The organism is Bacillus methanolicus, assembly GCF_028888695.1.
In the GTDB taxonomy this organism is placed as follows: Bacteria; Bacillota; Bacilli; order Bacillales; family Cytobacillaceae; genus Bacillus_Z; species Bacillus_Z methanolicus_B.
Window position 1 is genome coordinate 168705 of record NZ_PNFF01000001.1, and the last position, 86296, is coordinate 255000.

Sequence of the window (86296 nt, forward strand, 5' to 3'; positions counted from 1 at the left end):
TCCTGTAGAAAAAAATCATGTTATAATCTAATTTGTCCACAATATCCACAATGTTTATAGACTACGATATTAGAAGAAAAATATGAAAGGAAGCTTTTATATAATGGGTGATAAAGTGATATTGAACTTTGATGAGTCTGGAAATATGGGAACAAAAGGAAAATATTTCACAATTGCTTGTATAGAATCAAAAAATATAAAACCATTATCAAATGTAATGAAAAAAACAGTTTTAAAAACTAAAAAGACCTTTGCTGAATACCAAAATTGCAGGGAAATTAAGGCTAAAGATTCTTATCCAGCGATCAAAGACTATTTTCTAAGAAAAATCGCTTCTAAAGATATAAACATTAGATATATTGTTGCAGATCTTGAGCATGTAAAACAAGAATTAAAAGATGATGAAAATCTTTTGTATAATTACATGTTACAATTTTTAATTGTTCCAGTTGCAAAACAATCATCTGTTTCCAGCTTGGTAATTAATCTAGACAAAAGAACTATAAAAGTTAAATCAACAAACTCGTTTGCTGACTATATAAAAATAAAGCTTAATTATGAGCTGGGTTGCAATGTTAGTGTTGAGGTAAATTACATAGAATCGCATAACTCATATGCAATACAAGCAGCAGATTTTGTGGCAAATGCAATTAATACTAAATATGAGTTTGGAAAAAATTATTACTATGATTTAATAAGTAATAAAGTCGTTCAGAGAGAGTTATTTCCTTACAAGAATTTTGGTCAGAATAAAGTAGTGAGTTTTTAAAGCATTTGCAAATTATGGATATATATAAATTTTATTAAAAATGTTTACATCTAAAAAAAACTGTTGTATTATTTCAGTAGTTAAAGTTATCGGCGCAAGTAAACCCTAAAATAACGTGTGATTGTTTGAACACATAAACTGCCTATTTGTGGTAGTCGTTGTTTAGGTTTTGCGCTTTATCACCCATTATATATAAAAATTTTGTGGACCATGTATAAATGGTCTTGTTTTTTTAATAATATTTAATAATGTAGAGTAAGCCCTATATAACGTGTGATAGTAAATTACACATAAGCGGTCTGTTAAGGCAGCCGTTATATAGGCATCTACTATTATATACAGGGAAGAATCCCCTTCTTTTATGCAGAGGGGGGATTTTTTCTTTTTTTGTAGGGTTTTGGAACCAAATGATGTATTAACAATTTTAAATATCCTTTTTTTAAATAGAAAAGCCCTTCTCATTCGAGAGGGGCTTCTTAAAAAATCTTTTCCAGCACAACAGCATCTTTTATAACAATTTCATTATCATCTAAGCCGTCGTCTTTATTTGTTAATTCGTTCCCCCCGATTATGTAGCAGTGCCATGTAGCAAATGGCCCTTCAAAATCTTTGTAAGTTTCAAGGTTCCAAGCTGATGTTCCATCCAGCAATGGTAGTGATTCATATTCTTCTGTTCCGTATTCGGGAAATTCTCTTTCATCTTCTCGATCGAGGTTGTGTCTGCTCGGCTCACATATCTCGCCGATCTCTCTTTCTTTATCCTCAAACCGAATTCCTAAGTACCAGTACTGATCTTCAAATTTTTTTAACGCTTCCCTACATTGCTTTTCGATGTTCATTTCTCATTCTCCTTTCCTTAACCTCAATTATATTATACAATTATATAATTGTATAGTTAATAGTCAATTTAAAAATTCTTTTAATTTGTCCAAATCTTCTTTCCAAAAAAGCTGGACTTTTCCTTTTCCTGATCCGGATTCTTTGACTGGCTTAATATTGCCTTGTCGTAAATGGTGCTGAAAAGCCACATTGGATAGTCCGACATAGCTTTCTGCCTCGCGTCTCGTCATAAGCTGCTCTAAAAATTCTTCTTTAGTCATCTTCATTGTTGCTATCCTCCAATATGGGCTTAAAGTATTTTTTTTCGGCTTCTATTCTTGCTTTTATAGCATCTTCTTTGCTATCAAAGTATCCAAGTGTGATCTGTTCTCCTTTAAAACCGATGTAAGCGCGCCATTTTTGGCGACTCTCCATCCAACTTACGCCTTTATGCCCACTTTTATTATGTTTGTGTAGTTTAGCTTTTAACGCTGTTTTTCTTGTCCCGTTCAAACGATCTTGATTTATATGACGTTTAACCCCAACATCTCTTTTACTAGCTCGTTTACAACCGCAACTCTTGTAATGACCTGCCCGTAGCGACGCCCCTGTTACAAAAATTGTGTTCCCACAAGCGCACCGACACTCCCATAAGAGTGTGTTATTGTTGCCGCGTTTATCACTTAATCTAACGACAACAAGATCACCAAATTGTTGTCCTGTTAGATCAATCCTTTTTGAGTCGACTCGTTTAACCACGGTACACCTCAAATACATACAGATTTCGGCGCCCAAAACTTATTTACAATATCAATTTTTACCGCCAAAATGTTTGACGCCGTTCCGAGCAATCTTCCAAGCGTTGTTCATAACAGACTTCTTTGTTAATTTCATTTCTCATTTCCCCTTTCCTTATTCTAATGACATTATACATTTATATAATTATATAGTCAAGAGTTGATTTTATTTTTCACGATATAAAATAATCCCTTCTTAACCGAGAGGGGCTTCAAATATAAAAACACACCCACTCTCTATGAGTGGGCTCCTTTATACCTTTGGTTCTCCATATACTTCTTTCATGGCCACATCCGATACAATCCATGTTCCTTCTGACTTCCGTGCAAGTTTTTGTTCAGCATATTTCACGAGAGGCCCATATTTGCAAGAATGACGGATTGTTCCTGGTTTCAAATCCCATCTTTTTTCCGCCTCACGAGCTGTCATCCAAGTGAAGGCAGTTGCTGTTTTCCCCGAGTGAACAAACGCTCCATAGAAAGAATATCCTCCGTTGATGTGAAAGTATTTTTCTTCCGTATCGACTTTTTCGACTTCTTCGGAGTATGCGGACATGAATTTTTGAACAAGCATCTCTGGAACATCTTGCGCAAAACGTTGAAACAACATGAGAACGCTGAATCCGTTTTTCCAATTTGGTCCGTATAGTTTGTCAAGAGCCGGTTTTTCGAAAGCTGATCCTTTCTCAAAATCATGAACACGCAAGATCACACCGAGCCAAAACAAACACTTCCGAGTATCCGTATAGCCTGCTGCTTCAAAGTGATGATTGGCTACTATGTCGAAGCCTTCGTAGTATTTCATGCTGTCACATCTCCTTTCCAATTGCTCGTAATTTGACCGTTCTCAATACGAGCAAACAAATATCCATCGTCTGAAAGATTGTCACGGATATAACCGTTCAATGTTCCGGCTTGCAGTAACACTGTATACGGCGGATTTGCTGCATAATAAATATCAACAGTTGAACCTTCTACAACAAATGCCGGCATTTCAAAATAGAAACCCACGTCATTCAAAGCTCTGACAACATCATCGATGACATCTTGACGCGCGTATACAGCGACATATCGACCTTCTACGTACTCATTTCCCCAAGATAATTCTTCGGCAACACGTACATAGACATTTCCGTTTTCAGCAACAGTTTGAGCGCCAGGAACAAATCTCTCAAGTGTACCATGTGCAACAGTGTCATATGTTCCTGCAACGTATGGGAAACCATCATTTTTCGGAACACCTTCAAAGGATTTCCGGTATAGAGAACCTGCAAACGAAAACACCTTCACGTCATCCTCGAATTTCTCAACAACTGCTCGAACATCAGAAATTTTCCATCTTTTCATTTTTCATTCCCCTTTTCATATTTTTTAGATCGCCTCCCCTTTTCGGTTCATCGGCGCTGATAATCACTCGACTTCTACATCTACAACAATCTTGTCATCTGATGTTTTGTCATTCATCCCGTAGTAGCGAACAAACACATTTTGAATGTCGCCCTCATCAACATATTTGTTGGATAGGCGAAGTTCGACGACTTCAATTCCACCCATTTCGCTTCGGTTTTTCTCTTCGATGTCTGTCCAACCGTCCACTTCATAGAGTTTCTCTGTGACTACATCCATGTAGTCAACGACATCACGTAACTCAGCAGCAGTAATTTCAAAGGTTTTTAGTGTTTTCATTTCCGATTCCTCCTTAAAATTTTGGTGCATAAGCCATCATTTTTAATTCACGGATAATTGCACTTGCGCGTACTTTGTCTGCACATTCTTCGATATACTTAACCCAATCGGCGTCGAAAACTCGGTCGCCGATTTTTTGAAGAAGCACCACGATATAGTCTGCTTGTTTTTCAGACACATTCCCGCGGCGAACGAAGTTGATTTCGCGTGCTTCTTTGCCGCTCAAATGGTCGATGTTACGTTTTGCCCAAGCCCAAGCAATTTTCATTGCGTGAGCCAAATACTCAGATACTTTACCACCAAATTTGCGTTGACCGTTTCTAGCTAATTTCCAAGCCCTTTTCATCACTTCCTTCAAAATCCGTTTTTTCATTTTCTTTCATCTCCTCTTAATCTCGTATTCGGTATCCTTAATTTAATTATATATCGTTTTCAGTATCTGTAATTATATTATATACCGAATTCGGTATTTGTAAACACCTTATTTAAAAATTTTTTGATTTTTTCTCAAAAAAATAACCCTTCCTTGCGGAAGAGCTTGCGTCAAGTTGTGACAAGTAGATGTCAAGCTAAAAAATATCTATGTCCGGGATAGGTGCCTCGTCTATTGCCTGAACCTTCTCCGTGATATCCTGGTCGCCGTTATAAATTACTTTTTCAATAATGGTTTTTCTGTACCCTGTTTCCTTTTTAATTGCGCGGATCCATTCGTGAGCTACGTGAGGAATATCCTCAACCATCCTGACTGAAAAGGATCCGGTCCGCAAAAGTTTATTGCCTTCAATATTAATATGGACCGTTAATTTGAACTTCATTTACATTCCTCCTTACATTCAATTATACAAACAAATGTTCGAAAATCTACTAGAAATAGAACTAATGTTCTTATATAATGAAAAAAAGGAGGTCTGAGCGATGAACGGCTTATTAAAAAGGTCTTTGGAATCGGGAGAAATATTGGAAATGATTTATCTGTCTGATAAAAACCAATTGAGCCAGCGGAAAATCAAAGTAGTTGATATTTCATCAAACACCTTTCGAGCATATTGTTTTTCAAGGCGTCAACCAAGAATCTTCAAAATAAGCAACGTTTTATCGATCGGACCTGTACGAAGAAGAAAAATGAATCAGGGGGCATAAAAATGTATTACTTAGAGGAAAAAAGAATAACTATGGCAGAAAAGATTCAAAAACGCGAAGAGGAAATTTTGAACATAATTAAGGAGTACTGGGCGAAACACAAATATTCTCCTACAATTCGAGAAATCGTAAAAAAATCTAATATTAACTCTACTAGTACAGTCATGAGATATCTTTATCGTTTAAAAGAAAAAAGATTAATCGATTGGCATCCGAAAATGCCCCGAACATTACATATTAAAGAAAAGACCCCTTGTTAGGGGTCTTATTGTTGAATTAATACACTTGTCACATCCAAAAATCATGGTATTCAATATTAAAACCCATTTTCTTAAGACCTTTTTGTAGTTTTGCAAATGTGGAGAATTTTGGTTTGTATTCTTTATCACTCGCCATGTTTGAAATCGTCGTTCGCCCCAATCCTGACTTATTCGCCACCTCATTTTGTTGAATTCCCCTTCGATCTAACCATTTCCCGAATTTACTCCGCGGTTTACTAAAACCAAACATTTTCACACCTCATTCTTTTTTGTTACCAGTCTTGTCCAGAAATCCCGTTTTTAAACCTGATGCAAAATTCGGGAATAGTGGACAAGCAGCAAAGAATACTCTTTATCAGGACGTCTTAGGACACTGATGAATGGAGGGAAAGGCATGAACATAAAAGAAGGACGTCAATCAGACGTCAAACACGATAGAAGGGGGGCGTCACATGTATAGGCCGACTGTACGTTATGCAGATGTTTATAAACAGTATGTGGATAATTTGTTCCATGCAACTTCACTGGATCGCAATCAGATCATACGTGCTGCTCTGTTTACGGCTGCTTACTCCCAGGAGTTTTTAAAAATCATCAGTGTTTATAAGAAGAAAGACGTCACTCTTCCCTCCCCGCCATGGCAGCTGGAACAAACGGAACTGTGGATGGAACAAAACCCAACAACAAGAGAGGAGAGGGGCGTCAATGTTGACAGCCAAAGAAGAACAAAAGTTAAAAAGGATCCTGGAATTATTGGACGAGAAAGAAGTGAGGACCAGAAAGATAGACGTCTCGGGCAGACTACGGGACGAGAAGGGGAGGTTCCGACGATCATCCGAACGTCAGGCGGGGGAATCAAAATACGAATCGGCTAGAGAGATTAAACTTGTTAAAGTGAAGGGGAGTTACGGAACGTATTTGGTTAAAACAAAATGGTTATCGGATGGGGAAATGGATTTATTATTAATCGGGGCATTTATAATCGTAATGGCACTTATTTTTTAAAATATCCACAATTTATCCTCGTTTCTAACATTAGCTTCTTAATAGGATCGCTTCTCCTGATACAATTCCAATGTAGCGCTCAATTTCCTTGCCCTGCAAAGTTGGGGTTGTTGTAAGAATCATTTTTTATCCTCCTTAATCATTATGACATTTCTTACGTTTTAAGCAGCAGCTTAGTTTCATTCATGTCGTAAATTTATTAAAAAGAATGCAGTGTTACTATTTTAATATACAAAAAATTCAAAAAATATTGATTGACAGGACAATCCGGGTGAAAATAGAATAAACTTTAAGAAGATTTTTTTCAGAATGGATGATTGTTATGAGGCATCGTAAAAATTACTTTCAAATAAATAATATCAAAGCAAAAGAGGCTGTTCTTTAAGAACAGCCTCTTTCTTTATTCTGATAAAGTGGTAGAGGGTGAATCTAATGGTTATTTTAACAGGGAAGGATTTGACTTTAAATGATATAAAAAGAGTCATTTTACAACGGGAAAGGGCCGCTGCTTCCTCCGAAAGTTTGGCAAAGACAGAGAAAAGCCATCTTGCAGTAAACAAAATTGTTCAACAAGGAAAAATTGTCTACGGAATAAACACTGGATTTGGAAAATTCAGCGATGTGTTGATTAATGATTCCGATGTAAAAGAATTGCAGTTAAACTTAATCAGATCTCATGCCTGCGGAGTAGGGGAGCCGTTTCCTGAAAATGTTTCAAGAGCTATGTTGCTTCTGCGTGCAAATGCTCTGTTAAAAGGTTATTCGGGAATCAGACCGGCAATTGTGAACCGGTTATTGGAATTTATCGATAAAGAAATCCATCCGGTTATTCCCCAGCAAGGATCTTTAGGGGCGAGCGGTGATCTGGCACCGCTGTCGCACCTTGCACTTCCCATCATTGGGGAAGGAGAAGTATTTTATAAGGGAAAAAGAATGGAGGCAAGCGAAGCGCTGGCAAACGAAGGATTAGAACCGATGATCCTGGAAGCGAAAGAAGGACTGGCGCTAATTAATGGTACGCAAGCGATGACAGCTATGGGAGTAATTGCTTATTTAGAGGCTGAACAGCTTGCCCGTTTAAGCGAAATGATTGCTTCGATGACCATAGAAGGCCTAAATGGCATTATAGATGCTTTTGAAGAAGAAATTCATCTTGCACGCGGATATCAGCAGCAAATTGAAACCGCAAGAAGAATAAGGACTTATTTAAGAGGAAGCATGTTGACAACGAAACAGGGAGATCTTCGTGTCCAGGATGCTTACTCTCTACGATGCATCCCCCAGGTTCACGGAGCTTCATGGCAAGCGTTGGATTATGTAAAAGAAAAACTTGAAATCGAAATAAACGCGGCAACCGATAATCCGCTAATATTTAATGACGGAGATAAAGTAATTTCCGGGGGGAATTTCCACGGACAGCCAATTGCACTTGCGATGGATTTTATGAAAATTGCTGTCGCTGAACTGGCAAATATTTCAGAACGGCGAATCGAAAGGCTGGTCAATCCGCAGTTGAATGACTTGCCGCCATTTCTTAGCCCGAAGCCGGGGCTGCAATCAGGAGCGATGATTATGCAATATTGTGCAGCTTCTCTAGTGTCTGAAAATAAAATACTCGCACATCCGGCCAGTGTTGATTCCATTCCATCTTCTGCAAACCAGGAGGACCATGTCAGTATGGGAACTATCGCTGCCAGACATGCATACCAAATCGTGCAAAACGTCAGAAGAGTGCTTGCCATCGAATTGATTTGTGCAATGGAGGCAGTGAAGCATAGAGGAATTGAAAAAATGGCGGAGTTTACGAAGCAGTTTTATCAGCAAGCTAGACAAATTGTTCCTGCCATTGAAAAAGACCGAATCTTTTCAAATGACATTGAACGTGCATCTAAATGGCTTAGTGAGCTTACTTTGTAAGACAAGGGTCTGACCCTTTGCTTTTGAGTCAGCCCCCCATATTATTAGTCGCTTTCAACCCGATTTTTAAATGCTTCCTGGGTAACGATTAGTTCTTCATCTTCTATTCGTTCTTTCGTGTGTTTTTTCGCAATGCTGTTTTCAGGAAAATTTCCGGGATGACCTTTTTTCTTATGATTAAATTCATTTCCTCTTGCCATTTTGTCCACTCCTTTCCTTTTCAAATTTATCATTCCCGGTATTTTAAGAAATATTTCATACTGCTTGGAAAGGGTGCCTGACTGTTCAAGAAAGTATATAATAATGAAACAAATACAACGTTTGAACGAGGAGGAGACGGAGTGGATTTTTCATATCTTTTGTCAGAAGACAGAATCCGTAAAGCTTATGAGAATGGCGAATTTGATAACTTGCCCGGATACGGAAAACCCCTAAAGCTTGATGATTTATCGTCAGTACCCGAAGAATTGCGGATGGCTTATCGGCTTCTTAAAAATGCAGGCTATTCTCCAGAGGAAAACCGCTTAAAACAAGAAATGATGACAATCGAAGACTTGTTGAAAAGCTGTGATGACCAAGTGGAAAAAGAAAGGCTTCAAAAGAAGCTAAATGAAAAAATGCTTCGCTTCAACAGCTTAATGTCAAAACGGGGAGTAAAAACCAATTCAAGCATCTTTAAAAATTACGGCAGTAAAATTAATAGCAAATTCAGCTAATCATCAAAAACATCCGAACAGCCGGATGTTTTTGATTTTTATATATGTACAAACTAAATAAACGGAAAAAATTGTCGAAATAAAAAGGGAAGCATATTTTATAGGTACAATTAGCAAAAAGCTTGTTGATTGCTATCAATTAAAAAGGCAAATATGATAGATTCATAAAGTACGAGATAAGACAGGTGAACTACATGGATAAAACTACATTAATCGGATTGATATTAGGTATTGCAGCAGTTGGAGTTGGGATCGTTTTAAAAGGTGTAAGCCCTAATTCTCTTATTAATCCAGCAGCAATTTTGATTATCATTGGCGGAACGGCTGGGGCTGTAACGATCGCTTTTCCCAGCAGTGAGATAAAAAGAGTGCCGAAATTGTTTGGCGTTCTTTTTAAAGAGCAACAGTATATGCAGCCATCCGAGCTGATCAAGCTGTTTTCTGACTGGGCCCAAATTGCCCGGAAAGAAGGGCTGCTTGCTTTAGAGGTAAAGACGAATGAAATCGAAGATCCATTTTTAAGAAATGGTCTTTCACTTGCAGTGGACGGGCAAAGCGCAGACTACATTCGGGATGTGCTTACGGAAGAAATTGAGGCAATGGAAGAAAGGCACCTTACCGGCGCAGCCATTTTTACACAGGCGGGGACGTATGCTCCTACACTTGGGGTGTTAGGGGCAGTTGTCGGGCTGATTGCAGCTTTAAGCAATATGGAAAATACGAACGAATTGGGACATGCGATCAGTGGTGCTTTCGTCGCCACCCTTTTAGGAATTTTTACAGGATACGTTTTATGGCATCCTTTTGCTAATAAGCTGAAACGAAAATCAAAGCAGGAAGCAAAAATAAAATACATGATGATTGAAGGTATTTTGTCCATTCTAGAAGGCGAGTCGCCAAGAGTTATTGAACAAAAACTTGCATCTTACCTTCCGGCTGGAGAACGAAAGGCATTTCTCGAGGAAAGCAGTGTGAAGAAAGATGAGTAAGCGCAAAAAGAAGCATGATCATGAAGATCACATCGATGAAACCTGGCTCATTCCTTATTCCGATCTCCTTACATTGTTATTGGCTTTGTTTATCGTATTGTTTTCAATGAGCTCTGTCGATGCCCAAAAATTTCAGATATTATCAAAGGCTTTCAATGATATTTTTACCGGCGGTACGGGAGTTACCGAGTTTCAGAGCCCTATGCCTGAAGGGCAAATGGAATCACCTGATGAACGAAAAAAAGACCAGGAGAAAGTTGAGAATCAAAGTGCACAAAATGTAGATAAACAGGAACTGAAAAAAATTGAAAATAAAATAACTGCTTATGTTAAGGAAACCCATCTAACGAACAAGCTCAATACTTCACTAAACGATGAAGGACTGCTTGTAACAATTCGTGACAATGTCTTATTTGATTCAGGAAGTGCCGAGGTCAGACCGGAAGATGTGAAAATAGCAAAAGAAATCGCCGAACTTCTTGTCATTGACCCGCCGCGGAATATTATTATCAGCGGTCATACTGACAATGTTCCGATTCATACAGCCAATTTTGAATCAAACTGGGAATTGAGCGTGATGCGCGCTGTCAATTTTATGAAGATTATGCTGGAAAATGATAAGCTCGATCCCCGTTGGATCAGTGCAAAAGGTTACGGAGAATATAAGCCGGTTGCTTCGAATAAAACAGAAGAAGGAAGAGCGAAAAACAGGCGTGTGGAAATTTTAATATTGCCGCGAACCGGAGGTTAAGCTTCTTATGCTTAGCCTTTTTTGCAATTGTAGAAATAACAAAAATTCAAAGAAAGTCAGCTGCTTTGTATAAATTGTCGAAGCATGCGGAATAGAAATCGATTTTTCCGCGGCAGGTTTTTGCTGTCTTTAAAGGATTCTTATCATTTTAGTCCAACTTTTATTTGTTTCATCCGCCATTACCCGGGAAATTTCGCTACAGTGAAGAAGTTTAATAATTTTGTCATAAATATGTATTTTCGTTAACAATCATTGTTATTTCTTCTATACTTTCGCCAATTTTTCTGTAAAAAGCTAAGGGCCATTCTCAAAAACATGAATAACAGCTAAAATAAGAACCAATATGAATTTGAGGACGGCCACTCAAATTCTTTGAAAAACGTTTCTTCCAACGATAATATAATGAAGATGGAAGAAATATTATCGATAATGATTATTACCTTTGAAAGGCAGGATACTGGATGATTGTCTTAAAATCACCGCGGGAAATCGAAATGATGAAAAAGTCGGGAGAAATTCTCGCAGCTTGTCATAAAGAATTGGCAAAAATGATAAAACCGGGAATAACCACATGGGAAATTGAAAATTTTGTTGATCAGTTTTTAAAAGAAAATGGTGCCGTACCGGAACAAAAAGGATATAAAGGATACCAATTTGCAACATGCGCAAGCATTAACGATGAGGTTTGCCATGGATTTCCCCGAAAAGATCCTTTAAAGGAAGGGGATATTGTGACCATTGATATGGTTGTAAACTATAATGGAGCCTTGGCTGATTCAGCATGGACGTATGCTGTAGGGAACGTTTCACCGAAAACAGAAAAGCTTTTGGAAGTTACGAAAGAAGCTCTTTATAAAGGAATAGAACAAGCACAAATTGGGAACCGGATTGGTGATATCGGCCACGCTATTCAAACATATGTAGAAAGTGAAGGTTTTTCTGTTGTCCGTGATTTTATTGGTCATGGTATAGGAGCGGTTATTCATGAAAAACCTGATGTTCCTCATTTTGGATTGCCGGGAAAAGGACCGCGCATTAAAGAAGGGATGGTTTTCACAATCGAACCGATGGTGAATGAAGGCACCTATCATACACAAATGGATGGAAACGGCTGGACAGCACGAACAACAGACGGAAAAAACTCTGCACAATACGAACACACGATAGCGATTACAAAAGATGGGCCGATCATTTTAACAGACCAAGACTCGATTTCATAAACCTGATGAAAATTTTTCTTGATAACCAAATAAGAAATGTCCGCTGTCATATGGAAGACAGCGGATTCCAGTTTTTTTATTTTTTTCTCAAACTTCCTAATTCCTCAGCAAGCGCCTGCATCTCACTCGGGCTAAAAGTGTTTTTTTTCATGACCATTTCGTAAATTTCTTTTAATTCTTCATACATTTCTTCATTAAAATGAGTTGGTTTAATTGCACCAAAATTTAATACTTTTAATTTTTCCTTTATTCTTTCAATCATATATTCGACGTTTTCAGCTGATTTTTGCGAAAGGTCCACTCCGTTCATCCTCTCAGTTTTTTTCTCTCATCTTTTCATGTATTGAGTAAATTGTCAATTGAGTTTTAGTTGCAGTATGAATGATTAAAACCAAACCTCTTGCATGAAAGCGCGAATATGAAAGAAAATGAAGGAGAACTGTTTTGAATCCTTCATGGGAGGGAAATAAATACAAAGCATGGGATGTAGGAAGGAGAAGAATTTATGGGAAATTCTAAATTTTTTTGGAAAAGCGTTTTATTCGGTGCAATTGCCGGGGGAGCTTTAAGTCTGCTAAATAGAGAAACGCGCCATGCGGTAATGAATGATTGCAAAAAAACAGCAAAAAATATTTCTTATATAGTAAAACATCCAGACGAAGTGGTTGATCAATTAAAACAAGTTTCAAGCAAGGTCCGCGCTACTGTAAAGGAAGTTAGCGAGGACGTTTCTTACATAACTGAAAAAGTTGCAGAACTTCGCGAAGTAACTCCGCAAGTAGCCGAAATGGTGAAGGATACGAAAGAAGCATTCAATAAAAATGGACAATCTTAACGATCAGTTGTCAATCCATCTGAAGCGGAAAGTATTTGAGGTGCGGAATGGGACAAAAAAATTCGGCATTTATTAGACAATTATGGATGAGAATTCAAGGAAATGATGTTCCAGGGCTGGCTGCACAGCTGGCTTATTTTTTCTTGCTCTCTTTATTTCCGCTATTGATTTTCTTTGTAACCCTTTTGCCGTATTTGCCAATCACCGAGGACGATTTGCTAAGGTTTGTAGAAGATTTTGCTCCCCCACAAACGATGGCGTTAATTGAATCAAATATTAATCAAATCATGAGCAAGAATGGAAAGCTTCTTTCTTTTGGAATTATTGCCGCTTTCTGGTCCGCATCCAATGGACTGGATGCCATCGTCAAAGCTTTCAATAATGCATATGAAGTTAAGGAAAGCCGGCCGTTTGTAGTTGCTAGAGGAATGGCCATCTTATTGACAGTAGGAATGATCATAGTTATTATTGTTGCATTACTTTTGCCGGTGTTTGGCAGACAAATCGGTTTATTCTTATTCTCTGAATTTGGTTTATCAAGCGAGTTCCTTGTAACATGGAATGCGATTCGCTGGTTCATCAGCTCTATCATCCTTTTTGTAATTTTTACCGTGCTATATTGGATTGCCCCTAACAAAAAATTAACGTGCATTAGTGCGGTTCCCGGTGCGTTGTTTGCAACTGTCGGCTGGGTATTGACATCGCTTGCTTTTTCATATTATGTAAGCAATTTCGGGAATTACTCTTCTACTTATGGAAGCATTGGAGCGGTCATTGTCTTAATGATTTGGTTTTATTTAACGGGCTTTATTATCATCATTGGCGGAGAGATTAATGCCATATTCAGCAGGAAAAAAGAAGGATGTTAGCAAACGAATTTTGCCTTAAGTTTCCTTACTGAAATGCAGAGAATTGCCCACAATAAATGACGGGGGGATTAATGCAAGATAAGGAGGCTTTCAAATGGCAAAGCAATCAAAGAAAGACGGCGGAACTAAACAAAAAGGAAAAAACAAACCGAAGCATAAAACGTCCGGATCAGCTAACGGACAAAACGGCTATCATTAACATAAAGAAAAGAAGGATCGGTACTCCGATCCTTCTTCTTATTTTAATAATCGTAAGCTGTTTAAAATGACTAATATCGTACTTCCTTCATGGCCGATTACACCGAAAGGAAGATCGACAAGCTGCAAAAAGTTAGACGCAATTAAAAGCATAATGACACTAATTGAGAACACAACATTTTGTTTCACAATACGGTTCATCCTATGGGAAAGGTTTATAGCTTCTGCGATTCTTGGGAGATCGTTTTTCATTAATACAATATCGGCTGTTTCAAGCGCTACATCTGTTCCTTCTCCCATCGCAATTCCGACGTTAGCTGTTGCAAGTGCAGGAGCGTCATTGATACCATCTCCCACCATAGCAACATTGCCAAACTGTTTCTTTAATTTTTTGAGTTCTTCAACCTTTTTTTCCGGCAAACATTCCGCAACAAAGTCATTAACATGGCATTCTTTTGCTATTGCATTTGCTGTTTTTTTACTGTCTCCCGTCAGCATAATCGTATAAATTCCTTTTGTTTTTAAGCTTTCAATTGCTGATTTTGTTTCCTCCCTGACTACGTCTTTGAGGGCAATCATGGCGACAATTTCTTTGCCTCTTTGAACAAACACAATTGTTTTTCCTTCATCAGCAAGTAAATTGGCAGCTCCATCAGCAAACTGTTCTGCAAAACCTTTCCCCACAAATTCTGCTTTCCCGACTTTCCATTCCTCGTCATTAATAAACGCCTTAATTCCCCATCCCGGCACGTCTTCAATTTTTTCAGGTTCTGGGAGTTTCTCGTCAAGCTGGTCATTTACATAGTTTACAATTGCATGGGCGAGGGGATGGTTGGAATGCTTTTCAATAGCCCCGACTGCTAATAAAATCTCATTCCTGCTTATGCCTTCTTTCGTTATCACGTTTGTTACTTCCGGTTTTCCTTTTGTTAAAGTTCCGGTTTTATCAAATGCGATTGCTTTTAAATGGCTTAAGTTTTCAAGATGGACCCCGCCTTTAAACAAAATTCCGTGCCTTGCACCGTTTGAAATCGCAGATAAAGTGGCAGGCATGATCGAAGCAACGAGTGCACAAGGTGAGGCCACGACAAGAAGGATCATGGCGCGATAAAATGTTTCGTTCCAGCTCCATCCCAATACATAATAGGGCAAAAACATCATTAAGACAACGACAGCTAACACAATTTTTACATACGTTCCTTCAAACTTTTCAATAAAAAGCTGGGAAGGAGATTTTTCACTTTGGGCATTTTGAACAAGCTGTATGATTTTTTGAAACAGAGTTTCGCTGTTCGGCTTTGTGATTTCAATTGTAATCGATCCGTTTAAATTGACCGTTCCTGCAAAAACATCGTCGCCTTCTGTTTTTGCAACCGGAATGGATTCTCCGGTAATCGCAGCTTCATCAATTGTTGTCTGTCCTTTTGAAATTCGCCCGTCTGAAGGCACTCTTTCACCAGGTTTGACAAGGATGATATCGCCGATTTTTAACTGTGAGACATGGACTCTTTCTTCCATCCCGTTATTGAGCCTTAAAGCTTCTTCGGGCTGAAGCTCCATTAAGGAGGAAATTTCTTTCCGGCTTTTATTAAGAGTATATGTTTCAAGGGCACCGCTCACCGCAAAGATAAAAATTAGAATCGCTCCCTCAGTCCAATAACCAATAATCGCAGAACCGATAGCGGCAAAAATCATTAACATTTCCACATTTAATTCTTTATTTTCAATGGTTTCCTCAATTCCCTCTTTAGCTTTGGCAAATCCGCCGATAAGAAAAGCTAGCAAAAATGCCGCAACAGAAGCGCTTTCCATACCGATTTTTTCAAACGTCCACCCTGCTGCAATCAAAAACCCGCTAAATATGGCTGCAATTAACTCGGCATGGGGTTTTATTTTTTTAATGAAATTTTCATTATGTTCTGTTTGTCTGGTTGCTAGTATTTTTGCTTCAGCATTCATTGTTTCTCCTCCTAATCCTCTTTTAGAAAGCCGCCTTTCATTCTTAATGAGAAAAATAATCAGATTCAATACCCCATTAAATGACGAAAGCTGCCATCTTAGCGATGACAGCGAAAAGCTTCGAAATTTATGATACATATTTTATTTTTAATTATATTACCATACAGCATATGAATGTGAAAAGAATTATGCCTCTAATATTTACAAAAACTGAAATCAAGGTAAAAATAAACATAATTAATAAAATTTACCCGGCCAAACTTAGGCAGACCGGGTTTTCCCTTGCACGGCATCTTTTGGCTGATAGACAGCCAGCGCAATGAATATCATAAGAAGCATGGAGCTAATGACATAAAAAAAGCTTGCTCCTTTCAAGTACTCGATGGCAAGGCCGCCAATAAACGGACCGCTGATGCTTCCAAAGCTGAAGAAGATTCCGCACATTAGATTTCCTGCAGGCAAAAGCTGTTTTGGTATAAGATCGGCCATATAACTAATTCCGAGAGAAAAAGTTGAACCAACAAGCATGCCTGCAATAAAAAAACATACTGCAATGCCAATAGCTGATTCTTTGAAAAGTCCGGCTGCCGTAAAGCAAATAAACCCTGCCAGCATTACGAAAATTAATATATTTTTTCTTCCGTATTTGTCACTTAACATTCCCAGAGGCAATTGAAATACAATACCCCCAATAGCAAAAGCAGGCAAAATAAAGGATACAGCATTTATATCAATTCCTGTTCTAAGTGCATAAACAGGGAAATTTCCGTTTAGCGAAGCTTCAAGAAATCCATACCCGAATGGGGGAAGTAGAGAAACCCAGGCATATTTCCATACTTGGCCAAAGCGCTTCATCGTTCCGAAAAAAGAACTCGTTTCTAAATCTTGTTCAGGGTATTCATTTTTTAAAAGTAAAATGGTAAACCAAGCAGCTAAACTAATAACGGTTGAAATGATAAAAGGGAGGGATTCATTTATTTCGACAAATCTTGTCATAACCGGTCCGGATGCAAATCCAAGCCCGAAAAATAAGCCGTATAGGGAAATATTCCGTCCGCGCTTATTTTCTGGCGAAAAGGTCGTTATCCACGTTTGCGTTCCAAAATGAAGCATATGATCGCCTATCCCGATTAACAGTCTCAGGATAAACCAGAACCAAAAAGACTTCCAAACAGGAAACAGTCCTAAGGAAACAGTAACAGCAAGCCCTCCAAATAAAATGATTGGCTTAAAGCCAAATTTTCTTAGCGGCGCTTCCATTAAAGGCGAGGCTAAAAGAATACCGATATAAAGGGCGGTAGCATGGAGGCCGTTGACGGAAGAAGAGATGCCGTCCTTTTCAAAAATGATCGCAATGAGAGGAAGCAGCATTCCTTGTGAAAACCCGGAGATGGCTACAATTCCTATTAAAATCCAAAACCGCAAATTTTGTGAATATTTCATGTGCACATTCTCCCTGAAAATATGATCCCAAAATGATGGTAACGGGAAAGAAATGGTTTTGCAAGAAAAAGAAATGTTTTTTCTTGTTTTATTAAGGGGAAAAATATTGTAATCTCTAAATAGAAAAAACTATGGGGTTAACTCGGAAAAATTGTTCCACGGTGCAATCTGTAAAAAGGGTTAATGCCGCTTGAGAAATGTTAGAATTTTTTTCCATAGGAACAAAATTGATAAATGGAGGAGTTTATATGACAAATAAGATTTTTATGGTTCTTGCCTTTGCGGGGGTTCCGTTATCTGTAGTTGGAAGCTTTCTGCATTGGCCAAGCACACTAATGTTCGCTATTTTTTGTATAACGATTATTGCGCTGGCCAGTTATATGGGAAGGGCGACTGAAAGCCTGGCAATTGTTGCAGGCCCGAGGATCGGCGGGTTATTAAATGCCACTTTTGGAAATGCCGTAGAATTAATTATTTCAATTTTTGCATTAAAAGCTGGCTTGATCGAAGTGGTTCTTGCTTCGTTGACAGGTTCTGTTCTTGGAAACCTTTTGCTAGTTGCCGGGTTATCTTTTTTTGTTGGCGGGATAAAGTTCAAAAGGCAGAAATTCAACGAGTTTGATGCAAGGCACAATTCAGGACTTTTAATGTTCGCTATTATTGTTGCATTTGTCATTCCTGAAGTTTTTTCGATGACAATGAATGAAACAAAAACATTATCCCTTAGTGTCGGGATTGCCATCATTTTAATTGCTCTTTATTTAGCTGCTCTATTTTTCAAGCTCGTTACCCATCGCGGGGTATATCAGCCCGGGAATGAAGGTGAAAGCCATGATGAAGAAATACCTGAGTGGGGAAAAAATAAGGCAATATTCATTTTGGCGATTGCAACTGCAGCTGTTGCTTACGTATCGGAGAAATTGGTACATACTTTCGAAACAGTTGCTGAATCATTTGGATGGAGCGAATTGTTTATCGGGGTCATTATCGTCGCGATTGTCGGAAATGCGGCGGAGCACGCTTCTGCTATTATAATGGCTTATAAAAATAAGATGGATATTGCCGTTGAAATTGCAGTTGGTTCTACTCTGCAAGTTGCGATGTTCGTAGCGCCTGTGCTTGTGTTAGTTTCACTTTGCTTTCCTGTATCTATGCCGCTTGTCTTTTCACTTCCTGAGTTGATTGCAATGGCATCTGCGGTGCTTTTAATGATCATCCTTTCAAACGACGGGGAAACAAACTGGTTCGAAGGCTTAACATTGCTTGCTGCCTATTTCATCATGGGCATTGGATTTTATTTGTTGTAAAGCCAAAAAGACTCTGTGATTTGCGCAGAGTCTTTTTTATAATGTATAGTCCAGTTCATTCATTATAGGGTTGCTAACCATTCGCTTTTTCTATCCATCATCACCAACTTTCATGAATGTCTTAGCACCGTTGACAAACTTTTGGCGGGTGTAATTGCCTTGTTTTGTAAAGCAGTATGGATAATATTTGCGAACTCCGAAAAAACTATAAACAAACCAAAATATGTTGGATGATCTGAAAGGAGTTCGAACCATGAAGAAATGGTTATCTTTTGGTATTATCAGTCTAGTCTTTTTGTTTCTTTTTTTACCTTCTGCCTTTGCAAAACAAGGGATTGAAAAGGATAACAATCCTAAATCTTCCAATCAATATAAAGTGCCAAGTTCTGTTCTGAACATAACAAAAGAAAATACATATCCGAACCCGGTACAGGACATGCCGCTTTTGCAGCCAAGCGAGCTGACAAAGCAGCTAATTAATTCATCCAGGATAAAAATTGAAAATCCGGATTTAATTCGCATGCTAAATGAAACAAGTATCAACAGTACACCTTTTGCATTTGGGTACAGGGCGATTATTTACTTAGGACAATGGCCGTTAAGTTATGATTCAACAGAAACATCTCCTAATTGGGAGTATCAAAAGATAAATACGAATTATTTTGATAATCGCGGAGGAAACTCACCTTATAAAATTCACTATGTTCAAGAAGCGCAAAAACAAGTCCGCGGCGGTTTAACTGCAAAAATTCCGAATGCGGAAGATGTGAAAAAAATGATGCTGCAGAAAGCGATGGAAAAAACAAAGCTGCCCCTGTCGTTTGAAACGATTATCGGAGGAGGAACGAAGAAAGACCAGTTTTACAACATTCCGCCAAAAAGGCTCGGATATTTATATGCATATGCACCTGCTGTTAATGAAAAAGGAAAGGTAACATATGGGGAAGTTTACATTATGCTAAAAGGGAACAAAAAAATGATCGTGATCAAAAATGTTACTTCCCAAGGAATCGGTGCATGGATCCCTGTTCAGGATCATGTTTCCTTCGGTTTTGTTGCTGCCGAAAGGCCGCGTTAATTAATTTAAAATAGGGTCCGACTCCCTCCAACAATGACAATATATAGAGTGGTTTTTATTGGAGGGGTCTAACCCCATAGATGGAAGTTTCACTTTATGTTTGCTTTACGGGTTTTAAAGTCTGCATCTTTATAATAGCTGTTTTTTACGAGAACATTTGGCCCCAGACAGCGTACTTCAGGACAATGGCAGTTCAACGAGGAAGCCAGCTCCGTATTCATCCATGTCTGATAAACATCCTCTAACCGATCTGTTTTGATATTTCCGAGCGGAGGAGTATCTCCGAAATCTGTGACAATAACATCCCCTGTAAAAATATTCACATTAAGCCTTGAGCGGCCATCAGGATCATTGCGGACCGTTACATTTTTTTCAGAATAAAGCCGTTTCAAAAGTTCTAAATCTTCAGGTTTGTTGCTGCAAGCATAGAACGGCAAAGTTCCGAACAGCATCCATACATCTTTATTGCGGATATCAAGCAGACGATGGATTGCAGATCTAATTTCATCTAAAGATAATGTTTCAAGGAATGAAGCAAAATCAGAAGGATACATCGGGTGGACTTCATGTCTTTTGCACTTCATTTCTTCTGTAATCTGTTTGTGTATTTTTTCAATATGCGGCAATGTGCGTTTATTCAGCATGGTTTCCGCGGATACGAGCACACCGCTTTCAGCAAGAACACGGCTGTTTTCAATTATTCTCTCAAACATTGCTTCCCTTTGCTTTGCGCTTGGTTTTCGATCCATCATAGCAAAGCCGCCTTCAACAAAATCTTCAGGTGTCCCCCAGTTATGGGAAATATGCAAGACATCCAAGTAAGGGATGATTTTTTCATAACGGCTTATGTCAAGGGTTAAATTTGAATTTAACTGGGTGCGAACTCCTCTTTCGTGGGCATATTTTAAAAGAGGCAGTACATAATTCTCAACAGATGTTTTTGACAGCATAGGCTCCCCGCCGGTAATGCTCAATGACCTCAAGGAAGTAATTTCATCGAGCCTTTTAAGGAGAAGGTCAATCGGGAGAGCATCAGGGTCCTTTGTTTGAAGAGTGAATCCGACTGCGCAATGCTCACAGCGCATATTGCAAAGCGTTGTTGTTGTAAATTCAATATTGGATAAAACAAGCTTTCCGTATTGGTCAACATCCAAATAAGCTTCCCATGGGTCATAATTGGGCGTAATTTCCAAGCTTTTTTCGGTAATCATAACATATTAGCTCCTTCTTATCGAATCATAAGTCATTATTAAAGGAAGAATCAAAAATGTCAATTCCTTTGTTCTTGGAAGATTAAAATGAAAGTGGTATAAATTGCAGGCATATTGCAAAACGGGAGTTTATCCATATCCTATTAAAAACAACTGCTGAATATGTTCCTAAACCCTTTAACACTTTAAAGTGCAGAGGTGATATACCTCTTTCATTCACATCGTTTAAAGAATATAATAAGGAGAGTCAAATAATTTTAAAATTTATAAATGATGTGACGAAAAATAGGCAGCTAAGGGAAAGGGGCAACAAAAGTGAACATTGAAAAGTTTCAGGAGAGTATGTACAAGCTGATTGTTGAAACTTCAACAAAACTTCCAAAAGATGTTCGCCGTGCAATAAAGGAAGCGAAAGAACGTGAAAACGCCGGAACACGTGCGGCCATGAGCCTTGCAACGATTACCAGCAATATTAAAATGGCAGATGAAAACGCTTCACCTATCTGCCAAGATACAGGTTTGCCGACTTTTAAAATTAAAACTCCTGTCGGGGCTAATCAAATTGCAATGAAAAAAGCAATTCAAAATGCAATTGCCCTTGCTACAAAAGACGGAAAACTTCGGCCAAATTCGGTTGATTCATTAACCGGAGACAACAGCGGGGATAATCTTGGGGAAGGTACACCCGTCATTAAATTTGAACAATGGGAAAAAGATTATATAGATGTTCGGCTGATTTTAAAAGGGGGCGGCTGTGAAAACAAAAATATCCAGTACAGCCTGCCATGTGAATTGGAAGGATTGGGCCGTGCCGGCCGTGATCTTGATGGAATTCGCAAATGCATTCTTCACTCTGTTTATCAGGCGCAAGGTCAGGGGTGCAGTGCCGGCTTCATCGGTGTAGGAATTGGCGGAGACCGTTCTTCCGGCTACGACCTTGCAAAAGAACAGCTTTTCCGTTCTGTTGATGACGTGAATCCTAATGAAGATCTGCGCAAACTTGAAGAATACATTATGGAAAATGCCAACAAGCTTGGAATCGGTACAATGGGATTTGGCGGAGAAACAACTCTACTTGGCTGTAAAATCGGTGTCATGAACAGGATTCCTGCCAGTTTCTTTGTGTCTGTAGCTTATAATTGCTGGGCGTTCCGTCGCCTTGGTGTTATTGTTGATCCTCAAACGGGAGAGATTAAAGAATGGATGTATCAAGATGGTGAAATGGTGGATTTTGCAGAGTCTCCTGCCGCTCAGGAAACTGCCGCAGCTATAGAAACCGCTCCTGAAGTCATCACTTTACAGGCGCCGATCACTGAGGAACAAATCCGCTCCCTTAAAGTTGGAGATGTCGTCCGGATTGACGGAATGATTTACACTGGCCGTGATGCCATTCACAAATATTTAATGGACCATGATGCACCGGTCGATCTTGACGGACAAATTATTTACCACTGCGGCCCGGTTATGTTAAAAGATAAAGAAGGCAAATGGCATGTAAAAGCTGCAGGCCCGACAACAAGTATCCGTGAGGAGCCTTACCAAGGTGACATCATGAAAAAGTTCGGCATTCGTGCCGTCATCGGGAAAGGCGGAATGGGTTCGAAAACACTTGCAGCATTGAAAGAACACGGAGGAGTGTACCTAAATGCCATCGGTGGTGCAGCACAATATTATGCAGACTGTATTAAATCGGTAGAAGGCGTAGACCTATTGGAATTCGGAATTCCGGAAGCAATGTGGCATTTAAAAGTAGAGGGCTTTACAGCAGTTGTAACGATGGACTCGCACGGAAACAGCCTTCATCAAGATATAGAAAAATCCTCATTAGAAAAACTGGCTCAATTTAAAGAACCTGTTTTTAAGTAATTATAATTGGGGCCAGTGAGGGTCAGGCCCGCTCCGCTTTAAAGTATTAACGCATTAATGTATCGCGGGCCAGACCCTCACTGCTTTAAAGCGTTAATGGATCGAGGGTCAGGCCCGCTCTACTAGTGTTAAAGCCTACAATATTTGATATTTAGTTATATGTACTACAATGATTAGAGGATATTATGTTCAGTATAAGAACATATATCCTCTTTTTTCATACATAATGGTTTCATTATTTAAATATTGGAAATATGGTCTACTTTGTATACAATGAACGAAACATATGCTTGTTTTTTGAAAAGAAGGAGGACCCTAACTTCAAAGAATAATTTCAAAATTATTAGTATTCAGCCAAAAATATTCGGTTTGAAGTGAAAAGTCCAACTGTCAACTTGGAAATCAAGTATGTGTGGTATCACAAGTTGTTTTGGGTTGAATGGACTTTCACAAGTGCGTTTAGTCCTTATATCACAAATAGTTCTAATATTAAAAACAGTCTATAATACAGTTAGAATAATTTTATTTACGAGGGGATTTTTATGGAACTAATTACAAGTAAAGTAATGATCATCTCTTCATTTTTAGTAGTAATAACAATGGTTGAGACTTTAGCCTATTCAACGAGGATTTCAGGGGCAAGAGTAAAGTTAATCGCAACTGCAATATCTTTGTTTAGTACATTAGTGGTCGTTTCAAGATTATCTACAACAATTCAACAACCTTTAACAGCAAAACTTATTGCAGAAGCTCCAGATTTAAATAAGTTAAGTTTTATAGAGGAGCAGTATAGAATTTTAATTGGAGTAACATCAATTGGAGTTTTACTGGGAATTTTGCTTTTTCCGACATTTATCAACGTCTTCTCAAGGGCCATCGTTCAATTGTCAAATGCACGAGGATCGATGATAACTTTATTTTTTAAGTTCTTTAATATAGAAGGTTTTAAAAAAGTTCTAAAATGTTTTAGATTACCGAGATTTACCTACCTAAAAGGGATTACCTTAAAAACAATACCTAAACGTCTTTTTATGATTAATATCATTATTTCTGCTATATTTACTACTGGTGTACTCTCTTCAATATATGCTTCATTGTTAGTTCCGAAAGATTATTCACAGGCTGCATTAATGTCATCTGGGATTATAAATGGAATAGCAACAATTTTGTTAACTTTGTTTATTGATCCAAAAGCCTCCGTATTAGCAGATAGAGTAATGAAAAATCAAATTGATTATATTTATTTAAAAAGTTACTCTTTGACAATGGTTAGTTCAAAATTTTTAGGTACAATCGTGGCTCAATTTTTGTTTATTCCCGCTGCCTACTATGTCGCTTGGTTTGCCAAGTGGATTTAATGAAGATTTTATTCCACTAACAGGGGCATTAATTTAAAAAGAAAGGACATTACATTTTAGTCATATAAAATATGTAATGTCCTTTAATTTATTTATATTTTTTAAAATATGGTCTTGATTAAAATTTATCTATCCTTTTTTTGCTTTTTTATTGAAGGAATGATTTTTCCTGTCTTACAAAAACTAAGGGAAATGCGTGACAAAAGGAGGAGCAGCCGATGAAAAAATCCTGCCGTGTTCTGATCACTTTCATTTCCCTGTTTTTGTTTTTAGCGGGAAATGCTTACGGAAGTCCCTCTAACTCGGCCATCCATTGGGGATTTAAGAAAGGCGGAAATGGAAAGCCAGCCGAGGCTGGGAAAACATTAGATGATCTGCTTGAAAAGTATGGAGCTGTTTATAAAGGGGATCCAAATAAAAAGGATATTTACTTAACATTTGATAATGGTTATGAAAACGGCTATACGGCAAAAGTATTAGATGTTTTAAAAAAAGAGCAAGTGCCAGCCGCCTTTTTTATTACAGGACATTATTTAGAAAGTGAACCTGAACTTGTTAAGCGGATGGCTAAAGAAGGCCATATTATCGGGAACCATTCATGGTTTCATCCCGATTTAACGCAAGTAAGCGATGAAAGGCTTAAGAGCGAATTGGAAAAAGTCCGGGCCGAAACCGAGAAACTAACCGGTCAAAAGCAAATGGCCTATCTTCGTCCGCCAAGAGGGATTTTCAGTGAAAGGACACTTGAACTTGCGAAACAACAAGGTTATACACACGTATTTTGGTCGCTTGCTTTTATTGACTGGCATGTTGATCAGCAAAAAGGATGGAAATATTCTTATGATTCGATCATGAAGCAAATTCATCCGGGAGCCATTCTCCTTCTCCATACTGTCTCAAAGGACAATGCTGAAGCACTTGAAAAAGTCATTAAAGATCTAAAAAAACAGGGATACCAATTTAAGAGCTTGGATGATCTCATGATGGACAACGCGTTAGGCGAAAGAATGCTATATTAAAATGCCAACCCGAATTCTAAATGAATTTGGGTTTTTATTTTTGGGGCTAGGCCCGTACTACTTTAAGGCATTAACGCTGTACTGCTGAGCGGGCCTGACCCTCACCCCTTTAAAGCGTTAACGCTGTAGTGTTGAGCGGGCCTGACCCGCTCTCGTTTAAAGCGTTAATGTAGTGAAGGGAGTGTTGTTATTTTTGTAAGTGTAATTGTTGCTAAATGGATCTAGAATAATGCTATAATACGGGAAAAATGATAAAGGACGGATGGCGTCTTGAAAAAGCTTCAAATTAAAGGCCCTTACAATTTTGATCTAGTGTTGGACAGGCTTTCGCTTGATCCTCTGAATGCAGTAGACAAGCCGAATCGCAGTGTGAAAGTGCCTATATTAATTGACGGGCAGCCATTTGTAGCAGAGGTAACGGCCACCGGAACGACAGAGAAGCCGGAATTTAAAATATCCGGATTAGATGATCCATTCAAGGAAAAAGCCATAAAAAGACTGACTCATATATTCCAATGGCATATACCTCTTGAGAATATCCATGCTCATTTTCAAAACACCGCATTAAAAAAGATATTTGAAGAAAATTACGGGACACCGCTTGTCCTCGATTTTGACCCGTTTAACTGTTTATTGAAAAGCATCATCCATCAGCAATTAAATCTTGCCTTTGCACATACTTTAACAGAACGCTTTGTGAAGACTTACGGTTTCCAGAAAGAAGGGGTTTGGTTTTACCCTCTTCCTGAAAAAGTAGCTGAATTAACTGTAGAACAGCTTCGTGAATTGCAATTCAGCGGACGAAAGAGCGAGTATGTGATCGGGATTGCTAAAGAAACCACAGAAGGAAGGATTCGATTTGACGACCTGGAAATGAAATCAGATGAGGAAATAATGGAGCAATTTATCAAACTCCGCGGTGTCGGGCCGTGGACTGTCCAAAACTTTTTAATTTTTGGGCTGGGTCGTCCAAACCTTTTTCCAACGGCTGATATTGGAATCCAAAATGCCTTAAAGAAGCTGTATAATTTAGAAAGAAAACCGACTTTAGAAGAGATGAATGAATATAAAAAAAGCTGGGCTCCCTATTTAAGCTACGCATCGCTGTATTTATGGAGAAGCATTGAATGAGAACCAAAACAGAGATCGGCTTTTTTTCAAAAACTTTATTAATGCCCGGAGCCGGCTGCTATAGATGGAGTGAAACACCATGAAAAATGAGCAAACATTGAAAATAAATTTGAAACAAACGTTTCCCTTGACAATTAAGAGGCTTGGCATAAACGGTGAAGGGGTAGGATACTTCAAAAAGCAAGTAGTATTTGTACCCGGAGCCTTGCCTGGAGAAGAAATTGTTGCAGAAGTTACAAAAGTTCATCCTAAATATGCTGAAGCCAAAATCAAGAAAATCCGCAAAAAATCTGAGTATCGCGTGAAGCCTCAATGTCCGATTTATGAAGAGTGCGGCGGATGCCAGCTTCAGCATTTGCGCTACGACCAGCAGCTAAAAGAAAAACGGGATATCATCATCCAATCATTAGAACGCCACACAAAACTGCAAGTGGAGAAAATTGAAATTAGAGAGACAATTGGGATGGAGAATCCGTGGGGGTACCGGAACAAAAGCCAATTTCAGCTTGGAACGAAGGATGGAAAAGTGCTGGCCGGTTTGTACGGGTTAAATTCCCACCGCTTGATTAATATCGAACAATGTGCCGTTCAGCACCCTTTAACAAGCAAGGCAACGGAGACGGTGAAAAATATTTTACAAGATCTAAACATTCCTATTTATAATGAGAGATCAAGAAAAGGAATTGTAAGAACGATTGTTGCGAGGGCAGGAGTCACTACAGGCGAACTGCAAATTGTTTTGATAACGTCTGTCAAAGAACTGCCGAAAAAAGACCTGATTATTCAGGAAATCAAAAAGCGCTTGCCTGAAGTCAAATCGATCGTCCAAAACATCAATGGCCAAAAAACATCGCTAATCTTTGGAAAAGAAACAGAAACACTTGAAGGAAAAGATTTTATCCAGGAAACACTGGGCGACCTTTCCTTTGAATTATCAGCACGAACATTTTTTCAATTAAACCCTGAGCAAACAGTCAAACTTTACAACCAAGTAAAGAAAGCAGCTGCTTTAACCGGTAAGGAAAAAGTCGTTGATGCTTATTGCGGTGTCGGAACGATCGGGTTGTGGCTAGCAGACGGAGCTTCAGAGATTCGCGGCATGGACGTGATTGAAGAATCGATTGTCGATGCGAAGAAAAATGCTGCCCGTCACGATGTGAACCATGCAACATACGTGACAGGAAAAGCAGAAGAATGGCTTCCAAAATGGCTGAAAAAAGGCTGGAAACCGGACGTCATTATCGTCGACCCGCCGAGAACAGGCTGTGATGACCGATTCTTGCAAACCGTGTTAAAAGTTGAACCGAAAACTTTTGTATATGTCTCTTGCAACCCGTCAACATTGGCGAAAGACATCCAAACTCTAAGCAATAAATATCATGTTGAATATATCCAGCCGGTTGATATGTTCCCGCAAACGGCACATGTGGAGTGCGTTTCACGGCTAGTGTTAAAAAATGATTGAGCGTGTTTAAACTTTTACACACTCAATCGGTGCAAATTTGTAGTGAATTTTAACATTTTGGTTGTTATCTACTTCTATCCGTTCAATAAACCGTAAAACCATTTCAGTAGTAAGCGTTTTGAAGGATAGAAATTCATCTAATTGCTTTCTGATGGTTGATAAGTCGGTGGTGGACTGACTGTCAACCATCGCTTTTTTTATTGTTGACTTTTCCATCTCTAGCTGTTGTAACTTATCTTGCACCATGGAAACAAAATCGTGGTAATCTTCCTTTGAAATATCTCCGCTGATGAATTTTTGTAGGGCATTTCTTTTCAAGTCCATTTGTTTTTGTATTTGCTTTTCAATGGTTTGTAGTCGAACTGCGTTCTTTTTCTGCAACTCATGGACTTTGTTTTTTATTTGATTTTCAGTATCAAGACGTTCGAAACTTTCGTAGATGCTTTTGAGGTATGTTAGGATAGTTTCAATTAGTTGCTGTTCTTTAATGGCGTGATGACTACAAGCTATATTTCCGTGTTTGGCATAGTTACCGCAAATATATCCTTTGCGGTTATGTCTGTACCACATGCTTGCCCCACAATCAGCACAGTAAAGAATATTTGTGAAAAGATGTTTTGGAGCTTTTGTTCTCCCTTTACCTCTTCGCGCTTTGCTTTCAAGTAGCTTTTGGGCTTGTTCAAATACTTCCTTTGAAATAATCGGTTCATGGGTGTTAGGTACAATAATCCATTCGTTTTGGGTGTTTACTTTTCGTTTCTTGTTCGTGATGTTGGTTGAGGTTTCTCTGTTTTGAACAAGGTCGCCCACATAGTGGGGGTTAGAAAGTATTTTTTTAATAGTTGTACCTTGCCAATAAAGCCCTGCGTTACTTTTCCCCGCAACCTGTGCTGGGGTAGGAACTTGCTTTTTAGTCAGATACCTTGCTATTTTGTCATGTCCCCAACCTTCTAAATACTTGTTGAAAATCTCCCTAACTACCTCTACAGTGTAGTCATCTCTGATGATTAGTTTCCCATCTTGTAACTTATAACCGTATGGTGCAATGCTACCCAAAAACTTTCCGCTTTTGTACTTCATGTGAAATACAGACTTTATTCTGTCGCTAATGCGCTGGCTTTCACTTTCATACACCCAAGCGTATAAGCCAAACATAGTTTGCTTAGAAAGGTCTTGTGTATCTACTCTGCCATCTAAAGTAATTAATCGAACACCTTTCGTTTCCGCAATTCGCTTTAGTTGGTACAACAATTCGACATTACGCCCTAGTCTGCTTAACTCTTTAGCCACTATTATGTCAAATTGTTTGTTTTCAGCATCATTGATTAATCTTTTTAACCCTTCACGGTTATCAGTAGTACCTGTTTGAACATCTATATAGAAGTCATACAGATCATAGTGGTTTTCTGTTATGAAGTTTAAAATCAGCTGTTTTTGATTTTCCGGTGACTCCTTTTGTCCTTCTTTGTTAGTAGAAACTCTTATATATCCTGCTACTTTCATTCTTTGTCGCCCCCATTTTTAGCGGCGACTATATCTACTTGTGTATTATTGTAAGCGGCGTTTACCATTTTCTCAATTTCTTTTTCTAATAGTTGAGCCATTAATGACATAAAATTTGCTGTTCCTTTAAATACTCTTTCAATTGTCATGGTTGTTTCCTCCTTCCACCCTAGTAATCGTTTTATAGGTAGAAAGAGTTGCGATGATTTTTCATGGAAAAAAGATGTTGGAAATGTAAAATAAGTTAATTAGAGTTTATATTGGTATACGTACATAGGAAGGAGAGAGGTTTTATGCAAGGACAAGTTACAACAAAAACAGTAAAAGCGGGAAAGCCACAAAAAGACAGATTAGGTTCGGCTATAGCATCTATGATATTAGGAATTTTTGCGTCCATATTTACTCTTTTCGCAATTATAACTTCGGTAAACGAAAGTTATATGGGGTATACTTCAGATATAGGTGCAACATATATGTAAGCGCCAAATATCCCACACCTTCTAACCATTTTGATGTTTTGTGATAATTAGATCAACATCAAAAGTTAGGAGGTTTTTATTTTTATGTCCCCAGATGAACGAAAACAATTGTGGCAACAACGAATCGAATCTTATCGATCTAGTGGAGAGTCAAGTATAAAAGCTTGGTGCAAACAAAATCAAGTAAGTCATCAAAGTATGTATAAATGGATGAAAAGACTAGAGTTAGAGACAACTGAAACTTCACGGACTTCCCCTCAATGGCTAACTGTTGAAGTATCCCATCCGTTGGATGAAAAAAACTCCCCGCTCATCGTTAACATTGGGGAATTTTCCATCGAAGTAAAAGAAGGTTTCAATCCACTCCTTTTCAACGAAGTGGTTCAGGTGCTGAAAACACATGTTAAGTAAAACATCCATTCAACATGTTTATTTAGCAGCGGGGGCAACGGATTTACGCAAGTCGATTGATGGATTAGCAGCCATTGTTCAAATGAGCTTTCAGTTAAATCCTTTCTCTTCTAATCTCTTTGTTTTCTGTAATCGGAAACGAGATAAATTGAAAATTCTCCATTGGGATCACAATGGGTTTTGGTTGTACTATCGTCGTTTAGAGAAAGGGGTCTTTCAATGGCCTGATGAAAGAACTCCCGGCCCTTTGTGCATCACTCCCCGCCAATTCAGTTGGTTGCTCGATGGTCTTTCATTTGAACAAAAACAAGCACATGAACAAGTATCAGCTAAAATCATGGTTTAAAAGGAATTTGACATTGACCTGTCAATTCCTTTCCTTTATTCTTTAACTTATGAACAAACACAAACAAACCAATGAATCAACAATTGAAGAACTGCAAGCGAGAAATGCGGAACTCAAAAAACAAAATGAAGCCTTACAGGCTAAAATCAAATGGTTGGAAGAACAATTCCGCCTTAGCCAACATAAAAAATTTGGGGCTTCCAGTGAAAAAACGAATCCGGATCAACTCGAACTTCCTCTTTTTAATGAAGCTGAAATCACAGCGGATACAGAAGTGGAAGAACCTACACTTGAAACCATTACTTATAAACGGAAGAAGTCTGTAGGACAACGCGATGCGAAACTAGAGAACTTGCCGACGGAAACGATTCACTATCGTTTAGCCGAAGAAGAGCAGGTTTGTTTGTGTTGCGGTGGAACCGTACACGAAATGAGTACGGAAATACGAAGAGAAATCAAGATTATTCCTGCTCAAGTAAAAGTCGTTGAGCATGTTCAACATATTTACAGTTGCCGTCAATGTGAACGGGAAGGAATCGAGACACCGATTGTCACGGCCAAAATGCCAACACCAATTTACCCAAAAAGTTTGGCATCTGCATCGGCTATGGCCTATATCATGAACCAAAAATACGTGGAAGGAATGCCTCTTTATCGTCAAGAAAAGCAGTTGGAACGATTCGGTGTGTATTTATCACGCCAAACGCTCGCCAACTGGATGATTTATGGTGCAACCAATTGGCTTTCCATTTTACATAAACGGATGCATGAGCTATTACTCGAAAACGATATTCTACATGCGGATGAAACTACACTTCAAGTTCTAGCAGAACCTGGACGAAAAGCGAATTCGAAGTCCTATATGTGGATGTATCGAACAGGACGAGACGTACCGCCGATCATCTTATATGATTATCAAACGACTCGTCACAGTAAACATCCGAAGGCTTTTCTAAAAGGATTTAAGGGATATCTGCATGTAGATGGATATGCAGGATATCATGAATTAAAGGATGTCGAACTGGTAGGGTGTTGGGCACATGCAAGGCGAAAATTCGATGAAGCACTGAAGGCATTACCAGCCAATGTGGATAAAACATCATCAACCGCTGCAGAAGGAATTCAATTCTGTAATCAATTATTCCAGATTGAAAGACAAATCAGTGAAAAATTTGAGAACTGTACTCCCAAACAGCGCAAAGAATACCGTCTTGAACACAGTAAACCTGTGTTAGACGCTTTTTTGGCATGGCTAAAAACAAAACGCCCTTATGTTCCCCCAAAAAGCAAATTGGGAGAGGCAATTACATATTGTATAAATCAATGGAGTAAGCTCATAGTGTTTTTAGAAGATGGTCGACTTGAAATCGATAATAATCGTGCAGAACGATCGATTAAACCATTCGTGATGGGCCGGAAGGCATGGCTATTTGCACAATCGATGAAAGGTGCATCAGCCAGCGCTATTATTTATAGCATTGTCGAAACAGCTAAAGAGAATCAATTAAATCCATTGAACTACTTAACCTATCTTTTCGAACAATTACCATTGATAGATCACAATGATGTAGAAGCCATCGATCAACTCCTTCCTTGGTCGAAGACAATTCCAGAAGAATGTCGCATACCAAATAAAACTAAATAGAGCATATAATAAACGCCCACGAAAAAACACGTGGGCGTTATTTTACGCTTACACATATATGATAATTGCAGGTGTTTTTTCCCTAGTAGGTTTTCCTATGGGGTTACGGGCTAGGAAGTCAACTAGAGGTAGAGGTATGGCTATTGCAGGAATAATCCTAACGTTTTTTCCGTTTATGTTTTTGATATTAGCTTTAATAGCTTTTTTACTGCTCCTCTTTTAAGAAGATTTTATGTAAGAAGATTTTATGTTTTGAATGGTTAGGGAGGGGTATAAACTAGGAAACATTTTAGAAGGCTATAAAGGACGTTTCTGTGCGTTTAGTGAGGTTTTACGTTCCCCCGCCGTTGAAAAGGTTGCAAACGGCAAGCGGGTGGGCGGAACATACAAAACTAAAAAGTAAATTTACTTTGACTATTAAACTCCCTAAACTCTTTACCCTCCCTCTATGTCCCATAAAGAAAGAGAGAGTCAAGCGTTCGCCAGCGGCGGACGCTGTTTATTCTCTCTCTTGATTTTTTAATGAAAGAAAAGATATGTTTATTAAATGATTATTATTAGTGCGACTATGAGTCTGTTCGCAATAGTTTTAACAGACTTTCTGTCGTTTCGCAATAGTTTCAACAGACTTTATGTCATTTCAACAGACTTTCACGTTTATTAGTGTCTTGAACCGACTTTAAGTCTGTTGAGCATGAAGTTTGTTTAAACTTTTCTTCAAACTCTTTTTGCATAAAGGTGATGTTAGACTAAAAAGTAGACACAGATTATTATTGTAATAATAGACTGAAAAATGAGGTGTCTACATGACAAAAAATCAAAGGCGGTACGAGGAAGACTTTAAGCGTCAAACTGTTCGTTATATTTTGGAGGAAGCGAAATCCGTTGCACAAGTTGCCCGTGAGCTCAAAATAAACGAAAATACTCTTCACGGCTGGGTGAAAAAATATAAGCAAGAACCTGAAATATCAGAAACCCAAACTTTTCGATCTGAAGACCACGAAGTTCGTGAATTGAAGAAACGTATTCGGGATCTGGAGGAGGAAAACTCCATATTAAAAAAGGCGATGCACTTCTTCGCGAAAGACCATCGGTAAAATATTCATTTATCCATGAACATCGCTTCGATTACCGATTGGAGAAGATGTGCGAGGTATTGAAAGTTTCTCGAAGCGGTTATTATAAATGGCGTGATCGTCCCAAAAGTGCTAGACAAGAACGTCGAGAAGAATTGACGCAGGAAGTGCGTCGTGTGTATATTGAATCCCGCCAACTGTATGGGAGTCCAAAGGTTACCAAAAAGCTCAATCATGAAGGATGAATCGGCTACACTTAACTGGACAAAAAAATTAAGGTCAGGTAGACTAACCATCCAATCTGGGTATACTGCTAATCAAGCATAAGAGATCCCATACCAGCAACTTTACTAGGAGAGGCGGGTATGCTAGCCTGTTTGGCAAGCCAGATGTTTTCATCATCTGGTTTCCTGGCTGGGAAAGCATGCCCGTAGAGGCTCCTTGTCAAGTTGCGGTGTTTACCCTCTAAATTTGGAAGTCTACTTCATCTCATTCAGTTAATGGAGGTACGCCGATATGACGAGAGCTAGAAGAACATTTACTCCCGAATTTAAAGCTCAAATGGTCAAACTATATGAAAGTGGTAAGCCTAGAAAAGACATTATAAGTGAATACAATTTAACGCCTTCGGCATTAGACAAATGGGTGAAACAGAGCCAAACATCTGGTTCATTTAAAGAGAAGGACAACCGAACACCTGAAAAAGAAGAACTGATCAAGCTTCGTAAAGAAAATCAGCGTTTACTGATGGAGAATGATATTTTAAAGCAAGCTGCGCTGATACTAGGACGAAAGTAAATGTGATTAAAAATAATCGTCACAAATACTCGATATCAGCAATGTGCGACGTCCTACAACTCCCAAGAAGTACCTATTATTATGAAGCAAAAGAGCAATCTAAATCAGATGATGAACTTACTGTTACCATAATCGATATTTTTCATAAAAGCCGCCAGAACTATGGCACTCGTAAGATAAAACATGAGTTGAAAAAACTCGGTAAAATTGCATCCAGAAGACGTATTGGCCGAATCATGAAAGAAAATGGGCTAGTATCAAAATATACAGTTGCCCAGTTTAAGCCACATGTGGATAAATGTAATGAATCTAAAGTTGAAAATGTGTTGAATAGGGAATTTGATCAACAAAAGGAATTAACGGTTGTAGTCAGTGATTTAACATACGTAAGGGTCCAAAAAAATTGGCATTACATATGTCTATTTGTTGATCTTTACAATAGAGAAATTGTTGGACATAGTGCCGGTCCTAATAAAGATGCTGGACTAGTCTACCAAGCCTTATCAACGATTAAAGCTGATTTAAGACAAATTCAACTATTTCACACAGACCGAGGAAACGAGTTTAAAAACAAGACAATCGATGAAGCTTTAGATACATTCGAGATTAAACGGTCGTTAAGCATGAAAGGTTGCCCATATGATAACGCAGTAGCCGAAGCCACATTTAAAATTATCAAGACAGAATTTGTAAAAGGTAAATATTTTGAAAGTTTAGAACAGTTAAAGTTGGAATTAGACGATTATGTTCATTGGTTTAATCATATAAGAATTCACGGATCACTGGGGTATTTAAGCCCAATTGAATACAAAATAGAACACCTTAAAAAAATTGTCTAGTCTAGTGTTGACATACCAGGAATTAAGGTTTCACAGAAGACGGTTTCCCGCATAATGAAAGAAGAGGGAATGAAGTCTCGTACCGTGAAAAAGCATAAGGCAACCACTAACTCAAAACATAACCATCCGGTCCATGAAAATGTCTTAAACCAAAATTTTACTGTTACAAAACCAAATGAGGTGTGGGTAGTGATATCACATATGTTCCAACGGATGAAGGTTGGCTTTATCTAGCTAGTATTATGGATTTGTATTCAAGGAAAATAGTCGGCTGGCATATAGACTGTTCAATGAAAAAGGAGCTAGTGTTGAGCGCTTTAAAGCAAGCATATCAGCGTCAACAACCACAAGGATCTATCCTCCATCACTCTGATCGAGGGAGTCAATATGCTTCAAATGACTATCAAGCTAAGCTAATTGAATACGGTATGAAATGTAGCATGAGTCGCAAAGGAAATTGTTATGACAACGCTTGTATTGAATCATTTCATGGGATCATAAAAAAAGAACTAATCTATCAGACTCGTTATAAAACAAGGGAAGAAGCAAAAAAGAGCATATTTGAGTATATAGAAATATTTTACAATAATAAACGTATTCACTCAGCAACAGAGTATTTTTCACCATCCGAATACGAACGTATGTACTATAAAAAGGGAGCTTAATGAGCATATTAATAGAAAAGTGAGACCCGAAAATTTACCTTTTAAAAATAATTAGGACAACGTCGTAATTATTTTTAAAAGGCCACCAAGCGATAGCGCGGTAGCTGCTAAAAATTTATAAATTTTTGTGTCTACTTTATTGACCTAATATCAAAAGCACATTTTTACTTTCGAGGAACCTCGAAGTCTGAAAAGCCTTGGACACCTACTAATGTCCAAGGCTTTTTTACATAATGACCAAATAAATGGCAGATGCTAAAATGATTCGATAAATGGCAAAAGGAACAAGTTTTACTTTATTGATCAATTTTAAAAAGAAACGAATGGAAATCAGGGCAAATACAAATGCACTGATAAATCCCGCAATGAAAAAGGGAACAGCGTCTAACGTGAAGTATTGCCAGTTCTTAATCAATGAAAGGCCACTCGCTCCCAGCATGACCGGTACGGCCATAATAAACGTAAAATCGGATGCTGCACGATGGCTTAGACCTAAGAGAACGCCTCCGGAAATGGTAGAGCCGGATCGAGAAAAACCCGGCCACAAAGCAATACATTGGAATAAGCCGATCGCTAGTGCCTGCTTATATGTAATTTGGTCTACGCTTTCTACTTTTGGCTGAGCTGGTCTAAACCAATCAGCCACCAACATTAAAATCGCCCCTACGACTAATCCGATGAGCACTGTATTTATAGAAAATAAATGTTCATCGATATAGTCTTCAAATAATAAACCAAGTATAGCTGCCGGCAATAGGCCAATTATTACTTGTTTCAATTCTAATTTATGCTCATGCTCTTGGTTTTCCGTTGGATCTTTCTTTAATCCAAGTAAACTCATAAACCGATCTTTAAATATAATGACAACGGCTAAGATGGAACCTAATTGAATCACCACTTTAAATGTATTTGCCACTTCTGGTGAAAATAATTCTTTAGATTTAAACATGATGTCATCCACGATAATCATGTGACCAGTTGATGATACAGGTGCAAATTCTGTTAGTCCTTCAACGATTCCTAAGATAATGGCGACAAAAATTTCCCACAAATTCATTTTTTCTCCTTTACAGACAGCCAAATAAGATGTATAAATCTCGGATTGCTGTTTTCTCTTTTTCTCTCAAATAAACGTAACCGTAAAATAGTTCCCACCTATTAACCTAGATGACACTTTGAGATAATCTCTTCAAATCAATATTTGAGGAGGTTTTTTGATGTCTCGAGCAGAATTGCGAAAAGAATGGGAACTTCGGATCGCTGAGTTTAGGGCAAGTGGACAAACCCAATCCAAATGGTGTGCTAACAATAATGTGAAGCTCCATCAATTAAAATATTGGCTTAAGAAAATTGAAAACACAAATCGGATCTCAGCACCATCACCTAAATGGGTCTCGGTCACAATGGATGAACAATATGCCGAATCAAAAGACACTTCATTATCCTTACAGATTAAAATAGGTCAAGCATCCATAGAGGTTAAACCAGGTTTCGACCCATCTTTCCTTGCGGAAGTCGTCAGGACGTTAAGATCGCTATGTTAAACGAAACAATGATCGCGAATGTTTACCTCGCCCGAGGGAGTACAGATTTGCGCAAATCCATTGATGGATTGGCTGCGTTGGTGAAAGAAGGGTTTGATCTAGACCCCTTTTCGCCTAGCTACTTTGTCTTTTGTAATCGTAATCGGGATAAACTGAAAATCCTTCATTGGGAGCACAATGGCTTTTGGCTCTATTATAGACGTTTAGAGCGCGGAAAATTTCAATGGCCAACGGAAGAAAGTGATGTACCGCTAAAATTAAGCCGCCGCCAGTTCCGTTGGTTACTTGATGGACTTCCACTTGAACAGCGCCAGGCTCATCCTGAAGTTACCGCGAGGACAGTCATATAAAATCATATTTTTTTTATTTACACACCAATTTTTAAAAGGGATTGATCATAATTTGTCGAATAGATAAAGTATGAAAAAGACAACGAAAACACCCACCCAACCAACTGAAAATCTTCAAAAACGATGTGAATCCCTTGAAAAGCAAGTCGCTGAACTGACTGTAAAACTAAAATGGTATGAGGAACAGTTTCGCCTCAGCCAAAAAAGACGATTCGGCTCTTCAAGTGAAAAAACACATTCCGATCAACTAGAGCTTTCGCTCTTTAATGAAGCAGAGGTAGAAGCAGCCTCCAATTTAGAGGAGCCTGCTTCTGAAACCATTACCTACCGTCGTCGTAAAAAACGTGGTCAACGTGAAACGATGCTAGAAGACCTGCCTACGGAAACGGTTGAATACCGCCTTTCCGCAGAAGATCAGGTCTGTTCGTGCTGCGGTGGATCTTTACATGAAATGAGCACGGAAGTGCGTCAAGAAATCAAAGTCATTCCAGCTGAAGTAAAAGTGGTTAAGCATGTCCGTTATGTCTACGCCTGTCGCCGTTGTGAACGTGAGGAGATCCATACACCGATTGTCACAGCGTCTATGCCGGCACCTGTCTATCCGGGCAGTTTAGCTTCTCCTTCAAGTATGGCGTATGTGATGAGTCAAAAATATGTGGAAGGGCTGCCTCTTTATCGCCAGGAAAAGCAGTTTGAGCGATTTGGGTTTACATTATCCCGGCAGACGATGGCGAACTGGATGATCTATGGCGCAGATCAGTGGTTACGTTTAATTTATGATCGGATGAAGGATCATTTACTTAAACAGGAGATTCTCCATGCGGATGAAACCACTTTGCAGGTGCTCCATGAACCAGGTCGAAAGGCAACATCCACTTCTTATATGTGGCTTTATCGCACTGGAAGAGAAGGTCCGCCGATTACTCTTTATGATTACCAACAGACACGGGGAAAGGAACATCCTCGCAAATTTCTGAATGGTTTCAAGGGCTACCTTCATGTGGATGGCTACTCTGGTTATCAAGGGGTGCCTCATGTGACCCTGGTAGGTTGCTGGGCGCATGCAAGGCGTAAGTTTGATGAGGCCTTAAAGGTTTTACCGGCTTCAAAACAATCCGCTTCGGTAGCTGCCAAGGAAGGGCTCAATTTCTGTAACCAACTTTTTGCGATTGAGCGTGACTTAAAGGATTCAACTCCTGAAGAACGCCATAAAAGTCGTTTGGAACGCAGCCAGCCAGTGCTGGATGCTTTTTCAGCATGGCTAAAAACGCAAAGGTCAAAAGTCCTCCCAAAAAGCGCCCTTGGCCAGGCAATCCAATATTGCCTGAACCAATGGGATAAATTAGTGGGCTTTTTAAAAGATGGTCGGTTAGAAATCGATAATAACCGTAGCGAACGTTCAATCAAACCATTTGTAATTGGCCGCAAAAATTGGTTGTTTGCCAACACCACACGGGGCGCTCAAGCCAGTGCAACGATTTACAGTATTATTGAGACAGCTAAAGAGAATGACTTAAATCCATTTACCTATCTCACCTATCTTTTTGAGAAACTACCAAACATGGATACTAAAGATAAAGATGCCTTGGATCAATTAATGCCTTGGTCATCAACGATCCCATTAGTTTTTCGAGTGTTTAAAAAGAATACTTAAATCATAACTAAATCCCCATCTACTTATAGGTGGGGATTATTTGACGCTTACAAATAAACTTAACCATACATATAGAGCAAGTCTACTATCTGGCATTATAACAAAACTTTATTATAATCTGTATGTTCTAAACATTTCCAGTTAATATATGAAATAGGAAAAAAGCTTGGGTTTAGTATGAATCCAAGCTTTTTCACATTGCTAAAAAAGGGGGTTTCTCCTTTATTTTTTAAATAAATGGATCATCTATATTCTTAGTCCTCATCATCAGTAAAATCACCAAAATCCATACCTGCTAAATCAAAATCCTCTTCATCTAAACCTAAGGACTCTGTCGCATCTTCTAACATTTCATCTACACCGAAGCTATCCATCATTTCATTTAATAACATACCACCCAAGACACCCATCGCCATTCCTCCAACCATGCTTCCAATGCTACCCGATATACCGCTTTTGTGATAAAGTTGATGAACATAGGAAAATGGTTGTCTATACAATTCCGGTTGTTGGACTATTTCTACAATATACTCTTTGAGAGAGGAAACTAACTTATCTTCATTCTCTAGTAATTCTTTTGACAAAACAAACTCTCGTTTTGCTTCAATTTCTCCGTAGCCAGACCGACAATCAACTTCCATCCAAACTTGGATTCCTGTTTCAACATAAGCAAAGCGGATTTCTAATTCATTGATTTGGCCCGCAAATAACTGCGTAGGAAAAAACTCAAACTCTTGACCATATGCATCAAGCTTTCCTGAAGTAGATTTTTCTCGGAAACCTAGACGGGAAAGAGCATTAAAAATGGATTGAATTTCTTTCGATGCTCCAATTGTAACATAATCAATATCTGTCCGATCAACGCCTCCCTCAATATCAAGATGGGTATCAAAGTAATAAGAAACAGGCCCTCTTGATAACGGAAGAGTTGGTGGTATACGATAATGAAATGGAAAACGTTTTTCTTCCTTTTTTGAAATAACAAACGATCCGGTTAATGGTACCATTTCAACTTCACGTGAAATAGATTGGCCATTCTTTGTTGTAACAATCATCATAAACTTAACTGCAAGCTGATTAATCTTTTGATCTACTTCGCCCCCCTTTAAAATAACCTCTCCTTGTACAACTTCATTAATTTCATAAGGACGATTTTCAATTTGTAAATCTACTGTCGCAGCTCCCTTACCTAATTTCGCTAAGAATTTCTTGAGCATTCTCTTGTCTCCTTTCAGTCAATTCTTTCTTTTTATAATTAAATTAGGAATAATAAATAACTGGATGATCATCTCAAGATTGTTTATATTTTATTTTTCATTCTATCTCACTCATTTTAAATTTTAATGAGATCTCTACACAAAATATATTATGATCAACAAATGTTCATTAAATTGTCACTTTAAATGAAAACCAGATTTTCGATATAATGTGTTGTATAATAATAATAATAGCTTAGAATTTTGAAACCTTTTGTTACATCTTACGTATAACATAACAAATTGGTTTTACTTTTTGTCAAACCATCACGTTATACTTGATTATTTTAAGGGGGTGATTCGATGGGGCTAAAAAATACCGAATTGGCGAACTTGCAGAATTGGCGAATGTTACAAAGCGTACCATCGATTATTACACAAATTTAGGATTACTAAAAGCAGAACGTACTGCTTCTAATTATCGTTATTACTCTCAAGAAGCATTAGAAGATTTAAGGTTTATCGAAGCCTGTAAAAAGCAACAACTAACCTTGCAGGAAATCAAAGAAGCACTTGTAAGGAGAAAACAAGGAAAGCAGACTGACATTGTTAATCAAGCAAATGATATAGCAAATCAAATTCATCACTTAAAAGAAAAAATTGAAGATTTATTGCCTTTAATTGAAAATCTTAATGAAAAAGAACGAAAACACATTACAAAAAGGCTGTCACCTGAAAGTATAACACTCATTCAAACTTTACTCATGTTATTAGGTTAAAAAGGAGGAACCAAACATGTTTTTTCATCCAATGGATTTCTTGATTCTTATTGCATTTGGACTTTCGATTTGGGCACAATTCAAAGTAAAAGGAAATTTCAATAAGTGGTCAGAGGTACCAACACGTTCTGGGTTAACCGGTGCTGAGGTGGCAAGACGCATTCTCGATCGGAATGGCTTGCATCATGTTCCTGTTGAAGTAGTTCCAGGTACTTTAACAGACCATTATGATCCGCTTAGTCGTGTTGTTCGTTTATCTGAACCCGTTTACTACGGATCATCCATTGCTTCGATTTCTGTTGCTGCTCACGAAGTTGGTCATGCGATTCAACACCAGCAATCTTACGGAGCATTAGTCTTACGCCACCGTATGTTCCCGTTAGTGAACTTTACATCCGGAATTGCTCCATTTTTGTTGTTAGGCGGATTTTTATTCCAAAGCCTCTCACTGATCGGTATTGGAATTATCTTTTTCTCAGCAGCTGTTGCCTTCCAATTAATTACTCTGCCTGTTGAGTTTAATGCCAGCTCAAGGGCTAAAAATTTAATGTTGGCTGAAGGAATTATGTATAATGAAGAGGAAAAAGGCGTTAATAAAGTGTTAAATGCTGCTGCTTTAACATATGTAGCCGCTGCTTTAATTTCCGTCTTAGAGTTAATCAAATATGTCATGATTTTCTTCCAGGGACAAGGACAAACAGAAGAAGAGTAAAACAAGATTTTTAACCATTTTTCATTTAATAGGAGGTGCTCCTGACTCGTTTCGTCTATACGAGTCAAGGATAATCAGTGGAAATAGTTAACCTGATATTAGTTGCCATTTTAATCGGACTTACGGCATTTTTCGTTGCTTCCGAATTTGCCATGGTAAAAATCAGATCGACACGAATCGATCAATTAGTCGCAGAAGGAAATAAAAATGCGATTGCCGCCAAAAAAATTATTTCGAACTTAGATGAATACTTGTCCGCCTGCCAGTTAGGTATTACAGTGACAGCATTGGGATTAGGATGGTTAGGTGAACCAACCGTTGAACACCTGTTGCATCCTTTGTTCGAAAAGCTAAATTTAGATGAGTCTCTTGTAAGCATTCTTTCTTTTACTTTTGCCTTTGTATTGATTACGTTTTTACACGTCGTAGTCGGTGAGTTGGCTCCAAAAACGTTTGCCATTCAGAAAGCAGAATCCATTACAATGTTATGTGCACGTCCTTTAATGTTCTTCTATAAAGTCATGTACCCATTTATTTGGGCATTAAATGGTTCAGCACGTGCATTTACAAAATTGTTTGGCTTTAAGCCGGCATCGGAACATGAAGTGGCTCACAGTGAGGAAGAGCTGCGTATCATCCTTTCGGAAAGTTATGAGAGAGGTGAAATCAATCAGTCTGAATTCAAATATGTAAATAACATTTTTGAATTCGATGACCGGCTTGCCAAAGAGATTATGGTTCCCCGTACAGAAATCGTCAGTGTTTCAAAGGATGACACCATTGAAGACTTCTTAAAAATGGCAAAACATGAAAAATTTACTCGTTATCCTGTTGCTCTTGAAGGAGATAAAGACCACATCATAGGATTGGTCAACATAAAGGAAGTATTAACAGACTGTATTCATGGGATGGATATAAAAGAAAAAACAATTGAATCTTATACGAAGCCAATCATCCAGGTAATTGAATCCATTCCCATCCACAATCTATTACTAAAAATGCAGAAAGAACGTATTCATATGGCCATCTTGATGGATGAATATGGTGGAACAGCCGGGCTTGTAACCGTTGAGGACATTTTGGAGGAAATCGTAGGTGAAATTCAAGATGAGTTCGACATCGATGAAGTACCTGAAGTTCAAAAAGTACAAGAAAATCACTATATTTTTGACTCCAAGGTTTTAATTGATGAAGTGAATGATTTATTGGGAACAAATATTGAAGAAGAAGATATGGATACAATTGGCGGCTGGATGCTCACCCAGAACTTCGATCTTGAAAAAGGTGAATCTGTGGTGTTTGGTGGATATGAGTTTAAGGTACTTGAAAGAGAGGAACACTATATTAAACGAATTGAAGTTTTTCCAACCAAGGTCGATCCTGAGGTTCTACAAGAAACAGAGATAACGTCCTAATAGTATAAAGAAAAGGCATGTACAAACAAGAGTGTACATGCCTTTTTATAATGGACCCATAAAACTAGACACGAAATGAGGAGATGTTAAAGTAGGTTTATGAAAGAAAACGATATACACCAGAGTTTAAATCCCAGATCGTGCTAGAGGTCCTAAAAGAAGAAAAAACTATGAGTGAAATTGCTTCCTCTCATGGAATCCATGTGAATCAGATCCGGCAATGGAGGAATGCGTTTCTTGAACAAATTGCCCCAGTTGTTTGCGAAAGAAAATAAGAAAGTAGATCAAATGAAGGCTGTCTATGAACAACAAATTGAAAACCTTTATGCCGAAGTCGGTCGTTTAACCACGCAATTGTCGTGGCTTAAAAAAAAATCTGGCCTTAAGGAGTAGGGCAGAACGTATTGACATGATTGATTGGGACGATGCAGAACTCCCTATTGCCACCCAGGCTGAATTGCTCGGACTCAATCGGTCCAGCTTGTATTATAAGCCTGTGGAGCCTTCTCCTGAAGAAGTGTTCATCAAGCACCGAATTGATGAAATTTACACCAAGTATCCGTTTTTTGGCTCCCGGCGGATCACGGCCGTTCTGAATGAAAACGGGTTACACATTAACCGAAAGGCCGTTCAGCGCCATATGAGGGAGATGGGGATTGCCGGGATTTCACCTGGCCCCAACCTTAGTAAGCGCAACCTGGAACACCGGATTTATCCCTATCTTCTTAGAAATCTCGACATCACTCACCCCAACCAGGTATGGGGGATTGATATCACTTACATCCGGCTTCAACGCGGTTGGATGTATCTCGTCGCCATTATTGACTGGTATTCCCGTTACGTCGTTAGTTGGGAGCTGGATCAGACGCTGGAAATCGATTTTGTCCTTGAAGCCGTCAAACGGGCGCTGTCGCACGCTCAACCTGAGATTATAAACAGTGATCAGGGCAGCCACTTCACCAGCCCGAAATATACCGAGCTGGTACTGGATAAGAAAGTTCAAATCAGTATGGACAGCAAAGGTCGGGCTCTTGACAATATCATTACCGAGCGATTGTGGCGGACGATTAAATATGAAGAGGTCTACTTGAAGGAATACGAGAGTCCAAGAGAAGCAAGAAAAGAGATCAATAACTATCTCCATTTCTATAACCATGAACGCCCTCATCAATCATTAGGCTATAAACCACCTGCCTCTGTTTATGGCCTGTGAGTGATTCATCCTTTATAGAGGATCCTTCTCACGGGAGAACCTGTCAAGGATTCGGCAGAGCCCTCGCTTCGCTCGCCCTTGACAGAACCTCCCCTGAGAAGGAAAAATAAAAGCAGGATGAATCACTCCAAAAAAATGTGTACTCCCACTTTATTGGCCTCAATGAGCACCCCAAGCTCTAGAATGCAGATATCCTTTTTGGTTTCTGCCCCACCTTAAAAAAATAAAATTAGTGTCTTGATGATGGGGTCCACCATATTTCTTTGGAATTACCCTTCTTTTAACAGAGAAAAGCAGTGAATCGGCTACACTTAACTGGACAAAAAAATTAAGGTCAGGTAGACTAACCATCCAATCTGGGTATACTGCTAATCAAGCATAAGAGATCCCATACCAGCAACTTTACTAGGAGAGGCGGGTATGCTAGCCTGTTTGGCAAGCCAGATGTTTTCATCATCTGGTTTCCTGGCTGGGAAAGCATGCCCGTAGAGGCTCCTTGTCAAGTTGCGGTGTTTACCCTCTAAATTTGGAAGTCTACTTCATCTCATTCAGTTAATGGAGGTACGCCGATATGACGAGAGCTAGAAGAACATTTACTCCCGAATTTAAAGCTCAAATGGTCAAACTATATGAAAGTGGTAAGCCTAGAAAAGACATTATAAGTGAATACAATTTAACGCCTTCGGCATTAGACAAATGGGTGAAACAGAGCCAAACATCTGGTTCATTTAAAGAGAAGGACAACCGAACACCTGAAAAAGAAGAACTGATCAAGCTTCGTAAAGAAAATCAGCGTTTACTGATGGAGAATGATATTTTAAAGCAAGCTGCGCTGATACTAGGACGAAAGTAAATGTGATTAAAAATAATCGTCACAAATACTCGATATCAGCAATGTGCGACGTCCTACAACTCCCAAGAAGTACCTATTATTATGAAGCAAAAGAGCAATCTAAATCAGATGATGAACTTACTGTTACCATAATCGATATTTTTCATAAAAGCCGCCAGAACTATGGCACTCGTAAGATAAAACATGAGTTGAAAAAACTCGGTAAAATTGCATCCAGAAGACGTATTGGCCGAATCATGAAAGAAAATGGGCTAGTATCAAAATATACAGTTGCCCAGTTTAAGCCACATGTGGATAAATGTAATGAATCTAAAGTTGAAAATGTGTTGAATAGGGAATTTGATCAACAAAAGGAATTAACGGTTGTAGTCAGTGATTTAACATACGTAAGGGTCCAAAAAAATTGGCATTACATATGTCTATTTGTTGATCTTTACAATAGAGAAATTGTTGGACATAGTGCCGGTCCTAATAAAGATGCTGGACTAGTCTACCAAGCCTTATCAACGATTAAAGCTGATTTAAGACAAATTCAACTATTTCACACAGACCGAGGAAACGAGTTTAAAAACAAGACAATCGATGAAGCTTTAGAAACATTCGAGATTAAACGGTCGTTAAGCATGAAAGGTTGCCCATATGATAACGCAGTAGCCGAAGCCACATTTAAAATTATCAAGACAGAATTTGTAAAAGGTAAATATTTTGAAAGTTTAGAGCAATTAAAATTGGAATTAGATGATTATGTACATTGGTTTAATCATATAAGAATTCACGGAACACTCGGGTATTTAAGCCCTATTGAATACAAAAAGGAACACCTTAAAAAAATTGTCTAGTTTAGTGTTGACATACCACAGCTGATTTTAGTTTAGTGTTTGCAACAAATTCTTTATACCTATCCTGCTAACGCTCCAACTGTATTTAGAAAGATGTTAACAACATCAAAAATATAATCAGTCAGCTTATATTGGAGAACTTCAAACGAACTTACCTTAATGAACCAGAAGGTAACATTACCATCATGGAAGTCAAAACACCTACAATAGAAATCACTACTAATGAAAACATGAAAGATGTTAATCCAACTGTCCCCATTCCTAATAGAACAACTATACTATCAATCACAAAGATTAATGCTCCCACATTCCAGGAAGTCCATTTTGTTAAAATCTGGGCGATCAAATCTGTTCCACCTGTGCTTGTCTCATAACGCAGCATTAATCCTATACCGATCCCGACCAATGTTCCTCCCAAAATTGCACTGAAGAAAATCGAGAGATTAAACTGATTACGTAAGGGGGAAAGCCAATCAATAGAAAGTGATGAGAGTAGGAGACCGTATAAGCTATTGTAAAAATAATATCGCTCGTTTTTCCAAGCGTACAGATAGAGAGGAGCACTTAAAACAAGCATACATAAGCCTGTAGGGTAATCAAAGTAATAGTGAAGAATCAAAGCAATGCCAATGATACCACCATCTAACAAGTGATAAGGAGTCAAAAATCCGTTAATGCCTATCCCTGTGTTTTGCAATTTAAAAATCCAGCGTTTTGCAAGATTTTTTTCCAGCACCTTGCTCTTCATTTTATAGGTTCATATAGGAATTTTTTATTCGATAACTTGGTCCGGTAAATGTAAGTAAATAACTGTGATGTACGAGTCTGTCAATTATTGCAGTTGTCATTCTCTCATCATGAAAAATACTGTTCCATTTGCTAAATTCAAGATTTGTTGTAATGATAATACTTCTCCTCTCATAACACGAGGCAACCACCTGGAAAAGAAGCTGCGCTCCTTCCCGGCTAACTGGAATATAGCCCCATTCATCACAAATTAAGAGATCCGCCTTTTCTAGCTGACTGATTGTTTTATGCAAGGTACCTGCCTGTTTTGATTCGATTAATTCATTCACCAATGCTGCAGTTCGATAAAACTTTACGACTTTTCCTTGATTACACGCTTCCACTCCAAGAGCCGTCGCCAGATGAGTTTTGCCCGTTCCAACACCTCCATACATTATTAGATTTTCTTTTCTATCAATGAATGCTGCCGTTTTTAATTCGTCTATCGAAAGCTTTGCAGGCAGTTCTATTCCTCCGAATTCATATCCTTCAAATGTCTTAAAGGTATCAAAGTTGGCCTGTTTTAATAACCGGTTTTTTCTAGTGATTTTTCGATGCTTTACCTCCAATGCAAGGAGCTCTGCCAGAAACTCTTCATGAGTTTCTGCTTGTATGCTCGAATAATGTTCTGCTATTCGGTTTCCGAGTTTCAGTTCTTTACAGTATGCTTCTATTTGGCTTCTCATTTGACACCACCGCCTAAAAGTTGATCATAACTGGTCCAATTTGCTTCAAAAACCTCTTCTTGTTTTAAATGTTCCGAAATCTGAATTTCTGGTAAATCCTCTAATTTCCCAGTTATTCGATACCAGGTGGTCAAAATGCTGTCTGTATCTGTTTGCCCCAGTTTTATACTCTCGACCAATGCCTGTGTTGCAGTTTCAATATCTCCTTCTTCCTTAATGATTTGGGACAGGAGACGTAAGGCTTCTTTCTTTTTGCTTGTATATGATAAATAATCTTGCCATGGATCCGGCAATTCACGAAAAAACGGCATCTGTTCAAAAGATTTAGGTCTTCTGGCCATCAAATCCAAATAAGGAATCCATTTCATAGATTCTAAGTTCTCTCCGTACAACCTTCGATGCTCGACCACCATATGGTATTCATCATCCAATACGACAATTGTTTCGTATGTAATTTTTAACCACACTTTTTGGGATGCGAGGGAAGGTGAGGTAGAATACCGGTTTTTTTCAAAGCGAACCTTGCCATATTTATCTGCTCTTGCTTTTATCAACCTGTGAACATCAAATGATGTTTTAGGTAATTCCCAAATGGATTTCTTGTCTTCCTCAAACAATGTTGCGATTTGCTTTTCTTTTCGGTAATGTGGTCGTTTCATATCCTCCTCACAGCGAATAAGTAAGGATTGATTAAAGGCGTTCATATCTTTAATGATTGGGATGGGAACCAGGAAATTACGTCGATGATAGCCCACTTTATTTTCGACATGCCCCTTTTCGTGGCCGCTGTTAGGATTACAGAAAATAGGCTGAAAGTTATAATGGAGGGCAAATTTCTCGAACTGCGGTACTAGCTTGCGTTCCCCATTTTTGTAAATACTAATGACAGCTGCCGATAAATTATCAAACCAAATCTTTTTTGGAACGCCCCCAATATATTCAAATATCTGTTTTAACCCCTGAAGAAGACATTCTTGATTTTGGGCTGGCATCGCTTGCATAAAGCCAGCATTACTGTAAGGAAATGATAAATTTAAATAGTAACCTTCTTTTTCAACTCCTGCTGACTCGTCTTGATAAGTATAGCTCCCAAAGTCTACTTGCGCTGTTCCAGGAGAATGTTCAAGTGGCAAGTATCCTTCATTAGCGTCATAAAGCTCTTTCTTTTTTGTGGATACATAATATTGAACGGTCCGGTATGAAACATTAAAGTCATCCCCAAACATGGCTTTTAGGCGATGAAAAACACGGGCTCCAGTATGGCGTTGTTTCTTTGGAGCTTTCATGTCCTCTTGAAGCCACTGATCGATAAGAGGTTTATAAGGATCTAATTTTGATCCTTTAATTTTTTTCCGTTCCGAAGGAAGGGAATTATCATCCTCTTTATAGGCATATTTCTTAACAGTTTTAAAATCATGATTAGTCTCTCTGGCTATGGCTCGTAAAGAGAGCCCTTTATATTGATGCAAATACTTGATATGATGTTGTTGAATCATTGAAAGCATCCTTTCTTCCTCCTCTAACTGACATTTCACGCCAATTAGAAGGTTAGTAGAGAAGAGGGGTGCTGGCAATGATTTTTTTTTCTTACTGTAGGATTTTTATTTTGCAATTTGCGCCATTTCTATTTTGCAATAAACATATCCCTAATAAAAAGCTACCCAAGAAAACCGCCAATGTCCTCTGAACGAAATGAATCACCTTCTTTTTCAATTATTCACTGGCAATGTATGTCCTATGTAAGATACTTAGAAGAAGAATCTATAAAACGCAGAAAAGAGCCGGAAGTCTTGGATTTACGTCTCAACGATGGTCTAGTGGATTATGGAGATTATCCTGATACACTTTTAAGACTACATGGTGCTATGTATTCTCAGGAGATTCCTGAGATTGTGGTTACAACCCGTCCAAGATATGAATTTTAAATCCGGTTTTATCTCGTTCATTTAGATGGCGGAAGCCACGGTTCTTTGCACAAGTATGATTCAACGATTCCTCTTATCATAACTGGAACAGAACATTGTATAAATGAACCGCCTCGGTTAATCGATTTAAAGCACTTTATTATTAAAATTTATGAAAATTACGGTTTTCAATAATCTTTTTTGGACTAAAGTCCTTACCCCTTCGGTTGTGAAAGTAATGTTGAACTTTCCTAATACTCTAGCTGTTGCTTCTACAGTTAAAGTTCCCATATTTAATTAACCTCCTTCGAATTGTTGTTATACATTGCTTTAAAGATAAAGTGTTCAAGTTCCTTCTCAGGTACTCTATAAACCGTTCCACCTAGCTTTAAAGCCTTAAGACTTCCTTTTTCTATCCATGCGTAAACTGTTTGACGTGAAACATTTAGCTTGTTTGCGACAGTCTCTATCGAATAAAGTTTACCTAGTTCATTCAGTATCATATTTCCTATCACCTTTAAGGAATTGTTCTAAGTCTTCACGTACGACCCTAATTGAACCGCCCACACGAACCGAGGGAAGAACTCCTTGTTTAATAAGGGCATAAACACGATTTGTAGACAGCTTTAATAGCTTAGCTGTTTCATAAACTGTTAATAATTCCATAACACTGACCTCCAGTCTTATTAGCCTTCACTGTTAATATAATAAAGGGATAATCAAAATTAACGAAAATATGGTAGAAAAATAAAAAAATTTGATTCATCACCACATTTTGTGATTTAACTAATAAAAATGAAAACACTCACAGATTCCTGGCAATAATGTTAGCGCCTACTTAACATAACAGGAGGTTCTGTAAGTGTTTTCTGTATCACTAGATTTGCCAGAATTTGAAGTTGTTAAACAAGTATTTCTTGAAGATTGCAATCTGTTACATGTTGAGAAAAATACGATGGAAGAACGTTGTACTTTTTGCGGCTTTTTTACCAGTAATGTCCACGACTGGCGGACAAGAAAAGTTCGTGATCTATCTATATTAGGCAAACCCCTTTTTTTATTTGTCAGAGTGAACAGATACCGTTGTCACAACTGTAATGAGGTATTTTCCCAAACATTTGAATCGATTAGCCCTAAAAAACATCAGACCAATCGATACAGAGAATATCTGTATCAAATGTGCAACGGATCCACTATTCAAGAAGTAAGTCGAAAGGAAAAAGTTCCTTATACGACAGTAGAAAGAATTTTTTATTCCATCGCTAAAGAAAAAGAAATGGAGCATTTAGAACATCTTGTTAGTGCTTTAGAAAACAATGAACTAGTCCTTAGCCTTGATGAAGTCGCTGTTCGAAAGGGTCACCGATATGAAACCGTTCTAATGGATGCCCAATCCGGCAGTGTTCTTGGTATGGAACATCAACGTAGTTATGATTCTACTCTAACCTTACTCTCCAAGGAGATCCTGGCTAATAAGTGTGTTCAAACCGTTGTCATGGATATGTGGGATCCCTTTCATAAAGCTGTTAAATCCGTATTTCCAGAGGCCTGTATCGTCATTGATAAGTATCATGTAGTGCAAAAAGTTACCCAAGCACTTGATCAAGTAAGGAAGAATATTCCTGGCCTGAAAAAAGAACGGTTTAAGCTCTTGAAAGGTTCTGAAAAGCTAACGGCTAATGAAAAACAACAATTAGACGAAATGCTCGAAGAGCACCTAGAGTTGTCATATGCCTATTTTCTAAAAGAGCTATTTAGAGAAGTTTACCAAGCACCGGACTTTGATACAGCTGATTCACTCTTGGAAGAATGGATCCAACTTGCATGGAGCAGCCCATTTCCGTCATTCCATCAAGTAGCCAAGACCTTAGAAAATTGGAAAGCACAAATTTTGCAATACTTTCTTACACCCTTCACAAATGGCCGGATTGAAGGCACAAACAATAAAATCAAGAATATCAAAAGACGTGCATTTGGTTTTAAGAATTTAGACAGATTTAGACTCCGTGTATTTTTAGAATGTACAGGTAAAACTTATAAAAATCAGGCTGCCTGACCTTGTCCTTCATCAGCTTTCCACAGTGTAGTTGGTAGAAAGGAAGCCGTCAAGGAAAGCACTTGACAGCTTCCTTTCTACCAACTAAGTGGTCACTAAGCTGACGAAGGAGCTACTCTAGATTGAGTATCAATCTTGCTAACTTATTTCCGGAATTGTGTGAACATCACAGAATATGGTGATGAGACATAAAAATTAACTATGAGATAACCGATTTCTTAAATACTTACTACTAAATCCAGTAAAAGTATTTTTTTCGTCAACAAAATGGGTGAGTTAATTGAAAATTAGTTAAAGCTGTTTCGACAGCTATTTTTTTATTGTGATAACGGGGCAAATTGTAGAAGGATTCTCTTATTTTTGATGCTCGCTTTTGAAAAATGCATTTTTGGTACTGTATTATTCAAAAAGGTTCACAAATCAAACTTAAATTAATTAGAAAGGCAGTGATTATATTGAAGGTTAGTAAACACAACGCAGAACATTACATATGGGGAGAAAATTGTGATGGTTGGTATTTAGTAAAAAATAAAGATTTAAGTGTCATTTATGAACGTATGCCTATAAATACTTCAGAAGTAAGACATTTTCATAATCATGCACGACAATTTTTCTTTGTATTATCTGGTACTGCAATATTAGAAATTGATGGTGAACGTATAGCTTTAAATCCAAAAGAAGGAATAGAAGTACCACCACTTATTCCTCATCAAATGATTAATGAATCTGATGGAGATGTGGAATTTTTAGTAATATCCCAACCTAATAGTAAGGGCGACAGGGTTTTAACTGAAAAATAAATAGATTATTATGGTAACGTTGACAGTGCTACAAAAACATTAAAAGCAGGTAGTAAAAGAAGGAACCAATTTTGGTTCCTCATCTTAATCTTTTATTCCAATTACACGTATTCGTTTGTAATCTGCGAACCATCCGCCGTTATGAAATAAGACTCCTTTCAGGTTGTTTTCCACTTTAGTTATTATGAAATCCTTTGTTTCATCGGTTAGCCCTTCGAACATACTATTACCGAACATTTCAATCCATGATCTCCATCTAACGGAGTAGGTCTATCAAAATGTTGGGCAAAAATAACTCTAAAGCCTACTTCCTCCATTAATGTTGAATATTCGCCTATACTTGGAAAATACCAGGGAAATAGCTCAGCTTTATATTCAACCTCTAATTTTTCTAATTGGTTATGGATTTCATCAGTAATTTTTTTGACATTCCCTTTTCCGCCGAATTCTGCAACAAATTTGCCATTATGTTTCAAGGCATCATAAATACAATATAAAGCCTGCTTTGGAGGTTTAACCCAGTGAAGTGTGGCGTTCGAGAAAACAGCATCGAATTCGCAATTATAATCAAGATTTAAAGCATCTTGTACTTCAAATTTTAAATTTGGGTACTTCTTTTTAGCTTGTTCCACCATATTTTCTGAATTATCAATACCTAGAACATTTACTCCAAGTTTATGAAGTTTATAAGATAAATCTCCTGTTCCACATCCGAGATCAAGGATATATTCGCCTTTCTTCGGTGCTAACAAATCAATCAAATCTTCTCCAAATTTTGAAACAAATGAGTGTTTACTATCATACAAATTTGCATTCCAATTATCATTATCAATTTTGTTATTCATCACAACTAACACCACCCAATCACTGATATCAAGTTTTTCAACTATCCAACACAATAATTAGAAATATTCTAACAAATCGTTATAAGATTATTCAACAGTTATAAAGGAACCTTCAAAATGGAAAGGGGAAAAGGATTTCAATTAATGGATGAATGATTCTACCCGTTAGCCTTCTTGCCAAAGGTAGTTACACCACAGATAAGCTGTCACTGTGGCAGTTTTTTTGTTTAATTTTTAACGGAGTGGGTACAATCCTGCGATCATTTCGAAATCGTACTAAAATATAGAAACCTAAAATAATTATAAATATAAATTGTAATCGCTTAACTTCCGCCAATAATATAGAAAAATCACTGGCTTTTATTTTTTAACTTTAAAACAGAAAGAATATTCAAAAAGCAGGTGAGAATATGACTGTCAATGAACCAAAAAGAGTTATTGAAAATTATACAGGTTCGAAACTTCATACGAAGGGATGGATTCAGGAAGCAGCATTGCGCATGCTGTTTAACAACTTGAATCCTGATGTGGCAGAGCGTCCGGAAGACCTTGTTGTTTACGGCGGCATCGGCAAAGCGGCCCGCAACTGGAAATGTTTTGATGCGATTGTTGAGACATTAAAAAATCTTGAAAGCGATGAAACATTGCTCGTTCAGTCCGGTAAACCGGTTGCCGTGTTCAAAACACACACTGATGCACCAAGAGTTTTGATTGCCAACTCAAACCTCGTGCCGGCATGGGCAAATTGGGACCATTTCCATGAGCTTGATAAAAAAGGGTTAATGATGTACGGGCAAATGACAGCGGGAAGCTGGATTTACATCGGAACTCAAGGAATTGTGCAAGGAACATATGAAACATTTGCAGAGTGTGCCCGACGGCATTTCAACGGCACCCTTGAAGGAACGATTACGGTTACTGCCGGTCTAGGCGGAATGGGCGGCGCTCAGCCGCTTGCCGTATCACTCAATGGCGGCGTCAGCATTAACATCGAAGTTGACACGAATCGCATTCAGCGCCGCCTTGATACAAAATACCTTGATGTAATGACTGAGAGCCTTGATGAAGCAATTAACATGGCTTTGGAAGCGAAACGTAACAGAAAAGGAATTTCGATTGGGCTTCTTGGCAATGCACCGGAAGTGTTAAACGCTATGCTTGCAAAAGAATTTATCCCTGATGTGCTAACAGACCAAACGTCTGCCCACGACCCAGTCAATGGCTATGTTCCGATGGGAATGAGTCTGGAAAAAGCACAAGAGCTTCGCATGAAAGATCCAAAATTATATGAAGCAAAATCAAAGGCAAGTATTGCCGAGCATGTCCGTGCGATGCTGAAAATGCAGAAGCGAGGAGCCATTACGTTTGATTACGGCAACAACATCCGCCAAGTGGCGAAAGACGAAGGCGTCGAAAACGCGTTTAACTTCCCCGGCTTCGTACCGGCCTACATTCGACCGCAATTTTGTGAAGGAAAAGGACCGTTCCGCTGGGTCGCGCTTTCGGGCGATCCAGAAGATATTTATAAAACAGACGATGTCATTTTACGTGAGTTCAGCTACAATACCCATCTTTGCAACTGGATTAAAATGGCACAAGAGCGAATTAAGTTCCAAGGACTTCCGGCTCGCATTTGCTGGTTAGGCTACGGCGAACGGGTGAAATTTGGAAAGATTATTAACGACATGGTAGCCCGAGGTGAATTGAAAGCGCCGATCGTGATTGGGCGCGACCACTTAGATTCCGGTTCTGTTGCTTCTCCAAACCGTGAAACAGAAGCAATGAAAGACGGAAGTGATGCTGTAGCAGACTGGCCAATCTTGAACGCTCTTGTAAACGCGGTCGGCGGGGCAAGCTGGGTATCTGTTCATCATGGCGGCGGTGTAGGTATGGGTTATTCGCTTCATGCCGGTATGGTCATTGTCGCTGACGGAACGAAAGAAGCAGAAAAACGCCTTGAGCGGGTTCTTACTACGGATCCGGGTATGGGGATTGTTCGTCATGCCGATGCCGGTTATGAGTTTGCAATACAAACGGCAAAAGAAAAAGGTATCAACATTCCAATGTTGAAGTAGAGGACAATCGAAAAATAAAGGAATGTGGGTCTGCCCGCTTCAACAAAAACAAGGAGAAGGAGAGACGTCATGACTAAGAAACCGGTATTGATTCGGAACGCAAGTCAGCTGGTGACACTCTCAGGAAGCAGTGATGCTCCTCTGACCGGTAAAAAGATGGAACAACTTCAAATTATTGAAGACGGCAGTGTTTGGCTTGAAGACGGTATAATCCAGTTTGTGGGAAAAGATGACGAGGTGGCTCAAATCTATAAAGATCGCTTGAATGAAGCCGAAATTATCAATGCTTCTGGCAAACTCGTTACACCGGGACTTGTCGATCCGCACACCCATCTAGTTTTTGCGGGAACCAGGGAAAACGAATTTAGCATGCGTTTACAAGGCTCCACCTATATGGAAATTATGAATAACGGCGGCGGGATTTATGCGACGACAAATGCTACAAGGGAAGCAACCCACCAAACACTTTTTGAAGAAAGCAAAAAACGTCTCGACCAGTTCTTGTTGCACGGTGTTACAACAGTTGAAGCGAAAAGCGGATACGGTCTTTCGCTGGAACATGAAATCAAGCAGCTGGAAGTGGCGAGGGACCTTCATGAGAAACATCCGGTTGACATCGTTCGGACTTTCATGGGTGCACACGCCATCCCTTCTGAATTCAGTGATAACTCGGAAGAGTTTGTAGACTATGTGATCAGAGACATGATTCCTGAAGTGGCGCGCCGTAAGCTAGCAGAGTTTAATGATGTTTTTTGTGAAAGAGGTGTTTTTACACCTGATCAGTCAAAACGCATTCTAGAAGCCGGTCTTCAACACGGGCTTCTTCCAAAAATCCATGCAGATGAAATTGAGCCGTATGAAGGTGCAGAATTAGCCGCAGAAATTGGGGCGGTATCTGCCGACCACCTATTAAAAGCTTCGGATAAAGGAATTGCTTCGCTTGCGGAAAAAGGCGTTATTGCAGTGCTTCTGCCGGGCACAGCATTTTTCTTAATGGCGGAGTCGGCAAACGGCCGAAAAATGATCGACGCAGGAGTGCCGGTAGCGCTGTCTACCGATTGCAATCCCGGATCTTCACCAACCGTTTCAATGCCGATCATCATGAACCTTGGCTGCTTGAAAATGGGGATGACCCCGGCGGAAGTGCTGACTGCAGCTACGATTAATGCTGCACATGCGATTAACAGAGGAAAAGAAATCGGCAGTATCGAGAAAGGCAAAAAAGCTGACATTACTATTTTTGACGTACCGAACTATTTAGTTCTTCAATACCGATATGGTATGAACCATGTACACACAGTTATCAAAGATGGTGAAGTGGTTGTTGATGGAGGGAGATTCGTTTGCGGCAATACCCGTATCCACAGTTAAAACCGCCGGCCTTTTCATGGGACAGAAGTACAAAAACGGATGAACCGAAAGTGAATGAATGGATTCAAACGCTTAACATAACAGATAATGAGAAAATCGTTTGGTCTAACTATGATGCTGCAATTCTAGGCGTCCCGTTGTCGCGTACATCGATATCTGCCTCTGCAGCAAGTGAAACCCCTGACGCGTTGCGTCGGACATGGAAATACTTTACGACCTATAATCTGGATCATGATGAAGATCTTTCTGAGCTAAATGTCGTTGACCTTGGCGACGTTCGCCAGCATGTAACGAATATCGAAAACTGTCACGAAAATATAAAAGAAGCAATGATCAGCATGCGCACTCATCACCCGGAAGTCATTCCTGTTGTGATGGGTGGCGATCATTCGATAACTGCCATGCTCGTGAAAGGCTGGAAAGCGGTACATTCTAACGAGCGAATTGGCATCTTGCAGCTCGACACCCACTTTGACTTGCGAGATTTGTCTGATAACGGACCAAGCAACGGCACTCCGATCCGCAACTTGATCGAAAGCAGTGTGATCAGAGGTGAAGATGTGTATAACATTGGCCTTCACGGTTTTTTTAACGCCCGTTCGTTAAAAATTTACGCGGACGAAACAGGTGTGAACTATACTACGATGAGAGAAGCGCGGAAAAAAGGGATAGAAACTACAATAAACGAAGCATTGGAACAACTTAGTAAAAAGGTTGATACGATCTACCTGACTATTGATATGGATGTTCTTGATATGAGTTACGGTCCTGGTGTCCCTGCTTCAACTCCCGGCGGGATGAGAAACGATGAACTGTTTGAAGCTGTTTATTTCGCCGGAAAGTGCAAGAAAGTGAAAGCGATGGACATCGTTTGTCTCGATCCATACAAAGACAAGAGAGAAATTACTGTCAAAACAGCTGTCCATGCGATGCTTTCCTTCTTTACAGGATTTAAGCAGAGAAAAAGCTAATGGCTTTTTTTAATGCGGTTTTATTTTTTTCTTTTAATAATACTGCTTTAATAGTGTTGGAAGATGTTCGTTAGAAAGCAGTTCCTGATGGAATTGCTTTTTTAAAAAACTTATTCAGATATTTATCCACACCTAAAAATCGATAATGGCACTATTCCACAAATTTATCCACATAGTCCACAGTTTAAATGGCGTTTTCCATGTTAATATCAATCCTTATTTTATAAAAGGTTGAAAAGTGTCCACCGAACTTATCCACTTTATCCACATAACTGTGGATAAATGAAGTTCACAAATAGTTTAAAAACAATAGAATTCTTTTTGGAAAAATTGTGAATTCCGTTGTAGCTCTATAATGAATAAAGTATATTATAAGTGAAGATAGTGAAATAATTCACAAATAATAAACTAATCTTTCTTCACAAGCTGGCTGGCTTCTATGAAAAAATTTTTATATTCTTTCACAAAATAAAAGGAGATGATGATCCATGAAATGGTGGAAAACCCCGCAAGCAGCAGTGGCGTGGACGATTTTGAGAATCTGGTTAGGCATACAATGGATCGAAGCAGGCTGGCATAAAATAACAGGTGATTTTGATGCAAGCGGATTTATGGCAGGTGCAATTGCGAAAACAGGCGGCGAGCATCCAGCGGTGCAAGGCTGGTACGCAGCGTTTCTTGAAAATATCGCATTGCCGAATTCAGGGTTATTCAGCTTCCTTGTAGAATGGGGTGAGCTTTTAGTAGGTATCGGGCTTATCCTTGGTGCAGCAACAATTCCGGCTCTAATTGCAGGAGCATTTATGAATCTAAACTTCCTATTAGCTGGCACAACAAGTACTAATCCAATATTATATACAGTTTCAGTAATTCTTCTATTCACAGGAAGCGGAGCATACTACTGGGGTATTGACCGCTTTGCTATTCCATATATAAAAGAACGGATGCATAAAGGTGGGCATGGTTTTAATAATAAAGCCACAACGAGTCATTAAGTTTATAACCTGAATATAGGGTCTGACTCCCTCCAACTTGGAGGGGTCTGACCCTTAGCCTATTTTCTTATTTTCTTTTTGTTCTTTGTTTTACGCGCTGGTTTGCTGCATTTGCCCGAGCGAGAGCTTCCATATCTTCCTGGTCAGCCAGTTCGACGGAAAACTCTTCGTCTACACCATCTGATTTAAGGTTTCTTGGAACTTGTGGAAGTGTTGATTTGTTTTTATCTCTTGTTCTTTGGCCTCGTCCCCGACCCATTTTCAAAACCCCTTTCGGACAAAAAGTACGGAAAACAAAAGCTTTCCGTACTCATATCATTTGCTTTATAAGGGGCATGTATAATTGGTAAATGCTTAATGTTTTCTTCCTCTTTCAGTAAAACCGCCAGCACGATCTGCCATTTTAAATTCACGTCTATATGTAACCTCTTGAGCGCTTGATAATGTACTTTTCATTCTTTCTCTTTTCTTCTTGTCCATATTACAACCTTCCTTTCTTTGAACTGGATTATTCTTTACCTAGTTTTTCCTTACTAGAAAATATTCATACAGATCATTCATAAATATCGATTAATGCACTTTTTAGCTCCGGAAAAAGAAAGGTAAATCCGTTTTCTTCAAGTTTTTCCGGCAAAACCTTCTGTCCTTCAAGAACAAGTATGCTCATTTCTCCTAAAATCATTTTTATTGCAAATTCGGGAACACGCAGCCAGTGAGGACGGTTAAGAACAATTCCAAGCGTTTTTCCAAACTGTTCCATTGTTACAGGATGTGGAGCTGTAAAATTAACAGGACCTATTAGTGGCTCATTTTCTATACAGTATTGTATTCCTCTAATAACATCTTTTAGATGAATCCAGGATACCCATTGATCTCCGGATCCGACCGTTCCACCGGCAAATAATTTATAAGGTAAAGCCATTCTCGGCAAGGCTCCGTCATTTTTATCCAGAATTATGCCAAATCGGCATAAAACTGTTCGTATACCAAAATCGTAATAGGCTTTCATGGCCGTATTTTCCCACGCATGTACCGTTTCTGCTAAAAAATCATTACCTGTTTCTTTTGATTTTTCTGTGAAGGTTTTCTGATTAGAGGTTCCGTAAATTCCTACTGCACTTGCATTAATTAGAGCGGTTGGCTTTTTGTTTAATTGGCTGATTATGTTGAGGATGCTTTCAGTCACGTGCAATCGGCTGTTTTTTATCTTCTTTTTCTGTTCAGTCGTCCATCGTCCGCTATTAATCGACTCACCTGCAAGGTTTATGATAACATCTGTTCCTTCTACGTCTTTTTGAGGGTTGTCTCCTTCATTGAGCCATTGGATAAAGCGGCAATTGTTACTAATATTTTTTCGATTGGCGTTACGTGTTAGGATCAGAATCTCGTGTCCTTCTTTTGCTAATTCAGCCGCCAAAGCTTTTCCCACCAATCCGGTACCGCCGGTTATTGTAATTTTCATTTACTTCGCCACCTTTTTTTTCTTTAACTTTAAATTTACGATGCTTGGCTAAAGAAAACCTTTTTTTATATGATACATTTACATAGAGGTGATTTTTATGGCAGTGATTACGAAAATAACCGTCCAGCAAAAAAATCAAGAACGCTACAATATTTTTATGGATTTTGGGAAAGGCGAAGAATATGTATTCAGTGTTGATGAAGATACATTAATAAAATTCAAGTTAAAAAAAGGGCTTGAAGTGGATCCGTTACTTTTGACAGAAATCCAATATCAGGACGAGATCCGAAAAGGATACCATCTTGCGGTCAATTTTTTAGCGAAACGAATGAGGTCTGAAGGGGAAGTTCGTCATTACCTGGCTGAAAAAGAGACTGATGAACCGATTATTAATGAGGTTATTTTAAAACTATACGAATTTAATTTTTTAGATGACGAAGAGTATGCGAAGGCATATGTCAGAACACAGAAGAATACAACTGACAAAGGAACGGAGTTTATTCGCAAAGAATTAAGGGAAAAATGGATTGGCGAAAATTTGATTGAGAAGGCCCTGAACGAATACCCTTTCGAAGCACAAATTGAAAAAGCAGTAAAAGTAAGCGAAAAATACCTTTTAAAAAACCGCCTTGAATCGGAAAGAACATTAAAAATTAAGCTTGAACAGCTGCTCTTAAGAAAAGGTTTTTCCATCGATGTGATCCAAGCTGTTCTGAGTGAAGTAAATTTTGATAAAAAGGAAGAAGAGGAAATGGATGCGATAAGGCATCATGGTGAAAGACTAAAACGAAAATACAATAAATTTACAGGATATGAGTTTGAACAAAAAATGAAGCAGGCATTATATAGGAAAGGATTCTCCATTGATTTAATCGAAAATTATTTGCGTGAATTAGAATTGTTCGATAAAAAATCATGACAGAGAAAGTCTTGTTGGAGTCGATTTTGATCGTTTTTTTTCATCTCACCATGATCAGTTTAGGAACCTCTTTTTGAGAAAAGAGCAGGCTTCTTTATTTATTTCTTAAATTTCAATATACTGAAAATAAGTTAACTTTAAATAACAATTTATGCAGCACCAAGTTTAGGAGTGAAGCAATGCAGCAAAAACGTTATAGTGAAATGTCTGAATATGAACTTCAGCAGGAGATTGCAAAACTTAATGAAAAAGCGCGTAAAGCGGAACAAATGGGCATGGTCAATGAGTTTGCTGTGTTGGAAAGAAAAGCTGCCATGGCAAAGTCATATTTATTAAATCCTGAAGATTTTAAGCCGGGGGAAATTTACCAAATTGAGGGCGACCCTGGCGCGTATTTCAAGATTGATTATTTAAACGGTGTTTTTGCTTGGGGTTACAGATTAAGCGGAACTGGCAAAGAAGAAGCACTTCCAATTTCGATGTTAAAAAAATTAGAATAGAACCAGAGGGAAAAATCCTCTGGTTCTAAACATGTGATAACTAAAAGCTTTCGCTTATCCAATGTCTTTAAGCGACAAGTCCCGGCTGATCTTGACGTCAGCTTACGGAAATTGGGATTTCCTGTAGGAAAGGATTTTTGCTTGTCGGGGCTATTTAAGTCTCTTCTGCTTTTCGTTATTACGATTGTTTTCTTGTTTGACGTTGTAAAATAATCGTTTTCTGCGTTAGTTGGGTTTCGCCGTTTACTTGAGAATAGGCATGTTTTGGATTATACCACGGAGCAGCAAACGAACGGGAATTAGAATCGTTGTCAAAATATTTTTTTATATTTCCCATTGTGTATCCACCTCACCTTTAGGACAATTCGGATTTATCTTTGTTCCGATGGGAAGAAGCATTCATCCGTTCTTGCGGATGTGTATTAATTGATCCATCTGCTCTTGTTGAGGCATATTCAGCTTTCGCCCTAGGTTCACCCTCTAATTTGATCGTTTTTGGAGTTGGGTAATTCCTTGCTTTATTTCGCATTTGAAACCCTCCCAAAGACAGTTTGCAACGTGATATTACAAATCAAGAAATTTGCTGCTCACGTTAACAATAGTATTTGACGGAGACAGTTAAGATAAAACGCTAAATAAATGGTAATGGGGTGATACAATTGAAGGATTATCAAGAAAGGCTTGCAGAAATATTAGCAGAAAAGAATCCGCATTTAACTTATGTACAAGCTTTAACATGGGTCGAGCTTCTTTGGGATGATTTTGAAACGACTTATGCAAAAGCCGGAAGGGAATATAAAGGAAGCGAGATGACAGAAAGAATTGTCCGGCAGTGGATTGAAAATTACGGTGACAGGCTTCATGAATTTGTTGCAAGAAATCCAAAATATAAGCATTTGCTTGAGTTGGGGCAAAAAGATGATCATTAAAATATTGGGGCCAGGTGATGGTAAAAAGCCCTGGCCCCTCTTTTTAACGCTTTAAAGTGATGAGGGCCAGACCCTCAATGCGTTAACGCTTTAAAGTGATAAGGGACAGACCCTCCAACTTTTTCCTCAGCTTTTCCTCACTGAAAATCCAACCTGTATAGGAACGGAGAATTTTTAAGTTTTTGTCAAGCTGTACGACAGCAACAAAAGGGTAATGTCCGTTGCTGCGGTAGCGCAAGTCGATAAAGCGTACCTCATAATAATCGTCATATTCATCCAGTTCCCACCGGTAAACCGGTGAAAACGACAGAAAAGCTGAGAGGTTTTTATCTTTTTTGGCAACTTCCAAAACAGGTGATTGCGGAACTGGCACCCGATTGAACCGGTCAAGGATGGAGACTTGGTTTTTATATGCTCTGCCAACAAAAAATTGGTGTTTATTCATGACAGCTATCCGCCATTGATGAAATCTCATCGTTGGCGCAATGATAATTTCCGTTGCATCAGGTATTACTTTTTTCACAGCTCTCAGGATAATTTGTTGGTACTGAAAACGGATAATATAGTACACAACAATTACTGCATAGATAGCAAGAAACGTGTAGCCTGGATGTGCGCCTAACGCCCAGAGAAATAAGCCTATTACATGAATGGAGAAAATAAACTGATCGAATGTATTAATAATCCCTAATGCGAGCCATTTCGACGAAAAAGGACGCAAAGCTTGTGTTCCGTAGGCGTTGAATATGTCGACAAAAACATGAAGGAAAACAGCAACAAATGTCCAAATCCATAAGTGAAGCAAATTAGCCTCAGGGAAAAACGGATAAATAAGTGCGACAATGGCAATAGGCCACATGAGAACAGCTGGTATTGAATGTGTAATTCCCCGGTGGTTTCGGATATAAACAGCATTATTTTTAAGCTTTAATAAAGTATCTATATCAGGAGCCTGGGAACCGATGATGGTGCCAATTAATACACTGCTTGCTGTCGCCGAGCTTTCCATGACAGCAGGGTCAAGAGTAGACAGTCCGCCGAGTGCCAGTCCCATAACTACGTGAGTGCCTGTATCCAAGAGGAAAGTGCCTCCTTTTTAAATTAGTCGTAGTGACATGTATGCCGATTTAATCAAAATTGATCAAAGGAGATGTAAATATTGAAAAATCAGCTCCAAATGATTGTTTATTATGAGGTTAAAGATTCCTATTTTTCTCAATATAAAGAAGCAATGGATCATATAGTTGCTTTGCTGCCCTCGTTTGGAGCGGCGGAAATTAAATGGCGGCAGATTGATTCAGAGCCTTATCGTATAGTTGAATCTTTTCTTCTTCCCACTGAATCACATTATTTTGCTTTAAAAAAGCTGAGAAAATCAAAGTACCATACTGTTTTCGGCTGTCTTGACCGATTCATTTCCGGAGGGCTGAAGCAAGTCGAGTGCTGTGCTTTAATAAAGGAACTGTAATATAATATGTCCATCTTTCAGTAAAGATTAACATCTTGGAGGAACGAAAGTGTCAAAAATACATTTAGAAACAATTGAGAAAATGGATATTAAATCCTTTCAACAAGACTTAATCAACTGGTTCGAAAGAGAACAGCGCAATCTTCCTTGGAGAAACGAGCGGGACCCATATAAAATCTGGGTTTCTGAAATTATGCTTCAACAGACGAGAGTTGAAACAGTGATTCCTTATTATAACCGTTTTATAGAACAATTCCCAACGATTGATGCCCTTGCTGAAGCAGATGAAGAAAAAGTATTAAAAGCTTGGGAAGGGCTCGGCTACTATTCCAGGGTTAGAAACTTGCAGCAAGCTGTTAGGGAAGTAAAGGAAGTATATGGCGGAAAAGTGCCGGATACAAGAGAAGAGATTGCTTCGCTTAAAGGTGTTGGGCCATATACAGCCGGCGCTATTTTAAGTATAGCATACGGTGTACCGGAACCGGCAGTTGACGGAAATGTAATGAGAGTATTATCAAGGATTTTAACGATTTGGGAAGATATTGCAAGGCAGGCATCCCGAAAAATTTTCGAAGATGCCGTCAGGAAGCTGATTTCGCATGAAAATCCTTCTTACTTCAATCAAGCTCTAATGGAACTGGGGGCGATGATCTGCACCCCTACTTCTCCATCATGTTTGCTTTGCCCGGTTAGAGAACATTGCCAGGCCTTTCATGAAGGTGTTCAAGAAAATTTGCCGGTAAAAACGAAAAAGAAAAAGCCAAAAAATGTTCAGCTTGCTGCTGCTGTGCTTACAGATCATGATGGAAACATTCTTATTCATAAACGGCCAAATTCCGGCTTGCTCGCTAATCTTTGGGAGTTTCCAAATACAGAAATCAATCTAACAATAAAAAATGACAAGCAGCAGTTATCGCAGTTTCTTAAGAGAGAATACGGAGCAGATACCATTATAGGAGAAGTAATTGGCCAAATTGAACATGTTTTTTCCCATGTAGTATGGAATATTAACGTGTATAAAGGCACTATATTAAATGACGTAAAACAAAACAACGTTATAAGACTTGTTTCGTCTGATCATCTTAAGGAATTTGCATTTCCTGTCTCACATCAAAAAATGTTTATGCAATATGTAAAGTCAGTAGGGAAAACGCTTTAACTTAAGCGTTTCCCATAACCTTGAACGAGAGTAAAAGTCCTCCGAACGATAGTAAACACCTGTTGAACGAGAGTAAAAGCCCCTCGAACGAGAGTAAATACCTGCTAAATAAGAGTATATACGTCAATCGTACGTGGTTTTCGTTCCATGAGAATAATCTGCTTCTGTGCGTTCAAGACCCCCGCGCCGTTCGATTTCTTTTACAATTTCACGATGAATTGTCTGTCCTTCTGCATTTAAATAAGGCATGATCTGCTGAAGCGAATGATGAAAGAAAGCCAGTTCACTGTTTTCCCATTCCGTTTTCGGCATCATTGAAAGCTCGGTCATATCACGGCCAATATACATGGCAAACACCCTTTCACCACAAATTATGATCAAAACTAGTTTTTTTCGAACATTGTTTTCTATACATGGAAAAGTTAAAATATAAACAAAACTCGTGAAAAGAAAGGATTTTTGATATGAGTCAAAAAGTGGCCCTAGTTACAGGAAGCAGCCGGGGAATCGGCAAAGCAACTGCACTGCGGTTGGCTAAAGAAGGTTATGATATCGTTATTAACTATGCAAGAAGCAAATCAGCAGCACTTGAAACTGCAGGCGAAATAGAGCAATTAGGCAGGAAAGCGCTCGTTGTAAAAGCAAACGTTGGTGACGTTGAGAAAATTAAAAATATGTTTGAACAAATTAACAACGAATTTGGCCGGCTTGATGTTTTTATCAATAATGCAGCTTCCGGAGTGCTCCGGCCGGCACTGGAGATTGAAGAGTCTCATTGGGATTGGACAATGAATATCAACAGCAAGGCTTTATTGTTCTGTGCCAAGGAAGCGGCCAAATTAATGGAAAAAAGCGGCGGCGGAAAAATCGTTAGCATCAGTTCGTTAGGATCCATTCGCTATTTGGAAAATTATACAACTGTCGGTGTTTCAAAAGCGGCTTTAGAAGCCTTAACAAGATACTTGGCGATTGAATTAGCACCAAAAAATATTGTTGTCAATGCTGTATCCGGAGGAGCGATTAATACGGATGCTTTAAAACATTTTCCAAATAGGGAAGAACTTCTGCGGGAAGCAAAAGCAAAAACGCCTGCCGGCAGAATGGTTGAAATTGAAGACATTGTGAATACAATCATGTTTTTAATTTCAGACGAAGCAAATATGATCAGGGGCCAAACGATCATTGTAGATGGAGGAATATCCTTGTTAGTTTAACTTTAATTGGTTTATTTTTGTATAATAATGCCGAATAATTTCTGCCACGAATGGATAGAGTAATGTTCGTGGAGGTGATTACAATGGCAAACAATCAACAGCCAAACAAATCGCAAGCTGGCACTAACATTCAAGAAGTAAGACAACAAAACGCTCAGTCTGGTCAAAGCCAAGCAGCTGGCCAAGGTCAATTCGGTACTGAGTTTGCAAGCGAAACTAATGCTCAACAAGTAAGACAACAAAACCAACAAGCTGAAGCGAAAAAGGCACAAAATTCCGGCCAATCCGGACAAAGCAGTTAATAACATAAGTGTTGGAGGCTGACCCATAAGTGCCTCGCGCCCGTCTGCAATTATTAATATAGAAACATTGATTATGCTTCTATATTAATAATTGAGGGTGCGTGGCTCGAGTCAGCCTCTTTTTTAATAATGTTTGAAAATTTTTCTTCTTTTACAATAACTTCTTTATTTTTCTGAATAAAATTCCCGTTATTTTTTTCGAAAAATTCCATTATTTCGAACTGTGAAGGTTAATAAACCATTCGACAAAACTTCCTTTCCATCAACATAACTAGATAAAGGAGTTTATAAGCCATCCACGAATAAATAGATTAAACAAAATAATGGGACGGTGATTGATATGCAGATGTTTAACCGATTAGTTAATGAACAGATGAAAACAATGGAGAAGTTGTTGTATTTACAGAGAGAACTTGAGCGATGCCAGGAAATTGAACAGGAATTAATGATCCTTCAGGAAGAAACCGAACTTGAAAGCATTCAGATGGAAATAGCAAAAATGAAAAAGGAACTGAAGGAAATACACAGAATATTTGAACTGCAGACAGAAGAGGTTATTCGGTCATATCAGGATTCAAAAATTACATGTTAATGTAAGTTTTTGTCTTTCAATGTCTCAAGACCATCATTTGTCAAATATCAAAAGATATTTTTTGAAGGGTCATTGAAAAATGGCTCTTTTGTTTTAAATTCTTTATTTAACCGTTATAATAATATAGAATAGGAATCGTTCTTTGTTGTCTTTTTTCGATTGTTATCCTTGCATATAAGAGCCTTGAATTTAGAAACATTCGAAGACCAATAGGAATTTTTTCCATCTGCCAGATTTACACGTTCAGGTGGCTGGACGTAATTACATGTATATAGGTTGCAAAAGCGTCCGGGATGAAAGTAGGGGAGATAGAAATGGGCGTACCCATCGAAGGTGAATCAATCCAAATTCATAGTTATAAGCACAATGGGCACATCCATCGCGTCTGGGAAGAAACAATTGTATTAAAAGGGACGCAAAATATTGTTATTGGCGGAAACGACCGTTCAATGGTTACAGAAGCAGATGGAAGGACTTGGATTACAAGGGAGCCTGCCATTTGTTATTTCCATTCACAGTGCTGGTTTAATATTATCGGAATGATCCGGGAAGATGGAGTTTATTATTACTGTAACTTAAGCTCACCTTTCATATATGATAATGAAGCGTTAAAATATATCGATTATGATTTGGATATTAAGGTATTTCCCGATATGACATTTCATATATTGGACGAAGATGAGTATGAGCGTCACAGAAAAGAAATGAATTACCCTGAAGTGATCGACCAAATTTTGAAAAAAAATGTAACCAAACTGATCCGGTGGATCCGCCAGCGCAAGGGTCCATTTTCACCTGATTTTATTGATATTTGGTATGAACGCTATTTGACATACAGACGCTAATTTGGATGCAAGTCCTAAATCGCTGCCTGTTGATGCCGATTCAACAGGTTTTTTATGTGGTTGAAAAAAGAGATTTCTGTACCGGAGGGGGAGAGGGCTTGGACAGTATTCGAAGGTATTTGCACTTTGTGAAACCGTATCGTTTACAAATTATTGGAACGATTATTATTGGAGTGATCAAATTTGCCATTCCCCTGTTAATTCCATTGAGTATAAAATATGTCGTTGATGATATTGTTTCAAATGATGTTCTTACACAAGGGGATAAGCTTTATAAATTGTATTGGATTATGGGCTTGATGCTCGTCGTATTTGTCGTACTTCGCCCTCCGATCGAATATTACCGCCAATATTTTGCCCAGTGGACTGCAAGCAAAATTTTATACGATATTCGTGACCGTCTTTTTACGCATCTTCAAAAATTAAGCTTTAAATATTATGCAAATACAAAGGCGGGAGAAGTAATCTCCAGGGTTATTAACGATGTTGAGCAAACAAAAACTTTTGTCATCACCGGTTTAATGAATTTATGGCTTGATATGGCTACCATTATCATTGCCATTGCAATTATGTTTACGATGGATGTATCTTTAACGATTGTGTCATTAATATTATTACCGTTTTATGCTTTCTCTGTTAATTATTTTTTTGGAAATTTGCGCAAGCTTACAAGGGTTCGCTCGCAAGCTCTCGCAGAAGTTCAGAGTTATTTGCATGAGCGTGTTCAAGGCATGCCGGTTATCAAAAGCTTTGCGATTGAAGATTTTGAACAAACGCAATTTAATAAGCACAATAGAAATTTTTTAACAAAAGCATTGGATCATACGCGCTGGAATGCAAAAGCTTTTGCCGTTGTTAATACGATAACCGATCTTGCACCGCTGTTTGTCATTGGTTATTCAGGTTATCAGGTAATTCAGGAAAATTTATCATTAGGAACAATGGTTGCTTTTATTGCCTATATTGACAGGCTTTACAATCCGTTAAGGCGGCTCGTCAATTCTTCGACTTCTTTAACGCAATCAATCGCTTCAATGGACAGAGTTTTTGAACTTATCGATGAAAAATATGATATAGAAGATTCTCCTGATGCAATCGAATGCAATCATGTTCATGGGGATGTTACGTTTGAAAATGTAAGCTTTTCCTATTCATCACAAGAAGAAACTGTTTTAAAAAACATAAACCTTGAGGTGAAAAAGGGAGAAACAGTCGCATTCGTTGGTATGAGCGGTGGCGGAAAAACTTCATTAGTTAGCTTAATTCCAAGATTTTATGATGTGACAAAAGGCAGAATATTGTTGGACGGGAAGGATATACGAACCTTTAAGGTAAGGAGTCTCAGAGATAAGATTGGAATGGTTCTGCAGGACAACATTTTGTTTAGTGAGTCCGTTAAATTGAACATCCTGCTCGGCAAGCCAGATGCCTCTGATGAAGAGATCATTGAAGCTGCTACGCTTGCAAATGCTCATGAATTTATTATGAATTTACCTGATGGTTATGACACAAGAGTGGGAGAAAGAGGTGTCAAATTGTCCGGAGGGCAAAAACAAAGAATCGCGATTGCAAGAGTTTTCCTTAAGAATCCGCCAATACTGATCTTGGATGAAGCAACCTCTGCCCTCGATTTAGAAAGCGAGCATTTAATCCAGGAGGCTTTAGAAAAATTAGCAAAGGACCGAACCACATTTATTGTCGCACATAGGCTTTCAACCATTACACATGCTGACAGAATTGTTTTAATTGAAAATGGGGAAATAACCGAACAGGGAACCCATGAAGAACTGATGAAGAAAAAGGGCGGTTACTTTAAACTATTTCAAGTACAGCAGCTCGACAATTAATAGAAGAGGACCTTTTTCATGTTTGAACTGGAACCGTGAATAAAGAATTAGGAATTGAAATCGCTGAAACTAGGACATAGAAAAAAGCAGCTGAACCAATCAGCTGCTTAAATTTTATTGGGTTTTGTCCCCAGATTTTTTATATTTTTTACTCTTCAACTTCTTCAATTTCTATTTCATTTTCGCTTTTATGATAGGATTGAAAGCTGTTAATGAGCAAATCAAGGTGTTCCAATTGTTCTCCGTATTCGATAATAGCTGAAACAACTTGCATCGTATGAAAAAAAATCGGATCTTCAGGATTGTCAAATTCATTTTGTTGGGCTAAAAATAAATCAAACAGCTCTTTTTTATTTAAGCATACCTTTGCGTCTTCATTTTCTCCATGAAGACGACTTTTCCCAATAAATTTTAGGAGGAGCTCTTCATGATGGTAAATAAGGCAGTCGAGCTGCTCCTGTATGGCTTCCTGAAAGGATACAGGCATTTCCAAAATTTCATTTTCGAATCGATGTAATTTCTTTAAAGTTTCGAGCGATTTTTTAACAGCATATATCATTTGCCGGTAGATGACCAGCTTTCTTGATTTGGTCAGAACATTTCTCTTAAAATAATTCCTCTCTTCTTTATACATCAAATAAAGCTGGTCAAGCTTTATAATATCATCTTTGATCTTTTCGATATCATTCTTTAACAATGTATATTCTGAGGCATGCCTTAGCCGAATCCATTTAGTGATTTCTTCTGTAATATTTGTGATTTTATAATATAATTTGTTTTCATATTTAGGCGGCAAGAATACAAGGTTTACTATAAAAGCGGATAAAACACCAAGCATAATGGTAGAAAAACGCAATAGTGCAAACTCAATAAAATCTCCTTCCGGATTTTCCATAATTGCAATTAATGTAACGAGTGAAAGAGAAATGGTGTTTTCAATTTTCAATTTTAAATTAATTGTTATGACAATAATCGCCGCCAAACCAACAATTAAAAAATCGTTGCCTAAAAGAAGAACAAAAAAGACAGCAGTTAAAGCTCCGATTATGTTCCCTTGAATTTGTTCTATAATCGATAAATATGACCGATAGATGGTAGGTTGAACAGCAAATATGGCTGCTATCCCTGCAAAAACGGGGGATTTAAGACCGAACATCTCAGCTAGAAACAAGGACAAAATGATTGCAATTCCCGTCTTTAATATGCGGGCACCAAGCTTCATGAAATATTGATTCCTTTCTTACGTGATAGTAAATAATCCCATGTAAGCGAACAAATACATTATATATTTATACTATCAACTATTCGTTTCTGAACCAAACAAATTGTACTATACAATGAAAAGTACGAAAGTTCAATGGAAATTGTTAAGAAATTCACTAGCATTCGCACCCTTTTTCTACTTCAAACAAACATAGTAAAAGGGACTGAAAAGTGAGGAAATAGTTCCTCAGTTCAGTCCCTTTATGATTTTTAATCTTTGCAAATTATTCTGTTGATACAGACGGATCTGCTTGTTCTTTAACCGGAACGATTTGTACAAAGTGTTTTTCCGGATTTTCTAAAAGTAGAGACAGCTCTTTTGCATCAGATTCTTGGCCTTGCTGTTCAAGCATTTGTACATATTTACAAAGCAGCTCTGCCACATCCTGTTTTCCTTTATCGGAAAGTGGAGAAATGGAAACTTTCGCTCCTTTCGCGATCCGTCTTTGAATCGCTTCCATTGTTAAGCCCATTTCAGGCTGATGGCGTAAATAAACGACACCGCCTGTCATACCTGCACAAATCCATGGTCCCGGATCGCCTAGAACAAGCCCTCTTCCGTTCGTCATGTATTCAAACGCAAATCCTTTTATATTAGCTTTCGCACCTATATTTCCCATCTCTTTTTCTGGAATCGGCTGTTTCAGCTGCCCGCCGATTATCATATCTGCACCGGAAAGTCGGATTCCGGCGCGGGCATCCGCATTTCCTTGTGCCACAAGCAAACCTTTTTGCGCACCGTAGCCAAAACCTTTTCCGACAGAACCGTTGTAATAACGGCCGTCTTTTCCTTTCGATTTAAAGATAAGAATACTTCCGCCGAATGAAGTTTTACCAACTCCATCTTGCCCGCCGCCGTCTACTTCAATATGAATGCCTTCGCTATTGTATGCGCCAAGCCCATTTCCTAAAATGGACCTGCGGTATTTTAGCTTGACAGGAGGGAGGCTCCGGTACGATCCATCTAGGCGTCCTCGCACCCGATGACAGGAGACGCGGCTTCCAAGAACTCGCTGTTCCGATGTAATGCTGAGAAATTCGCGGGACTGATGCAGTTCTTCTTCAACTGCATCAAGATATTCTGCACCCGCTGCAACTTGTAGTTGCTTTTGCTTCGTTTCGAGAGAAGCAGCTGCTTCATATTGCGCAAACTGTTCGATTTCAAGTGTTTTTAACAAATATGTTAAATCTAATTGGTCTTTTCCTCTTATTTGTTCAAGCAAATCTGATCTTCCGACTGCATCTTGCAATTTGTTAATTCCAATTGAAGCAGCGAGAGCTTTCAGTTCATTACCGAAGGCCGTAAATAAATTTACGATGCCTTGAACAGCTGTATCGAACTGGCGCGGAACAAAGCGACGCAGGCCGTGTTCTTTTGCCTGGGCTTCTGATTCAATTTGTGTTGCTATACCAACATGGCAAGTATCTAAATGGCAGCCTCGGCATGTAGTACAACCGATGGCAAGCATGGAAAGTGTACCAAATCCGATCCGGTTTGCGCCGAGCAGCATCACTTTTAAGACATCGAGTACACTTTTTATCCCGCCATCTGCCCATAATTCCACTTTGTCGCGCAGACAGGCTTCAATAAGAGCGTTATGAGCTGCTTTTACTCCGATTTCAACAGGCAGGCCGACATGTTCAAGGGCATGGATTCTGGCTGCACCGGTCCCTCCGTCAAAGCCGCTTAAAGTAATGATATCTGCACCGGCTTTGGCTATTCCGACTGCGATTGTTCCGATATTCGGAACAACCGGAACTTTAACGGCTACTTTTGCTTTATCATTGGCCGTTTTCAGTTCGTGAATCATTTGTGCGAGATCTTCAATTGAATAAATATCATGGTTATTTGAAGGCGAGATTAAATCAGAACCGATAGTTGCGTTCCTTGCTTCAGCAATTTTTGCTGTAACTTTTGAACCCGGCAGATGACCGCCTTCACCTGGTTTTGCTCCTTGCCCGATTTTGATCTCAAGCAAGTTTGATGAATTTAAGAGTTCAGCATTAACCCCAAATCGTCCTGACGCAACTTGCTGTCCGCGTGTTCCTGGATATTTTCCGAGCATATCTTTAATTTCTCCGCCTTCGCCGTTTAAGCTGACCATATTTAGACGGTCTGCTCCTTCAGCATAAGCACGGAAGGCTATTTCATTTTGCGATCCGAATGACATCGAAGAAATGACAAACGGCAGGCTTTGTTCTCCGATACTTATATCTACTTCACTCGGTGAAAGAGGTCTAGAAGCTTTCTTTATACCAGTTAAATGGCGAATGGTGGTTGGATTTTGTTCCTCTTGCTCACTGATTTTTTCACGATAGACGCTGTAATCTCCGGTTGCTGCCACTTCTCCGATTGCTTTCCAAATTCTTGGGAATAAATGAAATGATTTCCCGATTCTTTCCTTGTCATTGTGATAATCTTTCGCTCTCTGAATCGCATCTTGTTTCATGACTTCAAAGTTATAGGCGAGCTCTTTTGAACCGAAGAAATTGACGATATTCAAGTATTCGGCAATTCGTTCATTTAAGCCGATCGCGGAAAATAATCGTCCATATCCCCTAAGTTCATGGATTCCAATTGTAGAGATCACTTTTTCAAGCCCTTTTGTTAATGCATTGTAAAGATTTGTTAATGGTTTAATTGACTCATCAAAAACGGTCATAAACATATAGTAAGGGCTGATTAAATCTGCTCCCAAACCGTATGCCACAACGATATCGTGTAAAGAGCGGATAGCTGCAGACCTTAGAAGCAAAGAACATTCTCTTCTAAGTTCGGCTTTTACAAGCACCTGGTCGATGGCAGATGTCACAAGGTGAGGATCAAGCCAAAGAGCGTTATCGAGATGTGCATTTGCATCATCCAATATCAGCAAGGTTTTTCCATCTTTAACAGCCGCAACAGCCGCTTCGGATAGGCGAGAAAGCGCTTCATCAATCGTTTCTTCTTCTGTAAATGTCATAGATAAATAGACTGCCAACTGTTGTTTTTGAAAATAATGAACAACTTGATCAAAGCTAGGCTGCTGAAGTTCTTTCGAACACTCGTAGCCTTCTTTGCCTTCAATCAATAAAGGAGTTGTCAGTTCCATAACGGTTGATGTTTCCTGTTTCTTAAAAAGGCTTGGGCGTCTGCCGATAACAGTTCGGGTGGAAAAATGTTCCATTTCCCGATCTCTGTCAATGGCAGGGTTTGTAACGACAGCTACACTTTCTTTAATAAAATCAGCGATGTTTTTCCGTTCAGGATTAAGGGCAGCGAGCGGAGCATCGTGGCCAAGAGAGCGAATTGGTTCAACACCTTTTTCAGCCATTTGCTCAATCAACTGGACATGGTCACGTTCCCAGCCGAATGCTTTATATTGCCCGTTATGAATTTTATCCGGATAATTCATTGTAATTGTTTTTTCTAGAAGAGGAGGAACGAGTCTCTTGCGTGCATCAAATACATTTATTCTTTCGGAAAAACGTCGGTATACTTCTTCTTGATATTGGTCCTGTTCAAAAACTTGCAAACTGTCGCCGCTCCATTTTAGACCGATTTTTTCTCCGGGAGCGAGTGGTTTCGGGTCATTCACATATTCGCTTGAAGGAATTATTCCCGGCTCTGATGATAACAGGTAGGAAGATTCTGTTTCGAGCATCCATAATGGTCGGAGTCCTAATGCATCTACACTGAAAACAGCTTCATCACCAAAGCGGGAAATGATGCCAGCAGGTCCTTGGGCAAAATGTCCCCATGCTTCTCGGATATATGTGTACAAATCTTGAAGATGATCTGGATACGCTTTGATTTCATTAATAATCGGCGGGAATAATATGTCCATCGCTTCAAAAAGAGATAAGCCGTCACGGCAAATCAATGTTTCAATTGTCCTGCTTAAATCCTGTGAGTCGCTGCCGTCTTTCACAAGCGGAACACCAATCATTTTTGCTTCATCACGAAGCTTTGCGATCGTGTTTATTTCTCCGTTATGGCCGAGCACACTGAACGGCTGAACTCGGAAAAAGCTTGAAAGTGTATTTGTAGAATAGCGGTTGTGGCCTAAAGTCATCGTTGAAGCAATAAGAGGGCTGGCAAGATCTTTATAGTATTTAGGAAGGATGTCGCCTGCTCCCATTACTTTATAAACAGCATGATATTGGCTTAAAGAGGCAACGTGAACATTCTCATTCAATTCAAAATCAACAATCAGCTCAAATAATGTTTTCGACAATTCTTGGCCGGTAAGGTCAGATGAACATGCGAACTGCCAAAACACAGGGTTTTCCTGAATTGCAATTGGACCAAGGGAAGAGGAGTCCGTTACTTCATCCGATTGAAATAGAATTCTAAAATTTAAGGCTTCCAGCTTAGAAGAAAGTACTTTTTTAATAGAGGTTGTATCTGCATTTCTATTAATAAATACATGCCCGACGACAAAATTATCTTTTTCCGCTTGTTCAGGGTCTTCTCCCGCAAATTGCAATTTTTCCTTCCATAACTTTCGAGGGATGTCAATATGAATTCCTACTCCATCGCCCTCGCCGTTGATAAACCCTGCACGGTGGTTCATTGTAAGGAGAGCATTAATACAATTGTAAATATTTTCTCTTGTTGGAATTCTCTTTTTTTCCATGCATGATACAATACCGCAGGCATCGTGTTCTTGGCGATGAAAATCTTTAAAAACAGAAGGACTCCATTGCTGTGTCATTGATTTGTCGGCTTCGTTTGCGGAGGAATAACTCCTTAAAGCCGGTACACCTCCTTAGTTAAAATTATTAAAGAACCTCAAAAGAGGAGATTCAGATTAGAGCGGAAAGTTGGGGAAAAAAATGGTGAGAACAAAATGAACCAAAGAAACAAATTTTCAAAATTATACTTTTTTATATTATCATGATAATATTCGGAAATCAACATAATTATACATAAAATTGGATAGGAAAATTGTTTGTACAATTGGAAAAAAGCTCTGTAAACATCGATATGAAAACGGTTTCATTAATAAAAATAACAAAAACTGGAGGACAATTTGTCCTCCGGAGTGTATAAAAAATGAATATTTAATTGTTTGCTAATAAATAAAAAGCATTTTCGACTGCATGAATCGTTGTTTTAATATCTTCTTCAGTGTGAGCGAGTGTAATAAACCATGCCTCATATTTTGAAGGAGCTAGGTTTATGCCTTGTTTAAGCATCAACTTGAAGAACTTTGCAAACATTTCACCATCGGTGTTTTCGGCTTGTTCATAGTTTTCGACTTTTTCATTTGTAAAATAAACCGTTAATGCGCCTTTAAGACGATTTATTGTGATCGAAATTCCGTGTTCTTTTGCTGCAGATAATATGCCCTCTTCAAGCATTGCTCCAAGACGGTCTAAATGTTCATAAACTCCTTCCTGTTGCAACACTTCAAGACAAGCGATACCGGATAAAATCGATGCCGGGTTGCCGGCCATTGTTCCGGCCTGATAGGCAGGGCCGAGTGGAGCAACTTTTTCCATGATTTCTTTTTTACCGCCATATGCGCCGATTGGAAGCCCTCCGCCGATAATTTTTCCGAGTGCGGTTAAGTCGGGTTTAATGCCTAACATATCTTGGGCGCCTCCATACATGAAGCGGAAAGCTGTGATCACCTCATCGTAAATAACAAGTGCACCGGCTTGATGTGTCAGTTCATTTACCTGTTCAAGAAAGCCCGGTTTTGGTTCGACAATTCCAAAGTTGCCGACGATCGGCTCCACTAATACGGCAGCAACCTGGTCACCCCATTTTTCCAGCGCTTGTTTAAATGGTTCAATATCATTATAAGGTACAGTGATGACTTCTTGGGCAATGCTTTTTGGAACTCCGGCAGAATCGGGAGTGCCTAATGTTGAAGGCCCTGAACCTGCCGCCACAAGCACAAGGTCAGAGTGGCCGTGATAACACCCGGCAAATTTAATAATTTTATCTCTTCCGGTATAGGCTCTTGCTACACGAATGGTTGTCATAACCGCTTCCGTACCTGAATTGACAAAGCGGACTTTTTCCAGCCCGGGCATCGCTTCTTTCAGCATTTTTGCGAATTTCACTTCATGAGGTGTAGGTGTGCCGTAAAGGACGCCTGATTCAGCTGCTTTTTTTATTGCTTCCGTAATGTGTGGATGGGCATGGCCGGCAATAATCGGACCGTATGCGGCCAAGTAATCAATGTACTTGTTTCCGTCAACGTCCCAAAAATAAGCGCCTTTTGCCCGTTCCATTACGACAGGTGCACCGCCGCCAACTGCTTTATAAGAACGTGAAGGACTGTTAACACCTCCGACAATATGTTCTAAAGCTTCTTTATGTAATTGTTCAGATTTAGTAAATTGCATACTATGCCTCCTCAAAAATTGCTGCTTCTCTATTTTATCATGTTTTTCATATAATAATGATTTATTCACTTTATGGGATGGTGCATGGAATTTGTCTTCATTGGTTCGATAGAGTAAACTTTTTTCTTAGGAATTTTGAAGGCGGGAGGAAATACAATGGATGATGCGATTGTAGTTCGTAATTTACGCAAAGAATTTAAAGCTTACTCAAGCAGGAGTGGACTGAAGGGTGCTTTCCGCGACCTCTTTACAAGAAATTATAAAATCGTTCCAGCTGTAAATGATATCAGCTTTCGAGTGAAACAAGGGGAAATGGTTGGTTACATCGGGGAAAACGGGGCCGGCAAATCGACGACAATTAAAATGCTTACAGGGATATTAACCCCGACTTCGGGAATGGTTTCTGTAAATGGAATGAATCCGCATAAAGAGAGGGAAAAATTTGTTCAAACAATCGGAGTTGTATTTGGTCAGCGATCACAATTATGGTGGGATATCGCTGTTCAGGAATCGTTCCGGCTTTTAAAAAAAGTTTATAAAGTTTCAGATGCACAATACAACGAACATATGGATCATGTCATAAAATCATTGGATATCGAACCGTTATTGGACAAGCCTGTCCGGAAGCTGTCCCTGGGGCAAAGAATGCGCTGTGAATTGGCTGCTGCTTTAATCCATAATCCACCACTATTATTTTTGGATGAACCGACAATCGGTCTGGATGTTCTTGTTAAATTAAAGATTCGCGAATTTTTAAAGGAGATAAATAAAAAATACAATACTACGATATTACTCACTACCCATGACTTATCTGATATAGAAGCCTTGTGCGAGCGGGTTATTATGCTCGATGAAGGCCGAATCATTTATGACGGCTCGTTAAGAAATCTCAAAGACCAGTGGGGAGAGGGAAAGGAAATTCAATTCCAATTCATTGAAGAAGCAAAACTTCCTGATTTAGAAAGTTTGACTTCTGAACTTGGGGTTAAGTGGAGCAGGGATGAGAAAGATCAAATCTTTATTGCACATATCGAAGACAACGATGATAAAGTTTCGCAGTTAATTTCTATTGTTGTTTCTACTTATAAGATTAAAGATGTTAAAGTAAATGAAGTATCGACGGAAGAAATCATTCGAAATATTTATGAAAGAGGCATTTTGTGAGGAGAGGTTTATGGAAAAATATTTGGAAATGATACGGATTCGATTCTTAATGATGCTGGCCTATCGAACGAATTATTATACGGGAATTTTGATCTATACTATCAATATAGGAGTATATTATTTTATTTGGAATTCGATATATAGCGGAAAAAGCAATATAGAAGGTTTATCAGCTGCTCAGATGACAACTTATGTCGCAATTGCCTGGATGGCCAGAGCTTTTTATTTTAATAATATAGACCGTGAAATGGCGATGGAAATTAGAGAGGGGAAAGTAGCAATTGAATTGATTCGCCCTTACCATTACCTCGGCATGAAAACGATGCAGGGATTCGGGGAAGGGATTTTTCGGCTGTTCTTTTTTTCAATCCCCGGGATGATAATTGTATCTATTATTTTTTCTCTTCGATTTTCTGCTGACCTGTCAGTATGGGTTTTATTCGCAGTCTCAATTTTATTAAGTTTTTTCATTAACACACAAATCAATTTACTAACGGGAATTACTACTTTTTTCTTATACAATAATGCAGGACTAATTCGGGCAAAACGGGTTGTCATAGATTTATTTTCCGGACTGATTTTGCCGATCAGCTTTTTTCCGGCATGGGCGCAAGATATCATGAAGTTTCTGCCGTTTCAAGGAATTAGTTATATACCGAGCATGATTTTCACTGAGGGTTTTTCAAGAAGTGAAGCAATCAATGCATTAATTTTTCAAGGTATTTGGGTACTTGCCCTTATTATTCCAATTCAGATTCTCTGGATTGCTGCGAAAAAACAACTCATCATTCAGGGAGGGTGACAGATGTTTTACGTTTCGATATTTTTTCAATATGTTGCCCAGTATATGAAGACAAGGCTGCAATACCGTGTGGATGTATTTGTTGAGTTGATCTCCGATTTATTGCTCCAAGCTGTGAATCTTATTTTTATTTTAGTGGTTTTCGGGCATACCGATTTTTTAAACGGATGGAGCAGAGATGAAATTATCTTTATTTATGGTTTTTTTCTAGTGCCTTATGCGATTTTTTCAGCATTCTTCAATATATGGGATTTTAATGAGAGGTACATTGTGAAGGGGGAATTTGACAGAGTTTTAACACGCCCTGTTCATAGCTTGTTTCAAATCATTTTGGAAAGAATTGAACTTGAATCTTTATTTGGAGCTGTAACCGGGCTTATCGTTATGTTTTATGCAGGGGTAAGGCTGGATTTACAAATCAGCTGGTATGACCCTTTTTTATTTGTCCTGTTTGTTATCGGCGGAGTGCTTGTTTATGCAGGTACGTTTATCATGGTTGCATGTATCAGTTTTTTCGCTGATGCTAACACATCGATTATGCCGATGATGTACAATATCGGAAACTACGGCAGGTATCCAGTTGATATATACAATCGCGCTATCCGATTTATATTAACATGGATCCTCCCGTTTGCTTTTGTCGGTGTTTATCCCGCTGCTTATTTTCTTAAGAAAACGGAATGGTATGCATATTCCTTTTTGACTCCTCTCATCGGGGCAGTTTTCTTCATTTTATCTGTGCTGTTATGGAATGCGGGCGTAAAAAGGTACAGAGGTGCAGGGAACTAAGGGGTTGACTCATAAACAAAGGGTCAGCCCCCTTTTTCAAATTGTCCATTTCCGCCTCCTTATCCTCTCGAGGGTCGCTTCGATCCTTCTAATGAAGCAAAAACAGTTAAATTCTTAGGCATGTAAGCAGCTGTCTGGATAACCAGTCGGCTCCGCTTTTCTATATAGTAAACGAGCTTGCATATGAAATTCTTTATTTGCGTATAGATGAAATAAGTGATGCAGAAATGAGGGAATAATATGGCGTTTTATATTTTGTTATCAAGTGTTATTTTCTGTATTGCAATGAGTCTGCGTACTTTATTTTTACCAAATACAATAAAAGGCAAGCTTGTTTCATTGGAAAACTTTTTATTTTTGGCAGTCCTATATGCTACGATCATGATTGGATTTGGATTAATATTTATATTGTTAGAGTTCAACGGAAATGCTGTTATCTTGGAAAACGGCAGAATTATGCAAGGTGACTTCTTCAAAAAATTGGAAACATCAATATATTTCAGTACGATTACACTTTTTTCAGTTGGGTACGGAGATATCGTACCGATTGGGATCGGGAGAATAGTGGTTGTTCTTGAGGCGTTGGTAGGGTATACGATTCCGGCAGCTTTTGTAGCTAAAGCGGTTCTGGATGTAGAAAAATAGAGCGAAACTTCAATCAGTATAGTTGTTTTTTACAGATACATTGGATAGGCTTATGATAAGAACTAATTTCTTAGTTTTGGAGGGATTGTCATGCCAGAATTAACAGGAGAGCTTGCTCCGGATATTGAACTGCCTGCAAGCAACGGAAAAATAGTCAAACTGTCAGATTTTCGTGGTAAAAATGTCGTTCTTTATTTTTATCCAAAGGATATGACCCCCGGCTGTACAACTGAAGCCTGTGATTTTAGGGATGCATATCAGGAATTCTCCGATGTCAATACTGTTATTTTAGGAGTAAGCCCTGACCCTATCAACAGGCATGAAAAATTTATTGAAAAACACGGGCTACCTTTTCTTTTATTAGCCGATGAAGACCATAAACTCGCAGAAGCATTTGGTGTTTGGAAGTTAAAGAAAAATTTCGGCAAAGAATACATGGGTATTGAAAGGTCAACATTTGTCATTGATAAGGACGGTAAAATAGTCAAGGAATGGCGAAATGTTAAAGTGAAGGGCCATGTTGAAGAGACATTGCAATATGTCCGTGAGAATTTACCATCATGAAGATGGAGCCTATTTTTAAATAACGAGGCTTCTGTCCATTCATGAATACAAGTATTGAATATTAATGTATTAGGGCATACCTCCTCAGATAAGTTCGTTGCGGATCCTTATGGGTCCGCTTTTTTTGTTGCGGACCCCTATGAAAACAATCATTTGGAAATTCAAGAACAAACTCCTTTACCAAGAATAAATGAATTTCCATTTATCCAACTTAGGAATATTGACAAAAGTCGTTAATTCTTAGTACACTAATTATAAAGATTATAAAGTAAGAATTTTTGTTAGAAAAGAGGTGCATGGCGATGGAACACAAGCATCTAAAAGAAGCGCTGGAAACCTTAAAAGAAACTGGAGTTCGCATAACTCCACAACGTCATGCGATACTTGAATATTTAATAAACTCAATGTCACACCCGACTGCTGACGAAATATATAAGGCTCTAGAAGGCAAGTTCCCGAATATGAGTGTGGCAACAGTTTACAATAATTTAAGAGTATTTCGTGAAGTTGGCCTCGTTAAAGAGTTAACTTATGGAGATGCATCAAGCAGATTTGATTTTGTCACAACTCATCATTATCATGTAATTTGTGAAAGCTGCGGCAAAATTGTCGATTTTCATTACCCTGGCCTTAATGAGGTTGAACAGCTCGCTTCCCATGTGACTGGATTTAGAGTAAGTCACCATCGTATGGAAATCTACGGAACTTGTCCTGAATGTTCAAATAAAGAAGCCCATTAATTCGTGAATTGAAGCCGGTAGCATTTGCTATTCGGTTTTTTATGTTTAAAAGAGCGTGAAAATGGCCTCTCGAATAAGGAAAAGGCCATTTTTCATTTCTTTCTATTGTATTTTTCATCAAATTCTTTCCCCTCAAGCTCGGGATCAAGGGTTAAAGGTTCGCGGCAGTACATGCACATATCCACTCTGCCGAGCATTTTTGTCGGTTTATTGCAATTAGGGCAAACAACTTGAACAGCTTTTGTTGACAACATGCCGATCCAGAAATAAACGATTGTACTGGCAATAATAAAGAATAAACCGAGAATCATAAAAATAGTCATGATCAGGGGATGATTTCTGAAGAAAATCCCGCCGTACATAACTACAAAGCCGATAAAAATTAAGCTTAATGCAAAACTTCGAATTTTATTTATTTTACTTGTATACTTAGCCATTCATTGTCCCTCCTAAAGATTTACTATATCATATCATTTATACAATAATAAATGTTATTGTTTGATAATGTCGAAATTTGTCTTTTGATAAAGAAGGAGATATTTTTTGAGATGTCGAATATATATGCTATTAATTTTATGGAGGAATGATTATGGAAGACGTCCTTCGGCCTATCTACCAGGAACGTGCCAGCCATCAAGATACACTCGGTGTGCTATTGATTGAAAAAAAACATAAGGCAATTCCGACGACCGATACATTTGATAAAGTTTTGCTAATAATTGTAAAAAATGCGGAGATGCCCGTTTTTATAAAACATTACACGTTTGAAGAGAAAAAAGCGGCAATGCATATTGTGACCCAAAAACAATTAAATGAATGGTTGTTATTGGGTTCAAACCGAAAAGTAGTTGAATGGATTTATGACGGAAAAGTTCTTTTTGACCGAAATGAATACATTCAAAATTTAAAAAATGAGCTCAGAGAGATTCCTTTAAATGGCCGGAAAATGAAAATGGGAATAGAATTTGCGAAATTAATTAGAAGATACATGGATGGCAAGTCGTTTTTTAATAACCAGCATTATTTAGATGCCTATAATCATGTTGTACATTCACTTCATCATCTTGCGCGCCTTGCTGTGATAGAAAACGGATTTCACCCTGAAGTAACTGTTTGGAACCAGGTCAAACAAATTGATCCGGAGATTTTTAAGCTTTACGAGGAACTTGTAAATAGTGAAGAAACACTTGAAAAGCGTTTGGAATTGCTGTTTTTAGCAAGTGATTTTTTAATTTACTCCAAAACGTATCTTGGAACTTCCCATTTGTTGGATATACTAAGAGAAAAATCATTTTGGTCGTTCAATGATATTATGGCCCATAAAGAACTTTCTTCCTACTCGGTAGATCTTGGAGTTCTTTTAGAATATCTTATAGAGAAAAATTTAATTGAAGTTGTTAATAAGAAAACAAAAGGCCAAGGAATATTCCATAGATATTACAAGGTGGCAGAAAAAATTTTATAAAAAACTGTTGACCTTTTTAAAAATACTTGTTATATTAATAACCGTCGTTGCGAAAGAAATAAAAAACTTTCTCTGACGACGGATTTATTTTAAAAATGGTATTGACTTAATTAATACCACATGATATATTAAAAAGGTCGCTTCTGAGCGGCTGATAAGAATTGCTCTTTGAAAACTGAACAAACAAAAGCGTCAACGTTAATTTTTTTTGAGCTTATATCTTACTCTTTTTTGGAGAGTTTGATCCTGGCTCAGGACGAACGCTGGCGGCGTGCCTAATACATGCAAGTCGAGCGGACTGATGGGAGCTTGCTCCCTGAAGTCAGCGGCGGACGGGTGAGTAACACGTGGGCAACCTGCCTGTAAGACTGGGATAACTTCGGGAAACCGGAGCTAATACCGGATAATCCTCTTTCCCGCATGGGAAAGAGCTGAAAGGTGGCTTTGGCTATCACTTACAGATGGGCCCGCGGCGCATTAGCTAGTTGGTGAGGTAACGGCTCACCAAGGCGACGATGCGTAGCCGACCTGAGAGGGTGATCGGCCACACTGGGACTGAGACACGGCCCAGACTCCTACGGGAGGCAGCAGTAGGGAATCTTCCGCAATGGACGAAAGTCTGACGGAGCAACGCCGCGTGAGCGAAGAAGGCCTTCGGGTCGTAAAGCTCTGTTGTCAGGGAAGAACAAGTACCGTTCGAATAGGGCGGTACCTTGACGGTACCTGACCAGAAAGCCACGGCTAACTACGTGCCAGCAGCCGCGGTAATACGTAGGTGGCAAGCGTTGTCCGGAATTATTGGGCGTAAAGCGCGCGCAGGCGGTTCCTTAAGTCTGATGTGAAAGCCCACGGCTCAACCGTGGAGGGTCATTGGAAACTGGGGAACTTGAGTGCAGAAGAGGAGAGCGGAATTCCACGTGTAGCGGTGAAATGCGTAGAGATGTGGAGGAACACCAGTGGCGAAGGCGGCTCTCTGGTCTGTAACTGACGCTGAGGCGCGAAAGCGTGGGGAGCAAACAGGATTAGATACCCTGGTAGTCCACGCCGTAAACGATGAGTGCTAAGTGTTAGAGGGTTTCCGCCCTTTAGTGCTGCAGCTAACGCATTAAGCACTCCGCCTGGGGAGTACGGCCGCAAGGCTGAAACTCAAAGGAATTGACGGGGGCCCGCACAAGCGGTGGAGCATGTGGTTTAATTCGAAGCAACGCGAAGAACCTTACCAGGTCTTGACATCCTCTGACAATCCTGGAGACAGGACGTTCCCCTTCGGGGGACAGAGTGACAGGTGGTGCATGGTTGTCGTCAGCTCGTGTCGTGAGATGTTGGGTTAAGTCCCGCAACGAGCGCAACCCTTGACCTTAGTTGCCAGCATTCAGTTGGGCACTCTAAGGTGACTGCCGGTGACAAACCGGAGGAAGGTGGGGATGACGTCAAATCATCATGCCCCTTATGACCTGGGCTACACACGTGCTACAATGGATGGTACAAAGGGCTGCGAGACCGCGAGGTTGAGCCAATCCCAAAAAACCATTCTCAGTTCGGATTGCAGGCTGCAACTCGCCTGCATGAAGCCGGAATCGCTAGTAATCGCGGATCAGCATGCCGCGGTGAATACGTTCCCGGGCCTTGTACACACCGCCCGTCACACCACGAGAGTTTGTAACACCCGAAGTCGGTGAGGTAACCGCAAGGAGCCAGCCGCCTAAGGTGGGACAGATGATTGGGGTGAAGTCGTAACAAGGTAGCCGTATCGGAAGGTGCGGCTGGATCACCTCCTTTCTAAGGAATTTAAATATGAAGAGTTGATCGCTTTTGTTTGTTTAGTTTTGAGGGAGTAATTCCTTCATTTATAATAAGGCGAATCAGAAGCGAGCTATTCGAGGAAGCAAACGAGCGAAGACCGGAGCGTACCTGATTGTACGTGAGGATCTGAGTGAGTGAAGCTGACGAAGAAGAGCGAAGCTTATCATTTGCCGTTTGTTCTTTGAAAACTAGATAATGGAATATGAAGAAGGCAAAAGAAGAACCGAGTATCGCCATTTTAGGTTTCAAACCTTTTAGGTTAAGTTAGAAAGGGCGCACGGTGGATGCCTTGGCACTAGGAGCCGATGAAGGACGGGACTAACACCGATATGCTTCGGGGAGCTGTAAGTAAGCATTGATCCGGAGATTTCCGAATGGGGAAACCCCCTATCCGTAATGGGATAGGATCCTAACCTGAATCCATAGGGTTAGGAGGGCAGACCCGGGGAACTGAAACATCTAAGTACCCGGAGGAAGAGAAAGCAAACGCGATTCCCTGAGTAGCGGCGAGCGAAACGGGAACAGCCCAAACCAAGAGGCTTGCCTCTTGGGGTTGTAGGACACTCTGTATGGAGTTACAAAGGAACGGGGTAGACGAAGAGGTCTGGAAAGGCCCGTCAGAGAAGGTAACAACCCTGTAGTCGAAACTTCGTTCCCTCCTGAGTGGATCCTGAGTACGGCGGGACACGTGAAATCCCGTCGGAAGCAGGGAGGACCATCTCCCAAGGCTAAATACTCCCTAGTGACCGATAGTGAACCAGTACCGTGAGGGAAAGGTGAAAAGCACCCCGGGAGGGGAGTGAAAGAGAACCTGAAACCGTGTGCCTACAAGTAGTCAGAGCCCGTTCATGGGTGATGGCGTGCCTTT

General features: G+C 39.0%; 93 protein-coding genes, 2 rRNA genes and 2 pseudogenes (1 of these 97 running past the window's edge). 59 read left to right on the forward strand and 38 right to left on the reverse strand.

The genetic code is table 11. The annotated features are described in order from the left end of the window. The first annotated feature begins 103 nt into the window (after nt 1-103). Entirely contained in the window at nt 104-769 is a 666-nt protein-coding gene (locus C0966_RS00865) for a DUF3800 domain-containing protein (RefSeq protein ID WP_274853287.1), read from the forward strand. A 476-nt stretch (nt 770-1245) separates the two neighbouring features. Here C0966_RS00865 and C0966_RS00870 read toward each other — a convergent pair whose 3' ends face one another. The 9 genes from C0966_RS00870 to C0966_RS00905 all read right to left on the reverse strand — a co-directional run bounded on the left by C0966_RS00870 (nt 1246) and on the right by C0966_RS00905 (nt 4886). Continuing rightward, nucleotides 1246-1608, reverse strand: coding sequence for a hypothetical protein (locus C0966_RS00870; protein WP_274853288.1), 363 nt, complete (start codon nt 1606-1608; stop codon nt 1246-1248). Between the two features lie 63 nt (nt 1609-1671). After that, nucleotides 1672-1875, reverse strand: a complete 204-nt coding sequence (locus C0966_RS00875) for a hypothetical protein (protein WP_274853289.1) — start codon at nt 1873-1875, stop codon at nt 1672-1674. Further along, nucleotides 1862-2347, reverse strand: a complete 486-nt coding sequence (locus tag C0966_RS00880; RefSeq protein WP_274853290.1) for an AP2 domain-containing protein — start codon at nt 2345-2347, stop codon at nt 1862-1864. The genes C0966_RS00875 and C0966_RS00880 overlap by 14 nt, the downstream gene beginning before the upstream one ends. 51 nt (nt 2348-2398) lie before the next feature. Further along, nucleotides 2399-2482: a hypothetical protein gene (locus C0966_RS18625; RefSeq protein WP_425535929.1), complete on the reverse strand. Its 84-nt coding sequence runs from the start codon at nt 2480-2482 to the stop codon at nt 2399-2401. Nucleotides 2483-2638: 156 nt separating this feature from the next. Further along, nucleotides 2639-3190 (reverse strand): helix-turn-helix domain-containing protein, encoded by a 552-nt coding sequence (locus C0966_RS00885; protein WP_274853291.1) that lies wholly within the window; start codon nt 3188-3190, stop codon nt 2639-2641. Then, nucleotides 3187-3732, reverse strand: a complete 546-nt coding sequence (locus C0966_RS00890) for a hypothetical protein (protein WP_274853292.1) — start codon at nt 3730-3732, stop codon at nt 3187-3189. Before C0966_RS00890 ends, C0966_RS00885 begins: the two co-directional genes overlap by 4 nt. Before the next feature lie 63 nt (nt 3733-3795). Beyond that, nucleotides 3796-4071, reverse strand: coding sequence for a hypothetical protein (locus C0966_RS00895; RefSeq protein ID WP_274853293.1), 276 nt, complete (start codon nt 4069-4071; stop codon nt 3796-3798). 13 nt (nt 4072-4084) lie between these two features. Next, nucleotides 4085-4444 carry a hypothetical protein gene (locus C0966_RS00900; protein WP_274853294.1) on the reverse strand — a complete coding sequence of 120 codons (360 nt, stop codon included), beginning with the start codon at nt 4442-4444 and terminating at the stop codon, nt 4085-4087. Between the two features lie 196 nt (nt 4445-4640). After that, complete coding sequence (locus tag C0966_RS00905; RefSeq protein WP_274853295.1) at nt 4641-4886, reverse strand: hypothetical protein; 246 nt, start codon at nt 4884-4886, stop codon at nt 4641-4643. A gap of 100 nt (nt 4887-4986) precedes the next feature. Here C0966_RS00905 and C0966_RS00910 point away from each other — a divergent pair, with 100 nt between their 5' ends. After that, a complete protein-coding gene (locus tag C0966_RS00910) occupies nt 4987-5211 on the forward strand; it encodes a hypothetical protein (protein ID WP_274853297.1) in 225 nt (74 codons plus the stop codon). 2 nt (nt 5212-5213) lie between these two features. Continuing rightward, the gene (locus tag C0966_RS00915; protein WP_274853298.1) at nt 5214-5471 is read left to right on the forward strand and encodes a LexA family protein; all 258 of its coding nucleotides are present in this window, start codon (nt 5214-5216) and stop codon (nt 5469-5471) included. A gap of 28 nt (nt 5472-5499) precedes the next feature. Here the strand turns inward: C0966_RS00915 and C0966_RS00920 are convergent, their stop codons facing one another. Next, nucleotides 5500-5721 carry a helix-turn-helix domain-containing protein gene (locus C0966_RS00920; protein WP_274853299.1) on the reverse strand — a complete coding sequence of 74 codons (222 nt, stop codon included), beginning with the start codon at nt 5719-5721 and terminating at the stop codon, nt 5500-5502. Between the two features lie 202 nt (nt 5722-5923). Between C0966_RS00920 and C0966_RS00925 the strand changes: the two genes are divergently transcribed. Next, the gene (locus tag C0966_RS00925; RefSeq protein ID WP_274853300.1) at nt 5924-6346 is read left to right on the forward strand and encodes a hypothetical protein; all 423 of its coding nucleotides are present in this window, start codon (nt 5924-5926) and stop codon (nt 6344-6346) included. Nucleotides 6347-6506: 160 nt separating this feature from the next. Here C0966_RS00925 and C0966_RS00930 read toward each other — a convergent pair whose 3' ends face one another. Continuing rightward, nucleotides 6507-6599, reverse strand: coding sequence for a heavy metal-binding domain-containing protein (locus C0966_RS00930; protein WP_274853301.1), 93 nt, complete (start codon nt 6597-6599; stop codon nt 6507-6509). Nucleotides 6600-6908: 309 nt separating this feature from the next. On the opposite strand from C0966_RS00930, the gene hutH reads away from it, so the two are divergent. Further along, nucleotides 6909-8393: a histidine ammonia-lyase gene (gene hutH, locus C0966_RS00935; RefSeq protein ID WP_274853302.1), complete on the forward strand. Its 1485-nt coding sequence runs from the start codon at nt 6909-6911 to the stop codon at nt 8391-8393. Nucleotides 8394-8437: 44 nt separating this feature from the next. Here the strand turns inward: hutH and C0966_RS00940 are convergent, their stop codons facing one another. Next, complete coding sequence (locus tag C0966_RS00940; protein WP_274853303.1) at nt 8438-8593, reverse strand: hypothetical protein; 156 nt, start codon at nt 8591-8593, stop codon at nt 8438-8440. Between the two features lie 141 nt (nt 8594-8734). Between C0966_RS00940 and C0966_RS00945 the strand changes: the two genes are divergently transcribed. The 4 genes from C0966_RS00945 (at nt 8735) to map (ending at nt 12069) form a co-directional block, all read left to right on the forward strand. Then, entirely contained in the window at nt 8735-9109 is a 375-nt protein-coding gene (locus C0966_RS00945) for a DnaJ family domain-containing protein (RefSeq protein WP_274853304.1), read from the forward strand. Between the two features lie 194 nt (nt 9110-9303). Continuing rightward, nucleotides 9304-10098: a flagellar motor stator protein MotA gene (gene motA, locus C0966_RS00950; protein WP_274853305.1), complete on the forward strand. Its 795-nt coding sequence runs from the start codon at nt 9304-9306 to the stop codon at nt 10096-10098. Then, nucleotides 10091-10849 (forward strand): flagellar motor protein MotB, encoded by a 759-nt coding sequence (gene motB, locus C0966_RS00955; protein WP_274853306.1) that lies wholly within the window; start codon nt 10091-10093, stop codon nt 10847-10849. Before motA ends, motB begins: the two co-directional genes overlap by 8 nt. 461 nt (nt 10850-11310) lie before the next feature. After that, nucleotides 11311-12069, forward strand: a complete 759-nt coding sequence (gene map, locus C0966_RS00960) for a type I methionyl aminopeptidase (protein ID WP_274853307.1) — start codon at nt 11311-11313, stop codon at nt 12067-12069. Between the two features lie 76 nt (nt 12070-12145). Here the strand turns inward: map and C0966_RS00965 are convergent, their stop codons facing one another. Then, on the reverse strand, nt 12146-12370 hold the full coding sequence (locus C0966_RS00965) for a DUF1128 domain-containing protein (protein ID WP_274853308.1): 225 nt from the start codon (nt 12368-12370) through the stop codon (nt 12146-12148). Between the two features lie 204 nt (nt 12371-12574). Between C0966_RS00965 and C0966_RS00970 the strand changes: the two genes are divergently transcribed. Both C0966_RS00970 and C0966_RS00975 read left to right on the forward strand, forming a co-directional pair. Then, entirely contained in the window at nt 12575-12904 is a 330-nt protein-coding gene (locus C0966_RS00970) for a YtxH domain-containing protein (RefSeq protein ID WP_274853309.1), read from the forward strand. 47 nt (nt 12905-12951) lie between these two features. Beyond that, complete coding sequence (locus tag C0966_RS00975; RefSeq protein ID WP_274853310.1) at nt 12952-13773, forward strand: YihY/virulence factor BrkB family protein; 822 nt, start codon at nt 12952-12954, stop codon at nt 13771-13773. Between the two features lie 237 nt (nt 13774-14010). Here C0966_RS00975 and C0966_RS00980 read toward each other — a convergent pair whose 3' ends face one another. Together C0966_RS00980 and C0966_RS00985 are read right to left on the reverse strand one after the other, a co-directional pair. Further along, on the reverse strand, nt 14011-15930 hold the full coding sequence (locus tag C0966_RS00980) for a heavy metal translocating P-type ATPase (RefSeq protein ID WP_274853311.1): 1920 nt from the start codon (nt 15928-15930) through the stop codon (nt 14011-14013). A gap of 261 nt (nt 15931-16191) precedes the next feature. Continuing rightward, nucleotides 16192-17373 carry an MFS transporter gene (locus C0966_RS00985; RefSeq protein ID WP_274853312.1) on the reverse strand — a complete coding sequence of 394 codons (1182 nt, stop codon included), beginning with the start codon at nt 17371-17373 and terminating at the stop codon, nt 16192-16194. Nucleotides 17374-17621: 248 nt separating this feature from the next. Between C0966_RS00985 and cax the strand changes: the two genes are divergently transcribed. Then, nucleotides 17622-18680, forward strand: coding sequence for a calcium/proton exchanger (gene cax / locus C0966_RS00990; RefSeq protein WP_274853313.1), 1059 nt, complete (start codon nt 17622-17624; stop codon nt 18678-18680). Nucleotides 18681-18933: 253 nt separating this feature from the next. Further along, a complete protein-coding gene (locus tag C0966_RS00995; protein WP_274853314.1) occupies nt 18934-19758 on the forward strand; it encodes a YfkD famly protein in 825 nt (274 codons plus the stop codon). Nucleotides 19759-19847: 89 nt separating this feature from the next. Here C0966_RS00995 and yfkAB read toward each other — a convergent pair whose 3' ends face one another. Continuing rightward, nucleotides 19848-20969 carry a radical SAM/CxCxxxxC motif protein YfkAB gene (gene yfkAB, locus C0966_RS01000; RefSeq protein ID WP_274853315.1) on the reverse strand — a complete coding sequence of 374 codons (1122 nt, stop codon included), beginning with the start codon at nt 20967-20969 and terminating at the stop codon, nt 19848-19850. Nucleotides 20970-21284: 315 nt separating this feature from the next. On the opposite strand from yfkAB, the gene C0966_RS01005 reads away from it, so the two are divergent. The 5 genes from C0966_RS01005 (at nt 21285) to rlmD (ending at nt 27808) form a co-directional block, all read left to right on the forward strand. Next, nucleotides 21285-22835, forward strand: coding sequence for a fumarate hydratase (locus C0966_RS01005; protein WP_274853316.1), 1551 nt, complete (start codon nt 21285-21287; stop codon nt 22833-22835). Between the two features lie 542 nt (nt 22836-23377). After that, nucleotides 23378-24193: a lipid II flippase Amj family protein gene (locus C0966_RS01015; protein ID WP_274853317.1), complete on the forward strand. Its 816-nt coding sequence runs from the start codon at nt 23378-23380 to the stop codon at nt 24191-24193. A gap of 218 nt (nt 24194-24411) precedes the next feature. Further along, nucleotides 24412-25212 carry a delta-lactam-biosynthetic de-N-acetylase gene (gene pdaA / locus C0966_RS01020; protein ID WP_274853318.1) on the forward strand — a complete coding sequence of 267 codons (801 nt, stop codon included), beginning with the start codon at nt 24412-24414 and terminating at the stop codon, nt 25210-25212. A gap of 270 nt (nt 25213-25482) precedes the next feature. Next, a complete protein-coding gene (locus C0966_RS01025) occupies nt 25483-26343 on the forward strand; it encodes a DNA-3-methyladenine glycosylase family protein (RefSeq protein ID WP_274853319.1) in 861 nt (286 codons plus the stop codon). Between the two features lie 79 nt (nt 26344-26422). Next, complete coding sequence (gene rlmD, locus C0966_RS01030) at nt 26423-27808, forward strand: 23S rRNA (uracil(1939)-C(5))-methyltransferase RlmD (RefSeq protein ID WP_274853320.1); 1386 nt, start codon at nt 26423-26425, stop codon at nt 27806-27808. A 6-nt stretch (nt 27809-27814) separates the two neighbouring features. Here the strand turns inward: rlmD and C0966_RS01035 are convergent, their stop codons facing one another. Together C0966_RS01035 and C0966_RS01040 are read right to left on the reverse strand one after the other, a co-directional pair. Further along, complete coding sequence (locus C0966_RS01035) at nt 27815-29311, reverse strand: recombinase family protein (protein ID WP_274853321.1); 1497 nt, start codon at nt 29309-29311, stop codon at nt 27815-27817. Beyond that, nucleotides 29308-29460: a hypothetical protein gene (locus C0966_RS01040; RefSeq protein ID WP_274853322.1), complete on the reverse strand. Its 153-nt coding sequence runs from the start codon at nt 29458-29460 to the stop codon at nt 29308-29310. The genes C0966_RS01035 and C0966_RS01040 overlap by 4 nt, the downstream gene beginning before the upstream one ends. 144 nt (nt 29461-29604) lie before the next feature. Here C0966_RS01040 and C0966_RS01045 point away from each other — a divergent pair, with 144 nt between their 5' ends. From C0966_RS01045 to C0966_RS01075, 8 genes and pseudogenes are all read left to right on the forward strand, one after another. Further along, nucleotides 29605-29790, forward strand: a complete 186-nt coding sequence (locus tag C0966_RS01045; RefSeq protein WP_274853323.1) for a hypothetical protein — start codon at nt 29605-29607, stop codon at nt 29788-29790. Between the two features lie 84 nt (nt 29791-29874). After that, nucleotides 29875-30201: an IS66 family insertion sequence element accessory protein TnpA gene (gene tnpA, locus C0966_RS01050; protein WP_274853324.1), complete on the forward strand. Its 327-nt coding sequence runs from the start codon at nt 29875-29877 to the stop codon at nt 30199-30201. Next, nucleotides 30191-30547 (forward strand): IS66 family insertion sequence element accessory protein TnpB, encoded by a 357-nt coding sequence (tnpB, locus tag C0966_RS01055; protein ID WP_096549681.1) that lies wholly within the window; start codon nt 30191-30193, stop codon nt 30545-30547. The genes tnpA (C0966_RS01050) and tnpB (C0966_RS01055) overlap by 11 nt, the downstream gene beginning before the upstream one ends. A gap of 49 nt (nt 30548-30596) precedes the next feature. Next, the gene (tnpC, locus tag C0966_RS01060) at nt 30597-32192 is read left to right on the forward strand and encodes an IS66 family transposase (protein WP_274853325.1); all 1596 of its coding nucleotides are present in this window, start codon (nt 30597-30599) and stop codon (nt 32190-32192) included. Between the two features lie 806 nt (nt 32193-32998). Further along, nucleotides 32999-33289 (forward strand): transposase, encoded by a 291-nt coding sequence (locus C0966_RS01065; protein ID WP_274853326.1) that lies wholly within the window; start codon nt 32999-33001, stop codon nt 33287-33289. A gap of 47 nt (nt 33290-33336) precedes the next feature. Continuing rightward, nucleotides 33337-33513 carry an IS3 family transposase gene (locus C0966_RS18630; protein ID WP_425535908.1) on the forward strand — a complete coding sequence of 59 codons (177 nt, stop codon included), beginning with the start codon at nt 33337-33339 and terminating at the stop codon, nt 33511-33513. Between the two features lie 271 nt (nt 33514-33784). After that, nucleotides 33785-34905 (forward strand): IS3 family transposase gene (locus tag C0966_RS01070; RefSeq protein WP_274853327.1). Its coding sequence is split into 2 segments (ribosomal slippage): nt 33785-34031 and nt 34031-34905, totalling 1122 coding nucleotides; the frame shifts between segments, so codons are not numbered across the junction. 18 nt (nt 34906-34923) lie between these two features. Further along, nucleotides 34924-35570: pseudogene (locus tag C0966_RS01075) on the forward strand (IS3 family transposase); the annotation flags it as partial. Between the two features lie 226 nt (nt 35571-35796). On the opposite strand, the gene C0966_RS01080 reads toward C0966_RS01075, so the two are convergent. Continuing rightward, entirely contained in the window at nt 35797-36627 is an 831-nt protein-coding gene (locus C0966_RS01080) for an undecaprenyl-diphosphate phosphatase (RefSeq protein WP_274853328.1), read from the reverse strand. A 160-nt stretch (nt 36628-36787) separates the two neighbouring features. On the opposite strand from C0966_RS01080, the gene tnpA (C0966_RS01085) reads away from it, so the two are divergent. From tnpA (C0966_RS01085) to tnpC (C0966_RS01095), 3 genes are all read left to right on the forward strand, one after another. Continuing rightward, nucleotides 36788-37114, forward strand: a complete 327-nt coding sequence (tnpA, locus tag C0966_RS01085) for an IS66 family insertion sequence element accessory protein TnpA (protein ID WP_274853329.1) — start codon at nt 36788-36790, stop codon at nt 37112-37114. Next, nucleotides 37108-37464, forward strand: a complete 357-nt coding sequence (gene tnpB / locus C0966_RS01090; protein ID WP_274853330.1) for an IS66 family insertion sequence element accessory protein TnpB — start codon at nt 37108-37110, stop codon at nt 37462-37464. The genes tnpA (C0966_RS01085) and tnpB (C0966_RS01090) overlap by 7 nt, the downstream gene beginning before the upstream one ends. A 70-nt stretch (nt 37465-37534) precedes the next feature. Further along, nucleotides 37535-39118, forward strand: coding sequence for an IS66 family transposase (gene tnpC / locus C0966_RS01095; RefSeq protein WP_274853331.1), 1584 nt, complete (start codon nt 37535-37537; stop codon nt 39116-39118). 254 nt (nt 39119-39372) lie between these two features. Here tnpC (C0966_RS01095) and C0966_RS01100 read toward each other — a convergent pair whose 3' ends face one another. Further along, nucleotides 39373-40335 carry a sporulation protein gene (locus tag C0966_RS01100; RefSeq protein WP_274853332.1) on the reverse strand — a complete coding sequence of 321 codons (963 nt, stop codon included), beginning with the start codon at nt 40333-40335 and terminating at the stop codon, nt 39373-39375. A 362-nt stretch (nt 40336-40697) separates the two neighbouring features. On the opposite strand from C0966_RS01100, the gene C0966_RS01105 reads away from it, so the two are divergent. From C0966_RS01105 to C0966_RS01125, 5 genes and pseudogenes are all read left to right on the forward strand, one after another. Further along, entirely contained in the window at nt 40698-41093 is a 396-nt protein-coding gene (locus C0966_RS01105; protein ID WP_274855688.1) for a MerR family transcriptional regulator, read from the forward strand. 16 nt (nt 41094-41109) lie between these two features. Next, nucleotides 41110-41805, forward strand: coding sequence for a zinc metallopeptidase (locus C0966_RS01110; RefSeq protein ID WP_274853333.1), 696 nt, complete (start codon nt 41110-41112; stop codon nt 41803-41805). 77 nt (nt 41806-41882) lie between these two features. Further along, complete coding sequence (locus C0966_RS01115) at nt 41883-43220, forward strand: hemolysin family protein (RefSeq protein ID WP_274853334.1); 1338 nt, start codon at nt 41883-41885, stop codon at nt 43218-43220. Nucleotides 43221-43357: 137 nt separating this feature from the next. After that, nucleotides 43358-44433: pseudogene (locus C0966_RS01120) on the forward strand (IS3 family transposase). Nucleotides 44434-45004: 571 nt separating this feature from the next. Next, nucleotides 45005-46125, forward strand: a protein-coding gene (locus C0966_RS01125; protein ID WP_274853335.1) for an IS3 family transposase whose coding sequence is annotated in 2 segments (ribosomal slippage) — nt 45005-45251 and nt 45251-46125 — 1122 coding nt in all. Because the reading frame shifts where the segments join, the coding sequence is not laid out codon by codon here. A gap of 151 nt (nt 46126-46276) precedes the next feature. Here C0966_RS01125 and C0966_RS01130 read toward each other — a convergent pair. The 6 genes from C0966_RS01130 to C0966_RS01155 form a co-directional block, all read right to left on the reverse strand. Next, a complete protein-coding gene (locus C0966_RS01130; protein WP_274853336.1) occupies nt 46277-46873 on the reverse strand; it encodes a YitT family protein in 597 nt (198 codons plus the stop codon). 1 nt (nt 46874) lies between these two features. Continuing rightward, a complete protein-coding gene (gene istB / locus C0966_RS01135; RefSeq protein WP_274853337.1) occupies nt 46875-47597 on the reverse strand; it encodes an IS21-like element helper ATPase IstB in 723 nt (240 codons plus the stop codon). Beyond that, a complete protein-coding gene (istA, locus tag C0966_RS01140) occupies nt 47594-49102 on the reverse strand; it encodes an IS21 family transposase (protein ID WP_274853338.1) in 1509 nt (502 codons plus the stop codon). The genes istB and istA overlap by 4 nt, the downstream gene beginning before the upstream one ends. A 546-nt stretch (nt 49103-49648) precedes the next feature. Beyond that, the gene (locus C0966_RS01145; RefSeq protein ID WP_274853339.1) at nt 49649-49792 is read right to left on the reverse strand and encodes a hypothetical protein; all 144 of its coding nucleotides are present in this window, start codon (nt 49790-49792) and stop codon (nt 49649-49651) included. Nucleotides 49793-49794: 2 nt separating this feature from the next. Further along, nucleotides 49795-50004: a helix-turn-helix domain-containing protein gene (locus C0966_RS01150; protein ID WP_274853340.1), complete on the reverse strand. Its 210-nt coding sequence runs from the start codon at nt 50002-50004 to the stop codon at nt 49795-49797. Continuing rightward, complete coding sequence (locus C0966_RS01155) at nt 49991-50167, reverse strand: helix-turn-helix domain-containing protein (protein WP_274853341.1); 177 nt, start codon at nt 50165-50167, stop codon at nt 49991-49993. Before C0966_RS01155 ends, C0966_RS01150 begins: the two co-directional genes overlap by 14 nt. Nucleotides 50168-50363: 196 nt before the next feature. Between C0966_RS01155 and C0966_RS01160 the strand changes: the two genes are divergently transcribed. After that, complete coding sequence (locus C0966_RS01160) at nt 50364-51557, forward strand: ISL3 family transposase (RefSeq protein ID WP_274853342.1); 1194 nt, start codon at nt 50364-50366, stop codon at nt 51555-51557. A 455-nt stretch (nt 51558-52012) separates the two neighbouring features. Further along, complete coding sequence (locus C0966_RS01165; RefSeq protein WP_274853343.1) at nt 52013-52357, forward strand: cupin domain-containing protein; 345 nt, start codon at nt 52013-52015, stop codon at nt 52355-52357. Between the two features lie 206 nt (nt 52358-52563). Here C0966_RS01165 and C0966_RS01170 read toward each other — a convergent pair whose 3' ends face one another. Beyond that, a complete protein-coding gene (locus tag C0966_RS01170; RefSeq protein ID WP_425535909.1) occupies nt 52564-53202 on the reverse strand; it encodes a class I SAM-dependent methyltransferase in 639 nt (212 codons plus the stop codon). 410 nt (nt 53203-53612) lie between these two features. On the opposite strand from C0966_RS01170, the gene hutU reads away from it, so the two are divergent. From hutU to C0966_RS01190, 4 genes are all read left to right on the forward strand, one after another. Next, nucleotides 53613-55277: a urocanate hydratase gene (gene hutU / locus C0966_RS01175; protein ID WP_274853344.1), complete on the forward strand. Its 1665-nt coding sequence runs from the start codon at nt 53613-53615 to the stop codon at nt 55275-55277. Between the two features lie 69 nt (nt 55278-55346). After that, a complete protein-coding gene (hutI, locus tag C0966_RS01180) occupies nt 55347-56648 on the forward strand; it encodes an imidazolonepropionase (protein WP_274853345.1) in 1302 nt (433 codons plus the stop codon). After that, complete coding sequence (locus C0966_RS01185; protein WP_274853346.1) at nt 56621-57619, forward strand: agmatinase family protein; 999 nt, start codon at nt 56621-56623, stop codon at nt 57617-57619. Before hutI ends, C0966_RS01185 begins: the two co-directional genes overlap by 28 nt. Before the next feature lie 488 nt (nt 57620-58107). Next, nucleotides 58108-58614: a DoxX family protein gene (locus tag C0966_RS01190; protein WP_274853348.1), complete on the forward strand. Its 507-nt coding sequence runs from the start codon at nt 58108-58110 to the stop codon at nt 58612-58614. Between the two features lie 67 nt (nt 58615-58681). On the opposite strand, the gene C0966_RS01195 is transcribed toward C0966_RS01190, so the two are convergent. From C0966_RS01195 to C0966_RS01205, 3 genes are all read right to left on the reverse strand, one after another. After that, nucleotides 58682-58873 (reverse strand): YfhD family protein, encoded by a 192-nt coding sequence (locus C0966_RS01195; protein ID WP_274853349.1) that lies wholly within the window; start codon nt 58871-58873, stop codon nt 58682-58684. Nucleotides 58874-58968: 95 nt separating this feature from the next. Further along, nucleotides 58969-59094 (reverse strand): YfhE family protein, encoded by a 126-nt coding sequence (locus C0966_RS01200; RefSeq protein ID WP_274853350.1) that lies wholly within the window; start codon nt 59092-59094, stop codon nt 58969-58971. Between the two features lie 73 nt (nt 59095-59167). Continuing rightward, entirely contained in the window at nt 59168-60076 is a 909-nt protein-coding gene (locus C0966_RS01205) for a TIGR01777 family oxidoreductase (protein ID WP_274853351.1), read from the reverse strand. A 97-nt stretch (nt 60077-60173) separates the two neighbouring features. On the opposite strand from C0966_RS01205, the gene recX reads away from it, so the two are divergent. Beyond that, nucleotides 60174-60995, forward strand: a complete 822-nt coding sequence (gene recX / locus C0966_RS01210; RefSeq protein WP_274853352.1) for a recombination regulator RecX — start codon at nt 60174-60176, stop codon at nt 60993-60995. A gap of 179 nt (nt 60996-61174) precedes the next feature. Then, a complete protein-coding gene (locus C0966_RS01215) occupies nt 61175-61495 on the forward strand; it encodes a YfhH family protein (RefSeq protein WP_274853353.1) in 321 nt (106 codons plus the stop codon). A 178-nt stretch (nt 61496-61673) separates the two neighbouring features. On the opposite strand, the gene C0966_RS01220 is transcribed toward C0966_RS01215, so the two are convergent. Further along, the gene (locus C0966_RS01220; protein WP_274853354.1) at nt 61674-61832 is read right to left on the reverse strand and encodes a YpzG family protein; all 159 of its coding nucleotides are present in this window, start codon (nt 61830-61832) and stop codon (nt 61674-61676) included. Between the two features lie 18 nt (nt 61833-61850). Further along, nucleotides 61851-62024, reverse strand: coding sequence for a small, acid-soluble spore protein K (locus C0966_RS01225; RefSeq protein WP_274853355.1), 174 nt, complete (start codon nt 62022-62024; stop codon nt 61851-61853). A gap of 130 nt (nt 62025-62154) precedes the next feature. On the opposite strand from C0966_RS01225, the gene C0966_RS01230 reads away from it, so the two are divergent. Next, entirely contained in the window at nt 62155-62424 is a 270-nt protein-coding gene (locus tag C0966_RS01230) for a YfhJ family protein (RefSeq protein WP_274853356.1), read from the forward strand. An 82-nt stretch (nt 62425-62506) separates the two neighbouring features. Here the strand turns inward: C0966_RS01230 and C0966_RS01235 are convergent, their stop codons facing one another. After that, a complete protein-coding gene (locus tag C0966_RS01235) occupies nt 62507-63502 on the reverse strand; it encodes a metal-dependent hydrolase (RefSeq protein WP_274853357.1) in 996 nt (331 codons plus the stop codon). 81 nt (nt 63503-63583) lie between these two features. Between C0966_RS01235 and C0966_RS01240 the strand changes: the two genes are divergently transcribed. Continuing rightward, nucleotides 63584-63892 carry a hypothetical protein gene (locus C0966_RS01240; protein ID WP_274853358.1) on the forward strand — a complete coding sequence of 103 codons (309 nt, stop codon included), beginning with the start codon at nt 63584-63586 and terminating at the stop codon, nt 63890-63892. 82 nt (nt 63893-63974) lie between these two features. Next, nucleotides 63975-65051 (forward strand): A/G-specific adenine glycosylase, encoded by a 1077-nt coding sequence (gene mutY, locus C0966_RS01245; protein WP_425535930.1) that lies wholly within the window; start codon nt 63975-63977, stop codon nt 65049-65051. 123 nt (nt 65052-65174) lie between these two features. Here the strand turns inward: mutY and C0966_RS01250 are convergent, their stop codons facing one another. Beyond that, nucleotides 65175-65399, reverse strand: a complete 225-nt coding sequence (locus tag C0966_RS01250; protein WP_274853360.1) for a hypothetical protein — start codon at nt 65397-65399, stop codon at nt 65175-65177. A 116-nt stretch (nt 65400-65515) separates the two neighbouring features. Between C0966_RS01250 and fabL the strand changes: the two genes are divergently transcribed. The 5 genes from fabL (at nt 65516) to C0966_RS01275 (ending at nt 69851) form a co-directional block, all read left to right on the forward strand. After that, on the forward strand, nt 65516-66265 hold the full coding sequence (fabL, locus tag C0966_RS01255; protein ID WP_274853361.1) for an enoyl-[acyl-carrier-protein] reductase FabL: 750 nt from the start codon (nt 65516-65518) through the stop codon (nt 66263-66265). 83 nt (nt 66266-66348) lie between these two features. After that, nucleotides 66349-66567: a gamma-type small acid-soluble spore protein gene (locus tag C0966_RS01260; protein ID WP_274853363.1), complete on the forward strand. Its 219-nt coding sequence runs from the start codon at nt 66349-66351 to the stop codon at nt 66565-66567. A 340-nt stretch (nt 66568-66907) separates the two neighbouring features. After that, nucleotides 66908-67159 (forward strand): YgaB family protein, encoded by a 252-nt coding sequence (locus C0966_RS01265; RefSeq protein ID WP_274853364.1) that lies wholly within the window; start codon nt 66908-66910, stop codon nt 67157-67159. Nucleotides 67160-67473: 314 nt separating this feature from the next. Beyond that, entirely contained in the window at nt 67474-68004 is a 531-nt protein-coding gene (ntdP, locus tag C0966_RS01270) for a nucleoside tri-diphosphate phosphatase (RefSeq protein WP_274853365.1), read from the forward strand. A 98-nt stretch (nt 68005-68102) separates the two neighbouring features. Beyond that, a complete protein-coding gene (locus C0966_RS01275) occupies nt 68103-69851 on the forward strand; it encodes an ABC transporter ATP-binding protein (RefSeq protein WP_274853366.1) in 1749 nt (582 codons plus the stop codon). Between the two features lie 148 nt (nt 69852-69999). On the opposite strand, the gene C0966_RS01280 is transcribed toward C0966_RS01275, so the two are convergent. From C0966_RS01280 to C0966_RS01290, 3 genes are all read right to left on the reverse strand, one after another. Beyond that, on the reverse strand, nt 70000-71073 hold the full coding sequence (locus C0966_RS01280) for an FUSC family protein (protein WP_274853367.1): 1074 nt from the start codon (nt 71071-71073) through the stop codon (nt 70000-70002). Between the two features lie 265 nt (nt 71074-71338). Then, nucleotides 71339-75811 (reverse strand): glutamate synthase-related protein, encoded by a 4473-nt coding sequence (locus tag C0966_RS01285; protein WP_274853368.1) that lies wholly within the window; start codon nt 75809-75811, stop codon nt 71339-71341. Between the two features lie 349 nt (nt 75812-76160). After that, the gene (locus C0966_RS01290) at nt 76161-77456 is read right to left on the reverse strand and encodes a glutamate-1-semialdehyde 2,1-aminomutase (protein WP_274853369.1); all 1296 of its coding nucleotides are present in this window, start codon (nt 77454-77456) and stop codon (nt 76161-76163) included. Between the two features lie 156 nt (nt 77457-77612). Here C0966_RS01290 and C0966_RS01295 point away from each other — a divergent pair, with 156 nt between their 5' ends. The 6 genes from C0966_RS01295 to perR all read left to right on the forward strand — a co-directional run bounded on the left by C0966_RS01295 (nt 77613) and on the right by perR (nt 82160). Next, nucleotides 77613-78620 carry an ABC transporter ATP-binding protein gene (locus C0966_RS01295; RefSeq protein WP_274853370.1) on the forward strand — a complete coding sequence of 336 codons (1008 nt, stop codon included), beginning with the start codon at nt 77613-77615 and terminating at the stop codon, nt 78618-78620. Between the two features lie 10 nt (nt 78621-78630). Continuing rightward, complete coding sequence (locus tag C0966_RS01300) at nt 78631-79422, forward strand: ABC transporter permease (protein WP_274853372.1); 792 nt, start codon at nt 78631-78633, stop codon at nt 79420-79422. Nucleotides 79423-79425: 3 nt separating this feature from the next. After that, nucleotides 79426-80211, forward strand: a complete 786-nt coding sequence (locus tag C0966_RS01305) for an ABC transporter permease (RefSeq protein WP_274853373.1) — start codon at nt 79426-79428, stop codon at nt 80209-80211. Between the two features lie 240 nt (nt 80212-80451). Continuing rightward, nucleotides 80452-80856 carry a potassium channel family protein gene (locus C0966_RS01310; RefSeq protein WP_274853374.1) on the forward strand — a complete coding sequence of 135 codons (405 nt, stop codon included), beginning with the start codon at nt 80452-80454 and terminating at the stop codon, nt 80854-80856. 90 nt (nt 80857-80946) lie between these two features. Then, nucleotides 80947-81420 (forward strand): thioredoxin-dependent thiol peroxidase, encoded by a 474-nt coding sequence (bcp, locus tag C0966_RS01315; RefSeq protein WP_274853375.1) that lies wholly within the window; start codon nt 80947-80949, stop codon nt 81418-81420. Between the two features lie 302 nt (nt 81421-81722). Next, nucleotides 81723-82160, forward strand: a complete 438-nt coding sequence (perR, locus tag C0966_RS01320) for a peroxide-responsive transcriptional repressor PerR (RefSeq protein ID WP_274853376.1) — start codon at nt 81723-81725, stop codon at nt 82158-82160. 92 nt (nt 82161-82252) lie between these two features. On the opposite strand, the gene C0966_RS01325 is transcribed toward perR, so the two are convergent. Then, nucleotides 82253-82597, reverse strand: coding sequence for a YgzB family protein (locus tag C0966_RS01325; protein WP_274853378.1), 345 nt, complete (start codon nt 82595-82597; stop codon nt 82253-82255). Between the two features lie 152 nt (nt 82598-82749). On the opposite strand from C0966_RS01325, the gene C0966_RS01330 reads away from it, so the two are divergent. The 3 genes from C0966_RS01330 to C0966_RS01340 all read left to right on the forward strand — a co-directional run. Further along, nucleotides 82750-83625 (forward strand): nucleotidyltransferase-like protein, encoded by an 876-nt coding sequence (locus C0966_RS01330; protein WP_274853380.1) that lies wholly within the window; start codon nt 82750-82752, stop codon nt 83623-83625. A 228-nt stretch (nt 83626-83853) separates the two neighbouring features. Next, nucleotides 83854-85404: ribosomal RNA gene (locus C0966_RS01335) — 16S ribosomal RNA — on the forward strand. A 281-nt stretch (nt 85405-85685) separates the two neighbouring features. Next, nucleotides 85686-86296 (forward strand): 23S ribosomal RNA (locus tag C0966_RS01340); it runs 2322 nt beyond the window's last position. Together the 16S and 23S rRNA genes form the textbook arrangement of a ribosomal RNA operon.

Bases quoted from the DNA above. Each gene is read 5' to 3' on its own strand.
- C0966_RS00895 (WP_274853293.1), bottom strand. From the start codon at position 4,071: ATGAAAACACTAAAAACCTTTGAAATTACTGCTGCTGAGTTACGTGAT.
- pdaA (WP_274853318.1), top strand. From the start codon at position 24,412: ATGAAAAAATCCTGCCGTGTTCTGATCACTTTCATTTCCCTGTTTTTG.
- C0966_RS01300 (WP_274853372.1), top strand. From the start codon at position 78,631: ATGGAAAAATATTTGGAAATGATACGGATTCGATTCTTAATGATGCTG.
- C0966_RS01100 (WP_274853332.1), bottom strand. From the start codon at position 40,335: ATGCTCAAGAAATTCTTAGCGAAATTAGGTAAGGGAGCTGCGACAGTA.
- rlmD (WP_274853320.1), top strand. From the start codon at position 26,423: ATGAAAAATGAGCAAACATTGAAAATAAATTTGAAACAAACGTTTCCC.
- C0966_RS01285 (WP_274853368.1), bottom strand. From the start codon at position 75,811: ATGACACAGCAATGGAGTCCTTCTGTTTTTAAAGATTTTCATCGCCAA.
- C0966_RS00975 (WP_274853310.1), top strand. From the start codon at position 12,952: ATGGGACAAAAAAATTCGGCATTTATTAGACAATTATGGATGAGAATT.
- C0966_RS01080 (WP_274853328.1), bottom strand. From the start codon at position 36,627: ATGAATTTGTGGGAAATTTTTGTCGCCATTATCTTAGGAATCGTTGAA.
- motA (WP_274853305.1), top strand. From the start codon at position 9,304: ATGGATAAAACTACATTAATCGGATTGATATTAGGTATTGCAGCAGTT.
- C0966_RS00985 (WP_274853312.1), bottom strand. From the start codon at position 17,373: ATGAAATATTCACAAAATTTGCGGTTTTGGATTTTAATAGGAATTGTA.
- C0966_RS00870 (WP_274853288.1), bottom strand. From the start codon at position 1,608: ATGAACATCGAAAAGCAATGTAGGGAAGCGTTAAAAAAATTTGAAGAT.
- tnpC (WP_274853331.1), top strand. From the start codon at position 37,535: ATGAAAAAGACAACGAAAACACCCACCCAACCAACTGAAAATCTTCAA.
- ntdP (WP_274853365.1), top strand. From the start codon at position 67,474: ATGGGCGTACCCATCGAAGGTGAATCAATCCAAATTCATAGTTATAAG.
- C0966_RS01035 (WP_274853321.1), bottom strand. From the start codon at position 29,311: ATGAAAGTAGCAGGATATATAAGAGTTTCTACTAACAAAGAAGGACAA.
- mutY (WP_425535930.1), top strand. From the start codon at position 63,975: ATGGATATTAAATCCTTTCAACAAGACTTAATCAACTGGTTCGAAAGA.
- C0966_RS01290 (WP_274853369.1), bottom strand. From the start codon at position 77,456: ATGCAATTTACTAAATCTGAACAATTACATAAAGAAGCTTTAGAACAT.
- C0966_RS01190 (WP_274853348.1), top strand. From the start codon at position 58,108: ATGAAATGGTGGAAAACCCCGCAAGCAGCAGTGGCGTGGACGATTTTG.
- C0966_RS00980 (WP_274853311.1), bottom strand. From the start codon at position 15,930: ATGAATGCTGAAGCAAAAATACTAGCAACCAGACAAACAGAACATAAT.
- hutU (WP_274853344.1), top strand. From the start codon at position 53,613: ATGACTGTCAATGAACCAAAAAGAGTTATTGAAAATTATACAGGTTCG.
- C0966_RS01015 (WP_274853317.1), top strand. From the start codon at position 23,378: ATGGAACTAATTACAAGTAAAGTAATGATCATCTCTTCATTTTTAGTA.
- fabL (WP_274853361.1), top strand. From the start codon at position 65,516: ATGAGTCAAAAAGTGGCCCTAGTTACAGGAAGCAGCCGGGGAATCGGC.
- C0966_RS01325 (WP_274853378.1), bottom strand. From the start codon at position 82,597: ATGGCTAAGTATACAAGTAAAATAAATAAAATTCGAAGTTTTGCATTA.
- C0966_RS00910 (WP_274853297.1), top strand. From the start codon at position 4,987: ATGAACGGCTTATTAAAAAGGTCTTTGGAATCGGGAGAAATATTGGAA.
- hutH (WP_274853302.1), top strand. From the start codon at position 6,909: ATGGTTATTTTAACAGGGAAGGATTTGACTTTAAATGATATAAAAAGA.
- C0966_RS01205 (WP_274853351.1), bottom strand. From the start codon at position 60,076: ATGAAAATTACAATAACCGGCGGTACCGGATTGGTGGGAAAAGCTTTG.
- C0966_RS01330 (WP_274853380.1), top strand. From the start codon at position 82,750: ATGGAAGACGTCCTTCGGCCTATCTACCAGGAACGTGCCAGCCATCAA.
- C0966_RS01310 (WP_274853374.1), top strand. From the start codon at position 80,452: ATGGCGTTTTATATTTTGTTATCAAGTGTTATTTTCTGTATTGCAATG.
- C0966_RS01200 (WP_274853350.1), bottom strand. From the start codon at position 59,094: ATGGACAAGAAGAAAAGAGAAAGAATGAAAAGTACATTATCAAGCGCT.
- C0966_RS18630 (WP_425535908.1), top strand. From the start codon at position 33,337: ATGTGCGAGGTATTGAAAGTTTCTCGAAGCGGTTATTATAAATGGCGT.
- tnpA (WP_274853324.1), top strand. From the start codon at position 29,875: ATGTCCCCAGATGAACGAAAACAATTGTGGCAACAACGAATCGAATCT.
- tnpB (WP_096549681.1), top strand. From the start codon at position 30,191: ATGTTAAGTAAAACATCCATTCAACATGTTTATTTAGCAGCGGGGGCA.
- C0966_RS00930 (WP_274853301.1), bottom strand. From the start codon at position 6,599: ATGATTCTTACAACAACCCCAACTTTGCAGGGCAAGGAAATTGAGCGC.
- C0966_RS01220 (WP_274853354.1), bottom strand. From the start codon at position 61,832: ATGGGAAATATAAAAAAATATTTTGACAACGATTCTAATTCCCGTTCG.
- perR (WP_274853376.1), top strand. From the start codon at position 81,723: ATGGAACACAAGCATCTAAAAGAAGCGCTGGAAACCTTAAAAGAAACT.
- tnpC (WP_274853325.1), top strand. From the start codon at position 30,597: ATGAACAAACACAAACAAACCAATGAATCAACAATTGAAGAACTGCAA.
- C0966_RS00875 (WP_274853289.1), bottom strand. From the start codon at position 1,875: ATGAAGATGACTAAAGAAGAATTTTTAGAGCAGCTTATGACGAGACGC.
- C0966_RS01155 (WP_274853341.1), bottom strand. From the start codon at position 50,167: ATGGAATTATTAACAGTTTATGAAACAGCTAAGCTATTAAAGCTGTCT.
- hutI (WP_274853345.1), top strand. From the start codon at position 55,347: ATGACTAAGAAACCGGTATTGATTCGGAACGCAAGTCAGCTGGTGACA.
- C0966_RS00905 (WP_274853295.1), bottom strand. From the start codon at position 4,886: ATGAAGTTCAAATTAACGGTCCATATTAATATTGAAGGCAATAAACTT.
- C0966_RS00890 (WP_274853292.1), bottom strand. From the start codon at position 3,732: ATGAAAAGATGGAAAATTTCTGATGTTCGAGCAGTTGTTGAGAAATTC.
- bcp (WP_274853375.1), top strand. From the start codon at position 80,947: ATGCCAGAATTAACAGGAGAGCTTGCTCCGGATATTGAACTGCCTGCA.
- map (WP_274853307.1), top strand. From the start codon at position 11,311: ATGATTGTCTTAAAATCACCGCGGGAAATCGAAATGATGAAAAAGTCG.
- motB (WP_274853306.1), top strand. From the start codon at position 10,091: ATGAGTAAGCGCAAAAAGAAGCATGATCATGAAGATCACATCGATGAA.
- C0966_RS00940 (WP_274853303.1), bottom strand. From the start codon at position 8,593: ATGGCAAGAGGAAATGAATTTAATCATAAGAAAAAAGGTCATCCCGGA.
- C0966_RS01045 (WP_274853323.1), top strand. From the start codon at position 29,605: ATGCAAGGACAAGTTACAACAAAAACAGTAAAAGCGGGAAAGCCACAA.
- C0966_RS01040 (WP_274853322.1), bottom strand. From the start codon at position 29,460: ATGACAATTGAAAGAGTATTTAAAGGAACAGCAAATTTTATGTCATTA.
- yfkAB (WP_274853315.1), bottom strand. From the start codon at position 20,969: ATGATTACCGAAAAAAGCTTGGAAATTACGCCCAATTATGACCCATGG.
- C0966_RS01195 (WP_274853349.1), bottom strand. From the start codon at position 58,873: ATGGGTCGGGGACGAGGCCAAAGAACAAGAGATAAAAACAAATCAACA.
- C0966_RS01170 (WP_425535909.1), bottom strand. From the start codon at position 53,202: ATGAATAACAAAATTGATAATGATAATTGGAATGCAAATTTGTATGAT.
- istB (WP_274853337.1), bottom strand. From the start codon at position 47,597: ATGAGAAGCCAAATAGAAGCATACTGTAAAGAACTGAAACTCGGAAAC.
- C0966_RS01130 (WP_274853336.1), bottom strand. From the start codon at position 46,873: ATGAAGAGCAAGGTGCTGGAAAAAAATCTTGCAAAACGCTGGATTTTT.
- C0966_RS01215 (WP_274853353.1), top strand. From the start codon at position 61,175: ATGCAGCAAAAACGTTATAGTGAAATGTCTGAATATGAACTTCAGCAG.
- C0966_RS00915 (WP_274853298.1), top strand. From the start codon at position 5,214: ATGTATTACTTAGAGGAAAAAAGAATAACTATGGCAGAAAAGATTCAA.
- C0966_RS01305 (WP_274853373.1), top strand. From the start codon at position 79,426: ATGTTTTACGTTTCGATATTTTTTCAATATGTTGCCCAGTATATGAAG.
- C0966_RS00925 (WP_274853300.1), top strand. From the start codon at position 5,924: ATGTATAGGCCGACTGTACGTTATGCAGATGTTTATAAACAGTATGTG.
- cax (WP_274853313.1), top strand. From the start codon at position 17,622: ATGACAAATAAGATTTTTATGGTTCTTGCCTTTGCGGGGGTTCCGTTA.
- C0966_RS01295 (WP_274853370.1), top strand. From the start codon at position 77,613: ATGGATGATGCGATTGTAGTTCGTAATTTACGCAAAGAATTTAAAGCT.
- C0966_RS01225 (WP_274853355.1), bottom strand. From the start codon at position 62,024: ATGCGAAATAAAGCAAGGAATTACCCAACTCCAAAAACGATCAAATTA.
- istA (WP_274853338.1), bottom strand. From the start codon at position 49,102: ATGCTTTCAATGATTCAACAACATCATATCAAGTATTTGCATCAATAT.
- recX (WP_274853352.1), top strand. From the start codon at position 60,174: ATGGCAGTGATTACGAAAATAACCGTCCAGCAAAAAAATCAAGAACGC.
- C0966_RS18625 (WP_425535929.1), bottom strand. From the start codon at position 2,482: ATGAAATTAACAAAGAAGTCTGTTATGAACAACGCTTGGAAGATTGCT.
- C0966_RS00885 (WP_274853291.1), bottom strand. From the start codon at position 3,190: ATGAAATACTACGAAGGCTTCGACATAGTAGCCAATCATCACTTTGAA.
- C0966_RS00900 (WP_274853294.1), bottom strand. From the start codon at position 4,444: ATGAAAAAACGGATTTTGAAGGAAGTGATGAAAAGGGCTTGGAAATTA.
- C0966_RS00995 (WP_274853314.1), top strand. From the start codon at position 18,934: ATGAAGAAATGGTTATCTTTTGGTATTATCAGTCTAGTCTTTTTGTTT.
- C0966_RS00970 (WP_274853309.1), top strand. From the start codon at position 12,575: ATGGGAAATTCTAAATTTTTTTGGAAAAGCGTTTTATTCGGTGCAATT.
- C0966_RS01150 (WP_274853340.1), bottom strand. From the start codon at position 50,004: ATGATACTGAATGAACTAGGTAAACTTTATTCGATAGAGACTGTCGCA.
- C0966_RS01065 (WP_274853326.1), top strand. From the start codon at position 32,999: ATGACAAAAAATCAAAGGCGGTACGAGGAAGACTTTAAGCGTCAAACT.
- C0966_RS01145 (WP_274853339.1), bottom strand. From the start codon at position 49,792: ATGGGAACTTTAACTGTAGAAGCAACAGCTAGAGTATTAGGAAAGTTC.
- C0966_RS00865 (WP_274853287.1), top strand. From the start codon at position 104: ATGGGTGATAAAGTGATATTGAACTTTGATGAGTCTGGAAATATGGGA.
- C0966_RS01110 (WP_274853333.1), top strand. From the start codon at position 41,110: ATGTTTTTTCATCCAATGGATTTCTTGATTCTTATTGCATTTGGACTT.
- tnpB (WP_274853330.1), top strand. From the start codon at position 37,108: ATGTTAAACGAAACAATGATCGCGAATGTTTACCTCGCCCGAGGGAGT.
- C0966_RS00920 (WP_274853299.1), bottom strand. From the start codon at position 5,721: ATGTTTGGTTTTAGTAAACCGCGGAGTAAATTCGGGAAATGGTTAGAT.
- tnpA (WP_274853329.1), top strand. From the start codon at position 36,788: ATGTCTCGAGCAGAATTGCGAAAAGAATGGGAACTTCGGATCGCTGAG.
- C0966_RS01260 (WP_274853363.1), top strand. From the start codon at position 66,349: ATGGCAAACAATCAACAGCCAAACAAATCGCAAGCTGGCACTAACATT.
- C0966_RS01265 (WP_274853364.1), top strand. From the start codon at position 66,908: ATGCAGATGTTTAACCGATTAGTTAATGAACAGATGAAAACAATGGAG.
- C0966_RS01250 (WP_274853360.1), bottom strand. From the start codon at position 65,399: ATGTATATTGGCCGTGATATGACCGAGCTTTCAATGATGCCGAAAACG.
- C0966_RS01280 (WP_274853367.1), bottom strand. From the start codon at position 71,073: ATGAAGCTTGGTGCCCGCATATTAAAGACGGGAATTGCAATCATTTTG.